Below are 115343 nucleotides of genomic sequence, written 5' to 3'. Positions count from 1 at the left end.
GGGAGCTGTTTGATTTCTTGCGTCTCGCTCTCATTTTGCTGAGTCATTTGCTGACGCAGTAACGGCTGAACTTTGCGTTGCACTGGCACTAAAGGTAAATCAAGCTGTAAAAGTGGAACTTGCCCATTTTCAGCTTCAATCCAAGACTGCACATAAGTTTGATATTCTTGTTTTAATTGAATATAGGCTTGCTGATCATCATCATTCATACTGTCTTTGTGCGAAATTACGACGACTTGTGCAGCCTTTAATTGATCGGTATAAAGATGCTGTTGCACCCATGGTTTGTCATGTAAACGGCTACCATCAACCACGACCACCAATGCACGCATATCCAAGCTACTGTGCCAATGTGGTTCAGTCAGCTGTTCCAAAAGTTGCGCTGGATGCCCCAACCCAGTTGGTTCAATAAACAGTCGATCTGGTTTACTTTCACTCAGTAATCGAGATAACGTGATCTGCATAGGCAACTGACTACTGCAACACAAGCAGCCACCTAATAATTCCTTGACTGCATAACCTGACTGCTGTGTGATCAGTTGTTGATCAACACCGATTTGCCCAAATTCATTCATGAGAATTGCCCAAACCTCATTTTTCGGTTTTTGGGTCAATAAATGCTGCAATAGCGTGGTTTTACCCGCCCCTAAAAAACCAGAAATAATATGAGTTGGAACTGCTTTGCGAGCAATAATTTTCACGACATACTCAAGAATAAGAATTTAAGGAATTGTAATGCGGAAAATTGTAGAAATAAAATTTTCCTCTCAAAATTACAAACTTTAAAATAACCACATTAACAAAGCATAAAGTGATATAAATCACATTAATGATCTAATATCCATATTTAAAATTAAAATATAAATGAATTATCCAATTAAGTTAATCTTATCAACTCTTATTAAATGTTTAATCTGCGTAAATAATTAGTTTATTTTTTATCCAAAAATACATATTTCCATACATTTTAATTCTGAATTCTTTGCTCAGGGTTTACAGAGTAAGTACATAAACATGAGTAACTTTGCGAATTGTTAAGATCAACGTAATAGATTGTTAAGAACATTGCCGCAATTAACTTTGGCACATAGCATGGAGCACATGTCTAGATTCGTGGTTAATCTACAAATTTAGGCTGTTTTTATTGAAACTGAAATTAAGGATGCCAACAATGAAACTTATCAAAACTCTTCTTGCGACAACACTTACACTTGCTGCGGCTACAACTTTCGCTGCAACTGCTGATGAAGTGCAAACTGAAGCTCAGACTGACGAGCGTGTTGTTGTTTCTACTCAAGAACAACCAGCTACTGATGCATCAAGTGAAGCTGCTCCAGCATCAGCACCAGTTGCAAACTAATACGACATAGATTTAAAACTTACCTCTGCTTTTAAATCGGTTTATTATGATTTGCCCCTATTTCATAATAAACAAAAAAAGATCGAACCATGCTGCGGTTCGATCTTTTTTATAGATATCATTTTTAAGAAGAGGACTTAAAAATACTACATGAAGGCTGATGCACCTCTTGTAAACGCATTTCTTTGCGTTGTTCAGCGGCCTCAAAACGGCAACGTTTCCAGTCTGTGTTTAAGTTTAAAGGCGGAACTTGTTTCGGTTTACGCTCCTCATCGACCGCAACCATTGTGAAATAGCAAGTATTGGTGTGTCGTATCGTACGATCTTGAATATTTTGTGCTTCCACTCGGATCCCGACCTCCATTGAGGTACGTCCTACATGGTTGATACTTGCTAAGAATGTGACCAACTCACCCACATAAATAGGTTCTTTGAAATTTACTTTATCTACTGACAGCGTAACAACATAACTTCCTGAATAACGACTGGCACATGCATACGCCACTTGATCCAACAACTTTAGAATCGCACCACCATGAACATTGCCTGAAAAGTTGGCCATGTCAGGTGTCATCAGTACTGACATCGTGAGCTCTGATTGATCATCAGGAATTTGATTCATTTGGTCTAATGGATTCATAGACAAGGACTCACAAAAAAAGCGTTCTTTCTTATTGAATATTATGCGCCATAATTAGTAGAAAGAGAGACTAAATTTCATTGATTTAGCCTCTCAATTTAATCCCTAAAATCGATGTTTCAATTATCTATTTTTTTTATTGTGTTGATTGGATAAGACCTGTTACTCCATTGACAATCATATCTACCGCAATCGTACCAATCAGCAATGCAGATAAACGACCAACAATATCAAAATAGCGGTCGATGTATTTGGCATGTTTATATCGTAAATGATCATGCCCATATTTCATTAAAATCAAAATACTACAGGTCAAAAATAAAGTGAGTGTAATCACAGCAACCGCGCTAATAAAAGGCACAGTAACCCCTGTAACAACAGCAGCACTAATCGTTCCTGGGCCAATCATAAATGGCATCGCAATAGTTCCAGCAAGATGTTCGGGCGCACCGCGCATTTCACCAATTGTTTCCGCACCTTGGAATACATAACGATAGCCAATGACCAAAAAGATTAAACCACCAAAGATTTGGAATGATTCAAAACGCACATTCAAATAACGACTAAAAATACTTTCCCCACCCCAAGCAAACAATATAAATACAGCTAAAGCAATAAAACTACCCTGAATCAAGGCCTTGTTAAATATCTTAGCATCGGTATTGCGAATCATCCCCACCATATAAACACTCATTAGGAAAGGATTTAGCAATGAGAAAAATAAAGCAAATGCATGAACGTGCGCTGATAACATAAATAACTCTTTATTGGCAGCAAAGGTTAAATGATTTTAGATTTTGACAGATTAGATGAATAGACACTAAATCATTTAGGAATTTATAAACGTTTTACAATTAGACGTTACATTGTTTAATGGATCATCTTTATTTAATTCAAATGTTACACCCAATCCGAGCATACGCATATGCAGATTGGCTTGTGATGCATTGATCGATTTTACGTTAAACTTTAGACCTTGATCGCTATAAAGCACGTCATTCACTAATTTTACTCGGTACGACATGACTTCTTTGCTATTATCAATACAAAGTTTTCCATAGCCTTGACGATTTAAATGTAGTACCGCGGATGCTTCTCCGACTTGCCCTGACCAATTGCCAGAAAATGGAAGTTGTGTCGTGCTAAGTTGATTAAATTGCTCAGATGACATTGTCGTAATCGAAGTACAGCCGACAAGTCCAAAAAACAAAATACTTGATAAAAAAATATACTTCACAACCAACACCCAAATAATAAAAAAGCAAACAATTACAATTATTTTCCCATAGCCGAAAGCGGTATAAATTGTAGGGTATGTATACACCGGGTATGGGATGTGTAACTGTTCTTGCAATGCAGTTTTAAAGTTACTCAAATCATAAGTTGGCGAATTCAAACATGAGGTGCGACAGTTTGAAAAGTCTTATGATAATCAACAAGCTGAGCAAATTTCTCTAATGGTGTAAGCCAATCTAACGCTTTTCTAGGACGAGTATTCAGTGACATGGCAACTTGATTTAAATAATGCTGATCTGCCTGATTTAAATCAATCCCTTTAGGTAAATATTGCCTAATTAAACCATTCATATTTTCGCATGTGCCTTTTTGCCAGGGTGAATGTGGGTCACAGAAATATACATCTATGCCTAAATCTTCTTCAAGTATTTTATGTTCTGCCATCTCGCGTCCACGGTCATAGGTCAACGTTTTACGCAGTTCTGCAGGTAAATATTTCAGAGCTTCAGTTAAAGCCTTGCGCACTGATTCTGCCTTTGCATCAGGTAATGTTGCCAAGATACAGAGCCGTGTATTTCGTTCAATAAGTGTTGCTATCGAACTTTTATTGTCTTTACCTTTAATTAAATCAGCTTCCCAATGACCCGGTATTTTTCTTTCTTGAACTTCGGCTGGGCGCTCATGAATAGTTTTAATATCCTGTAATATAGAATCTTTTTTAGGTTCACCGTTAGCTTTTCGCTTTTTATTTTCATGACGCAGACAGGATAATAAGTCTTTTTTCAACTCACCCTTTGGTAATGCTCGTATCGTTGAATAAATCGTTGTATGGCTTACATTCATTGTTTGATCCAAATCAGGAAATGTCTTTAAACGCTTTGCTATTTGCTGAGGAGACCATAAACAACGGATCGCTTCAACAATAAATTTCCAGAGGATTGAATCGATTTTGAGTTTTCTGTGACCACGTCTACGTCTAGCGAAGGTGTTATCAGAAGCATATTGAGCTTGATAAACGTCATTGATGCTATTTCTTTTAAGCTCACGATAGATCGTACTAGGATGTCTTTTAATGAGTTCAGCAAATTTTCTGGCTGAAAAGCCTTCTTTTCTTGACTCAAGCATTAATGCAGTACGATCTTCAAAGTTAAGATGATGGTATGACAATTTTATATACTCCATAAACCCTTTAAATTAATTAGGTGGTTTATGTCGCACTTCAAGTTTTACTCTGCCGTTGTTTATTCATCCATTTTTAAATTACTTACCATCTGTTCTAAGTTATTTCGAATCAAATAAGCCAAGTTTATATCGATACCTTGCAGCATTTGCTCTTCGATTTTTTCAACCACAATATTGCACTCATGTAACTTATTTAGCCCCTGATCAGTCAGTGTCACCAAAATACGACGCCCATGAGTCGGATCTGGCGTTTTTTCAATCCATCCATTACTAAATAAATCCTGAAGAATTTTATTTGCTGATTGGGGTTTAATAAAGGAGCGTTCAGCAAGTTTAGCATTAGATAAATTACGCTTAGATGCCAACACAGATAATGCTGTAAACTGTGGCAGGCTAATGTCCAATGGTTTTAATTGCTCTGTTAAATGTTTACTAATAATACGATCAACACGGGCGATCATATAACTTAGTCTAGGTTCATCTTGAATTGTTGTTGGAACTATATTTGAACGTGCCATAAATCATCATTCATCATAAAAAAAACAAAAAGTATGAAGCTACTGCTCCATACTTTACTAAAGTTGCAACTTACTGAGCACTTGTGCTTTGTACTAAATGTACAGGCTGTTTAGGCTTTTTGACAAGCAACAAAGCAGAAATCGCAGCAATAAGAATAACGGGGATACTTGCACCAATCACGATTGTTGAACTTTGACCAAGTGATAATAGGAAGCCTGCCATCAAAGGTCCTGCAAATGAACCTATCCGACCGATTGCAACTGCTGAACCAACACCAGTACCACGCATTTCAGTTGGATAATACATCGCAGCAAGACCATATAAGGCAGACTGCCCACCGACAATGAATAGACCACACCCCACTGCTGAAAGGACAAGTAAAGCAACTGTTGGAGAAATAGATAAACAGCATAATGACAGTAATATGCCAGTATAAATTAATTTAATCACAAAGCTCATACGTAGCTTATCGAGCATCATGCCCATTAAGATCGATCCAAAAATTCCGCCGATGTTATAACCCATTTGAACATAATTGGCTTCGAATTTTGACAAACCTTGCGCGCCCATCAACAATGGCAACCAGTTCAACAAGAAATACAAAACGACGAGTGTACAAAAGAAACTGATCCAAATTTGGATCGTAGACATACGACGTTCTTTTGCAAATAAAACCTCAAAAAATGGAATGGCTGTTTGATGTTGTGTTTTACGCTTTAAATAATCACTTGATTCTGGCAAATATTTAATAATTAAAGGAATCAATAAAATGGGAGCAATGCCGCCAATATAAAAAATATGCCGCCATTCACTATCCCCTGCCAATAACATTGCCACAACCGAAGTGAGCAAACCTCCAAACGGAATACCACTATACATCACACTGACTGCTGTTCCCTTATATTGATCTGACACAGCCTCAGATGCCATGGTAATCATAATAGGTAACGCACCACCCATTCCCAAACCAGTTAAAAAGCGAATCAACAACAGTAAGTTATAATCAGCCGCAAAAGCTGTGAGTAACGACATAATTCCAAATAATAAAATACTCAAAATAAGAATCTTTTTCCTACCCACAATATCTGCTAATCGCCCACCCAAAATCGCACCTGGAAGCGTTCCAAGAATTGCAGCACTAAATGCCCAAGCCATCTGAGCATTGTCTAACATAAATTCAGCCCGCATACGTGGTGCGGCGACACCCATCGATTGAAGGTCAAAACCTTCAAAAATTGCGATTGCAAAACAGAGCAATAAGGTTAATTTTGCACTGCCCGACTGTCCAAATACTTTTTCCATTACCTTGTCCTTTTTCGACCAATCTATCCATTCAGCCCTTTTTGTGTATTGTTTATTAAACACCCTAAAAATATCAGTTAAACTTACTTAAAATGCAATATTTTTTTCAATATATTTTATAAAAAAATTAATTGTATAGAAAATTATTTTAAATTTTATATACTTAAAAAATATTTAACCAAAATATCAAAAAAGACTTGAATGTAAGTTTAACTGATATTAAATTAAATCACAGAACACGCAAATGTCATTTCAAGGAGTATAACCATGACATACGAAAATCGTTGGGAAACCGTAGAAGTTAATATTGAAAATGGAATTGCATGGGTTATGTTTAATCGCCCAGAAAAAAAGAATGCCATGAGCCCTACTCTCAACCGTGAAATGATTGATGTGCTTGAGACTCTCGAGCTTGATCAAGATGCTAAAGTTCTGGTACTCACAGGTGCTGGAGACTCTTGGACAGCAGGGATGGATTTGAAAGAATATTTCCGTGAAGTTGATACTCAACCTGAGATTTTTCAAGAACGCATTCGCCGTGACTCATGTCGTTGGCAGTGGCAACTTCTTCGCATGTATTCAAAACCAACCATTGCCATGGTCAACGGCTGGTGTTTTGGAGGCGGTTTCTCACCTTTAGTCGCTTGTGATCTTGCGATTGCAGCAGATGAAGCGACCTTCGGTTTATCTGAAATTAACTGGGGTATCCCACCGGGCAACCTTGTCAGCAAAGCAATGGCTGATACCGTAGGGCATCGCGCATCTTTGTACTACATCATGACGGGTAAAACATTTGGTGGTAAAGATGCTGAAACGATGGGATTAGTGAATAAAAGCGTCCCTCTTGCTGAGCTAAAAGCCGAAGTTACCGAGCTTGCAAATTGCTTACTTGAGAAAAATCCTGTGGTACTTCGAACCGCTAAAAATGGCTTTAAGCGTTGTCGTGAACTGACTTGGGATCAAAACGAAGATTACTTATATGCCAAGCTCGATCAATGTATCCACCGCGATACCGAAAATGGTCGTCAACAAGGCCTGAAACAATTTTTAGATGAAAAATCAATTAAACCTGGTTTACAAAGTTACAAGCGTACTGGTTAACTCTTGATTTTTCTAATGGCAATGTAAGGACACAACCCATGCAAAATGTACAGTTACTTATTCACGGTCAATCTGTTGATGCATCAAATCAGGCAACTTTTGAGCGTATTAGCCCAATTGATGGATCGGTAGCGAGCAAAGCCGCTGCTGCAACATTGGAAGATGTTGATCGTGCAATCGATTCGGCGCAACAAGCTTTCAAAGTATGGTCGAAACTCTCGCCTACTGAACGCCGTTTACGCTTATTAAAAGCAGCCGACTTAATGGATCAAAAGACCGAACAATTCATTCAAATCGGAATGCAAGAAACAGGTTCTACTGCCACATGGTATGGGTTTAACGTTCATCTTGCTGCCAACATGTTACGTGAGGCCGCAGCCATGACCACACAAATTGACGGAAGTCTGATTCCGTCAGATGTGCCGGGCAATCTTGCAATGGGTGTGCGGGTTCCTTGTGGTGTGATTGTAGGAATTGCACCTTGGAACGCCCCTGTCATTTTGGCAACACGTGCGCTTGCTATGCCTTTGGCTTGTGGCAACACCGTTGTATTAAAAGCATCGGAGGCTTGTCCAGCAACCCAACGTTTGATTGGTGAAGTGTTACATGAAGCAGGTTTGGGTGAAGGTGTCGTGAATGTGATTACGCATGCCGCCGAAGATGCACCACAAATTGTGGAGCGTTTAGTGTCTCATCCAGCGGTGAAGCGCATTAATTTTACCGGTTCAACCAAAGTCGGAAAAATTATTGCCGAGACTGCGGCTAAATATTTAAAACCTGTTTTACTTGAATTGGGTGGTAAGGCCCCTGTCGTGGTTTTAAATGACGCAGACATTAATGAAGCCATAAATGCTGTTGCTTTTGGCGCATTCTTTAATCAGGGGCAAATTTGTATGTCGACCGAACGTGTTTTGGTTCAAGACAAAATTGCCGACCAATTTATTGAAAAACTGATTGAAAAAACTCGCTCTATTCGAGCAGGTAATCCAACCTCAAAAGACAATGTACTCGGTGTTTTAGAAAGTCGCCGCGCTGCAAACCGTATTCAGCATTTGTTGGAAGATGCTCAAAACAAAGGTGCTGACTTACCTTTAGGTATTCATATTGAAGACACCACCATGCAACCGACGCTGGTACTCAATATTAAACCTGACATGCTGCTTTACCGCGAAGAATCATTTGGACCTGTATGCACAGTTCAACGTTTTTCAAGCATTGAAGAAGGCGTAGTACTGGCAAATGACAGCGAGTTCGGCCTTTCTTCGGCAGTGTTTAGTCAAAATATTTCACAAGCACTGGAAGTGGCTCAACAAATTGATTCGGGTATTTGTCACATTAACGGCGCAACCGTACATGACGAAGCTCAAATGCCATTTGGTGGAACAAAATCGAGTGGTTACGGACGTTTTGGTAGTAAAGTCTCTGTTGCCGAATTTACCGATTTACGCTGGATTACGATTCAAACTCAATCACGTCATTACCCGATTTAATCGGACTAATGCGGAAAACGACATATTAAATAAAAATTGCATGATGCAAAAAAATAAAGCGCAGTGATGCGCTTTCCATGGAGTGAAAGAAATGCAAATGAATGCCACTCAATCACAAGACCGCGAACGGTTCGTAAAATTAGGGCAACATGATATTCATTATCAGCATAAAGATGACACGCTCTATATCAGCCCAAAAGAGCAATTAAAACTGTATCCACAAAAACTGACAGATCGGTTAATTCATTTTGCCCAAACCAAACCAGACCATATTTTTGCGGCAAAACGCAATGCTCAAGGTGAATGGGTCAAACTGAGTTATGCAGAAGTTCTACAACGTGCATGGCACATTGCTCAAGCATTACATGATCGTAATTTAAGTCAAGAAAGACCACTGGTCATTTTAAGTGGTAATGATCTCGAACATTTAACACTCTCTATGGGTGCCATGCTGGCGGGTGTGCCTTTCTCGGCTATTTCCCCTGCCTACTCTCTTATTTCTCAAGACTTTGGCAAACTTAAACATGTGTTTGAAGTGCTTACACCTGGTATGGTCTATGCCAGCGATGGACAAGCCTTTGCCAAAGCGATTCAGGCATGTATTACGCCTGAGATTGAAGTGGTGACCAATAAAGGGATTGTGGGCGGTCAGATCTGCACATCTTTTCAATCGCTATTAGATACGTCTGTTTCAAACGTTCAAGAGTTTTATCAAACCCTTGATGAAAACCAAATTGCCAAATTCTTATTTACCTCGGGTTCAACCAAATTGCCTAAAGCTGTACCGACCACGCATTTAATGTTGTGCGTAAATCAGCAAATGCTATTGCAGACTTTCCCTGAATTTGAAGAAACCCCACCTGTCCTACTCGACTGGCTGTCTTGGCACCATACTTTTGGCGGCAGTCATAATGTCGGCATCGCACTCTATAACGGCGGTACCATTTACATTGATGACGGCAAACCCGTTGCAGGAAAATTTGACGAAACCATTCGTAACCTCAAAGAAATTTCTCCAACTGTTTATTTAAATGTGCCAAAAGGTTGGGAAGAACTCACCGAAGCGTTAGAAAAAGATGAAGAATTAAGAGACCGCTTTTTTGCCAAAGTTAAAATTCTATTCTTTGCAGGTGCAGCGCTTTCCGAAGCGGGCTGGAACAGACTCGATAAAATTGCTCAGCAACATTGCGGAGAAAAAATTCGCATCATGAGTGGACTGGGCATGACTGAAACTGCTCCTTCTTGCGCTTTTACCACTGGCCCACGCGTGATGGCCGGCTTTATTGGCTACCCTGCTCCAGGTTGTGAAATTAAGCTGGTGCCATGTGGTGACAAACTTGAGTTTTGCGTTCGTGGCAAACATGTCATGAAAGGCTATTGGCGTTTAAAAGCAGACCAACAAAGCACTGTGTTTGATGATGAAGGCTTTTTCCATACTGGTGATGCCGTTCGTTTAGTCGATGTGAATGATCCAACTAAAGGTCTGATGTACGACGGACGAATTGCCGAAGACTTTAAACTCAATACGGGTACTTTTGTCAATGTGGGCACTCTACGCAACAAAGTACTCATTCAAGGTAATTTACTGGTTCAAGATGTTTGTATTACAGGTTCAAACCTAAATGCGGTTGGCTTTTTGATTTTTCCAAAACTAGATGCTTGTGCTCAACAAGCTGGCCTTAAGCTGGGCGAACATTCTGCAGCAGAGATACTACAGCATCCTAAAGTCCAGCAATGGTTCCGCCAATTTTTAACCACCTTTAATAAAGATGCGACCGGTAGCTCAAATACAGTCTCAATGCTTTATTTAATGACCGAGCCACCTCAACTCGATGCAGGTGAAGTGACCGATAAAGGCAACCTCAATCAAGGCAATATTACCAAGCGTCGTGCTGCTTTAATTGATGAACTTTATCAAAAACAGGCCGAAAACCCACTGATTATTCGGGTACCCACCTTAAAGCAATAAGCAATTGAAATAAAAAAGGAAGCTCAAACTTCGGTTTGGGCCTTAGCCTCACTTTTGCCTAAAAAAAGGTTCAACATGCCACACGATACAGAATTTGAACTATTTCGAGACAGCTATCGCAGGTTCTTAAGAGAACAGGTTGCTCCGTATTACGAACAGTGGGAACACGATGGCCTCATCCCGCGTGATCTATGGCTTCGTCTTGGGAAAAATGGCTTTTTGTGCGTCGATGTACCCGAGGAATATGGCGGCTATGGTGCTCCTGTTCATTACTCCCTCATGCTGGTTCAAGAAACGGCTCAAGCGGGCTTTGCATCTTTGGCAGTTGCCATTGGCGGGCAAAATGAGCTGGTCTCTCCTTACCTGCAAAATATTGGAACTGAAGAACAAAAACGTTATTGGCTACCAAAAATGGTGACAGGTGAAGTCGTCACTGCAATTGCCATGACCGAAGCGAATGCGGGTTCAGACTTACAGGCTATACGCACTCAAGCCATTTTAGAAAATGATCATTACCGTATTAATGGTTCAAAAACGTTTATTTCAAATGGTTTGCATGCCGATCTGATCGTTCTGGTGGCGAAAACTGATCCTCAAGCCAAAGCAAAAGGTATTTCAATTTTATTAGTCGATGCCACTTTAGACGGTGTTAAAAAAGGTCGCTCTTTACAAAAAATCGGGCTCCATGCTCAAGATACAGCTGAACTGTTTTTTGATGATGTTTATGTGCCTGCAAGTCAACGTTTAGGTGAAGAAGGACAAGGCTTTGCTTATTTAATGCAAGAGTTACCTCGTGAACGTTTGAGCATTTCTATGATGGCTTTGGGATCAATTTTAGGCGCCATCGAACTCACCAAAGACTATGTACTGGAGCGTAAAGCTTTTGGAGAACCGTTAAGTCAAATGCAAAACACGCGCTTTGTGCTCGCAAACGCGCAAATAAAAGCAAAAGCTGCCCAAGCTTTTGTAGATCAATGCGCCGCACTGTATCAACAACACCAGTTAAGTGTCACTCAAGTTGCCGCATTGAAATGCTTTATTACCGATGCTCAATGTGAAGTGATTGATCAATTACTTCAGCTTTTTGGTGGCTACGGTTATATGCAGGAATATCCGATTTCACGCTTTTTTGTGGATGCGCGGGTACAAAAAATTTATGGAGGAACCAACGAGATTATGAAAGAAATCGTTGCCCGTAAACTACTCGGAAAATAATTCGATTTAGAAGCGAAACAAGGCAGACAGAACAATCAAGTCTGGTTTGAAAACAACAATACTATTTTCAGGAAGAAATACCATGTCGAAATTATGGATCTACTCCACCCTAATGCTTACGAGTTCAGTCTATGCAGGCGACTTCATTGATAACAGTTCAGTAGAACTCACCACACGAAATTTTTATTTCGATCGTGACTATCAAAAAGAGTCAAAATATCCTGCCGCAAAAGATTGGACACAAGGATTTATTCTCAAAGCAAACTCGGGCTACACCGAGGGAACCATTGGTTTTGGGCTAGACATTCTTGCAACAGCAGGCTTTAAACTCGATGCCGATGCCGAACATGCAGGTACAGGCAATTTACTTAGAAATACGGTCACCAATGAACCTGCTGACTCTTACGGGCAAATTGGTGTCACAGCAAAAGCGAAAATGAGCCAAACTGAACTTAAAGTCGGTACCTTAAGACCGATGAACCCTGTTCTAGTTGCCTCACCTGCCCGTTTATTGCCACAGACCTACCGTGGTATCTCAATTGAATCAAAGGATCTTCAAGATTTTGACTTACAAGCGGCTTATATCAATCGGGTCAACCATCGTGATTCCACCGATCATGAAAAAATGAAAATTTCAGGGGTGAATGGACGATTTAAAAGTGCTGAAACTGACGGTCTATATTATTTAGGGGGAAATTATCAATTTAATCCCGCCTTCAAACTCACAGCGTTCTATATGGATGTTGACGATCTTTATAACCAAGTGATGTTTGGGGTTTCACATCAATTCAAAATTAATGACACCACCGATCTTAGTTCGCAATTACGCTATTACCGTAGCCGCGATGATGGACAGGCAAAAGCAGGTTTAGTTGATAATGATCTTTATCATGCGTATTTCGAACTCAAACATCAAAACCATAAATTTATTGTTGGAAGCTTTCAACATCAAGGCGAGACTGCCTTTCCGTATTTGACGGGCGGAGAAACTGGACTACTCATCGATACATGGCCGGGAGAGTTTTTAAACCCAAAAGAGAAAGTCTACAGCTTCCGCTATGAATATGACTTTAAAGATTATGTACCAGGTCTACGTTTTATGACCCGTTACACTACAGGTCACAATATTTATGCACCCAACTTGGGTGGAACCAATCTAAAGGAACGAGAAACAGACTTTGATTTAGGTTACACCGTTCAAAGTGGCTGGTTAAAAAATCTAGGGTTACGCGCGCGCTACGCCATTTATGACAACAATATGCTTTCCACTGCTAACATCAAACCTTCAAATGAAACCCGTTTCAACATTGATTACACATGGAAGTTTAAATAATTCAAAACCAGAGGTTCTGTCATGCATAGAGCCTCTTTTTATTGAGGAAAATTCATCATGAAGCATGGAATCATATTATGGATCAGAAAACTTTAGAACACTTGCCGCCCATCCATCACCATTTAGGCGGACATAATCTGCATTGGAATGACAAAAACAATGAACTCACCATCCATTATACAGCCCTCGAAAGCTTTACCAATCCACGCGGCACCATTGAAGGCGGCATGATCTGCGCCATGCTTGATGACGTGATGGGACTTTTTGCATATCTCGCCAATGATCATAAACCCGCCACCACCATCAACTTAACGATGGATTTTTTAAGACCCTGCGCTGTGGGCGAAGTCATTACAAAATGCCGATTCATCAAACAAGGCAAAACCGTACTGAATCTCGAAAGTGAAGCTTGGCAAAACCACAAAATGATTGCACGAAGTACCGCTAATTTTATGGTTTTAGATTAATTGCAACCATTCATTCAATAAGGATATGAATAAATGAATGACTCTAACAATAAACGAATTTTGACCTACTCCGCTTTAGTACTCGCCATACTTGGTGCTTTGGCAGGCTGTGAAAGTGATAGTGATGACACATCAACGCACTCAACAATCAAGCCACCGCAGCTGTCCCCAGCTGTGGGTGCAAAAATAACAGGAAGCTGTTCAGACTTACTCGGATTTCAGTACAACAATACGGTCATTAGCTCAGCTACGCGTCAAGAGGAAGGTACATTGACTGTCGCCAACAAACCGATTGGTGCTCATTGCTTGGTCCAAGGTTATATGGATCAACGGGTAAGCCGTGTCGATGGACAAACCTATCAAATTGGTTTTGAAATGCGTCTACCTGTTGATTGGAATGGCCGTTTTCTCTATCAAGGCAATGGTGGAACTGATGGTAATCTTGTGCCTGCAACGGGTCAGGTTGGCAGCGGTGGTCCACTCACCAATGCGCTACATGATGGTTTCGCAGTTATTTCTTCCGACGCTGGACATAATGCCTCACAAAATCCAATGTTTGGTTTAGATCCAGAAGCAAGAATTAACTACGGCTACGGTGCGATTACCAAGCTTACACCTATGGCAAAAAATCTAATTAAAACAGCATATGGTAAATTTCCAGACCGCTCCTATGCAGGCGGTACATCTAATGGCGGGCGTCATGCCATGATTGCCGCAACTCGTTTAGGCGATCAATATGATGGAATTTTAGCAAGCACACCGGGTTTTCATTTACCTCGTGCAGCCGCAGCTCAACTCTATACAGCGCAGCAGCTTCGTCGTGTTGCAACAGATGAAAATGACCTAAGTACCGCTCTTACCTTTTTAGAGCGCAAAGTATTAGCAAAAGCAATTTTAGATCGATGCGATGCCTTAGACGGTGTTGCAGATGGCTTGGTTCAAGATGTCGAGGCTTGCCGTACGGCTTTTGATATTCACAAAGATGTACCCGTTTGCTCAAGCACACGAGATGGTACTTGTTTAAGTACCGAACAAATTGATGTATTCGCCAATATTTACCGTGGTCCTATAAATTCGGCCGGACAAGCCCTCTATGCAACCCAGCCTTTCGACCCCGGTTTAGTCGACAGTAACTGGGCAAGCTGGAAATTTGAATCTTCGGTGGGAACAGCGCGTGACCCAGTTGCCGTCGGTATTATTTTTCAGGTTCCACCAAACCCAACTGTGACTCAAAACTCTAGACAATTTGCTTTCAATTATAATTTTGATACCGACTATCCAAAACTATCGGCAATCAATGAGGTGTACACTGAAAGTGCGATGTCATTCATGATGCCACCCGATGAACTTAATCTGGATAAACTCCGAAATCACGGTGGAAAAATGATTGTGGTGCAAGGCACAGCAGACGGTGTTTTCTCTGTGGATGACACCCAAAATTGGTACGATCAACTACTCCAACGCTATAAAAATAATGCAAAAGGTACAGCACATGAATTTGCACGTTTCTTTAGAATTCCGGGCATGAACCATACCCGTGATGGCATAGCGACGGACCAATTTGATGCATTGACGGCTTTAGTCAACTGGGTTGAATATGGCCAAGCACCTGACAAAATTATTGCGACTGCACGCGGCACAGGTAACCCAAGTGGTCAAGTGAATACTGAACTTCCGCCAGACTGGGCACCTGATCGTACTCGTCCACTTTGTCCTTACCCACTGATTGCTCGCTACAATGGTCAAGGTGATAGCGAAAAAGCCGAAAACTTTAGTTGTAAACCATAAAACTGATTTAAGTTTTAGTCTTGAATAAAAAATATAAAGAGAGTGTGAATGCTCTCTTTATAGCTTAATAACTACCCTACTGGCTGAAGATGATTCAAAGGTTTAATTTCGTACGGCAAGCCGACATAATTTTCTGCCAACGTGGTCTGTCCTGCCTGAGAAGTTAATATGTAGCTTAATTCAGCCTGTTTAATTTTATGGTCGAACTCACTTTCGGTTTCAAAACGATGCAATAGATGGGTCATCCACCAAGAAAATCGTTCTGCTTTCCACACTCGTTGCAAACATTTTTCAGAGTATTCATTGATCCCTTGCTCCGAACCTTCATGATAATACTCGACCAATGCACTCGATAAATAAGCAATATCTGAAGCAGCCAGATTTAATCCTTTAGCGCCGGTAGGAGGTACAATGTGTGCAGCATCGCCGGCTAAGAAAAGTTGGCCAAAACGCATTGGTTCTGTCACAAAACTACGTAATGGTGCAATACTTTTCTCAATGGATATACCAGTCACTAGCTTTTCACGACTTACAGGATCTAAACGGCGTTTCAACTCTTCCCAAAATCGCTCATCAGACCAATCCTCAACATGATCTGTCAGTGGTACTTGTAAGTAGTAACGGCTACGTGTTTCAGAACGCATACTACACAAAGCAAAACCGCGTTCAGATTGCACATATATCAGCTCATCCGCAACTGGGGGTACATCGGCTAAAACGCCCAGCCAGCCAAATGGATACACTTTTTCAAAGGTCTTAATTTTATCTACTGGCACACTGGCACGACAAACACCATGATAGCCATCACAACCTGCAATGAAGTCACATTCTATTTGATAGTCTTTTCCGTGGTAATGGAACGTGACTTTAGGTTCATTGTAGAAGTCATCAACTTGTACTTGTTCCGCCTCATAAAATGAGGTTAATTCAGCATGTTCACGTGCTTGCATTAAATCTTTGGTCACTTCTGTTTGACCATAGACCGTGACTTGTTTTCCCTCAGTCAATGAAGACAAATCAACACGATGTTTTTTTCCATTGGTTAAAATCTCAATACCTGAGTGTGGTAATCCTTTTGTCTTTAAGTTCTGATCGACACCAGCTTGTTCTAATAAATCAACAGATACTTGCTCTAAAATACCTGCACGAATACGAGATGCAACATACTCAGCACTGCGCTGTTCAATGATCACATGATCAATACCCGCTTTATATAAAAGCTGTCCAAGTAATAAACCCGCAGGTCCAGAACCAATAATTGCAACTTTCGTTTTAACGATTTCCATAACCACATCCTTGCAAATTCCTTAGCTTTTAAATTACTGCTTGCGTGGTACGACATCTATATATGAAAATCAAAATTAACCGCATATCATTATGTATGTCCGATATTCGGACAAAACTGATCTAGAACAAGGAAGTTCAAATGCCTCACCCAGATGATTATTTGCAGCATCCCTATTTAAATGAACAAATTCGGCAAGAAGACTACATTGCAGGTTTAGGTAAAGGACTAAGTTTATTAGAAGCTTTTGGTGTAGACCGCCAACGCTTAAATGTCACACAGGTCGCTGAACGTACAGGGATTAGCCGTACAGCAGCAAGACGGTATTTGAAGACGTTAAAATATCTTGGCTATTTAGAAACTGATGAGCATTATTACTGGCTTACGCATCGAGTCTTACGCTTTTCAAGTTCATATTTAAGCTCCGCACATTTACCCAAAATTACTCAGTCTTTTCTAAATCTCTTATGTGCACAAACAACACTCACTTTTTCCATCGTTGTTTTGGATGAAAATGAGGTTGTTCCCATCGCACGTAGTTATTTACCTCAGCAAGATAATCTCAGAGTCAGCCCATTTGGAATGCATCTTGGTCATCGTTTGCCCGCACATGCCACATCGACAGGTAAGGTTTTATTAGCAGCTTTATCACAAGAACAGCAAAAACTTTGGATACAGAAACATGGATTAAAACGTTTAACTGCATTCACAGAAACAAATGAAACTGCATTCTTGGAACGTTTACAACACATTGCAAGCTCAGATTATTGTTTGTCCAAAGAAGAACATGAGCTCGGCGTGATCGCGATTGCTGTCCCTGTTCTCAATGCTCAAGGTCAAGCAATTGCAGCATTAAACTGCATGTCACAGACCAATCGCGTCCAAGAAGATTATTTAATTCAACACGTCCTCCCGCTATTGCATAACACGGCGAATGAGTTGAGAAGTATTGTTTAGATTACGGAAAAGAGATCATTTTCCCCAAAAAAATGACCTCCACTTCGGAGGCCACTTCTATTTAAAAAAGGGATTAGAAGGTTACCCGACGATAATGACGATATTCAGGTGTCCAGAAGTTATCATCGATCACCGTCTTGAGTAGATCATTACTCATCGGAACAGCCAAGCCATCTGCCATCGCTGCTTTTGCTACTTTAAAGGCGATAAACTTTGAAACCTGTTGAATATCATTGATATTTGGCAACAAATCAGCTGCTGGATTTTTCAATCGAGGAGAACAATCTGCCAGAGCGGTACTGGCTGCCATTAACATTGAGTCACTAATATGTGTCGCTCCACAAGCGAGCACACCCAGTCCAATCCCAGGGAAAATATATGAGTTATTGCATTGTGCAATCGAATAAGGTTTGCCTTCATAATGCACGGGAGCAAACGGACTACCTGTTGCTACAATCGCTGAACCTTGTGTCCATTCAATGATATCTTTAGGTTGCGCCTCAACTTGGGAGGTTGGATTCGACAATGGCAAGATAATTGGATGCTTATAATATTTAGCTAAAGTCTTAATCACTTCTTCGCTAAATAATCCAGCCTGTCCAGATACGCCAATCAAAATGCTCGGTTTGGCATTCTTCACCACATCCAACAAGGCAATATTGTCACTCAACCCTTCCCATGATTGAATCGCAGCGACTGGGGTTGCCAATTTTTTCTGGAAATCTAATAAATTTGCTTGTTGGTCAGTCATTAAACCAAAGCGATCCACCATGAAGATACGTGAACGCGCCTCATGATCGCTTAAGCCTTCATCGATCATTTGTCGTACAATATGCTCAGCAATACCACAACCTGCTGAACCTGCACCGACAAAGGTAATAGTCTGATCTTTAAGTTGTTTACCTTGTGCACGTGAAGCTGCAATCAGTGTCGCAACGGTGACTGCTGCCGTACCTTGAATATCGTCATTAAAGCAACAAATCCTGTCACGATACTGATTAAGTAAAGGCATCGCATTATGTTGCGCAAAATCTTCAAACTGGATAAGCACATTAGGCCAGCGTTTACGAATTGCAGAAATAATTTTTTCTACAAACTGGTAATATTCCTCACCTGTAATCCGCGGACTCTTCAACCCCATATAAATCGGATCATTTAATAATGCTTGGTTATTGGTTCCCACATCAATAGTGATCGGCAATGTATAGGCAGGACTAATCCCACCACATGCTGTATATAGCGACAGCTTTCCAATCGGAATCCCCATACCGCCGATCCCTTGATCCCCCAAACCGAGAATACGCTCACCATCCGTGATCACGATAACTTTAACATTACGCTTATTCACATTATGGATAATTTGATCGATATACTCTTTCTCACCATAAGAAATAAAAATACCGCGATGACGACGATAAATATCAGAGAAGCGTTGACAAGCCTCACCTACAGTAGGGGTATAGATAATGGGCAACATTTCATCTAAATGCTGACTTAATAAATTATAAAAAAGCGTTTCGTTGGTATCTTGGATGTTTCTTAAATAAATATGCTTATTTAAGTCACTACCAAAAGATAAATACTGCTGATACGAACGCTGTGTCTGTTCTTCAATATTTTCAATATTGTTAGGGATCAAACCATGTAAATTGAATCGTTCACGTTCGTCTTCAGTAAAAGCAGAACCTTTATTTAACAAAGGTAATTCTAAAAGCGCGTTTCCAGCATAAGGGATATACAAAGGTTTTTTGATTTTAATTGGATTTACTGTCATACCGTACTCGTTCACTTCACCGTCAAATATCTAATCTTCATTGCTCAAGTCCATCCATCACTGAACTTTGGCCTTGTAATAATTTACACTAATCAAGCTCTGAAACTGTATTTATCTGGTTGTATATAAAATGCATCATTATTTAGAGGCTAAATAGTATGACAAAATAAAGACTGAAATGAGGTTACAATGATACAAGAGCCCCATACTCAAAGTACGCATACGTTAAAATCTTATCTCACGTATACGTACTTCAGTATAATGGTGTCATTTAAGACAATTTATCCTTATAAAAGAAATAGTAACTTGCATAACATGCAATGATGAATAATAGACAGCAGACAAAACCAACTTGCATTGATGGATCAGCCACCATACTCAAGCAGGTAATCACGCAGAATACGCCACCTAAAATCGGTGTCAAAGGAAACAATGGCGCAGCAAATTTCAGATCCTTAACGGTTTTACCTGATTTGATCCATTGTCTACGGAAGTTAAACTGGCTAACACAAATCGTAATCCACACCACTACCATGGTAAATGCAGCGACACCCAACAAGTTCTTAAAAATCGTTTCTGGTGCGAAATGCTCTGATAATAGTCCAGGAATTGCACCAAACATGGTGACTACAATCGCAATAATCGGTGTACCCGAAGCAGTGAGCGTAGAAAACACTTTAGGTAATTGTTTTTGAATGGAGAGCGACCACATCATACGAGATGCTGCAAATAACCCTGAGTTTGCTGCAGAGAGTAATGCGGTAATAATCACAAAACGAATAATATCTTCTGCATACGGAATCCCAATAAAATTAAATACCGTCACAAATGGGCTGCTACTAATACCACTGGCATTGAGACCGGCCATTTCAAATGGAAGTAAGGCACAAATCACCACAATCGTACCCACAAAGAAAATCAGTAAGCGCCAAATCGCAGCATTGATTGCTTTCGGTACAGTTTTGGCTGGATCTTCTGCTTCACCTGCAGCCACACCAATCAACTCAGTGCCGGAAAAGGCAAAATTAACGATCAGCATCGTGGCAAAAATTGGGAAAATACCTTGAGGGAACCAACCATGTTCTGTCAATTTACTAAACAATGGCGCTGATTCATGACCTTGATAAGGAATAAAACCAAAGATCGCCACAAGCCCTAAACCAATAAAGCAAATAATCGTCAACACTTTAACAAGTGATAACCAAAACTCTGACTCAGCAAAAAAACGAGTCGAACTCACATTGAGAGAAAAAACTAAACCTGCAAATATTAATGTCCATATCCACATCGAAACCGAAGGAAACCATTCCTGCATAAGCAATGCCGCGGCAGTAAATTCTGTACCGAGGGTGGCTGTCCACGTTAGCCAATACAACCAAGTCACCATATAGCCCGTACCTGGACCAATATAGGTACGAGCGTATTCACCAAAAGCCCCAGAAACAGGCATGTGTACAGCCAACTCTCCGAGACATAACATCACCATATAGGCAATAACACCACCGAGTAAGTAAGCTAAAACAGCCCCAAACGGCCCAGCTTGAGAAATGACATCTCCCGATCCAAGAAACAGTCCTGTTCCAATCGCGCCACCTAATGAGAGCATCACCAAATGACGCTTGGTCATAGCTCGTTTTAATGGTTGTCCAACCACCACACCAGATGATGAAACATTCGATTGCTGAGATGACTCTTGCTGGGGTGCATAGTCCCCACTCAAGACATCTCCTGTCAGAAATGTCTTCTCATTGTTATTACTCATACACAATTACTCCAATTGTATTCTTATGACAACTTGTCCTTGCTGTTTCGATTTTTAAAAAAGATGATTGAGAGAATCCTTCATTTTTCAATAATTTGTTTCTACTGAATATCCATATTCAAACTCCATGTACATCGTTTCCTTGAACCGCTTTAAATATTAAGACTGGTTTTATCTACATCATTTCCTTGAGGATGAGCCCTGCCCTTAATCCTATTTTCACATTCGGATTTGGAAACAAAATCCAAACCTGCTGATCATGTGCAATATAATTTCCAACCGCTTGCGTCGCGATTACATCGCCTTTTTGAAAGGTAGAAAAATTAGGGGCAGCTGCATCGAGCTGTAGTTGGAAGTTTTCACTTTGCTTTAAAATTGAATCCACAACTTTAAATTGGCGAATGGTTGTTTTTTGTCGTGTAGGTAAAACTCCACCTGTAATTACAGCGCGAAGCACTTGATCAATCGCTGAAAACTCAGCTAAGTTATTTTGACCAAATGGCTTGGCCTTACCCAACTCCAAAGTACTGCTCGCGGCCTGAAAATGCGTAGCGGTAAAATGTGTGAAGGTTTTACCCACAGCATTGTGATAGACCAAAGCATCAAGATCGGCAGCATTGAGACTTTCAATCAGAAAATCATCGTAAGGTTGCGTTTGATAAGGAAATAAAGCAAAGACAGGAAGTAATGAAGCTCGAATTGCCGTATGCAAATCATAATGATAGCGTTGGGCATCAACATTGCTTTGTTGAAAAAATTGCGTTGTGACTTGCTCTAGCAGTGCAGCCCGTTGGGTTTCATCATCCATCGTTAATTGCTGATAAGCACCACAAAACATGCGGTTCATATCATTTTCCAAATAACGCACACCTTTGCGAATCGCTTGTGTATTGCCAAAAACAAAAAGTACCCGCTCTACTAAACGCAAACGACATGCAAACAAGTCTTGAATCATCTTTGCAAGTAATTCAATGGGCGCCGTTTCATTCCCATGCACACCAGCAGACAGTATGATGGCTTTGTTATAGTGTGTTTTAGGCGTGCAGACCAACACCCCTTCACCTAGCCATTGCCAAGTAAATTCAGCTGTTTCACCTTGAGTGTGTTCAGGTGTTTGCTGCGCAAGAGTCAACTCTAGTAGATCAACCATATGCCATCACTCCCTCGTTTAACCACCTCAAATCCAATGCCATTGTGAGCATTCGGATTTGAGGAAAATCCATATTAATCTTTTAACTACGAAGATTAGCGTTGAAAGTGATAAACAGACCCTAAACCTAAAATTTTGGTTAATTCATCTAATGCTGTACGACTCTCAATCAACAAACTTGGATCTGCTAAATCATCCTGCGTTAATTCATCACGATAATGTTGATCTACCCATTGATTGAGTGTTTTAAACAGGTCGTCATTCATAAATAAATTTGGATTAACTGCTGCTAACTCTTTTTGATTGACCGCAACACGTAAACGCAAACATGCTGGTCCACCGCCATTACGCATACTTTCACGCAGATCAAACACCTTGATGTCATCAATAGGCGTGCCCATCTGAATCATGTCATTCAAATAGCTCCAAACCGCTTTGTTTTGACGGGACTCTTCAGGCACAACGATACTCATCCCACCATCTGCGCGTGTCAAAATTTGGCTATTGAATAAATATGTCGCAACAGCATCCTCAACAGTCACACGGTTTTCAGGGACTTCGATCGAGATAAATTCTTGCTCAATCCCTGCCATTTTCTGGCGAATTTCATCCAAGGCTTGTGTTTGATTCAAAAACGCATGTTGATGATGGAAAAGTACCTGTTGGTTGCTGACCGCAATCACATCGTTATGAAATACACCTTGATCAATCACGTCAGGATTCTGTTGAATAAATACCGTCCGTTTTGCATCTAAACGATGTAAACGTGCAATCGCCTCACTCGCTTCACGGGTTTGACGGGCAGGGAATTTCTTCGGTGCAACCGTACCACCGAGTTGTTGCTGTCCGTAAACAAAAACTTGAACGCCAGCTTGCTCATATCCACCGCCTAGACGGTTATGATTGGCTGCACCCTCATCACCAAATAGTGCTGCATCTGGTAAGGCTTCATGATGCGCGAAATATATATCATTATCGAACATCGCTTTAAGAATTCGCGTTGTCGTATGATGCTCAATTGAGCGATGGAACTTATTATTTAGATTTGCGGCTGTAAAATGTACACGTCCATCCGCGCTATCAGCCGATGGTGACACGGTGCATGAGTTTGCAGTCCACATAGAAGATGCTGAACTGAGTGAAGATAACAATGCAGGTGCTGTTCGCATTGCTTGTGCAATCACCTCAATATCACTACCAGTAAAACCTAAACGGCGTAAGGTTGGAACATGTGGACGCTCTTGTGGTGCAAACACCCCTTGCTTAAGCCCTAAATCCGCAAGGGCTTTCATTTTCTTTAAGCCTTGCTTGGCAGCTAATTTCGGATTCGATGCGTTATTGCGATTTTTGGTCGATGCAACATTACCAAAAGATAAGCCTGCATAGTGGTGGGTTGGTCCAACTAAACCATCAAAATTGATTTCATAACCTGACATTTTTTTCTCCCTATCGTCACGGCACGATTGAACTTAGAGCACAATGCCCGGTGATAATTTTGAAGGTAGTGTGACATGATCACTTTCCAGTGAAGCCATCGGCCACGCACTATAATCTGCTGCATAAAATGCACTTGCACGATGGTTACCAGATGCACCAACACCGCCAAATGGTGCAGCACTAGAAGCACCCGTTAATGGTTTATTCCAGTTCACGATGCCAGCGCGTGCTTCGATCAGCACACGATCAAATAACTCTCGATCAGGTGAAACCAAACCAACAGCCAAACCAAAACGTGTGTTATTCGCTATTTTGAGTGCTTCATCAAAATCGTGATAACGATAGATCGTTGTCAATGGACCAAAGTATTCATCATCTGGGATTGCATTTACCTCGCTCACATCTAAGATGCCAGCGGTAAGTAATGAAATGTCAGCTTGAGGACGGATCATTTCAAGTAATGGCTTTGCTCCCAAAGCAATCAGTTTGCTTTGTGCTGCCATCATCTGATCTGCTGCATGCGCTGAGATTACCCCACCCATAAATGGTTGTGGTTCTGCATCCCAAGCACCGATCACTAAGTTTTTTGCGACTTCAACAAAACGTTGAATGAATGCATCACCATTGGCACCATGTTTTACAATAATGCGGCGTGCACAGGTACAACGCTGTCCCGCAGACACGAAAGCAGATTGAATGGCTAGATTCACCACTGCATCAATATCCGTTGCTTCATCAATGATTAAGGCATTATTTCCGCCCATCTCAAGGGCTAGAATTTTTTCAGGTGCACCTGCCATTTGTTTATGCAAGTGATAGCCTGTGTTGGCGCTACCTGTAAACAGTAAACCGTCAATTTGCTCAGCAGCAGCTAATGCCTCACCTGTAGCGCGACCACCTTGTACGAGGTTGAGCACACCCTTTGGTAATCCAGCCTGTTGCCACAATTTTGCAGTTTCTTCTGCTGTCCATGGCGTAAGTTCACTTGGCTTAAATACCACCGTATTACCCGCAATTAATGCAGGCACGATATGACCATTCGGTAGATGCCCGGGGAAATTATAGGGACCAAATACAGCGAGTACCCCATGAGGGCGATGACGCAATGATGCGATGCCATCTGGCATTTCAGTTTCACTAAAACCCGTACGTTGATGATAAGCACGAATTGAAATCGCGACTTTCCCAATCATCGATTGGACTTCAGTCAAGGTTTCCCAAAGTGGTTTACTGGTTTCTTGACTAATCACTTGAGCCAGTTGATTTTTATTTTGTTCAAGTAAACTTGCAAAACGTTCAATAATAGCAATGCGTTGCTCTAATCCAAGTCGTGCCCATGCAGGGAAAGCGTCTCTTGCTGCCGCACACGCTGTATCAACATCAACAACATTGGCTTCGTGACCCGCCCAAATCTGTTGATTGCTCACAGGATTGGTTTTAATAAAGCTTGCACCTTTTCCCTGTACCCAAGCACCATTGATTAATAATGCACCTTGTGACATTAGTGATTCTCCATTTTATCTAATGCTAAAACTCGTACTTCGTCCTGTTCGCTAACATGGAGTACTTGAGCTTGTGCAGATGTGATCATTAAGGTATCGCCATCACAGACTTTGTTATTGATCAACAACACGCAGTAATTTTTGTATTGGTCATTTGCGACCAAATAGTGTGTATCAGTCGTTTCAATTTGCTCAGTGATTTTGACTGTGAGTAAACGACTTTCTTTGACTGCACGTAGATCGGCAGTATTGGCCTCTAAGGTTGGCCCCGCATCAAAAATATCGACATAGCCTTGATATTGAAGCCCTTCTGACATCAATACTTTCGCAGCAGGAAGGGTTTGAGGATGAACTTCCGCAATGACTGCACGAGCTTCAGCCGGTAATAAATCCACATACACTGGAAATCTTGGCATTAACTCAGCAATAAAAACTTTTTGTCCAATGCCACTCAAATAATCTGCAGTCGCAAAATCCATATTAAAGAAGTGATATCCCAAAGCATTCCAAAATGGTGAATATCCATTTTGATCAGAATAACCACGCATCTCCGCAATCAATCTTGCTTTAAAATGTGACTGAAATGCGGCAATAAATAGAAAACGAACCTTAGAAAGAAACTTACCGTTTTGATTTTTTCGATAATCAGGATCAAGGAATAACGTACACAGCTCACTACAACCCGTATGATCATTACTTAAAAAGAGCGTGTCTAAGGCCTTATATACATTTAAGGTTTTCGAAGCATGCACCTGTGTTGCCACACGGAAGTTATAGAATGGTTCGTTTAAACCCACCGCAACTTCAATCGCACTCACCCCCACAATTTTTTGTAGACTGGTGTCCTCAAGTACAAATAAATAGCTCTCGTCTGACTTCTCAGCTAAGCCAGCCAAGGTATTGGCTGTTCGTGTAATACGTTCAGCCAAGATTTCTTTATTTCGAGGTAAGGAGGTCAGACCAATGCCTGTCTCTCCTGCTCGTTGCGCTAAACGATAAATATCATCTAAGTCCCGATGCGCTGCATGTCTAACAATCATCATAGTTAGATGCTCTCAAATGGATTAAAGACGTGCTAAAGCACGAGCAAAACGACTTAAACCTTCATCAATATCTTCCTGAGAGATAATCAACGACGGCGTAAAACGCACCACATCTGCACCAGCGACGAGTGCTAAAAGACCTTCTTCACCTGCCAAGGTGACGATGTTTTTTGCTTTGCCTGCATATTCATCTTTAAGAACGCAACCAATCAATAAGCCTTGACCACGAATTTCCTTGAACAAATCATATTCAGCATTCAATTTATTTAATGCATCTACGAAATATTGATGACGTTGTTTCACGCCCTCTAGGACTTCAGGCGTATTGATGAACTCAAATACAGCACCAGCAACAGCACAGGCCAATGGATTACCACCATAGGTTGTACCGTGATCACCCACCGCATACATATTGGCGTATTTATCTGTTGTAATCATGGCACCAATTGGGAAACCACCACCCAATGCTTTTGCGGTGGTTAAAATATCTGGCGTTACCCCTGTATTCATATAAGCGTAGAGCGAACCTGTACGACCAACACCAGTTTGTACTTCATCAAAAATCAGCACTGCACCTTTTTCATCACACAGCGTACGTAGACCTTTTAAGAACTCAAGATCAGCAGGAACAACACCACCCTCACCTTGGATTGGTTCAACAATCACCGCACAGGTATTTTCATTAATCACTGCTTTCGCAGCTTCTAAATCATTGAATGCCGTATGTTCAATCCCTTCAGGCAATGGCGCAAAATCTTGTGAATATTTCGGTTGACCGCCTGCCGTAACCGTAAATAAGGTACGACCGTGAAAAGCATTTTTAAATGCAACGATATTCTTTTTGTTAGGATTGCCACTGAGTAAACCAATTTTTCGAGCCAGTTTTAATGCGGCTTCATTCGCTTCTGCACCCGAGTTACAGAAAAATACTTTATCTGCAAAGGTACTATCCACCAGTTGTTTAGCAAGACGCAAAACCGGTTCATTGGTATAGCCATTGCCAATATGCCAAAGCTTCTGTGCTTGTTCAGTTAAGGCGTTGACTGCAACAGGATGTGCATGTCCTAATGCATTGACGGCAATTCCACCTGCAAAATCAACATATTCTTTATCATTTTGATCCCACAGACGAGAGCCTTCACCACGCACTAAAATGAAATTTGCTGGTGCAAAAACCGGAACCATCCAGTCATTAAAGTTGCTACGTGTAATTGTGACATTACTCATTTTATTTACTCACTTCCTGTTTGATCATTGGGCTGTTTTTAAATATCACAGCCCAGTTTTAAGCTGATGTACTAAATTTATTAACCTGGGAAAATACCGCGCTCTTTACGCGCTTTTAAAATACGCTCACATGCCAAAATATAAGCAGCAGTACGTAAACTACATGCCTTATGCTGTGCGATTTCCCAAACATCTGCCGTTGCTTGAATCATTAATTTATCGAGGCGTTCATTAATTTCATCTTCGGTCCAGAAATAACTCGCCATGTCTTGAACCCATTCGAAATAACTGACGGTCACACCACCAGCGTTACAAATCACATCTGGGACCACGACAATATTTCGTGTGATGAACACATCATCTGCTTCTGGATAGGTTGGACCATTGGCACCTTCCAGTACGATTTTGGCTTTTAGTTTCTGAGCACGCTCAACTGTAATCTGGCCTTCTAATGCCGCAGGAATCAGAATGTCCATATCGACATCCCAGAACTCATCATTCGAAATGATCGTTGCCTCAGCAAATCCCATGACACCACCATGCTCAGTGACATGCTTTTGTAATGCTTTTACATTTAAGCCACCTGCATTAAAAATCGTGCCTGTATGGTCTTGTACACACACCACTTTTGCGCCTGCATGACTAAATAAATAAGCGGCTTCATTACCCACATTACCAAAGCCTTGTACAGCAACTTTGCTGCATTCAATGGTTAAGCCAATACGCTTTGCAACTTCTAAACCAGTCACAAATACACCACGACCTGTCGCACGTACACGACCTAGAGAACCACCTAAATGCACAGGTTTGCCCGTCACTACACCTGTAACTGTATGACCTTTAATACTTGAATAGGTGTCCATCATCCACCCCATAATGTTGGCATTGGTACCAACATCTGGCGCTGGAATATCAATTTGAGGACCAATGATTGGACTGATTTCACTGGTAAAACGGCGAGTTAAACGCTCTAACTCACGCGGGGACAATTCTTTTGGATTGACACGGATACCTCCTTTCGCACCGCCGAATGGGAGATTAAGTACGGCAGTTTTAATGGTCATCCATGCAGATAAGGCCATGACTTCATTGAGTTCAACGTCTTGATGATAACGGATACCACCTTTGCCCGGACCACGAGATAAATTGTGTTGAACACGATAACCTTCGAAATGACGGATCGAACCATCATCCATGACAATAGGAACATCAACGATTAATGTACGCTTAGGCGTTTTCAACGTATTAATAAAATTGCTTAGGTCTGCGTCAAGATATGGCGCCACTCGATCAATTTGAGTGAGATAAGTTTGCCAAGCACCGCTATTTTGATCCGTATATGATAAAGACATCATCTGTTCCTTAATTAATCAATTATCCCTGTTTTTTTACAGATTCCCTTTTTATTTAGGGTTTCCTGCCCTGTCATCCCTGATGCACATTCTGCGCAGCCACATCACGTCAAAAATGTTTTGGGCTTCATATACTGATTATTATTAAGAATCAAATTGATTCACAAAATTGCTTTTAATGATTAAAATGAATTAATTTTTATCAATTTGTACATAGAAAATATCAAAATGAACAATATAGATCATATTATTCTAGGATTACTAAAAGACAATGCGCGTATGTCTATTACCGACTTGGCGGCTAAAGCACGTGTCTCACGAGCAACTGTACAAAAACGTATTGAATACATGGAATCTACTGGTGTGATTACGGGCTATACCATCCGTTTTCGCCCAAATGCTGAAAGGAATGTGATTCGAGCATGGATGAGCATTATGGTCGAAGGCACTAAAGCCCAAGCTGTGATTCGTGAACTACGTTTAGAATCCGCCGTTGAACGCTTACATACCACCAATGGTAAATGGGACATTTTGGTGGAGTTAGAATCTGACAGTTTAATCAACTTCGATAAGGCACTTGAACGTATCCGCAATATTTCAGGGATTTACAATAGTGAAACCAGTATTTTACTTTCTACATATAAAACTTAAGTCCCTATCAAGTGAAAAGCCGCTTGATACGATATGGCATCAAACGGCTTGGTAGCTCCAATGTTAATTTAGACTAAGTTTTTAAATGTGGATTTTCTAAGGGTAGATCCTTTTCTAAATGTTCATCAAAAACATCCGTCAGCATACTGTCATAACGTTTAGCATTGTATTTCAACAACTGTTCTGCCTCTGTGGTATTAATAAAACCGACAGCAACGGCATCTGCAATATGCTCCTCAAATGACAGCCCTTTAAACTGATCTTTGGATTCTGCTTTTTTAAACTTATTCCAAAGCGGTTGTATTGCTAACAACATTTGGAAAGTAGACTCCATACGCCCCATCACGTCGCTTTCATTCATGTTGTAATACACATGTTTTTTCAGCTCTGCTCTAAATGGCGTTTCCTGTAACAGCAATTGAGCCACGTCCTGCTTCAACTGATCAGATGGTTTAGCAATTGGGCGACCAAATGGGAAACATACCAATTTCACCAACTTCGCGGCAATTTTCATTGGGAAGTTATCATAGAATCCGAAAAATGCTTCCTGTGCATTAAACAAGGCTTTATTCAATGCCAATTCAGCATGTTTTTGATCAGACGCTGTACGTTGACCATTTTCATAGTATTTTAAAATCGCTGTCGCAATAAATAGATGCGAGTGGATATCCGCCAAGCGTCCAGAAAGCATTTCTTTACGTTTCAAATCACCAGCTAAAATACCCAATGCCATATCTGCGGTCAGTGCAAAATCAGCACTCATTCGATTGATCACCGCATAATACGGTTTTGAAAAATCGTCAGCTTGCTTAGAGCCTTCACGAGATCCTCCCGTGATAGCAAATGCCACCGCTTTGGCACCACGATTAAAGGTATAAGCCAAATGCTTAAACAACAATGGACTAAATTGTTTAAGTGCCGCCGCTTTATCTTCTGATTGCAACAATTGCAATTCTTCAAACAAGTATGGATGACATCTCATCGAACCTTGACCAAAAATCATCAATGAACGTGTCAAAATATTGGCACCTTCAACCGTGATAGCCACTGGAATAGACTGATAGGTCAACGCAAGGAAGTTACGTGGTCCATGCTGAATTGCACGACCACCGACCACATCCATACCATGATTAATCACTTTTCTCATGGTTTCCGTAGCGTAATACTTCGCCATGGCAGTCATTACTGCTGGCGTTCCACCCTGATTGAGTCCACATGTCACTAGATATCTAAATGATTCCAGCATATAAGCATCACTGGCAATATCACTGGTCGCTTCTTGTACACCCTCAAAATGCCCAACGGAGATTTTAAATTGTTGTCGGATACTCGCAAAAGCACCCACTAAAAGATAACCCATCTCCCCTGCAGCCGTCGCTAATGCAGGCAGTGAAATGCCGCGTCCAACACCGAGACACTCCATCAACATACGCCAGCCTTTACCAGCATTCTCTTGACCACCAATAATCCAGTCAATCGGGATAAAGATATCAGTCCCTTCAACCGTACCATTCATAAAAGGGGCACCGGGATGATGTCTTGCCCCGATTTTAATTCCTTCATGGCTGGACGGAATTAAGGCACACGTAATTCCATATTCAACTTTGTTTTTATCTCCCAACAAGCCATCTGGATCGTAGAGCTTAAATGCCAGACCAATCACGGTTGCTATAGGAGCCAAAGTAATCCAGCGTTTAGAAAAATTCATTTTTAAACCAAGGACTTCTTTACCATCATGGTTTCCATAACACACGATACCTGTATCTGGAATTGCACCTGCGTCAGAACCCGCTTCAGGACTGGTTAAACCAAAACAAGGCACTTCTGTACCGTCAGCTAAGCCCGGCAAATAACGCTGTTTCTGTTCAGTGGTTCCGTAGTGCAACAACAACTCGCCCGGACCCAAAGAGTTAGGGACCATACAGCTTACTGCTGCGGTTAAAGATCGTGACGCAATCTTACTCATAATGCGACTTTGCGCAAAAGCGGAAAACTCTTTACCACCAAATGTTCTTGGAATAATTAAACCAAGAAACCCTTTATCTTTAATAAACTGCCAAACTTCTGGCGGCAAATCTTTTTGGTGATGATGAATTTGCCATTCATCTAGCATTGAACACAGTTGCTCAACTTCATTGTCTAAAAAAGATTGTTCTTCAGTTGAAAGCTTTGGATAAGGATATTGATCAAATTTCTCCCAATCAGGCTCCCCCATAAATAGCTCTTTTTCCCACCAACTGGTACCTGCTTCTAACGCTTCTCTTTCCGTCGTACTCATACTTGGCATCGCATTGGAGAGAAGATTAAATGCGGGGCGACTAATCAGTGCTTCACGTAGTGCAGGAATTAATATCACGATACTCATTAGAATAATCGGTATACCAACCAATAAACTCCACGGTGTAATAAACACAGCACAGATGACTGCAACTGCAACAGAAACGAGACTACCGATTGTTTGATTTAGTTTGAAATAAAATACAGCCCACAACACAGCAAACTGAATCAACAAGCTAAGCAATATCAATAATAGAGTCATGGTTACTCCTTTGCCTTCAACTTGAATTAAGAAGAAATGTGATTAAATATTTATGCTTTACTATATTTTTTAACGTATTAAGTTAAGTGTGAAAAAAGAGTGAATTTTGATTGTACAGTGCGTTTTTTTATTTTCAGGATAAACTACTAAATATTACATAACCGCATAGAGATGAAAGGCTTTGTTGCATAATCATTAACTTTGAGTGCGATTCATTCCAAAATCATATCTTTTTTTAAAACTTTCATAATCAAATCATGATTCTACTATCTGACATCGTTTGGTAGGTATTTGGTAGGTAGGAAAAATTTTCACCCCCTGCATACTAAGCCTACAGTGATGAAATCACTGCATAACAAACAATGGATTATGGAAGAAGGAATCGCTCCATGGCTTTTAAGAATATTGCAGATCAAACTAACGGTTTTTATATCCCTTGCGTCTCACTTTTTGGACCTGGCTGTGCCAAAGAAATTGGAATCAAAGCTCAAAATCTTGGTGCTAAAAAAGCACTCATTGTCACCGACGAAGGATTATTTAAATTTGGTGTGGCGGCAACTATTTCAGAATATTTAAAAAATGCTGGTGTTGATAGCCATATCTTTGCAGGTGCTGAACCAAACCCAACCGATATCAATGTTCACAATGGTGTACAAGCATATAACGACAATGGTTGTGATTTTATTGTTTCTCTCGGCGGCGGCTCTTCACATGATTGCGCCAAAGGCATCGGCTTAGTCACCGCTGGCGGTGGGCATATTCGTGATTATGAAGGTATTGATAAAAGTACCGTGCCAATGACACCACTCATCGCAATCAATACTACAGCAGGAACAGCCTCTGAAATGACCCGTTTCTGTATCATTACCAATACTGACACCCATGTCAAAATGGCAATCGTTGATTGGCGCTGTACGCCGCTGATCGCGATTGATGATCCTAAACTCATGGTCGCTAAACCTGCAGGTTTAACTGCTGCAACTGGGATGGATGCATTAACCCACGCCGTCGAGGCTTATGTTTCTACCGCTGCAAATCCGATTACTGATGCTTGTGCAGAAAAAGCGATTAGTATGATTAGTCAATGGTTACGCCCTGCTGTTGCCAATGGTGAAAATATTGAAGCGCGTGATGCGATGAGTTATGCACAATATTTAGCGGGTATGGCGTTTAACAATGCTTCTCTCGGTTATGTGCATGCAATGGCACATCAACTAGGTGGTTTCTATAATCTTCCACACGGCGTATGTAATGCGGTGCTTTTACCCCATGTTTGCGAATTCAACCTGATTGCTTGCCAAGATCGTTATGCAAAAATTGCAGAATTGATGGGGATCAACACGGAAGGTTTTACTGAAACGGAAGCAGCATACGCCGCAATAGATGCGATTCGAGAACTATCCGCTTCGATTGGTATTCCTTCTGGCTTAACCGAACTTGGTGTGAAAACCGAAGATCTTGCCATCATGGCAGAAAATGCACAAAAAGATGCCTGTATGTTAACCAATCCTCGTAAAGCCACCCACGCTCAAGTGGTTGAGATTTTCAAAGCTGCACTTTAAATTTATTTCCTCTCAAAAGTAAGCCAAAGCACTCCGACGACAGGCTTACTTTTTTGGGAATATCTCTGCAAAGATATTCCCTTTTTTTATTTCAATACTCGTTGAATTAGAATAAGCATCAACTTAACAACTCATATCAATATTTCTTGCTGATGTCTAAACTCTACGGCAACCCATTATTCCAAATAAAATTGAAAAGTTAAGTGCATAAGACACTAGGACAATCCAAAGATATAAATATAATTCACAGCTTATTACATAATAAATCCTATGACTATCAAAGGCCTATTTATTAAATATAATCAGCCATGTTATCTTTAAACTTCCAATTATTAGAGCAGTAAAAGCCAATGAATATCATGTTATTTTTCAACAAGTTTAAAGAGATGAAAACAATCCTTTGGTTGATGGTTTTTGCATTGATAAGTAATACCGCTTTTGCGAATGAGGTCAAAACCGTTGTATTAATCAATAATGTTAATATTTTCAACGGTAAGGATAATAAAATCGTTAAAGGCAATGTATTAATAGAAGGTAATTTAATCAAAAAAATTAGTAACACACCCATCATGACAAATAAGAGTGGTTCTACAAAAATTATAGATGGAAAAGGTCAATATTTAATTCCAGGATTAATTGATAACCATGCTCACCTCATGTTTGAAAGTATTCCTCAACAACAAGCGATCTTGTCTGATTATGCATTCATCAATTTATTTGCTGCACACGCTGCCGAAAAGCAATTATTACGAGGTTTTACTACCGTACGAGATATGGGTGGTGGTGCACTCTCTTTGGCAAAAGCGATAGATCACGGCTTGGTTAATGGTCCTCGAGTTTTTGCGAGTGGTGCTTTTATTTCTCAAACTGGTGGACATGGTGATTTTGGATTCCCTACTGACGTTCCTCGAAAAATAGGAGAACTTTCATATCAAGAACGAAATGGTATGGCTGTAATCGCTGATGGTGCAGATCAAGTTCTCATCCGTTCCCGTGAACAATTACGTCAGGGTGCGACCCAATTAAAGCTCATGGCTGGTGGAGGTGTCTCCTCTAATTATGATCCTTTGGATGTCAGCCAATACACCGAAGCAGAGTTCAAAGCTGCTGTAGATGCTGCTTCAAATTGGGGAACCTATGTAACTGTTCATGCTTATACGCCTCATGCGATTAGAACAGCGATCAACGCAGGTGTAAAATCTATTGAACATGGGCAACTGATCGATGACAAAACTGCCAAACTGATGGCTGAAAAAGGGGTTTGGTGGAGTCTACAACCCTTTTTAGATGATGAGGAAGCGATTCCTTTTCCTGAAGGATCGGCAAATAGAAAAAAACAACTTGAAATGACGAAAGGCACTGATAATGCCTACAATCTTGCGAAAAAATATAATGTGAAATTAGCATGGGGAACAGATTGTCTATTCGATCCTTCTTTGGCGGTAAAGCAAGGCAAGCAACTCGCTAAAATGACAAGATGGTTCTCCCCATATCAAGTCTTAAAAATGGCAACTTATGACAATGCTCAACTCTTATATCTAAGTGGCAAAAGGAATCCTTATCAAGATGGAAAATTGGGAGAAATATCAGAGGGTGCATATGCTGATTTAATACTCGTCAATGGTAATCCACTAGAGAATATTCGATTAGTAGAAGACCCTGAAAACAATTTTAAGATCATTATGAAAGACGGTAAAATATATAAAAATACTATAGAAAGCTCATTTTGATTTGATCGATTAAAAATAGCGAGAACACCAGTCTTTGTTCTCGCTATTTAGATAGCAAAACATTGAGTTTTTTTCGTGATACCTATTTTAAAGCACTATGGAATATAAACAGTCTACTATTCATTCTCATTTCAAGACGAGCAAAGCGAAATAAATGCTTTGAGTTATATTTATCCATCCTTATTTAAAAGCATATAATCGCCTCGATATTAATTTATGAAAACCAATATTTAAGGCATATCTCTAAATTTAGTCAGTGATTGATGTGCAGGATGCTCAGCAGGTAATAATTCCATCAGACGCTCAACTGCGTCGATTGCTTCAGGAAAATGAGCCACATGCTTCAATAGTAAATCCGTTTCTGTGGTTTTAAAAATCGCATCACTCAAACGCGACTCTAAGCAATCTCGCCATGCACATAAAAATGGGCTTTCAGTTTTAGCGAGAAAAACACCTTTATATAACTGTAATGCAGAAGCCACATATCCAGAATCAAGTGCTTGTTCAGCTAAAAGAAAATCTGCTTCTACATCTGCCAATAAACGATATGGTCTTGAACCCAGCATTCCACCTAAGATATCTCTCAGTTGCGACATTTCAGCTTTTAAAGTGCCGATACTCACTTTACGTTCACCATATAAAGCTTGATGCAATTTTTCTAGATTTAAGCCATTTGGACACAATACCAATATTGCCAAAATCTCAATTTGGCGTGGCGTAAGCACCAGTGATTTACCATTAAAGAAAATCTGCGGTGTAGAAAAAGCACGAATGTATAAATGTTGTCGTTGCTGTTCGATCAGTGCCGTTTGAATAATCGAGGCGCAACGTTCGACAGCTAATACGCCTAAACTATTGTGCTTTTTCCATGTAGTCGATAAATCCACTACGCCTAAGACTTGCTTAGAATACGGATCAATGATCGGTGCGGCATAACAAACCCAATCATGAATCGACTCCATATAGTGTTCATTTGAAAACACACAGCTGGATTGTTGCGTTTTAAGTGATAACGCTAAGGCATTGGTACCGACGACCTCCTCTGCCCACTGCCCACCCGCGATAAAATGTACCTTTTCAGCAGCACTTTGCATTTGCGTACTTGAAGCTGTCCATATAATGGTACTTCCAACATCCCCCACAGCGATCACCATCGATGACTGCGCTGCAATATGACTTAACTCGTTAGCACAAGCATTTAAAGCCTTATCCAAACTACTTGAATTTTTCTTATTTTGATTGAGTAAAGGTGCTGCAAGGCGCTCTTTTGGAATTGAAGACGATACAGATCGCTGCCAAGAACTCGCAATACTCTGCTCTAGTTTCTCAGCGCTTTGGGGAGACAAACTATTTTGTTGCTTTAACTGATCAATAGACTGTCTTTGCCGTATTAGCTCTTGTTTTGTAAACATTTGTGTATCCCTCACACTTGAGCATGGTTTCCAACCTTTCTCCAACCTTCACCGATCTATCCTAGTGAAATAGCGTACAAAAGTACCTTATACCAAAGCTGTAGATGCTTAAGATCAATTATAAGCAAAGGAATATTTATATGCGTTACATCGATCCGAATCAACCTAATTCAAAAGTCCAGTTTAAACCACAGTATGAAAATTTCATTGGTGGTCAATGGGTCGCTCCTACTAGAGGAGAATACTTCGATAACGTTTCGCCTGTCGATGGCAAAGTGTTTACAAAGATACCCCGCTCTTCTGTCGAAGACATTGAACTGGCACTAGATGCAGCACACAAAGCTAAAGCAGAATGGAATAAAAGCTCTCCAACATTCCGTTCAAATATCTTACTTAAAATTGCTGATCGCATGGAAGCAAACCTTGAAATGCTTGCGGTGGCAGAGACTTGGGACAATGGAAAACCTGTTCGTGAAACCTTAGCAGCGGATATTCCATTGGCAATTGACCATTTCCGTTACTTTGCAGGGTGTATCCGCGCACAAGAAGGCGGCATTTCAGAAATTGATGAAGATACTATTGCCTATCATTTCCATGAGCCGTTGGGTGTGGTCGGTCAAATTATCCCATGGAACTTCCCGATTTTGATGGCAGCTTGGAAACTTGCTCCTGCGCTTGCGGCAGGAAATTGCGTGGTTTTAAAACCGGCTGAACAAACTCCAGTTGGAATTTTATTGGTTCTCGAACTGATTCAAGATCTTTTACCAGCAGGTGTGTTGAACGTCATCAATGGCTATGGTGCTGAAGTCGGTCGTCCTCTCGCAACCAGTCCTCGTATCGCTAAAATTGCATTTACGGGTTCAACCCAAGTTGGACAGTTGATTATGCAATATGCGACAGAAAATATTATTCCCGTAACGCTCGAACTGGGTGGTAAATCTCCGAATATTTTCTTTGAAGATATTATGGATAAAGAAGATGATTTCTTGGATAAAGCGCTTGAAGGCTTTGCCATGTTTGCCCTAAACCAAGGTGAAGTATGTACCTGCCCATCTCGTGCCTTGGTTCAAGAAAGCATTGCAGATGCATTTTTAGAAAAAGCCATTGAGCGCGTCAAGCGAATCAAGGTAGGACATCCTTTAGATACTGAAACCATGATTGGTGCTCAAGCTTCGCTAGAACAACAAGAGAAAATTTTACGCTGCATCAGTACAGGGCGTGAAGAAGGTGCTGAACTACTGACCGGCGGTAGTGCGAGACAAGAAGTTGGTGAAGGTTTCTATATCGAACCAACAGTGTTTAAAGGTCATAACAGCATGCAAATTTTCCAAGAAGAAATTTTTGGTCCTGTGCTGTCAGTAACGACATTTAAAGACTTTGATGAAGCGATTCAAATCGCAAATGAAACTATCTATGGTCTGGGTGCAGGTGTTTGGGCTCGTTCTGCGCATACATCATATCGTGCAGGTCGCGCGGTAGAAGCAGGTCGTGTATGGACCAACTGCTATCATATTTATCCTGCACATGCGGCATTTGGTGGATATAAAAAATCAGGCATTGGTCGTGAAAACCACCGCATGATGTTAGATCATTATCAACAAACCAAGAATCTTTTGGTGAGCTACTCAACCAAACCTGCTGGATTCTTCTAATTATCCATTTCATTCCTCAAAAAAAGAGCAAATGTTATTTCACATTTGCTCTTTTCATAGGTCAATTATAATTTTCGCCGCCAATTAACTGGTCAAACTGAGTTCCTGTGACCAAGTTGATTTCGGCTGTTGATGTAGATGCCAACACACTTGAGCAATCGATTGCATCAACTTTTGATCCTGATCATCCCATTTTTCTAATGTGCAGTAAGCCACATGAATTCCTTTAGGATGAAACTCTCTTGCCAACGACTGTGATAAGGCTCGAATACTGGCAAACATACTCATCGTCAATAAATCTGCTTTCTTTTCCGCACCCATTGATCTTGCACCAAGGAAAATCACTGTTCCATGTTGCTGTTTAAGCATGTTTGCAATCATAGCTTGCGAAATACTGACTGCATTTAGACCTGTAACTTGCCAATAGTTTTCAATCATTTCAGAAGATACAGTATTGATATGATCAGTACACCCAAACTTCGGCTGGATAATACATAATTCAATCTTATAGCCCTGTTGTTGAATACATTTGACTAAACTTTTTAATGAGCCACTCAGCAAGACATTCAATCGAATAATAGTGCTTTGATTTTCAGAACTGATAATTTTTAAATCGTGCTGAGATGGATCATGTGTCACTTGAAAAATATGCAGTGGATGATCTGAATCAAGATTGATAAAGGCTTGGCTCAACAACTCAATATTTTCACCAAAGACTACCATACAGGGTTGAGCATTTTGTGATGATTTAAATAATCGTCCTAACTTATTCATCTTAGAAGCGCTCCTGATACGGACGTAAATCTAATTCATGTGTCCATAAATCATTGCTCTGCTGATATAACATTAAATAATTATCTGCAATTGCCTCGATATTTAATCCGCCTGTACCACGCGTTAATCTTGCTAAACGTCCAAGTCCAAATAAGGCTTTATTGACCCGATCGCCATCGACCATGCCATCTACGATTACATGCGCAATATGTATATTTTTCGACTTATACAGGCTTGCTAAATTAAGTGCATAAGCACGTAATGCTGATTTACCCATGGTAAAAGCAGCGAAAAACGGTTTACCACGCATTGATGCACTCGCACCTGTGAAAATCAGAGTTCCTTTTTGTTGCTGTTCAAAAATCTTCAAACAAGACTGCGAAACCAAATAAGCAGATAAGAAAGTCGAGCGCCACATTTTTGAGAAAAAGGACAACTGCGTTTTTAAAAACAAGGATGGAATATTGCCACCTACATTATGAGCAACAACTTCTAGCAGTTCATTATTTGCAATGATCATATCGAATAAAGATTGAATCTGTTGATCATTTTCTGCATCTAAACAATAAGCGACAGCACTCCCACCTTGCTCAGCAATCGTTTGAGTCACTACTTGTAATTTATTGAGCGTTCGTCCTACCACATAAACCTTTAACCCCGATTGAGCAAAACGTCGTGATATAGCAGCCCCAATCCCTTGCTCTGCCCCGACTCCAACGACAACAGCGACTCGGGTACTCATATCTGTTTGATCCAAGCAGAAATATTTGAATAGCTGTTAATTTTTGCTCCCCACACTTTACTGGTTCGGACAATCTCTAAAAGCTGTGAAGCAACTGCAATGTCGGCCACTGTTTTTTGCTCCCCGACTAACCAACCCGTAGCACTCAGTACCAGTTCTATACGTTCTAAATGACGAATAAACTCTGCTTCAATATCGGCTTTTGCCATACGTCCGGTACCTTGCATTTTCAGTTGAAAACTGAGTGCGGACTTCAATAAGGGTTTCATCAAAATCACTTCATGCTTCGGACGACCTTGCGCACTGATTGCTACAGCATGATCTAAAGCATCAGCATCACTCACTCGAAAGTGGATCTCATAGAAATACAATAATTCATCTGCCCAGTCTTCCCACAACTCAGCATAAGCTTTTTGTATCGGATCTAGCGGATAAAGACGTGGGAAGTCAGGATAAGTGTCATCCAAATAACGTGCGATACGGGTACTGTCTTGAATCCGCTGTCCATTAATATCCAGTACAGGTACTTTCCCGACCTTACTCAACATTGGAACCTTAGCCCCCAAAACACCGTTATAATTGATGGTTTCAAATTCAATCCCTTTAAATTTCAACATTCTTGCTACTTTTTGACAAAAAGGTGAAATTTCCCACTGATGTAAAGTAACCATTATTTTTCTTTCCTTTGACTTGATGTTTTAATCACGATCAGATTAGTCACGCCGATCAATATACTCAATATAACCACGCCCCTGCGTAGCAACTCCTGATCTACTACCATGCCAGTGATATCCACCAACATAGCCCGTCGCTAGACCAAAAAGCATTGGCGTATCGACAGTAGCATAGATATCGAAAAGTAAGTTTTTATGCTTATCGATGACTTGCCATCTAAATGTTTCAGGCAAACTCATTAAACTGCCATCTTGCCCCTGCGTGGCTTCGGCTTGTAAACTCAAGACTTCAAAATGTACGTCTGCATCTAAATGAACTGCTGTTCCATCTGCTTGTCTTAACATCGCAAATGCTGCAACTGAATGGTCTAAAATAGTGACGTAACCCAACAAGAGCTGTGTGGTTGCATCAATCGTCAAAACTTGATAAGTAAAAAAATCTGCTGGGATCTTCAAGCATTTTGGAATGGTTTTATTCAATGGATAAGCCAATGAAGGTGCTTTCCAATGTTCCCACGTGGCTAAACCTGATACCTTTTGCGTCTGATCCTGATAGGTAATTTCACCCTCATAATTCATCAACAGGCTCATGTGCTGGTAAATCGCGCTGTGAGCAAACCAAGAATTTGCACCTGTGGCTGTAAGCTTTAAATCAACAGCAAAATCCTCCCTACGACTCCGTAATCGAAAATGAGGATACTGTCCAGATATTTCTGCATTCTCACCAAATCTAATTAAATTATGTTGTGGATCGAATTGCATATCGTGCTGAGTCGAATAGCTCGAAAAAGCATTTTTATTTGCTAGCGCAGTACCATGAACCAAAACCGCTGTATTAAGTGGTCCGTCTTTGGGGTCAACATAAGCATCAGCATCCACCACTTTTATTCCAAGCATGCCAAGAATCGAAGCAAAACTTAAAAAGTAATGTGGTGCAGGCAAATCAGCAATCATGATGCCAAAATGAGTGCCTTTAAATGGAAAAGGATTATTAATGGCTTGATAAAAATCTGGACTCGGATACGGAATATTTTGATTCGGACGAGCAACACCCATGATGCGCCCGACACCCTTTGTCAATAAACCGATGGCATGATCTTTAAGCCCATGATTAATTTTACGACTATTTGGCAGCATTCGCCCTGTGATCGTAACGGGAACATCTGATTGAATTTGTTTAGACATCATTTTTATTCTCAATTCATCAAAAACGCTTTATTTCTCTTCGAACAATTACATTGCTAAAATTGAAAAAAGAAGGTTTTTACACCTTCTTTTTTGATTGATTATTTTTGACGAATAATCATATTCGTCGCTGTTGCATGGGCATACAGTTTGCCTTCTTCATCACGAAGATAACCTTCTGAAATCACCAAATTCTTTCCGACATTGATGACCTTACCTTCAGCAATCAACCTTTTATTAAAGGGCATCGGACGGCACATTTTGATCGCTAAATCAGTCGTGCCGTATCCTTCACCTGCTGCAAGCACAGTATGTGTTGCACATCCAGTGACCGAGTCCAATACAGTCGCAGCGAAGCCACCATGCACACCACCTAGTGGATTGGTATGACGTTCATCTGCAGTCGCAATAAAAACAATGCGACCAAACTCAACTTCTCCAACACCGTCCATCCCCATGGTTTTCGCAATACCTGGAGCTGGCACTAAGCCTTGTTGAAATGCTTGCATAAGTTCTAAACCAGTCATATTTGATGGATTCATACCTGTTCCCTATCTGATGAAAAAACTAAAAATATTGTTTAATGAATAAAGGTCGATTGTTCTGGAGACAGACCAATTTTTATTTTGGTTTGCGCCACGATTTCAGATTCATCCGTATCATTCGGATGAAAATCAAAGCGGTAATAATCTAAAAACTTTGGAATAAAAACTTTATATTTTTCTTTACCGTGCTGCATAAATTTACGCCAAGAATTTAAATTAAATAATTGACGGTCACGTTTTAAAAGCACCACCTGATATAGCGACGACATCACCGTAATCATGGCTAAACTAAAGGTGAAAATAGCAATACGAGGAAGATAAGCGGCTAATCCTTTACCATATAAATATTGATACATATCATAGGCTACTGCTTTATGTTCAGTTTCTTCGACACTATGCCATAACCATAAATTGCGTATGGTTTCATCTGTCATTAATTCGTTCACATCTTTCATCATTTCCACCACCAAAACTGCGGTGTAATGTTCAAGACCAACTGTGACCAACAAGTTCCACTTTTTAGGAAAAGTACGTTCAATCGCTTTTAGAACAATACCTGTCATTTTTTCTAATGACTCTGGATCTAAACCATACTGCTGGGCGCTCTGATGAAAGGCGTGATGTTCTTTAGAATGCATCGCCTCCTGACCAATGAAAGCTCCAATATCACGATCAAGCTGCTCATTATTTTTAACCTGAGCTCTTAAAGCCCGAACAGAACGGACGAAATAAGACTCACCTTCTGGAAATAAGGTAGACAAGCCAGTGAAATAATGAGTAAAAGTTGGCTCATTATTACACCAATATTTAGGCATATCCTGAAATTCATAGTCCATTCGACGTACTGGAAATGATGCAGGTGTTTTTTGCTTTGATTTTTCTTTCAACACTGACGACATTGCTGTTCACCTCAACAGTTTTAGCTAAATTCAACAAGTTCCAAAAAAGAACTTATAAGGCAAAATAGCTACGTAGTGTGATCTTGTCAATGTCGTTCATATCTTAAACAAGCAACTTGTCCTGAAATGACAGTCTCATTCCTCAAAAGATAAAAGACTAAAAGCTTTTGTAATAAAGCACCGATCCACTAATCCTGTGTCAATATATTCCATCCCATACGTGGGCCAAACGCAATCAAGGTTTTAATTAATCCCTTAATGGCTTTGGGTTGCTGACCACTGCTAATACGGCGAAATTGAGCCGCATGCCAAGCCAGTTGTAGATATGCATCTACAGGTTTATAGCCAAGATGGGGAATTATTGCTGGTTCTTTTACAGACGTTCCTGCCAACAGTTGTTTGGCTAAATCGGGTTGCAACGCAAATGGTCGTGCCAAACCAATCAAATCCACCGTCCCTTCAGCCACAATCCGATTCATCAGGTCAGCATCACGTAACCCTCCTGTGAGCATCAAAGGCAATTGACTGTTTTTACGTAATGCAGTTGCATAGTCAAGAAAGTAGGCATCTCTTTGTGCTTGGCGTTCTGGTGCATAACCAAGCTGCGCAGGCGATTCGTAGTTACCTCCTGAAACTTCGAGTAAATCAATTGCTTCTGCCTCTAATGCCAAGGCGATTTGTAATGATTCCTCTTGAGTCAAACCGCCTTTTTGAAAATCAGCCGAGTTTAATTTGACACTTAAGATTTTATTTTTACCAATTGCAGCTCGCACAGCGCGAACAGTTTCAATTAACATTCGTCGTCTGTTTTCAGGATTTCCACCCCATTGATCAGTACGAACGTTGGATAAAGGTGATAAAAATTGTGATAACAAGTAGCCATGTGCGGCATGGATTTGCACGCCATCAAAACCTGCTTTTATTGCTAATGCAGCGGTATTGGCAAAACGTTGAATCTGCTCCAAAATTTCTGTTTCACTCATTGCACGCGGCATACGAAGCAGCCTCATCATGGGTAAATCCAAGCCAACTGCGGAAGGTGCAATCGGTTTTTTTAGCAAGGGTAAAACGGCAACTCGACCAGGATGATTAATTTGCATAATGATCTTGCTGCCATTCGCCTGTGCAGCTTGTGCCCACAATCTATTTGCCTGTAAGAATTTTTCATCTTCGAGGACAACATTTCTGGGTTCAACAAAGGCACGATGATCGATCATGACATTGCCTGTGATTAACAGCCCTGTACCACCTCTCGCCCATGCAGCATAAAGTTGTTGCAGGTCAATGGTTGGCGAACCATGTCGATCAGCCAACTGTTCACTCATCGCTGATTTTGCAATTCGGTTTGGAATGCTGATACCACACGCCAATTTAAGTGGTTGTTGCAAAGGGCTAAGCGTTTGCGTTTGTGATTTTTTCATCGAATAGACCTATTTATAAAATGATGACTAAGCTTAAATAATTTGATATTTGCGTTTTAACTGTTCAGCCATCACTCGGTTATCGTGTTGCCATGGATGGAAGTCGAGCGCAAAAAAATCGAAATAATCTTGGCTGATTTGACGTACAAGTCCGTTTCGCCCAAATAAAAAACGTAAACCTACATTCCAATTTTTCAAATTTGTGCTTTGTCCAGAATGCTTCAATAACTCTAGCGTGCCCCTACTGGTAATGAACATAAAGAAAAATGTAGTTTCCAGCATGACCAATCTTAAAAAATAAGGACGATTGACCAAGGATTGATAAACATCAAAAGCCACTGCTTTGTGCTCAGTTTCCTCAATGGCATGCCATGCCCAAATTTTGCGTAAACACGTATCAAATTTATCTAAATCTAGAGTATTTTTACTGATGAAGTAATCCGCCATTATTGCAGTGAGATGTTCCATACAAACGGTTGAAGCCAATTGATGTGAATGACTAAAAGTCTGTTGCATCATCTTATTCATTTTCTTGAAACGCTTATAAATTCGATCAATCGGATAACCACGTTTTCGCATCAAATCATTTAACTGATCATGCTCTTTGCCGTGATGTGCTTCCTGACCAATAAATGCCCTGACCTGTTTTGATAAAATTGGATCTTCGATCTGCGATTGATAGTTACGTACACTATGAATGAATTGCCGCTCTCCATCTGGAAAAGCACTGGACAAAGCCGCTAAAAAGCAGGTTAAAAATGCATTGTTTGCAAACCAAAACTCTGGAATTTCATCTGAGAAAGTTAAATCTAAACGCCTAACTGGAAAGTCGATACTTGCCGAAATCTGCTGAGGCGTTGGTTTTAAGCCTCTAGGATTGATCGTATTTGTAAACATCGCTGATCCTCACTCTATAAAACACGTGGATTAAACTGACGCATCAGAAAAAGTGGTGTTCTAAAACGTGGAATTTGAATTGGTGGAATTAAATCACCAGATAAATCGCAACGGTGAATACGTGCGTCAACGACCTCACCCAAGCCCATTTCATGCAACGGATCGTGCTCTGTACCTGTATAGCGTAACTTCATTTCGACTCGGCGTACCTCAATCGGATGCTCTTTAGGTGTGAATCGAACTTCTCTAGGTAATGCCAAACCCAAACCGCCCGTGATATTACGATGAGGCAAGCCTAAAATCGGTGGCGCATGAGCAATAACATCTCCAAGCTTTGCATTCATTTCAATGAGTGTCGTACCACGACGAGAGGCTTTTGCGAGAATACGAGTGCCATCATTTTCCCAAGCAATTTCGCCTATTTTTTTGGGATAACCCAATAGCTCACGTCCGATAATCATGGCGCGATCATCATTCAAAATCATCCACGGGCAAAAAATGCCTATTTTATTACCCACCTGAATATGTACGAATAAACCTGCTTCATGGTAAGCCCCTGTATATACATTTTCTGGAAAGTAAGCACAGAACAAATCTGCTCTGGCAGGTTGTGCCAATTTCACCCCTGATGGCAGCCAGCGTGCCATTTTCTTTTGATCAACTTCCACGACAGCCGTCAGGTATTGGGCATTGTGATAGAGTTTTTTGCCGAGGTTTGCCAAACCAATCGGTGTACTCAAATCATGGATTAGTTGTCTCATGCTTTTAACCTCGAAAATAATTGTTTTAATATCGGTAATAAAATGATGCGTGGCGTATATCGGCCTCCCAAAGTTTGTGCTTGGGCAATCAATCCCGGAATCACAATTCTTCGATTACATGCCATCCCTTGAATCGCTTCTTTGGCAACACGCTCTGCTGTCACCCATACTAGACTTCCGCCTATACCATCAATGTTTGAGATACCTGCAACCTCATTGAACCCTGTGATCGTGGGACCCGGAGCTAACAATGTACAAGTCACACCTGTTCCGTTTAACTCGCTATGTAAAGATTCAGCAAATGAATTTGCAAAGGCTTTTGTCGCTGCATACGTTGCATTTGCAGGCGTTGGTTGATGGCCTGAGGTAGAACCAACAATCAGAATCGCCCCACTTCGGCGTTGAATCATGTGAGGAAGTACAGCCAATGTTAAATCCTGTACGGCAACGACATTCACCTCGGTTTCCTCTCGTTCACGATCAGCATCCAATTCATGCAATCGACCAAAAGTGGCAAACCCTGCGTTATTACAGAGAATGGAAATATCCATTTTTTCTAATTCTTTTCGAAAGATAGTTCTTTGTTCACGATCAGCTAGATCACATGGTCGTAAGTTGACTTCTACTTGATATTTCTCGCACAAAGCCGTAGCAAGTAGCTCTAATTTATCCACTCGTCTTGCAACTAAAATTAATGAATAACCACGTGCTGCGAATTGCTTGGCAAGTTCTTCACCGATTCCAGATGAAGCACCCGTTATCACTACAGGAGAATCTTTTAATGGACGAGGTAAGCTCATTAGCAATACTCAAATCAATACAATAATCTGAGTATCCAAGATCTAAAACTTGAGCGTGAGATGCAGTTCAGACATACTACTAATCATTTTCGGCCAACGAATAAATAAAAATGAAAGATCCTTATGGACTGTCAAAAGCCAGTATTCCTATCTCCTATGCCCATTTATTACTCGAGATCATGGTCGAAAAAGGATTTTCTGCATCCGAGATTTTGCATCTCAGTAAAATACCTGTAACGCTACTCAAGCAATTAGATGCTCGTATCACACCTATGCAATGGTCAAAACTGGCATGGGTCAGTCTGACACTGGCGAAAGATCTGGGGTTAGGATACGAATATGGATTAAAACTTAGACTGACTGCACATGGCCCAATGGGATATGCATTGATGAGTAGTTCGTCATTGCGCAATGCCATAGAACTTGCAACCCAGTTTTTTAATATGCGATTAAAAGACTATAAAATTGATTTTTATGAAGAAAACCAAAAATCAATTATTAAAATACAACAAACCCACCCTGTTGTCAGCCAACATCCTGAACAAGCTGAAATATTAAGACGCTTTTTCTATGAATGTTTGATGATCGGTGTTGTTCAAACAGCTCAAGCCTTAGCCGAACATGATTTATCTAATGTGGAACTTCAGGTTGACTGGTCTGAACCTATTTATCATCAAGATTTTTTATCACAATTACCCAAAGTACGTTTCAATCAAGCAAAAAACCAAATTTGTTATTCTTCTGAGACCATAGATTTGCCTACAAAAATGGCGGATCAAAGTGCATTTCTATCGGCATTAGCCCAGTGCGAAGCTGAACAAATCCGCTTTTCAGCACAAATTCAAGATATTGCTTTGCGCGTCCGAGCAGAATTAGTATTGACACCTCATAAAGGCTATCCATCTTTAGATTTGGTTGCACAACGTTTGCATATGTCTAATCGGACATTAAGAAGACATCTCAACGAGATTGGCGCTTCTTATCTCAGTTTGTTAGATGAAGTAAAATATAAAGAAGCGACAAGGCTTTTACTGAGCAGTGATATGGAAATACAAGAAATTGCGCTGTATTTAGGATATATCCAACCTGCTAATTTTGCCCGTGCCTTTAAAAAATGGAGTGGTATGTCCCCTATTCAATTTCGGAAGCAAACACCATAACGCCATTTCTAACCACTAGAGAAGACATAAATTTAAATCAACTCAACCGAGCCTGTATGTTGAGCAACAAACCTAATCTAAATTTAGCATTGCGACTTGAAAAATAAAACACAGGAACAATATAGAGGTATAAGCGCATATTTTGCTCGATGGTTAGAAATTAAGATTTAAATTTTAATGATCTATGCTATGATTGCGCTGTACTTTGGGGGTGTCTCTGGCTTCGACGCTGGTGATGAAACTCATAGATGCATGCCGAGAGCGCATTTTCTCTCGTAAATAAAATTTGCATTTTAATAGTCGCAAACGACGAAACTTACGCTCTAGCTGCCTAAGGGCAGCTTGTCCGCTTCCTAGAATACTTGTGGTCTAGGAACCCGACCGAAGCGCACGCACACAAGTCCGTATAGAGTCAAGCCTCGGGGCTTTATACCAAACTTAGAGGATCGCACTTTGTACCCTGTTCGTCGGGTCACTAGGTGTTAAAACAATAGACGATATCTAAGCATGTAGTATTCTCGAGTGTAGTGCTGGCGGACGCGGGTTCGACTCCCGCCACCTCCACCAAAATACCTAGCTTGGTATAACTGAATATAAGGTTATATGAAGCGGAAAGGCTTAAACTGTAATGGTTTAAGCCTTTTTTCTTGCCAAAAATTTTATGAATAAATTTCAACGACAGAATATGGCGCATTGATAACTTAATATAAAGATATATGGCTGAGTATAATTTATAATCATTCTGTTAAGTCTAGGTTAGCTCCCAAAAGTCTGATACCCAATCAGATTGACTTAACTATTTTATTGGGATGCTGTGGGAGGCAGGCTTTGAGAAAAATAATTAGATCAAGCGATTTACTACCGCCATTATTTTGTATTGAAAAATACATAAATATGGATAAAGTTTCCGCACATACATGGTTCTATTTACTGGAAACTCGTTTCATGATTCATCATGAAATACTTGAGGGCAGAGGTTTAGACTTCTGGACTGGTAAAGATGTATTAAATAATGATGAAGAACAAGAAGCTATAACACTACTTCTTGATCATTTTTTTAAAAATCCTTTAAACCCTTATTTATCAATAAATTATAAAAAACAAAATGGTGAAATTATTTGTATTCAAATAGGTTCTAATGAGAACAATAGTTTTATGAGAAGCCACTTGCCTGTATCAGAATTTTATGCAAGTGACTTTGATTTACTGCATTCAATGGTAAATCGTGGAGGTGGGGATTTTACTGACAAAGATGATCTGCCTATTCTAGAAGTAGTTGAGCCTTTATATTCAGAAGATTATATCTTTGTTGATTACCCTATCACAATAAACCCTTGCTATCCCGACCATGTGCTTATTGATGAGTTCAAAAAAATGCTTATTAAAATTAGAAGTAAAAGGTCAAAAGATACTTCAAAATATAAGTCAATTTCGTATAAAGATTTAGTCAATTGGGCATCTTACAAGTTACTTCCTTATTTAGATTTAAAGTTATTAGAAATTTATAAGGGTATAAAAATAACTAATCCAGTAATTTGTTCAATTCTTTATCCAAAGGGAGAGTACGGTGAAGATAATCTGCGTAAAAGTGTAGAGCCATTGAGGCAAAAATTATTAACTCAGATCGGTTTTGATGGTGCTGATGGAATAACCGAAGTCAGCATCTTGGATGGCTTATGTTATTTAGCATTTCATGAAAAAAATCAAATGGAAAAATAAAGCCTTTAAAATTTCCGTAAAAAAATAATACTAATAATTTACGGAATATTTTTCCTAAACCTCATTCCTTTAACGTTATATAAAACAAAAACATACTAAGCCCCATAAACCAATATATGAGGGCTTATAAATGCAACCTATCCGAGTAACCTACAACCAAGCATGTGAATTACTAAGTATCAAGCGAGATGCTTTGCGACTACTGGTACAGCAAGACACAACTTTTCCACGTCCTATCAAATATGGCAGTAACCGCCAGTCCCCAGTGTATTTCGACTATGCCGATCTATTAGCATGGCATAATCTACAGGAGATAAAAAATTTAAATACCCAATCCCCTCTTTCGGAACTAATCAGAATTATTTGCAAAATTTATGCTTACTCAGCAAAACAAGAAGCGTATGAAGAATTAAATCTTTTGCACTTGCAAGCAAAAATTCAGAAAGCAATTGGGTCATTTCACGGTAAAGGTTTAAATCAACATAAATCTACAATGAAATATTTAAATCAAAAAATATCGAAATATGAGGAAGATTTACAGTTAAAACTTTGGGAAAATATAAGGGAGTAAAACTGTGATGCATATAAAACCCAAAGACTAAATAAACCTCATGTCAGATTTAAATAAAAAAACTCGGATCAATAAGTCCGAGTTTTTTGGAAATAAACATCTATTTAAGTTAATGCGGTGCTGGTCCACCAGTCATTTGTTTCGGTTTAGGACTTAACCAAATCAAAATACTGGCAAATGCAAACACAATAGCCAGAATCATAAATACATGATTGGCTGAAATAGTAATAGCCTCTTTATCTACCAAATTTGCAATCATGCCTAGAGTTGCGTCAGGAGAAAACCCATTTTGCATCAAAGTATTCTGTACGTCCTGAGGATGTAAGCTATTGACCATTTCACTACGCGCGACTTTGGCATGATCATCCCAAATCGTGACAGCAATAGATGCACCGATTGCTCCTGCCATCGTTCTTAAAAAATTCATTAAACCTGCTGCAGATGCCATTTCTTGTGGCAATACTGAACCCATCGCAATATTGGACAGAGGAATAAAGAAGAATGGTACGGCAAAACCCTGCAAAATCTGTGGCCATGCCAACGCCATAAAATCGGCATCTGTGACCCAAAATGCGCGCATCAAAGTCACGACACCTAGCAAGGCTAAACCAAAGCTGGCTAATGCACGTGGATCGTATTTCGTTGCCAGTTTTGCCACAATCGGCGACATGGTTAAACTACCAAACCCCATAGTAGCGGTCAGATAACCTGCCCATGTAGCGGTATAGCCCAAGTTGATTTGTAACCATTGGGGAATTAAAACAATACTGCCAAAAAATGAGCCAAAGCCAAAGGCTAAAGCAAGTACAGAAATGCTAAAACCACGATGCCGGAACACATATAAATTTACAACAGGATGCTTTTCGGTCAACTCCCAAATCATGAACACGATGAAACCGATTACGGCGACTAGAGCAAGCATAATAATACTGCTACTGTTAAACCAATCTCGCTCATGTCCAAGATCAAGCATCAACTGCAATGCTCCGATCCACAGCACCAACAAACCTAAACCTATCGCATCAATCCGTAGTTTTTCAGTTTTGGTTTCAGCCACTTTTAATAAACGACTTGCAGCGAATACACAGAAAATACCGACAGGAATATTAATAAAGAATATCCAATGCCAAGACAAATTATCACTAATCAAGCCACCAAGAATAGGCCCTAAAATTGGCCCAACCACGGTCGTCATCGCCCAAAGTCCCATGGCTTGTGAGTGCTTTTCTGGTGGGAAGATCCGCATCAACAAAGTTTGGCTCAAAGGCATGAGTGGACCACCACATAACCCCTGTCCGATGCGGAAAAACACCAACATTTCTAGTGAAGTCGCCAAGCCACAAAGGAATGAAAAAATAGTAAAACCAATTAATCCAAAGACAAAGACACGAACAGTACCAAAGCGTCCTGCTAACCATCCCGTTAAGGGTACACAGATCGCTTCCGCAACAGCATAAGAGGTAATCACCCATGTGCCTTGTGAGCTGGAAACAGCTAAATTCCCTGTAATATGTGGAACTGAAACATTGGCAATTGTGGTATCTAAGACCACCATAAAATTTGAAAGTGCGATGACAAAAGCAGCAAGCAGTAAGCGCCCACCACTCAGTTCAGCAAAAGGATTTTGAGTTTTCATAGCTGATTACTTCGATGCGAGATCAATATCCGCTTGCATCGACAACCCCACCCTCAATGGATGTTCAGCCAGTTCTTTAGGATCAAGCGAAATTCGCACAGGCAAACGCTGTACCACCTTAATCCAATTACCTGTTGCATTTTGAGCTGGAATCAAAGCAAAAGCTGCACCAGTACCCCCAGAAAAACCTTGCACTGTCCCGTGATAAATCACATCACCCCCATACACATCGGAGGTTAAAGAAACCTTTTGCCCATCTTTTACTTTGGCGAGTTGGCTTTCTTTAAAATTGGCATCTACATATAAATCAGAAACTGGAACAACTGACATCATCACGGTACCCGGCGCAACACGTTGTCCAATCTGAATATTACGGCGTGCAATCACACCATCAACAGGTGCACGAATCACTGTCCGCTCTAAATCAAGTTGTGCTTGATCGACATGTGCTTTTGCCACAAGAACGTCAGGTGTTGAAGCCTCATTTACACCTTGAATCAACGCTTCATTTGCAGCAAAAGTACTTTCGGCAGCTTTACGACTCGAAGTTGCCTGAGCCAAACCTGCTTGTGCCAACTCAAGGCTCGCCTTCGCGGTTGATACCGCGCTTTGTGCCTTGCTCAATTCTTCCTTTGAAATTGCTCCCGTAGCAGCCAACTCATTACGACGTTTGAGTTCTAATGAAGCACGGTCATAATCTGCTTGAGCTTTGGTGACTTGTGCTTGTGCACTACTGATTTCGTCATTACGCACCACCACTTGCGAATTTAGAGAACGACTATTAGCTTGGCTTTGTTTATATTGACGCTGTGCTTTGGCTAGTTCAGCTTGCGCTTGCGCTAACTGAATTTTGGCATCACGCTCATCAATACGAACCAATACATCGCCTTGTTTGACCTGTTGCGTATCTTTGACGAGTACTTCAGCCACTTGCCCACTCACCATTGAGGTGACCTGTGCAGTTTCTGCACCGACATACGCATTATCGGTACTGACGGAATGATTGAAAAACAATGCCCAAATAGCATACAAAATGGCAGCGAGGATCAGAATAAGCATAAACAACCCCAGAAATTTTTTACGCTTTGCTTTCATTGCATTGTCTGTTGCAACATCTGAACCTATATTCTGCTGATTTGCTTGGGCATCATTCATACGTTATTCCTGAAAATTAAAACGACTTTTTAACTTTTGGTTTAATCAGCCGATCAGCTTAATTTGGGAAACTTAACTGAATGTTAAAACTGAACTCAAAAGGCATATAAGATGCTTTAACGACTCTGAAAATCAACAATGCCACTGCAAAAACTTTAAATGATTAATATTTATAATTATTTTTCGTATATTTCTTAGTATTAAAAAAAGCGCCACAAGACGCTTTCATATTCAATTTCAAACTTAGAATGCATAAGATGCGATAGCCGTTGCAATCGGTTTCTCTTCATAATTGACCATAGTCATGCGCATCGTGCATCCCTTACGCCCTAAACGTAAGGTTTCTGCGCGAGCAATAAAATATTTACCTCGACCAGGCGATAGGTAATCCACTCGCATATCTACTGTTGCGAGACGTGATACCTTTTTAATCGTATCTGGTAGATCTTCAGGTGATGCACGACGGTAAAGTTGCTCCATCGCAACGACCCCACCGATACTGTCTAACATGGTTGCAGCCACACCACCATGCAAAATTTGGAATGCCACATTGCCGATTAATTCAGGCTGCATTTCAAAATACCCTTCAATCTGATCATCAACAACTCGCATGACCATGCCACTGTATTTAAAAAAAGGACAGGCATTAAATGCTTTACAGAGCTGTTTCAAGACCACGTCATGATCGGCTTTTGCACCTAATTGAATATTTCCAGTCCAGTTTTTCTTTACATCATTCATACGCTGCTAACATCCAAGGGAACGATAAATACCCCATTATTTTGCACAAATCTAAAATTATGGGGCTACAATAGCTAAGTTTTTTAATTGATCTAAGCCGCTAAGCTTTCCCTAGCATGACTTAAATAACTCAATTATTCCTATAGTGTAATACTGAACATCGAGATTGTTATGACTTATACGTTCAATCGTCCTGCTTTTCCTGCGACTCGCATGCGCCGTATCCGTAAAAATGACCAACTTCGTGCAATGGTCAGTGAAACACAACTCACTGCCAATCATTTGATTTATCCAGTATTTGTACTGCCAGGACAGCAACAAACTCAAGACATTCCAAGCATGCCAAATGTGCAACGGTTATCTGCTGATTTATTGCTCAAAAAAGCGGAAAGCTTATTAGAACTGGGCGTTTCAAAACTGGCACTATTCCCTGTTACACCCCAAGAAGATAAAAGTTTGACCGCAGAAGCGGCATGGCATGAAGATGGTCTAGTGCAAACCACTTGCCGTTTATTAAAAAAAGAACTACCAGAAATGGTGCTCATCACAGATGGCGCACTTGATCCTTATACAACACATGGTCAAGACGGTATTATTGACGAGACAGGTTATGTCTTAAATGATGAAACTGTTGAATGCTTAGTTAAACAAGCACTCAGCCATGCGGAAGCGGGTGCAGATGTGGTTGCCCCAAGCGATATGATGGATGGACGAATTGCTGCCATTCGCCAAGCGTTGGAACAAAATGGTTTTATTTATACCAACATCATGGCGTATTCAGCAAAATACGCATCAAGCTTTTATGGTCCTTTCCGCGATGCAGTCGGTTCTGCAAGCAACTTAAAAGGTGGTAATAAATATAATTACCAGATGGATGTGGGCAACCGCGCAGAAGCGTTGCATGAAATCGCGCTTGATATTCAAGAAGGCGCAGACATGGTGATAGTCAAACCGGGTATGCCTTATCTGGATATCGTTCGTGAAGTGAAAGACACTTTTGGTGTGCCGACATTCATCTATCAGGTGAGTGGCGAATATGCCATGCTTGCAGGCGCGATTCAAAATGGCTGGTTATCTGACAGTGTGATTTTAGAATCATTAATGTGCTGTCGTCGTGCAGGTGCAGATGGTATCTGGACCTATTTTGCTGAAGAAGCAGCACGTAAACTGAAAGAGATGAAATAGAACTCCACTTATGCATATTGCCATCATTGGTGCAGGAATTAGCGGCTTAATGACTGCACTTGAGCTCGTTGAACAAGGCTGCTCCGTCGATATTTTTGATCAACAACAAGCTGGTCAGGCCGCATCATGGGCAGGCGGTGGCATCCTCTCTCCGATGTATCCTTGGCGATATGCACCAGAGGTCAACCAACTTGCCCAATACGGCAAATCACTCTATCAATCATGGAATGAAAAACTATCCCCGATCACAGGTATCGATTTTCAAATCCACAACACCGGTATGTTGATCTTCGATCAAGAAGATTTTCAGACTGGATTAAACTACGCAACACAACACAATGAACCGATGCAGCAATGTGATCTGCTCAATCGCATACAACTCGAAGCTGTAAATTCACATATTTCAAAACAGTTTGATCAAGCAATTTACTTTCCTCAACTTGCCAATGTTCGCAATCCTCGCCTATTACAATCTTTGATTCATTATTTAAAGCAACATCCTTGCGTTCGCTTTTTTGAACATTGTACCGTCGAGAAACTGATCATTAAAAATAAAACCGTTCACGGTATAGAAACTGAAGATCATCAACAATATTTTGCTGATCAGGTGGTACTCACTTCAGGTGCATGGAGCAATTATTGGCAACAACAAGTTCAGCGAAAGATTCCTGTACATCCTGTACAAGGTCAAATGTTGTTATTTAAAAGCCCTGAGAATTGGTTACCGACGATGTGTATGAATCGCGTCATGTATTTAATCCCACGTCAGGACGGACATATTGTTTGTGGATCAAGTATGTCTGAATGCGGATTTAGTACAGCCGTCGATGCACAAACCCAACAAGATATTTTATCTGCTTGTTTGGAAATGGTACCTGAGTTAGCACAATTCCCGATTGTAAAGCGCTGGGCTGGTTTACGCCCAAGTTCGCCACATGGTATTCCCTATATCGGTGCAATGCCTGAAATTAATCGTCTTTGGGCAAATTTCGGGCATTTCCGCAATGGGCTATGTATGGGTGCAGGATCAGCAAAACTGTTGGCACAACTCATGTTAGATCAGAAAACTTTTGTTGATCCGCACGGCTATTCACCTGACCGATTGGCATGTACTCAATCAGCGATCCATGAGAATCTGAGTTAAGGCATCTTGTAAACTTGGATAGTTAAATCTAAAACCATGCGTCAATAAAGCTTGGGGCTGGACATATTGCCCGTTCAAGATCAACTGAGACTGTTCACCCAAAATGATTTCAAAAACACATTTTGGCATAGGAATAAATGGCTTACGTTTTAATAGCCTAGATGCTGTTTGCATAAAATGCTGCTGATTTGTCAACTCTGGTGCGACCACATTATAAATTTTTTGAGCGCTGTCTAAATGCATCAAGAATAAAATTGCATCTAATACATCTTGAATATGCACCCAGACAACAGGTTGTTGCCCTGTACCAATTTTTCCAACCATATTCAGTTTAATTGGTAAAAGCATTTGCGGCAGAATGCCTCCACCACGACCAAAAACAACACCTAAACGGATAATTTTAGTATTTTGCTGTCTAAATTTAAGTGCTGTTTGCTCCCATGCCTGACACAATTCAGACATAAAAATCGCTTGTGCGGGGGTATTTTCATCACAGATTGCAGTCCATTGTTCGTGTGGATCAATCCCGTAATAACCGATCGCTGAACCTGAAATAATGCACTTTGGATAAATATTTTGACGCTCTAACCAGTCATACAGCCGCTGCGTCATGTTGACTCGACTTTCAATCAATTGCTGTTTACGTTTTTCAGTCCAACGCTTTTCACCGATATTTTCACCCGCAAGATTAATTACAAAATCTATTTCTGAGGTGGTTATTTGTTCTAAATCATTGACCCATCTAAGCTGGGGATGTTGAGATACTTTTTGCTTTTGTCGTGTTAGTGCGATCACATGATATTGCTGTTCCAACAAAAAAGGTAAAAGATGAGAGCCAATAAATCCACTCGCACCTGTTACCAACACCGTCATTTTTTGCATGGTACGACCTACTTAGCATAATACTCATTGTAAATAGCTATAGCAGAATATCGAGGAATTACAAGTCAGCTTAAACTAAGCAAACATTTTAGCCGCCATACGTTGCGCTTGTTTACCATAAAACCAATAGGTAATCAGATATAATGGGATGGCTAACATCAACCACATGGCCAAAACAGTAAGTAAAAACTTGGGTTGTTGTAAATACAATAAGAAATTTTGCCACACTTGAGGATCTTTACGGGCAAAGAGAAACAGTCCACCAAGTAAACCAATTAAGTTATATCCCCAAAAAATCAAAGAGAAAACCAATGTAAAACGTTTCTGCTCTTGAGCTGTTGGTGCACGGCGCTGTTGCCTTAAAAACTTGAATAAAACTAAAATGATCGCAATCAAATAAGGCATTGCGGTGAGGATACCACCTATACTATTCGGTAAAAATGCTGCCAGTACGCCTGTGAGCAAAGTCAAAACCAAACAAATTATAAAAAACCATAAATAATACAAACGCAATGAAATCATACAGATAACCTTATAAGGTTGGTTTCGAAAAATAATTATAAGTTTTTTTCAATTTTTTTTCATTTTAATGTCAACCAAAGCCAAACTCATGTCGTTATATAGGGTATAAGGTCGCAGCAACCGACGAACATTGCACGGCATCCGCAGTTTTTTTCGGTGACCTTTCATTATGACTCTCCATCTTTAACAATGGTTTTGTTAGCAGCCAGAACTTTTGATAAAGATTTTGACCGACGATTTCTCATCACTCGAATCGTCGGTTTTATTTTGCCTGTGATTTGAGTTTGATCAAATATTAGCAACATACATTTTGATCAACGCCCCCTCATCATCTCTGACATTTGTTAAGAATGCCCAATTACACTTTTCATAAAAATCGTCGAGGTCTGTCACCAGATAGAGCGTTTCAAATCCCAAGGTTTTCGTTTCCGCTCGGGCAAAATCCAACAGCTTTCTGGCGATATTTTGCTTTCGATACGCCGTTTCAACGAATAAAGCGCACAGATTCGGACTAAGGTCTTTCCGATCATGGAAATCATTGTCAATTATTCCAGCGCCGGCAATGATCTGCCCTGTATCACTTAGAATTACATACCATTGTGGGATGCTGTTTGACTGTTCAATCGAAGTTCGGATGCTGTCCCGATAGACTTCTACAGGTATCTCCCATTTATCCGAAAACCATATCGCCGCTAGTTCAAGCAACTCAGGATTATTCGCTAACTTAATAATATTCATCAGGGTTAAATTAATCTCTTTTAAATACTTTAACAATAAACCATTACTGACCTTTAAAATGTGGCAAACGTCTTTCAAGCATCGCCCGAACACCCTCTTGAGCATCCTCAGATTCAAATAATGGTTTGAGGTAATTATCCATTTTATTAAAAGCAACTGTCTGTCCTAGAGACACGCCATCTGTTGCCGAAGCTAACAAAGCCTGTACAGCAAGCGGCGCAGCAATACAAATCTCTTTAGCAACTTCGATCGCACGCTCAAGTTGATTACCTTTTTCTACAACCTCAGAAACAAGATTCAACTCATTGGCTTTTTGAGTATCAAAGGTTTTACCTGTAAGCAAATAAGGCATGGCTTTTTGCCAACCAGCTGCCTGTACAAAACGAACCGTCGCACCGCCAAAAGGCATAATTCCACGTAATACTTCGAGTTGACCAAATATCGTGTCTTCGCTGGCAATCACCACATCGGCATTCAGCATTAACTCAACACCAGCGGTATAGCAAATACCCTGTACCGCGACCACAACTGGTTTAGTTCTATGTCGACCACCGACACCCCAAGGATTGATTTGCGCTTCTTCAAAATTAAAAATCCCATGTGGAATTTTAGGTTGTAATTCCACTAGGTCTAGACCAGCAGTAAAATGATCACCATGCGCAAAAATGACAGCACAACGTAATTCAGGATTATTCTCATATTCTGTTAATGCTAAAGATAAATCCTCAATCATATGGCTATCAAAGGCATTGCGTTTTGCCACACGATCTAAACCGATCAACATAATATGGTCAATAATTTCACGGCTTACTTTTCCTAAGCTCATTTTCTATTTCCTGTTATTAAATTAATTGGATACCAAACTAGTTGATCGTTTTAAAATGATCAAGCGATATCTTGTAGCTACTTTCTGCTTGGCTAAGCTCTACTTTTTTAAACTTGATCAAGATTTTGACCGACAATTTATCATCACTCGAATCGTCGTTTTTTATTTGCCTGAAAATAAGGAAAATCTTTTAATCTTTAGTATTATTCATTTCCCCTTGATATACCAATGTGCTTCATGTTAAAAATAATATCATATTGTTCAGTGGGTTAAGTTATTTTTTAGAATAACACTCTGCATTGTGAACAATGCAAATTCAGTTTTATGAATATTTTGATCAATATTCATAAAATAAATGTTAGTTTTCTACTTAGAATATCTGAGTAACAATAGGTCCCAAAAAAGAGATGGCTGAAAAATATAATGCTTCAAATCTTGCAATTGAACAAATTTTAAATTTTATAAAATCAGAAGAAATTGCAATTCCAGAAATTCAAAGACCATTCGTATGGAAACCTAAACAGGTTCGAGATTTAATTGATTCACTTTATACAGGCTACCCAACAGGTTATTTAATTATATCCCAAAGCCCCAATATGAGATTAAAGGATGGAACATTATCTGAGGGAAAGAAAATCATGATTGATGGACAACAACGTGTTACAGCCTTGATGACTTCAATTATGGGAATGGAAGTCATCACATCTAATTTTGAGAAAAAAAGAATAAAAATTTCATTTAATCCATTGGCTATAGATAATGATGAGCTATTCAAAGTACAAGATAATGCAATATCAAAAGATAAAAAATGGATTACAGATATTGCAGATATATTTCTCCCAGATTTTAAACGAGGTAGTTTTGTCTCAAAATATTGTGAACTCAATCCAGAGATGGATTCGGATAAACTACATGATATTTTAGATCATTTAATTGGAATCAAAAATCGTCAAATTGGTGTGATTACCCTAAACAAAGAATTGACTATTGATGAAGTAACAGAAATATTTATCCGTATAAATAGTCAAGGTGCAAAATTAAATCAGGCTGATTTTGCGATGTCTAAGATTGCTGCAAATGTAAACTATGGTGGAAATATATTAAGAAAAGCAATTGACTATTTTTCTCACTTAGCAGTTCAACCAGATTGGTATGCTGAAATGTCGAAAGACAAAGATTTCATGGCAACGGAATTTATCAATAAAATTAAATGGCTGAAAGATGATAAAGATGACATTTTTGACCCAGGGTATGGAGATATCTTACGTGTCGCATTTATGCATAAATTTGGTCGTGGCAAGATGAAAGATCTCGTCAGCTTATTGGGCGGTCGAGACTTTGAAACTCGTGATTATAAAGAAGAAATAGCTGAAGACTCATTTAAGAAGTTAACACAAGGTGTAATGGATTTTATGAATGAATTTTCATTTACTAATTTTGTTCTTGCCATTAAATCCGCAGGTTTTATTTCCAGTAAACTCATCAACTCTCAAATGACACTTGATTTTGCCTATACACTCTATCTCATTTTGAATAACAACAATCAGATAGATAAAACTCAAATTAAACATTATGTTGCAAAATGGTATATTTTCTCAACATTGACCAGTCGATACATTACCTCTCCTGAAACAGTCATGGATATGGACATCAAAAAGATATCAGAAAAAGGATTCTTAGAATATTTTAAGGAAATGGAAGATGCACATCTATCAGATTCATTCTGGGAAATTGGACTAGTTCAGAATCTTGAGACCTCAGCAGTAAATAGCCCATTTTTCAATGTGTTTTTAGCTGCTCAAATCCATACAAGTGATAACTCTTTATTAATGAATGGTACAAAAGTACGGGACTTGATCACAACTATGGGTGATATACATCATATTTTTCCTAAAAAATATCTCCAGAATAATGGTATAACTGAAAAATCTAAATATAATCAAATTGCCAATTATATCTATTTTGATACACAAACAAATATTTCGATTGCTGATAAACCACCAAATGAATACTTTAAAATTGTTTTTGACCAAACTGAAACTAAAAACCCCAAATATGGGAACATTTTTGATATCAAAATATTGAAGGAAAACCTGAAAAGCAATTGTATCCCAGAAAATATTGTATCTATGGATGTAAAAGATTATGAAGATTTTTTATTGGAACGCAGAAAACTTATGGCTGAAAAAATAAAGAAATATTACTATTCAATCTAGCCAAAACGCTCAACACAATTGAACTGATTATGCTACCTTATCCCTATTCAAAATTTTGGGGTTTTCCATTTCATGACCGTGCGTTTTTTTCATACGTCTGACTGGCATCTGGGACAGTTTTTTTACAACCATTCCCGCCACTACGAACATGAACAATTTCTTGCATGGTTACTTGAGCAAATCAAAATTAAGCAACCACATGCTTTACTCATTGCAGGTGATATTTTTGATGTGATCAATCCGAGTTCACAAGCACAGAAACAGCTTTATCAATTCCTTGCCGATGCGCATGATCTTGCACCACAGATGCAAACATTGATGATCGCGGGAAATCATGACTCAGGCTATCGCATTGAACAAGTTGAACCCTTACTTGAAAAATACAATGCCAAAACAGTCGGAGTGATTCGCTGGAATGAAGATAAAAGCTTAGATTTAGATCGTTTAATTTTGCCGATTTATGATGAGCAAAAACAGATTGTCGCATGGTGTATTGCCCTGCCTTTCTTACGTTCAGCCGAAATCACAGGCTTTAACGAACACACGACTAACAGTCAAAATGCGATTGCTTATCTGCATCAACATTTAATCGCTGAAGCAAAACGCCGCAAAACTGATGATCAAGCTTTAATTCTGATGTCACATGCACATATGCAAGGTGGTGAAACCTCAGATTCTGAACGCCCAATTATTATTGGTAATGAAGAAGCGCTTTCAACCACGCTGTTTGACGACGAGATAAATTATGTGGCTTTAGGGCATCTGCATAAACCACAAAAAGTCGGATATGATCACATTCGTTATAGTGGCTCTCCGATCCCTTTATCATTTAGTGAAATTAATTATAAACACCAAGTGGTTGAAGTCACGATCGATCCCAATGCAACTGAAAATCAAGTTGAGTTTGAGGCAATTGCCATTCCGCGAGCGATTCAATTACATAAAATAAAAGGTGAACTCAATGACGTCATGCAGCGACTCAAAAATCTGCCACAGGGCGCTATAGGCTCTATTGATCATCGTGAATATATCGATATTGAATACCACACAGCAACACCTCCCCAACCGAATCTTAGACAACAATTTGAAGATGCCTTGCCTAAAGATCGTTACCGTTTAGTGCGAATTTCAAGACAATATTTATCTAATGAAACCAATGCTGAAAGCGAATCAAAAATTAATTTAGAACCACCGACACCCGAAAAACTGTTTCAACAAATTTGGGAGAAAAAAGGCTATAGCGTTGATGATGAAGTCAGCAAAGACTTTTTAAGCTTAGTTGCTGAAGCACAGAAAAAACTTGAAGATGATCAAGCAGTTTAAGGATTTGCCATGAAAATTTTATCCATTCGACTAAAAAATCTGGCATCTCTTGCAGGTGAGCATTTTATTGATTTTGAAAGTGAGCCTTTAGCACATGCTGGATTGATTGCCATTATCGGAAAAACGGGTGCAGGTAAATCCACCATTTTAGATGCGATGTGTCTTGCCCTATTTAATAAAATTCCGAGACTCAAAGACAGTGATGGCAAATTGTTAGATGTAGATGGTTCAGAATTGTTAACCAACTCTCCTCTCACTGTATTACGTCGTGGTACTGGTCATGGATTTGCTGAGCTGTGCTTTGTCGCACAGGATCAAAAACATTATTTAGCACGTTGGGAAATTAAACGTGCCCGTGAAAATGCCAATGGTAAATTACAAAGTGTACAACGCTCATTGAAATGCCTCACCGATGGCGTGGTTGTCGCAGATAAAACCAAAGCCGTCGAAACGCACATTCAACAAATTACGCAGCTCAGTTTTGAACAATTTACGCGTGCGGTGCTTTTGGCACAATCCGAAGTAACCGCTTTTTTAAAAGCACGTGATAATGAACGTGGTGAACTCTTAGAGTACCTCACCAACTCAAGTATTTTTGCCAAAATTGGGCAATTGGCTTTTGAAAAAACCAAAGAAGTTCGCTTACAACGAGAAAAATTAGAAAGTGTTTTAGGTCATATTGAAATTCGTTCTGATGAAGAAATCGCTGAGTTACAACAGCAATTCCAACAGTTACAACAACACGTGCAACAACTTGAAAATGAAAAAAATCAATTCAGACAACAACAGCAGTGGTTTGAACAACGCGATAAAATCAATAAAGACATAGCGTTAAAAAAACAAGACTATGATCTGCAACTTAAAGCGCAAGAAAACATCGCCAAAGATCGCCAATTACTGAGTCAATTAGAAACGTTTGCTGAGATACGCCCTATTGTATTTCAACAACAACAATTACAAAAAACATTGCAACAACTCGCGCCACAAATTCAACAAAAGGGCAATGAATTTAGTGCCTTAACCACTCAATTTGAGCAGCAAAAAACGCTTTATACACAAGTAGAAACAACACTCAATCAATTTCAAGATTTCGAGCAAAAGCATCAAACTGAACTGACACAAGTACGCAAGTTTGTGCAAGAACGTGACTATATTGCTGAAGAATATAAGAAAACCAAAATTCGACTGACTCAATTGGAAAGTCAGCAGCAACCACTCATCGAGCAACAACAACAGCTTGAACAAAGCATTCGAAACTTGAGTGCGCAACATACGGCTTGCTTAGAACAGTTAAAACACAGTGCCCAATACACGCCTTTGGATAAAGGCTTAAATGCCCATATTCAACAACTCAAGCAATTTATTCAGCAATATCAAAAAGTAGAAAACACGTTAGGCTCTATTCAACAAGCACAGACTCAACTTGAGCAAGATCAAAACACATTCAACAATTTAGTTATTCAATTTGGCGTAACCCAACAAATTGAACAGCGTATTGAGCAACAGTCGAAACTAAAAGAAACCCAACAAATTCGCATCAATCAATTGGATGCAATTCAACAAAAACTTCAGCATTATTTTGAATTAAAAAATGAAGTGCTTACGCAGCAAAACAAATTTGAAGCTCTACAAAAGCAAGTTCAACAGCTAGAACAATGCAGCAAAAAAACTGAACAAGATTATCACGCTGCTAAAACTGAACGTGAGAAACTACAACTGGTTTTGCAACAACAACGTCTATTACATGCTGAAAATATTGAACATCTACGTGCTGAACTCAAGCACGGTGAAGCCTGCCTTGTCTGTGGCAGTACTGAACATCCTTATCGTGATGACGAGAGCCAAATCTCTAAAACATTATATGCCTTACAGCAACAACAAGAACAGCAAGCGATTCAACAGGAACAACAGCTTTTCCAACTTTGGCAAAAAGCTCAACAACAATTCACCCAAAGCCATACTGAACACAATCAATTGCAACAGCAGTTGCAGCAATTGCATGACAAATTAAAAACCCACGATCAACTGTTACAGCAACATTTATCACAGTTGAATATTCAACTCGATTTCAATCTCACTGAGCATGACCTAAATGAAAATAGCATCAAGGCTAAGATGCAAACATTCGTTTTAGAAGCATCACAGACTCAACAGCAGCTTGAAAAGGAATTACAACAACTTAACCAAGCCAATAAAGATCAGCATGTGCTTCATCAAAACATTCAAAATACGCTTCATCAACTTCAGACCGTAGAGCACTTACAGCAACAGATTCAACATATCGTAGACTGTCTCAATGCTGACGATAAAATGGCTTGGTCAAAACAAGGTTTGTCATTCTCACAACACGTATTACACGCATTGCAACAACGTAGCCAACAACTAGAGCATGCAGAATCGCTCATCAAACAAAAAGACCAAATTGATCAGCAGTTGAATGTATTAAAGACCAATTTGGCAGGACTCACTACGCAACAAGCAGAGTGCGCGCAACAATTAAAAGACATCGAAATTAAAGGCAAACAAAATACGGATGCTGCTAATCAACTGATTATAACGATGACAGGTTCAGCTGAAATCAAAGCCAATGAATGGTTACAACAGCATGATCAACAACGTCAGCAATTACAGAACCAGTATCAGCAGTTAAAGCAAAGTTTTGAACAAGCTCGTCATAATTATGAGCAGCAGAAAAATGTGCTCGAACAACTCAAAGCACAACAGAAACAGAATCATGATTCTCTTGAACGATGTAAAACTGAAATCACCAATTGGTTAGCTCAGCAGCAAAATTTTGCAGAAGATCAACTCAGCGAATTACTTGCGATTTCATCAGCTCAAGAACAGCAGATTAGAAATGCAATACAACAAGCGGATCGTGCTTTGAGTGAAGCAAATTCTGCACTGAAAACCATGCAAGAACAGTTGAATGTACATCTTCAATCAGAACCCAATATTCAGATTGAACAACTCACTGAATTGATAAATGCCAATCAAGAAATTTTGCAACAGACAACAGAGCAACGTGATCAACTTAAACTTCAATTGGAAGTGCATCAACAAAATTTAGCCAAACAAAAACAGTTTGTGGATCAGATTCAACAGATCCAGCAACAAGAACATCGCTGGAATAAAATTTCTAGCCTTATTGGCGACTCAAAAGGTAAAGAATTCCGTGATTTAGCTCAGCAATATAATCTCGACATTTTGCTTGAATATGCCAATCAACAACTGGCGATGCTTTCTCAGCGCTATACCTTAAAACGTTTGGATAATTCGCTGAGTCTTGCAATTATTGACCATGATATGGATGGTGAAACCCGTTCAGTTGCTTCTTTATCTGGCGGAGAATCTTTCCTCACTGCCCTCGCCATTTCATTGGCGATTGCCAATATGGCATCAGGTTCGATGAAAATCGAATCGCTGTTTATTGATGAGGGCTTTGGCACCTTGGATGCATCATCCTTACATATGGTGATGAATGCGCTGGATCAACTGCAAAGCCAAGGACGTAAAGTCATTTTAATCTCGCACATTCAGGAAATGCATGAACGTATCCCTGTACAGATTCAGGTACAACCCATTGGTTCAGGTTCAAGTCGGATTGAAGTGGTGGGGTGAAAATGAATATCCAATTACTACACAATGAAATGTTAAAAAAAGGAATCTGCTTTGAAGTCGGCCTCACAAATTTAGAACTTGAAGCAATAGAACAACTTTTTGCATTCCACTTTCCTCCTGATTTGAAGGATTTTTTAAAGCATGCACTGCCAGTATCGGAAAATGAATGGAAATTTCCTCATTGGAGAGAATCACTTTATAAAGATAAAGCAAAACATATTCTTATGGAAAAACTCAATTGGCCTCAGGAAGGAATTGCGTTTGATATTCAAAACGGCTTTTGGTTAGATCGATGGGGAGCAGCACCAGAAGAAATCTCAGACCGTCTGGCAATATTTGAGGATAATTTTAAAGCTTATCCGCAAATGATCCCAATTTATGCTCATCGTTATATCCCTACTACACCATTTGAAAGCGGAAATCCTGTATTTTCAATAATGCAAACAGATATTATTTATTATGGAACAAATCTAATAAATTACTTTTGTAATGAATTTAAACTCGATAAAAAGCTCTATGACCAAGCACAGGAAACTCCAAAACATATTAAATTCTGGAGCTATCTCACCGAATTAGATGATAATCAAGACTAAGCTGAATAATCCCTCTTCCCAAACAGTGCTGTACCTACTCTCACCATGGTTGAACCCGCAGCAATCGCAGCATCCAAATCGGCAGACATACCCATACTCAATGTATCCCAATCTTGCTGTTGTGCATGTAATGATTTCACTTGATCAAATAAAGTTTTAGCATCAGCAAATGCAGCAACGTTATCAGGTGCTGGAATCACCATCAAACCACGTAAACGTAAATTTGGTAGTCGGCTGATTTGCTCTACTAATTCAGCGACCTCATTTGGTTCACAACCATCTTTAGAGTCTTGTCCGTCAATGTTAACTTGAAGACAAATATTCAAAGCTTGCTGACCATCTAAACGCTGATTAGACAATCGCTCTGCAATAATGAGGCGATCTACGCCATGTACCCAATCAAACTTTTCAGCTAAATGTTTAGTTTTATTCCGTTGAACATGCCCGATAAAATGCCATTCAATTTCTAAATCTTGCAGTTCCTCAATTTTCCCCAACGCCTCTTGAAGATAATTTTCACCAAAACTACGTTGCCCAGCTAGATACAGCTCTCGCAAACTTTGACTCGGATGTGTCTTTGATACAGCTAACAATTGTACAGATTTTGGATCACGCTGAACGTGCTGGCAGGCTTGTTCTATTTGCATTAGTACGTGTTGGCGTTGTTGTTGGAGTAAATTCATTGACACAGTTCTCATTCACGACATCTTTTTTTGTATAACAACAATCAGAAGTCTTGGTAAGCTTCGGGGAAAGTCTTATATTATTCTACAAAATAATGAATTACTTTTGATTGTTTCGGGGAAATTATGGATATCACAGAATTACTCGCCTTTTCAGTAAAAAATGGTGCATCGGATTTACACCTTTCGGCGGGAATGCCACCTATGATTCGTGTAGATGGTGAGGTTCGCCGAATTAATCTACCAGCTCTAGAGCATAAAGATGTCCATCGTCTTGTTTATGACATCATGAATGATAAGCAACGTCGTGATTTTGAGGAAGATCTTGAAACTGACTTCTCTTTTGAAGTACCCAATATCGCACGTTTCCGTGTCAACGCATTCAACCAAAACCGTGGTGCGGGTGCCGTATTCCGTACTATTCCATCCAAGGTTTTAACCATGGAAGACTTGGGTTTAGGCACAATTTTCAAAGAAATTTGTGATTATCCGCGAGGAATCGTATTGGTCACTGGACCTACAGGTTCTGGTAAATCGACAACTCTCGCAGCAATGATTGATTACATCAATGAAAATCGTTACGACCATATCCTAACGGTTGAAGATCCAATCGAATTTGTACATCAATCAAAAAAATGCCTGATTAACCAACGTGAAGTGCATCGTGATACACATGGTTTTAATGAGGCATTACGTTCTGCACTGCGTGAAGACCCTGACATTATTCTGGTCGGTGAGATGCGTGACTTAGAGACCATTCGCCTTGCACTCACCGCAGCGGAAACAGGTCACCTTGTATTTGGTACACTGCATACCACCTCAGCAGCAAAAACCATTGACCGTGTGATCGACGTATTCCCAGCCGAGGAAAAAGACATGGTTCGTGCCATGCTCTCAGAATCATTACAAGCGGTAATTTCTCAAACCTTATTGAAAAAGAATGGCGGCGGTCGTGTGGCTGCACATGAAATCATGATCGGGATTCCTGCGATCCGTAACCTCGTCCGTGAAAACAAAGTCGCACAAATGTATTCTGCGATCCAAACGGGAGCGAACTATGGCATGACGACTTTAGATCAAAGTCTAAAAAGTCTGGTATCTAAAGGTCTTATTAGTCCACAAACCGCACGTACAGTTGCAAAGCAACCAGAATCATTCCTATAAAAAATATAAAACAGATTAGAGAAAACATATGGATTTTAATGATTTACTCAATTTGATGATTCAACAAAACGCATCTGATTTATTTATCACTGCTGATGTTGAACCATCTATGAAAATTAACGGGCAAATTGTACCTGTTTCTAAAACCAAATTATCTGCTGAAATTGTGGGGCAACTTGTCAATTCAATTATGAGTGACAAGCAACGTAAAGAATTTGCAGATACACGTGAGTGTAACTTCGCAATTACTAACCGTGAAAAAACAGCGCGTTTTCGTGTCAGTGCTTTTCAGCAACGCGATATGCCTGGGATGATTTTACGTAAAATTGAAACTCATATTCCGAGTATGGACGATTTAAAACTGCCTGAAGTACTCAAAGAACTTGCCATGACCAAACGTGGCATTATTATCTTTGTTGGCGCAACAGGTACAGGTAAATCTACTTCCCTCGCTTCAATGATTGGTTATCGTAATCACAATTCCAAAGGACACATTATCACCATCGAAGATCCAATTGAATTTGTGCATCAACATGCGGGGTGTATCGTCACTCAACGTGAAGTCGGGATTGATACTGAATCTTTTGAAGTTGCATTAAAAAATACACTTCGTCAGGCGCCAGATGTTATTTTGATTGGTGAGATTCGTTCACGCGAAACCATGGACTATGCGATCGCCTTTGCTGAAACAGGTCACTTGGTCTTGGCAACGCTTCACGCCAACAATGCCAACCAAGCCCTAGATCGTATTATTCACTTCTTCGAAGCCGATCGTCATAGCCAGTTGTATATGGATCTGTCACTTAATTTAAAGGCATTGGTCGCGCAACAATTGATCCCAACACCTGATGGAAATTCACGTCGTGCTGCGATTGAAATTTTGATCAATACTCCTTTATTGGCTGACTATATTCGTAAAGGTGAAATTCATGAGATTAAAGATCTGATGAAACGCTCTCGTGAATTGGGTATGCAAACCTTTGACCAAGCCCTATTTGACCTCTATAAAGCGGGACAAATCACTTACAAAGATGCATTAAAGCACGCAGACTCACCAAACGACTTGCGTCTCACCATTAAGCTTTCTGAAGAAGGCGCAGATCAACTACTGAATGCGAGCCGTAACATTACCTTTGATGGTCAATAATTAGACATAAAAAAGGAAGGTTTTTGTAACCTTCCTTTTTTTAATTGTTCATGTTTAGTGAACTCATTCATTTTTAACGAAATTAAGCTTATTTTTTACGATAAGCCTCTTGGCATTCACTATCATTACAATAGCCATAAAGATTTAAAGAATGTCCAGTGAGCGTGAAACCGTGCTGATCAGCAACCGCATGCTGCTCTCTTTCGATAATATCATTAGTAAATTCAATCACTTTATTACAGTTCAAGCACACTAAATGATCATGATGATCTTCTTGCATGATCTCAAAAACAGAATGATTATTTTCAAAATGGTGACGCTGAATAATCCCAGCAGCTTCAAATTGTGTTAACACTCGGTAAACCGTTGCTAAACCTACGTCTTCACCTTGTTCAAGCAAAGTTTTATAAATATCTTCTGCACTTAAATGGTGTTGTTTTGAATTTTCTAATAATTCCAAAATCTTAATACGAGGAAGGGTGACTTTAAGTCCAGCTTTGCGTAAGTCTTGATTGGAAATAGGCATGAAAAAAGGTCTCTCAACAAATCTTAAGTTGGAATAGGAAATAGAGTTTAGATGCAGTATGATCTATCCTTGGATCAAATGCATCATCATTTATCAGGATAGTGTAGCAAAATGCAAAAAATCATGCTGACGTTATTCGTCACTTCAGTACTAAGCGGTTGTTCAGTCTTCGGTGTTTATAAAGTTGACATTCCACAAGGAACGCCCTTAACCAAGGCACAAGCAGCACAAGTACAGGTCGGCATGAGCTTTCAGCAAGTCCGTTTCTTGTTAGGCAGTCCAACAATTTCAGACCCTCTGAATCCGCAACGTTGGGACTACATCTACAACTATATCCCAGGCACTTATGCAAAAAAAGCAAAAATTCCTGCTGCGCATGGACAACATCTACAAATTTACTTTGATGCAAACGGTAATGTTGAACGAATCGAAGGTTTAGATACCATCCCAGAATCACAACCTGGTCTACCAGCATCGAAAGAAGCGATCTTAACTGCACCTCCACTATAACGGCTTCACCATAAAATAAAACCCCTCATCGAATCATTCATGAGGGGTTTTATTTATCAGCTTGATTGCTTGAAACGATTGCCTTTTATAAATCGTCCCACGGGATTCTGTGCTGCACGTTTACGCCGAATATCTTTGGGGTTGATCGTTAATGCCCTATAGATTTCTACGCGGTCACCGACTTGTAACAATGTGCTTGTTTCAGCCTTCACGCCAAAAATGCCAAGTTGCAAAGGTTCAGGTAAGACAACTGCATGAGCCAGTTCACTTTTCTCAATTGCATCGATTGCAGTCATTCCATCTGTGAAATCGACTGCAATATGAAATTGCTGCTCTGGTGCCGCATATGCAACCCAAACCTGTCTAAGCTGTTCCATTATATAATTTGCCCAATGACTGCAATCATGGCGATAACAATAGAGATCGGCAATACTAAACGTACTGCTATACGCCATAAATTATAAAATAGCTCATTACTAAATCCCATTGCTTTACGTAGATGGCTGATCTTCATCACCCAACCAGCGAAAACAGCGTAAATCAAACAAATTACTAAGCCCCATAGCATCAACCCAAGATTAAAGAACTGCTGTAATTGTGGCACAAACCAAACGGCAATCGCTGCAATAATGACTGCCCATTGGATGACTAAAGCAAGTTGGCGCTGTGCCAATTGTTCTTTAGCGAGTTGTATCAGCAACGCAGAGGAAACAATAGCTGCCAATACCCAAACTAAAGCAGGGATTTGTGCTTGAACTGAGAAAAATCCAAATGCAATAACTGCTAATAATTGTGCGCTCCAAATAGGTAATACAGCAGTGGTCGCAGCAGATTGTTTCTTCACTTCAGACAAACTACTTTGCCAATACAAGCCCAATCCCAAGCCACTTGCCACTAAAGCAAGAACAGTTGCATTGCCCCACTCTTTGAACTCAACACTCGTCCAATACCATGCTGGTAGCTCAGTCCCCACTACGTTTGCAAGGATAAATGCTGCAACCACACTAAGCGCTGTCAATGCAAGTAACCATTGACGAGGAACAAAAGAAAGGCCAAATGCAATTACAGCCAAAATAGCAAAAATGATTTGGCTAGAAAGCTCCGCTGCAACATGTTGATTGACCACACCACTTGCTGTCGTTAAAACACTACCTGCAAAGAATGGAACAAAAACAACCGCTAACCATCCAACAACACGCCATCGTGGTGAAGCATCTGCGTCACGTGTTAATGCGGAGAGTGCCTGCAATGCAGTTGTTTGTGATCTTTTTGCTAAAGCAATCTCTAAATAACCAATCGGCAATGCTAATAAAAACATTGTTCCTAACCATAACAGCCAAAAATCCAGTTGACGATCAATCTGGATACCCACTGTCGGCGCTAATGTGGTAATCATGACAAAAGATAAGCAAAACGCCATCACTGGAGCAAACCAGCGTGACAGAGTTGTGTCCTGCATAATGCAATCCTTGAAAAATCTTTGAACTCATTGCAGTTCTTTATGGAGCTTACAATGAAATATTCAATCTATTTTGCCTTTCTCAAGCTTGAAAATCAAAACAAAAGATATCGAAAGAAAAAGCAAACCACCTTAACGATGATTTGCTGCGCATGATTTATTATTAGATTTAATTAGCCCCCTTATTTTCACTCATATTGGCCTTATTATTTTTCTCTCATTAAGGGGGCCTTTGTTATTATCTTATTGTTATGAGAAAAAACGCGCAAACCAGTTTTTGCCTTTTTTCTTTTCATTTTCCTTAATAATTCCAAGCATATTTTCCTTTACAGCCCCCACATAATCGGCATCATCATGACGAATATGATTGATTAACCATTTAGATAAAGCCTCATGCAGCTCAGCTTCAATTTCATGCCCCAATTCAAAACGCTCTCGATATACTTCTATCTTTTTGATAAATAAATCATGTACACGTTTATGTGGTACACGATATTTATAATTCGCTTCTTCTTGTAAGCTTTCTTCGAAAGTAAAATGAGACTGCGTATAATCAATAATATTATTGAGAACTTCTTTAATTTTTACGCGATCATTGCAGTGCTTTAACTCATCGATTTGATTAATATAATCAAGGATACGACGATGCTGCTCATCAATGACTTCTATACCTGTATTATAATCCACAGACCATTTCATCCCCATAATCCCCCAAAATCAATGTTATTGATTGAATAAGAACATAATATCGGCAAAAATATAAAATAAAAACAAAGCATTTTTGTCAGATTTCATATATTTTTCAATTAAATAAATTAACCCCTTGTTTTATATTTATTTTAATTTTTTCACCAATTAAAACACTCAAGTATTTTTTAACCAGTTATGTTACATATCTATATAATTTTATTAAAAAAACTAACTAAATTACTCGGTTATAACCGAGTAATAAATATCAAATCACTCAAATAAACGATGATTAATAAAGATCTGCTTTGGTTATTCGTTTTAATGCTGGATTTTCAGCTTCACGGATAAGTCTATCCACACGTGTTAAAGCATATTTAATCGGTTTACCATGCTGAAATAAAATCATTTCACCTGCTTGAAATGCTGTCCATGTTTCATTATGGGTCAACGGTTCAGTGGTAATCACCGCAACTCGATCCTCAGGGGTCGTCACCTCACTAAAATCCACTTCAACATCTAAATCAATCAAATGTGCATTTTGAAAAGGATATTCACGTACCAACCAATGAAGTTTAGTGGTTGCATAACTAAACAATGCCTGTCCGTTGGACAAGCAAAAATTAAAAGTCCCATGTTCAGCAATTTGAGGCGAAATACGCTCTAAGAGCACAAACAAGTCCTCTAAACTTGGCTCAGTATATCCAAAGGTCTCAACCATTTGATCCAATAAATAACAAAACGCAAGTTCACTATCGGTATTTCCTACGGGTTCAAACCGACCACTCAACTGAGGATTAAAATCATACAAATCCCCATTATGAGCAAAAATCCAATGTCTCCCCCATAGCTCACGCAAAAAGGGATGTGAATTTTCTAATGTGATTTTGCCTTGTGTCGCTTTACGAATATGCGCAATCACATTGCGTGATTTTATTGGATAGTTTCGAACCAAGTCGGCTATTGGCGATTCGACTGCCGACTGATTATCTACGAACAAGCGGCATGCTTTATCTTCAAAAAAAGCGATACCGAAGCCATCACTATGATCAGACGTCACCCCAGCTCGCTGAGAAAATCCACGAAATGAAAAAGTGATATCTGTGGGTGTGGCGCAATTCATTCCTAATAGTTGGCACATATCTTTTTAACTTTATAACATCTACACCTATTGTGCATGAGGTATAGATCGCTTGTAAATCTGAATATGTGCTCACTATAGGATTGAGAGCGATATGCACTTATCGTTGCACCATCTTGTTCATAACGAAAGACGTTGCAATCTTATTCACCTCTAAAAATACAAAATAATCTAAGCATTTAAAATGTTCATCATAAAATGCTTCTTTAGAAAGCTTAGATTGCATCCCCAAATAGGTTTGGAACAGTTTCGGCATACGCTCGTCTTGCGGAAAACTAAAATCTGGGCGTTCAGGCTCAAATGCTCGTTTAGAACGGATATCAATTGTTTGATGATCTGCCAGTTGTTGAATTTGACGATGGGTGTAATAGGCACGAGCTGTATTGTCTTCGAGATGGATACTTACACAGCCCATCAAATATTTTGCACGCATCGACCAAAGCACCTTTGGCACCAGATTTAGCCACAAAGTCGATAATGCTTTACCAGAACGAAACTTTGGGTGGACACACGTTCGTCCAATTTCCAAGACACTTGGTAGGTGAGACAAATGAGGAACGATTTCAAATTCTTGAGCACTATAGCTTTGCCCAATCTCATAGCCTTGAAATAGTTTTAGTCGCGTATAAGCAACAATTTCACCCGTCCATTTTTCACGTAATACCGCGTGTTCACAACCAAAATCATAAAGATCTTGATCCAATCCATCTTCAAATGACATGCCAAATTGATGGCTAAATTGTGTTGCTCTAAAACGTTGTACTTCTTGTAATTCTTTTAAATTATCAACCCATTCAAATCGAAATTGATTTTGAGCTGGTTTTTGACGCAATGGTAGAGTCAGTGTATGACGATATTGGTTTAATTTTTCTAGCATAATGAAAGCTCCTTATGACTAGAATTACCTTAAATCGTATTAATGACACTTTAGTGAATGAAAAATGAAGAGATGATGACTTAAATCCGAGAGAAAATTCTCATTAAGTATTCACCATCGTAAAGGCGGCATGAATGCCGCCCATTTGAATACCTTGAAAAATAATAAAATTCTTATAGACAAGATATTTATTCTTACATAAGTGGTTATATAAACCTTTCAGAAATCAATGTTTCGCCCGATTGGTAATCAAAGTCCCGACCCCATGATCTGTAAAGATTTCCAAAAGCGTTGCATGTGGCACACGTCCATCTACAATATGAGCACTCACAACCCCACCTTTGACCGCATCTAACGCACAGCCTACTTTAGGAATCATGCCACCATAAATCACACCTGTTTCAATCAAGCGATCAACTTCTTGTGTGGTTAATCCAGTCAATAAGTTTTTATTTTCATCCAATACCCCTGTGATATTGGTCAATAAAATCAGCTTTTCTGCACTTAGCGCTTCAGCCACCTTGCCCGCAACTAAATCAGCATTGATATTGTAGGTATTTCCCTCTTCATCCACCCCAAGAGGTGCAATCACGGGAATAAAATCACCTTGCGTAAACATTTCTAATACATCTGTTTTTACACCGGTGACTTCACCAACCATCCCTAAATCGATTTGAGAAACTGAGCCATCCGCTTCCTGTTTTTCCATCAACAACTTACGGGCACGCAGTAAATTACCATCTTTACCAGTCAAACCAATCGCACGACCACCATGCTGATTAATCAAGTTTACAATCGATTTATTTACGCTGCCACCTAACACCATTTCAACAACTTCCATCGTTGCTTGGTCAGTCACACGCATTCCATCAATACGATCAGATTCTTGTCCAAGACGCTTTAACAGCGAGTCAACTTGAGGTCCACCACCATGCACGACGATAGGATTTAATCCAACAGTCTTCAACAACACAATGTCACGAGCAAATGAACTTTCCAACTCTGGATCGGTCATGGCATTGCCGCCATATTTAACGACCAACGTTTTACCAGCAAAGCGTTGGATATACGGCAAAGCTTCAATCAAAATTTTTGCTTTATCAATGCCGATATGCTCGTGTGGCATGAATCTCTCCTTCTTAAGACTGTGCGAGTTCTTGTGCAATTTGTGGATATTGATCCTGCAACATAGAAATAAACTTCTGGCGAATTTCAACTAACCGATCTGGATGATCTGCATCAAAACGAACGGTAAAGTATTCACCCGTATTGGATGCTCGAATAATGCCAAAACCATCGTCAAAATCAAGCCTTACCCCATCAATTTTACTTAATCGTGCGGCCAAACGATGACTGATAATCTCAATGTTATTTAAAACTTGTTGCGGTGAAGCATTATGTGTGCTGATGTAAATATCTTCTGTGCAATAACGTTCCGGAAAAGCAGCCAATAACTCAGATAAACATCTTGCCTCAGATTGACCAAAATATTCCATCACGCGCAGTGCTGCGTATAATCCATCATCATAGCCAAAACCACGTCCATCATTAAAGACATAGTGGCCTGCGTATTCTCCACCAAATACAGCATTACCATTCGATTGTGACAAATATGAGCGCAGGAAGCTGCTACCTGTACGGATCATTTTAGCTTGTCCGTTAAGTTGTTCCACCGTATCTGCCACCATCCGCGAACACTTTACATCGAAAACAATTTCTTTATACGGATGCTGCTGCAAACACATCTGGGCAAATAACGACAATAAGCGATCAGGACTAATAATGTGTGCTTGCTCATCAAGTAACACCACACGATCCCCATCACCATCCAATGCAATCCCTAGATCCGCATTTTCAGAAATAATCGCCTGCTGTAATTGTTTTAAATGCTCAGCATGTGATGGATCTGGTGCATGATCAGGAAAGTGTCCATTTGCCTCACAACGCAGCGCAATAACATCACATCCTAACTTCTCTAATACAGACTTCGCGCAACGACCAGCAGAGCCATGTAACCCATCTAAAACAATTTTCAGAGGCTTCGATAGATGAATATCGCTTAGCAAGGCTTGTTGATATTGTAAACAATACTGAGGAATGATCTTATGCAGTTGATCTAAGTTTTGGATTTCGATGATCTGATCAGTGAAGCCTTCGGCGTATAAACCGACTTGTTGTATCGCTTCAGGGCTTGGCGGCTCGCCTTTTAAAATCCATTTAATACCATTGTCAGATTTAGGATTATGACTGGCTGTCACCATAATGCCATTACCTGCATAATCACGTGCAATATAATACATCATCGGTGTTGAACAACAGCCGATATTGATTACTTCCAATCCCTGATGCTCAAATATTTTCTGGATAATATTGGCATAGGTTGGACTAGTTAAACGCGCATCGTACCCTATTACGATTTGCTTTTGGCCAGCTTCGGTATATTGTGCTGCCAAAGCTACAGCAATTGAACGAATAATCGTGGGGGTAAGATTAGTCAGTTTTCCACGGATATCATAAGCACGAAAAATATTCAGAGGAAATTTATGTTTTATGTTCACAATAAGTCCCTATTTTTATATATCAAAATTATTGCAGAAACAAAGTACTATTAAGAAATTCACTAACCCTTGTTGAGAAAAAATAAAATAATTGGTCAGCTGCTTTGTAATACAAAACTACAGAACAATCAATATGAAAAATGCAATGCTTTTGGACAAAGCATTGCATTTTAAGTGATAAGTACGACAAATTACTTTTGGCCTGTATGACCGAAACCACCCGCGCCTCGTTCGGTCGCAACAAATTCATTCACTTGTTCAAATTCAGCCTGTACGACTGGAACCAGTACGTATTGTGCTAAACGTTCACCAGGCTCTAAACGGAAAGTCGTCTGCCCACGATTCCAGACAGATACCATCAGTTCACCTTGATAGTCAGAATCAATTAAACCGACCAAGTTCCCTAAAACAATACCATGCTTATGACCCAAGCCTGAACGCGGTAAAATTAGACCAGCAAAGTTTGGATCTTCAATATAAATTGCCAATCCAGTTTTAACTAAAACCGTTTCTCCCGCAGTAATCTCAATCGCTTCATCCAAACATGCACGTAAATCTAAACCAGCTGAACCATGAGTTGCGTATGCTGGCATTGCCCACTCTTGACCTAAACGCGCATCTAATACTTTAACTTGGACTTTCATTCCATCTTCCTATTTACAATTTTCTAACGTTTCAATAAAGCTTTTAAGTTGGCAAGATACTGCTGTGCTTGCTCTTTTGGATCTACATTCGGAGCAAGTTTCTTTTTACGCCCATGCCATTCCAAATCATCTTGGGGTAATTCATCCAAGAAACGACTTGGCGTCATTTGACGCATTTGACCACCATTTTTACGTTGCTCTGCCAAGGTCAAGGTTAAGCCTTGACGGGCACGGGTAATCCCCACGTACATCAAACGGCGCTCTTCTTCAATAGTTTCTGAAGCAATCGAGTTCTTATGCGGTAGAAGCTCTTCTTCTAAACCGATCATATAAACATATGGAAATTCCAAACCTTTTGCTGCATGGAGCGTTAATAAGTTGACCTTATCCGTATCTTCCTCTTCCTGCTGTTGCTCTAACATATCGAGCAACACCAGTTTGCGAATCACACTCTCGATGTTCTTCTCATCTACGTCATCAGTACGATTAATCAAATTTTGAATACTGGTATAGAGACTTTCGATATTGTCGATTTTGGTTTTTTCTTGTGCAGGGGTTGCCGCCTGCTCACGAACGTAATCAATATAGCCAGCTTCATTGATCATCTGACGAACTTTAGGAACGGGCTCATCATCATCGAGAAGTTCACGGGTGAAAGTTGCAATAAAATCAGCAAACTCGTGTAATTGTGTTGCCGCTTTCTTTGGTAAGACCATCGATAAACGCTGATCTGATGAAGCCGTTAACAACGATAAAGTATTTTCTTGCGCAAATAATCCCAGCTTTTCTAAAGTGACAGGACCAATTGCACGTTTTGGCGTATTAATGATACGTAAAAATGCACTATCGTCCTCAGGGTTAATGATTAAGCGTAAATAGCTCATCACATCTTTAATTTCAGCTCGAGCAAAGAATGACTGACCACCAGACAATTTATATGGGATCTGCATTTGGCGTAGTTGTGTTTCTAATACACGTGCTTGGAAATTACCACGATACAAAATTGCGTAGTCTTTCCAGTTTTTGCCATTCATCAACTTATGCGTGATCAAATCTTTCACAACGCGTTCAGCTTCATCATCATCATTTAAACAAGTGATGACACGAATATTTTCTCCATGCCCTTTGTCACTCCATAACTTTTTATCAAAGATATGAGGGTTGTTTTCGATTACAGCATTCGCCGCTTTTAAAATTCGACTGGTAGAACGATAATTTTGTTCAAGCTTAATCACTTTTAAATTATGGAAGTCATCTTTCAATAACGCCATATTTTCAGGTTTTGCACCTCGCCATGCATAAATAGATTGGTCATCATCACCCACCGCCGTGAACTGCCCCATGACACCGACTAAAAGTTTCACTAAGGTATATTGGGCAGTATTGGTATCTTGATACTCATCAACCAGTAAGTAACGAACACGATTCTGCCATTTATCACGAACTTCGGCATTTTCCTGAAGCAAGCGCGTTGGCATCACGATCAAATCATCGAAATCAACAGCATTGTATGCACGAAGATTACGTTCATATAATTGATACAGATGCGCAAGCTGTACATCTTCTACAGTTTCACAAGTTGAATGTGCTTGCTCTGGCAAGATCAGATCATTTTTCCAATCTGAAATTTTCTTCATGGCCTTCGCAATCAATTCTTTACTTTCTGCACCAGACATATTGTCTCGCTGCATCAAGTCCATCAAAATGCGTTTACAGTCATCTGCATCTAAAATAGAAAAATTAGCTTTAAGTGGTAAGTTTTTTAATTCTAAACGTAATAAATTCAAGCCAAAGGTATGAAAGGTTGAAACTGATAATCCTTTGGCTTCTTCACGCGACAGTAGTTTACCCACACGTTCTTTCATTTCACGTGCAGCTTTATTGGTAAAGGTCATCGCTGTAATTCGATAAGCAGGGATTCCACACTGTTGCACTAAAAAAGCAATTTTGCGTGTAATCACTGAAGTTTTACCCGAACCTGCACCTGCAAGCACCAACAATGGCCCCTGAACATACTTCATGGCTTCAAGTTGTTTGTCATTCAATTGACTGGCAGATGACATCTTGTAATTCCTCTCTCGTTTCCGAGCCTGATTTTCCGAGCACAATTATAGACATCTCTTTTTTATAATCCCAATAATAAATCTTGGGATATGTATAAATTATGATGATTCATCCAATTGAAGCGCCGCAGCTTGTCGTCGGTATTTTTTTCACATAAAAAAACCACCCGAAGGTGGTTTTAAATTAGTCAAAACTAATTACTGTTTTGCATAGATGCTGATTTCAACACGACGGTTTTGTTCACGACCAGCAGCAGTACTGTTGTCTGCGATTGGGTTTGATGAACCATAACCTTGTGCATCAATACGATTTGAAGCAATACCTTTACCAGCTAAGTAGTTCTTAACTGATTGAGCACGTGCTTGTGACAAAGGAATGTTAATTGAGTCATTACCTGTATTGTCTGTATAACCAGTCACCAAAATCGCGCTTTGGTTATCTTCACCTAAAACTTGAGCGACTTTGTTTAAAGTTGCATAGAAGTTAGGCTTGATGTTTGAATTATTTGTATCAAATGTAATGCTACCAGGCATAATCAATTGAACAGAACCATCTGGATTACGACCAACATCTACACCAGTACCCTGCATTTGTTGACGAAGTTTTTTCTCTTTATTGTCAAGATATAAACCGCCAGCACCACCAAGCACCGCACCAATTGCCGCAGCACGGTTATTTTGCTTACTTGTGTTTGCATTTCCTTTAGAAACGCCATAACCTGCAGCAGCACCAATCAATGCGCCTAAAGCAGCTTTATCATATTCTACGCCGCCAATATTATTACCTGTAGTTTGGCAACCAGAAAGAACCAATCCAGCCCCTACGAGTGTTGAAATCATTAATGCACGCATTGCGTAGCTCCTGTCTATGTATTTTGTTGTCTCGGTGAATAATGAATGAAAAAATTACAGCGCACCATTGATATTTTGTTAATAATAAACGGTTTATTTATATTTTTGTAATACTTTGATGCATTTTACTTGCATAAAGCACCACATTTTCTCCATTGTTATTCTCTCGTACTTATTTATAAATGTTATCAAATCGCTTCGATGTAATTGTATAACTTATGATGTATTCATATTTCAGTCTTATCCCCCTGATGGATACTTGCCTAACCCAACTAAACCAAAGAAAGATATAAAAATTGTCACTTCGTCAAATATACGGTTGTATTTCAATTTCTGTTGTTTATAGTTGGAACATCTTCTTTTCAAAAACAGCTGCACTCAAGGTTCGATTTATGTCTACCGCAAATAACAAAGCATCCTTATTGCAAAAAATCGGTAAGGGATTAACTGTTAGTTCTGTCATCACCGGAAGTACGTTTTTGCATGGCCCACCCGTGCTTGCTCTAGGTTTGACTAAATTATTTAAAAAATCAGCAAAAGTAGATGAAACCAATATCCAACTTGCCAATAGCTGGATTGGTATAAACAATCAACTCATTGAGCGTGTACTACCGAACCTAAAGTGGGACATCAGTATCGATGAAAAGCTTGATCTTAACCTACAAGGTCGTTATTTGATGATGTGTAATCATCAAAGTTGGGTAGATACCACTGTAAATCAGTATTTTGGTTTAAATCGTATGCCACTTACACGTTTTTTTACCAAGTGGGAGCTGATTTTTATTCCTTTCGTCGGTCAGGCCTTTAAAATTCTAGGCTTCCCGATGATGAAACGTCACACCAAAGAACAAATCGCAAAAAATCCTGAACTTAAATCGAGAGATATGCTTGAGGCGCGTAAGGCGTGTGAACAACTGTTAAGTCAACCATTTACTTTGCTCAACTATTTAGAAGGTACACGTTTTACACCTGAAAAACATGCTCAACAGCAGTCACCTTATAAAAATCTTCTGAAACCTAAAGCAGGTGGTTTAGCGTTAGCGTTAAATATTTTAGGTGATAAAATTGATGCCTTTGTTGATATGACCATTGTTTATCCTGATGGCGCACCAGAATATAGTGATTTTTGGTTAGGTGGTGTTTCCCAAATTGCGGTAGATATCCGAAAAATTGAGATCCCCGACTGGGTACTTGGTGGGGATTATGAAGATGATCCTCAATACCGTGAACGCTTCCAAAAATGGGTTGATCAAATCTGGACTGAAAAAGATCAACTGATTAGTGAAATAAAAGCAAAATACGCCACAGCTCCACAGGTAGAGTAACAAGATGGTTCAGCAGAATACGAAACCCAAGTCTAAATACCACCGTGTCGATCAAAATAGTTGGGCTTTTCGTCTTTTTTTGATCTATGACATCTTTATGGTGTTTATTATTGTGTTCAATTTATTCTGCTTAGGTATGAACCTGTTTCTGATGAGTTCATTGGGAGAGTGGTTATTTCAACAAATCCACCTTCCCAATGTTCTTGAATTCTACCGAAGCTATCTGCACCCTTGGGTGATTACCACCGAAGCATGGTTTATTATTTTCCTCATCGCTGAATTAGTGGTTCGCTGGATTGTTGCTATTATCTATAAACATCATGCACGCTGGTGGTGGTTTCCATTCATACATTTTTATGAAATCTTGGCGATTATTCCATTTCTACGTTTTTTACGATTATTTCGTGCAGGAATTATTGCCTATCGTTTATATGAAATGGGTTATCAAGTCATTCCAGAAAAAATACAGCGTACACTTTTATTTTACTATCGTGTCGTCATGGAGGAGCTATCTGACCGAGTGGTACTGACCGTTCTTGATGGTGTAAAACATGAGTTAAAAACCAATAACAGTCATCAAAACACCATTCACAACCTCGTCGATCATCACCGACAGCTCTTTGTCACCACCCTTTCTTCTTTACTACAAGAGTCACTTGCAACTGCACTACAACAGCAGCAACCCGTGATTACAAAGAAAGTAGGCGAAATTGTGAATCAAGCCATTGAAGATACGCCAGAGTTGACACAGTTGTTGAGACTAATCCCAATCGTTGGTGGACGTATAGAGCAACAAATCCAAAGTATTGGACAGCGTTTGGGCGAAAACATCAGTGCTGGCTTAATTGAACCTTTCACTGCGGGTTCACCACAACAACCCAATGAAAATTTCCAACTGATTGCTAAAAAGGTCAGTGAGATCAATATTGATAACCAACATTTAGAAGAGCTAGTCAAATCAGTGGTTTTTGAAAGTATTGATGCAATACAAAAACAAGTTCAAGTAAAACAATGGCAGGAAATACTCTCTGAAAATGATCAATTGCACAAAAAAGCGGAATGATTACAAGAAAATTTACTAATCACGCTAGAGAATTGATGTAATTTGTTCTAGCATTTGCTTTTATTTATAACACACTAGAGTGCTTAAAAGCCCTGAAGGATACATTATGGCTGATATACGGATTACGGGCAGAATGGTGAATTTTAGTCGATTGGTATTCGACACAAATGACCACAATGCGATCCGACAGCAATTAACAAGCACATTAAATGAAGGTTCCTATTTAGGAACTTTGGTCATTATAGACAGCACCGTTGAGCAAGAGCTGATTGCACTCATTCAACTCCTGATTGATCTTGGCTTACAACCTATGGCGGTCATTGACGGAGTTTTAGGTGATGAAGCACGCGCCATTCAATTCCCTGTTTTACCTGCTGACCAGCCTTTACAGCGTATCAAAGCATCGAAAGAGCAAGTCATTGCTCATCAAGCCAAAGATGTTCCAGATAACGCTGCAATACAAACACCACAAAAAAATACAGCTAGCGCGCAAATCACCTCTTATCATGATGAGATTTTGCGTACTGGACAATGTTTAGTACAAGATCAAGGCGATATTATATTAAATGCAGGCATGAACAGTGGTTCAGAAGTGATTGCGTCTGGAAATATTCACATCTATGGTAATGCTCGTGGTAGAGTCATTGCTGGTGCAGGTGGACATACGTCAGCACGCATTTTTTGCAATTCGCTTGAAGCAGAATTGGTTTCTATTGCAGGGACCTATTGTGTGGCAGATGATATTCCTAAAGATATGATTCGAAAGCCAGTACATATTTATTTAAATAACAAGCAAGAGCTTGAATTCGAAGCCTTGCAGTTTTAATTTATAAACACCAAAAAAGCCCTTTCAGGGGTGTATGACCATAAATAGGAGTGGATTCGGTGGCCAAAATTGTTGTCGTAACGTCAGGCAAAGGTGGTGTAGGTAAAACTACAACAAGCGCATCTTTTGCAACAGGTTTAGCCCTACGTGGTCATAAAACTGTTGTGATTGATTTTGATGTAGGTCTACGTAATCTTGATTTGATCATGGGCTGCGAACGCCGTGTAGTTTATGATTTTGTAAATGTCATTAATAATGAAGCTCGCTTGCAACAAGCACTCATCCGTGACAAAGAAATTGAAAACTTATACATTCTGCCAGCTTCACAAACACGTGATAAAGATGCTTTAAGTGATGAAGGTGTCGCACGTGTCATTGATGAACTATCGCAAGAGTTTGATTACATCATCTGTGACTCACCTGCTGGTATTGAGCGTGGTGCAATTTTAGCCATGTATCATGCAGATGAGGCGATCATCGTAACCAACCCTGAGATTTCATCGGTTCGTGACTCAGATCGTATTATTGGTATGCTAGATAGCAAAACCAAAAAAGTTGAACAAAATGAAGGGCGAATCCGTAAGCATTTATGTATTACACGCTTTAACCCTGAACGTGCCGATCGACAAGAAATGTTGACAATTGATGACATTTCCAAAGATATCCTACGTGTACCAACATTAGGTGTCATTCCAGAATGCCCAAGCGTACTTCAAGCATCAAATGAAGGTAAACCTGTTATTCTTTATTCAGAAGAAAAAGCGGGTCAAGCGTATGATGATTTAGTCGCGCGTTTCCTCGGTGAAGAACGTCCTTATCGACACATTGAAGTACAGCCAAAAGGTTGGTTAGCTAGACTATTTGGAGCGTAATGATGGCAGGATTCTGGAGTAAATTATTTAGTAGTGATGAAAAACCATCAAGTGCACAAACTGCTAAAGACCGTTTAAAGGTGATCGTTGCATCTGAACAAGGTTTAGGTCGTCGTTTAAGCCAAGACAAAATCGACCAAATGAAAAAAGAAATCATGCAAGTCGTTAGTCGCTATGTTCGTGGTGTAGATGAGCAACATATTCAAATGCAAGTCCGCTCAGAAGCAAACATCGAAATGTTAGAAATGAATATCAATTTACCTGAAGATCGATAGAAGTTTTTTCATTAGCGATTTTTTGTAAATAAAGGCAAAATACCTTGCAGCTGAGCAAAGCGTTGCTTTGCAAATCCAGCCTCGTATTTTGCCTTTATTATTTTAAAACTGAGGAGATTGATATGGCATTATCACAGCCAGCAACTTTCAATGAAGAATGGTCAGATGAGCGTGTTTTTGCCTACCTTAACCAACTTCCTCCAACGGGTGTAAATGCTGACTTTCATGTGCTTTATCATGCATTCAAACATATGCGTCCAAATGATTATGAGCGTTTGATTGTCAAGTTTTTAGCTGATGGTCGTGATTTGAACGCCACCAATCCTGAAGGACAACGCATTCATGATGTGATTGCACAATTTCCTCGCCAAAAAGATGGTTTCCTAGAAGTTTTAGCGAAATTTGCTTAAAAAAAATGCCTGCATCATGCAGGCATTTTTTATTGGAACTATCGACTTCCAATCAAGTAGACACCCAACAGCGTGAAAATGCCACCTGAAACACCATCAATCCATTTGGCAAAGTTTTGATAAGCAGTGCGAAATGCAGGTAATGAGAAAACAAAAGCAACCAGCGTAAACCACAATGCTGTCTCAACTGAAACAATGATAAAAAGCAGAGAATGATGTTGATCAAATAAGGGATTAGTTAAAAATAAAGAAAATACACTACCGAAATAAATAATGGCTTTCGGATTTGAAAGATTAGTCAACAAACCTTTCATAAAAAACAAATATGGGGATTGTGGTAGGGTAATTGGATTTATTGTTTGATTATTTTTAGAAAAAGCAGAACGTAGCATCTGATAACCAAGCCAGCACAGATATAAACCACCTGCGATTAAAAGACCTTGTTTCAGCCAAGCCATTTTTTCAAAGATAATATTGAGCCCCATCAAAGCAAGAAGCGACCAGAGCATTGCGCCGATACAAATACCCAATACCACCAGCACCGCCTCTTTTCGAGAACGGCTAATTGCAGTTTGCGAAACCAAAAAGAAATCTGGCCCTGGCGTAATTAATGCACAAAAATGAATAAAAATTAGTGTACTCAATGCAACTAACACGGCTCACCTCAAAGTTGAGATTTTAAAGGCCAAGCTTAAATAAAAAATGTGATTTTTACCATATAAAAATAAACAAATATAAAAAAGAAAGCCTCAAAACTGAGGCTTTCATAGTGGATTATTATCATTAAAATAAAATCACACTAAAATATCTCGCTTTCCATTTGCACCCATCGCGCTGACAATCCCATTCTCTTCCATTTGGTCGATAATACGCGCTGCACGGTTATATCCTAAGCTAAATTTACGTTGTAACGATGAAGTCGAAGCTTTACGCGTTTCGAGGACAAACGAAACACACTGATCATACAATGCATCTCGATTTGGATCTCCATCACCATCTTCAAAACCACGAGAACTTGGTTCTTCATCAAATGGTGTTAAGATTTCATCGACATAGTCTGGCTCGCCACGCTCACGCCATGCATCACAAATACGGTTCACTTCATCATCACTGATAAATGCCCCGTGAACACGTTCAGGTTCAATTTTACCAGGACCCAAGAACAACATATCACCATGCCCAAGCAGGTCTTCTGCCCCACCTGCATCCAAAATCGTACGTGAGTCAATTTTACTGTTCACACGCAAGGCAACACGTGTAGGAATATTCGCCTTAATCAACCCCGTAATCACGTCTACAGATGGTCGCTGAGTCGCAAGCAGTAAATGAATACCAGCTGCACGAGATTTTTGTGCAAGACGGGTAATCATTTCTTCAGCCTTTTTACCAACCTGCATAATCATATCTGCAAATTCATCAGCAACGATCACAATTGATGGTAATGGAGTTAAACGTGGGGCACGTTCTTGGGTAGCAGAATCACTCGGCTTCCAAGTCGGATCAATCAAATCCTCACCATTGGCAATCGCTTCTTCAACCTTACGGTTATAGTCACTCAATTTACGAATTTTCAAAAATGACATCAATTTATAGCGACGTTCCATTTCATTAACACACCAGTTCAATGCACTGACAGCATCTTTCATATCAGTTACAACAGGTGTTAATAAGTGCGGAATGTCGTTGTAGTTGGCTAATTCAAGCTGTTTTGGGTCGATAAGAATCAAGCGCAGTTGGTCTGGTGTATATTTCAATAACATCGATAAAATCATCGAGTTAACCGCAACAGATTTACCTGAACCTGTGGTTCCCGCAACCAACATATGTGGTGCTTTACCCAAATCTGCAATAACAGGATTACCTGAGATGTCTTTACCCATTGCCATAGAAAGAATGCTATTCGGATCGGTAAAAGCAGGAATCGTCAATAATTCAATCAAACGCACCATTTCACGCGTGCTGTTTGGAACCTCAATGCCAATATAAGGTTTGCCTGGAATGACTTCTACAACCCGTACCGATGCCATAGACATTGAACGCGCCAAATCACGAGAAATATTAGTAACCTTAGATGCTTTAACACCGGGCGCTAAATCAAGCTCAAAACGTGTTACGACTGGACCAGGTTGAGCTTCAACCACCTGAGCCTTAACATTAAATTCTTGTAATTTAATTTCTAGCAGCTCAGACAAACGAGCCAATTGCTCGGCAGTAAAGTTTACTTTTTTATTTGGATCAACCTCATCCAGCAATTCTAAACCTGGTAATGTTGGAAGATCACGTCTTTTTTGTGCCACTTGCATCGCACGCGACATAGGACACCCAAAAGCATCTGTTAATGGCGCATCGAGATCAAAGTCATCATCCATATCGACATCTAAATCAGACTCAGTTTTACCCGCAGTTTCCTGCCAAGCTTCAATAAAGGCTTCTTTAGATAACGCCTCTTTCGGCTTATTTACATCGATCGGTGCTTTTACAAATGCAGATGATTGTGCGTAACTTGTTGCTTGAGAAACTGATTTTTCACCATCTTCATCGACAAGAAGATCATTAAAATCATCGAAATCCTCTCCTGCTACAACATGCTTATCATCTTGAATTGTGTTTTGCACAGGAGCGCTATGAGGCATTGCTACTGTTACTTTTTCAGACTCAGTAATTAGTGCATTGATTTCATGATCAAACTCAACTTCATCAATATGAGAGCTTGTATTATTTGAAGAGGTTTCTTGTTGTGTAAATGGCGTATGCGCATCTGTTGCTGTCTTACTATTCGGCACAGCAGCAAGTAACTCATCAAAAATTTGATCATCGTTCCAATCTAATCCCTGATGATGACTTTGCTGAATGACTGGTCTTGTTTGTGGTTGTGCAGAAAGTTCAGCAGCAGGATTCATATCATCTTCAGCAGCCCTGAGAAGCGCATCAATTTCTTGTTTATGATTCGCATCATCACTTTGTAATGCACGCCAAACCTCACCTGTCTGAATCAAGCGCTGACTCTCTGTTTCCAATTGATGTGCACGTTGCAGGGTTTGTTCAAAATCTTCATTTTGTGGCTCTTGTTGGGGTTGAACACGCTGCTGCCCTAATTCTTTTGCAGCAACATCTGCAAATAATCTTTCAGCAAGCTGTTGATGACGATCATCTGTTTTTATTGACTGATCAACAATCATGTCTGCATCATTATTGTTGATAGTTTGATCAGCTTCTAACGCCGCTGAATCTATAGCATTATTGGTGAGCGTACTTGTCTCAGTCTTACCAACTGTAGCCAATTGCTCCGTTCGGTCATACGCAGATTCATTTTGAGGAACATTTCGGTAAAACAAATCCTGCAAATACACAGGCGTTTTTTTCAATACACTCCATGTTTTGTCCCATTGGATCCCAAACGCTAAGGTCAACAATATGACACTAAAAACCATTAAGAATAAAGTTGCCCCATAGATAGTCAAAGTTTGCGATAAACTCTGCCCCAACTCATAACCAATAATCCCTCCAGCAGCATTATCTAAAGTGTCAGCAGGTGTATTCCAATATAAATACAGAAGGCTAGATATGGACAGAATTAGAAAAAACTGTGCTGCGTAACGAAATGGGCGGTTCAAAAAACTTCTCGGCCACCAAACTTGAATCGCTTCTATGAATAGAAACAATGGAAGTAACAAACTCGCCCAGCCTAAGAAACCAAAGAGTAAATCTGCGATCCAAGCACCCGCCACACCACTTGCATTTGAAACATGTTGAGTGTCACTGGATATATGCATCCAGCCTGGATCAAATGGTGTATAGGTTACTGTGGCAAGAAATAAATAAATGCCAAAAGAAATCAAAAATAATGTCATTAAAAAGCGTTGTGCATAAACACTTGACACCGCAGTCATATACAGTCCTGTAACCCAATTCGTTATTTGTTGGTATATTACTTAAGGCCATAACAGCCCTAATCAATAAGTCTAATATTATGCACTCGTTCTTACAAAAAAGATGCACGATTGTTTACTGTTGTTGTTAACATCGGGAGCTATTCACATTTCCGACACGTATTTTTGCAATAATCTGCTCGTCAGAAATGATATAGCCCAATTCGATCAAGTTAATCAATATTATCCTAATCGATTTAACCCACTCGTCTTTGGTTTCACGTATAATTTTAGCAGTTTCAATATAAAAAGGATGTTCTTTAATGAGCGCTCGTCACTCACGGTTAATTATTTTGGGTTCTGGTCCTGCTGGTTATAGTGCAGCTGTATATGCAGCACGCGCTAACCTCAAACCAACTCTGATTGCTGGTTTACAGCTTGGTGGTCAACTTACAACGACCACTGAAGTTGATAACTGGCCTGGAGACCCAGAAGGATTAACAGGCCCTGTACTCATGGAGCGTATGCAGGCTCATGCTGAACGTTTCGGTACAGAGATTGTCTATGATCATATCAATGAAGTAGACCTTAAAACTCGCCCATTCGTTTTAAAAGGTGATATGGAAGAGTACACATGTGATGCGCTGATTATTGCAACAGGAGCAACTGCACAATATTTAGGTCTTGAGTCTGAGGCTGCCTTTATGGGTCAAGGTGTAAGTGCTTGTGCGACTTGTGATGGATTCTTCTATAAAAACCAAAATGTAATGGTTGTCGGTGGTGGTAACACCGCTGTTGAAGAAGCACTTTACCTATCTAACATTGCTGCGCATGTAACATTGGTTCACCGTCGTGACAGCTTACGTTCTGAGAAGATTTTGCAAGATCATCTTTTTGCTAAAGAAAAAGAAGGCAAAATCAGTATCATTTGGAACCATCAAGTTGATGAAGTGCTCGGTGATAAAACTGGCGTAACATCAGTTCGTATCAAATCGACTCAAGATTCAAGCACTCAAGACATTCCAGTTCAAGGTTTATTTGTTGCGATTGGACATAAGCCCAATACAGGTATGTTTGAAGGTCAACTTAACTTGAGAGATGGATACATTCAAGTGCATAGTGGCACGGCAGGTAATGCAACAGCGGCTTCAGTTGAAGGTGTTTTTGCTGCTGGTGACGTAGCAGATAGTATCTATCGCCAAGCAATCACTTCAGCAGGTTCAGGCTGTATGGCTGCATTAGATGCAGAAAAATATTTAGACAATTTGAACTAATCACATCGTTCCATCTTCGTTGGCAATCTAACTGATTGTCAACGTTGCTTCATTCAGATAGTTTAAGCATGTCATTATTTACTTACTTCAATCATGCAACAACTTCCCCCATCCGAGTTTATCTTTCCAAACCCCATTGAAGCTGACCCTGAAGGTCAAGGCCTCATCTGTATTGGTGCTGACCTCTCCCCTGCTACGTTGCTGGAAGCTTATACACATGGCTTGTTTCCTTGGTTTAATGAAGACGAACCCATTTGTTGGTGGAGTCCAGAACCTCGTTGCATCATCGAGCCACATGCGTATAAACCAAGTAAATCACTCCTTCGCAATATGAAGAAGCATGATTATCAAATTACCATTAATCATGCTTTCGAAGATGTCATTCGTTCCTGCTCACTGCCACGAAGTTATGCAGACGAAACATGGATCAGTGAAGATATCATTCAAGGTTATTGTGCATTGTTTAACGCAGGTTACGCCTATAGCGTTGAAGTTTGGCAGCAAGAGCAACTTGTTGGTGGTTTATATGGTGTAAGTATTGGCAAAGGCTGTTTTGGTGAGTCCATGTTTAGCACTCAAACCGATGTTTCTAAAATGGCTTTTTACACTTTGATGCTAATTGGTCAAGAAAATCACATGCCATGGATAGACTGTCAACTGGTCAATGACCACCTTTTAAGCCTAGGCGCGAGTACAATTTCTCGCCAAGCCTATCTAAAATCGTTACAAGATGTAATTATTGCCCCCCCTATCAATTGGAAAAGTTATCAAGAACGTGTATTTTCAAGTAAAACAATAGCAGTTTTTAAAAAATTAGACGGTTAACGGATGAACACCTTGGAGGGACAGATTCATGAAATCATATCAACCCAAGTCCCTTTTAAATGACTTACAGTATTACATTACTCCACCACACGACTGTAGTTATCTCGATAACAAATCAGCCCGTATGGTATTTTTAGACCCAATTCATCGAATTGACGTAGTGACATTATCGGAACTCTCACGTGTCGGTTTTCGCCGCAGTGGTGATTTTATTTATCGTCCCGAATGTCATTTATGCCGTCAATGTTTATCTTGTCGCGTACCAGTTCAAGAATTCAAAATGAATAGCAGCCAAAAAAAGGCATGGAAGCGCAACCAAGATTTACAAATGAGTATCTTACCGACCTCACAAGCGACCCAACAACATTACGATTTGTATGAACGTTATATCAATGAACGCCATGCAGATGGCGATATGTATCCAGCAACACTAGATCAATTTGAGAAATTTCTAGTACATAGTTGTACGGAAAGCTTTTTTATCGAATTATGGAAAGACCAAAAATTAATTGGTGTTTCAACCTGTGATTTAATGGATGATGGTTTATCTGCAGTTTATACTTTCTTCGATCCAGATGAACAACGTCGCTCCTTAGGCGTATTTGCGATTCTTAAGCAAATCGAATACGTTAAAACACTGAATCTTGATTATCTCTATTTAGGCTATTGGGTACCACACTCATCCAAGATGAATTATAAATCGCAATATACGCCACTCGAATTATTACTCGATGGGCATTGGCGCCGACTCAATCGTCCTCTCGCAAACAATGAAATCCAGCAACTCGGTAACTCTTTGATGAGTACACTACCCTCTGAGTGGAATAATTTAATTATTAAATAAAGCTGCAAAATCATCAGTGCATGTTTTGACCATAATCACGGCATGCTCTTTTGAACCATCGAGATTTGGATAATAGTTTTTACGTAAATCAATTTGATGAAAACCGGACTTTTCATACAAACGAATTGCCGCTGCGTTACTTTCACGCACTTCTAAAAAAATCTGAATCGGATCATTCTTTAAGTGCTGGATAGAATAATCGAGCAACTCGTATCCAAGACCTCTGCCCTGATGACTTGGATGGATCGCCATCAATAATAAGTTTGCTTCATCTAACACAGGTTGCAAAATACAGAACCCGACTATCTGATCCGCCTGTTCATATACCGTACATTGATAAGAAGCTAAAGATTCTTGGAATTGCTGCTTCGACCATGGATGAGTTTGCACTAAACGTTCAATGGTGAAGACGCTTTCTAGATCACTTTCCTTCATCAATCGAATCACGATTTATTACTCTATAAAATACTGATGCAGATTATCAGCAATTTAAACCAAAATTTGAATAAAAAAATGGGCAATCTAAATTGCCCATCATTTTAGTGCGGATTAAAACCTAATTCCGCACGCCATTTATTCAACAGTTCAGTCGTATCATCATCATTAGGATGGAAATTTGGTCGTAAGAATGCGAGTAATGTTGGTATTTGACGTGTCATAAAACCTTTATAACCATACATAAACTTCAACATGTATTTGGTATCACGCCATGTCAACTTACCATCAGTTTTGAGTAATGTCGCTGTAAAATAGGATTGAGTGATAAAGATAAGCCCCATCGCAATAACCAAAGCTAACGAGCGCATAAAATAAGCTTTAACACCTTGACCATACATTGCCTCGTACACATCAAAGGCAACAGCTTTATGTTCATTTTCCTCTACCGCATGCCACATCCAAAGGTGATACATTGTTTCATCTTGGAACATTGCCTGAATATCTGGATTGCTCAACAGTTCTTCCGCAATCGTAGAAGTGAAATGTTCTAAAGCACATGTCCCCGTTAGACCAATCATTTCCTTAGTAAAACCGAACGGTTTCATTACAGTTGAAATAATCGTAGCTGCGGTATCTATCACTTTACCAGTCTGGGCTTCCAATTTTCGTACATCATAACCATAGGCTTGTGCTGATGCATTAAAAGCCAAATGTTCTTTTAGAGTGCATCGCTTCTTGACCAATAAATGCACTGATTTCTTTTTGTAATTTTGGATCAGCAAGTTTAGGATCATTTCGAACAGCGCGAGTACTATTCACAAAGAATTGTTCACCTTCAGGGAACAGTGCAGAAAGTGCGGTCATAAAATGTGTCAATGCCGCATCACCATTTGCCCAATAACGTGGTACTTCACCAAATTCAAAATCCATTCGACGTACAGGGAAGCTTGCACCAGCTCGGTTTGAAATATTGACTTTAGCGTTCATACCGTTCTCCTAAAACATTTTTTGAATAATCATGATCTATTTATAGTTATACGCTGATTCACATGCATGAAATAAGTGCATATAAGGTCACAAAAGCATCATCTTAGGACATGTCATTTAAGACAATTTATTTTAAATTTAATTTTCATGTATAAAAAAGGGCAACAATATTGCGCCCTTTCTCTCAAAGTAATTTCAAAATTGAATTACAGACCTAACTTTGCTTTCCAATCTTTAAGTAATTGAACTGTATCTAAATCATTTGGATGAAAACGAGGTCTGAAATAAGCCAACATTTCACCCGCCATACCTGTAATAATTCCTTTTGATGGGCTATAACCATATTTATAAATCATACCAAGCTCTTTCAGATTCAACTTCTTATCTTGTTGAAGCAAACGCAAAGTGAAGTATGATTGAAGAATAAAAATTAATGCCATCGCAAAAACAAGTGCCGTAGTACGTAAACTATAAGCTTTAAGACCTTTACCAAACACTGCCTCATAAACATCATAAGCAACTGCTTTATGTTCATTTTCTTCAACAGCATGCCAGAACCACATATAAGACATGGTTTCATCGGTCATTAAGTCCTGAATGTGCTGATTACGCAACAATTCAGAAGCAATCGTAGCTGTAAAATGTTCTAAAGCTGTGGTTGCAGTTAAATCAACCATTTCTCTAGTCATTCCAAAAGGCTTCACAACTTTAGAAAAGTTTTTAAGCGCAAATTGAATATAACGCCCAGTAATCTGTTCTAAAGATCGTACATCATGACCGTATTTTTGAGCAGAAGCATTGAAGTTTACATGCTCCTGCGTATGCATCGCCTCTTGACCAATAAACGCACTAATTTCTTTCTGTAATTCCGCATTATCTTTAATTGTTGGGTGATAACGTACAGCACGTACAGCGTCGATAAATAATTTTTCACCATCTGGGAATAATGCAGATAATGCTGTCATAAAATGTGTAAGTCCTGCTGAACCATTCATCCAATATTCAGGGACTTGATCGAAGTCAAAATTCATACGACGTACTGGAAAACTTGCACCTGCACGATTAGAAATATTCACTTTAGCATTCATGCTGCCAACTCCTTTTAAGTGGAGCACTCCACTTAGTTCTATTGTTCATTTTCTTGAGTTTTATATTACGTTTTTCTTTGTACACGACAAAAAAAGATAACTCATTGAAATAATGGCATAATACTTGTTTTCTGACGACGAATATGATGACACATTTCAATGAGTTACATCTCATCTTAAACAAATATCTAAAGTGGAACAAGTCACATGCAAAATGTTTTACACTGATTATGCTTGCATTAATTGTAAAACAGACATGTAATCTTTCTTCTGCATCTAAAGCCTTACCCATCAAGTGCTTACCACAATCATTTTATCGACGTATACAACGCTTCTTTGCAGATCAGTATTTCGATTATCGTCAAATTTCTCAGTTAATTTTCAATATATTTTCATTCGATAAAGTCCAATTAACTTTGGATAGAACTAATTGGAAATGGGGAAAACGAGATATTAATATCTTGATGTTAGCCATCGTCTATCGTGGAATAGCGATACCTATTGTTTGGACATTGCTCAATAAACGTGGAAATTCAGATACAAAAGAGCGTATTGCTTTGATTCAACGCTTTATCTCCATTTTTGGTAAAGATCGTATTGTGAATGTGTTTGCAGACAGAGAATTTATCGGTGAGAAATGGTTTACATGGTTAATTGAAAATGACATTAACTTCTGTATACGTGTTAAAAAAACTTTATTGTGACCAATCACTTAGCCAAGAATCATAAAATTAGTGATTTATTTCGTCATCTTCAAGTTGGTCAAACTGAATGTCGTAAACGACGTATTTGGGTTGGTCGAGTGAAACTGTATATTAGTGCGCTACGATTAGAAGATGGAGAACTTTTACTTGTTGTTTCTCCTATGTTTAATGCTTCTGCTATTCGTGATTATGCATTACGCTGGGAAATCGAAACGTTATTTAGTTGTCTCAAAGGACGTGGATTCAATCTTGAAAATACTCGTTTAACAGACCCTAGACGAGTCAAGAAATTGATAGCAGTGCTAGCTATCGGTTTCTGTTGGTGCTATTTAACAGGTGAATGGCAACATGATCGGAAAAAAGCGATAAAAATAAAGAAGCATGGACGACTTTCAGTAAGTTTATTTCGCTACGGTTTGGACTATGTTCAAATGGCTATTCTACGTTTGATTGGTTTTGGAAAAAAAGAAGAATTTAAGAAAGTGCTAGCAATTTTAAGAAAGAAAAAGCCTGATAGGACAAGGATCCTATGAAATTTGTCGTGTACAGAGTACGTTTTTATAAGAATCAATTAAGTGCAGTTTGGGACAGCAAAGTATCAGTTTGGGACACTATTCAATAAAATTGTCAAACAATTGATATAAAAAAACACCCCAAAGGGGTGTTTTTTTTATTACTCTAGGGCAATTATGCAGTTACTTTCGCAACAACACCAGCACCTACAGTACGACCACCTTCACGGATCGCAAAACGTAGACCTGGGTCCATTGCGATCGGGTGGATTAACTCTACTGACATTTCTACGTTGTCACCAGGCATTACCATTTCTACGCCATCTTGTAATTTGATCGCGCCAGTTACGTCAGTTGTACGGAAGTAGAACTGTGGACGGTAACCGTTAAGGAATGGAGTGTGACGACCACCTTCTTCTTTAGAAAGTACGTATACTTCTGCATCGAATTTAGTGTGTGGCTTGATTGAACCTGGTTTAGCAAGTACTTGACCACGTTGCACGTCTTCACGCTTAGTACCACGTAGAAGAACACCACAGTTCTCGCCCGCACGACCTTCGTCTAGAAGTTTACGGAACATTTCTACGCCAGTTACAGTTGTTTTAACTGTATCTTTAATACCAACGATTTCAACTTCTTCGCCTACTTTAACGATACCAGACTCAACACGGCCTGTTACTACAGTACCACGACCAGAGATTGAGAATACGTCTTCGATTGGCATCAAGAATGCTTTGTCGATCGCACGCTCTGGCTCAGGAATGTAAGAGTCAAGCGCTTCAACAAGTGCAAGAACTGAAGACTCACCGTATTGACCAGCATCACCTTCTAACGCTTTAAGCGCAGAACCACGGATTACTGGAGTGTCATCACCTGGGAAGTCATAAGTAGAAAGAAGTTCACGAACTTCCATTTCTACTAATTCAAGTAATTCTTCATCATCAACAAGGTCACACTTGTTCAAGAATACGATGATGTACGGTACACCAACCTGACGTGAAAGAAGGATGTGTTCACGAGTTTGTGGCATTGGACCATCAGTCGCAGCACATACAAGGATCGCGCCGTCCATCTGAGCAGCACCAGTAATCATGTTTTTAACATAATCGGCGTGGCCCGGGCAGTCTACGTGAGCGTAGTGACGGATTGGAGAATCGTATTCTACGTGTGAAGTATTAATTGTAATACCACGTGCTTTTTCTTCAGGAGCAGAGTCGATTTGCGAGTAATCTTTCGCTTCACCGCCGTAAGTTTTTGCACAGATTGTTGCAATCGCAGCAGTTAAAGTTGTTTTACCATGGTCAACGTGACCAATTGTACCCACGTTTACGTGTGGTTTGTTACGTTCAAACTTGGCTTTAGCCATGATGATCTTCCTTTATAAACTGCTCATGAGGGTCACCCATGAGCACTTGGTTTTTAACTAAATTTTAGTTGGGTAATATAGTAATCGAAAGATTACTCGTCGTCACCTTTTTTACCGCCAGCTTGGAACTTAGCGATGATGCCTTCAGCCACGTTACGTGGAGTTTCAGCGTATTTAGCGAATTCCATAGAATACGTTGCACGACCTTGAGACATAGAACGCATTTGAGTCGCGTAACCAAACATCTCAGCCAATGGAACTTCTGCTTTAATTGCTTTTGTTCCACCAGGAAGATCGTCCATACCTTGAACCATACCACGACGACGGTTTAAGTCACCCATGATATCGCCCATGTAGTCTTCTGGAGTTTCAACTTCAACTTTCATGATTGGCTCAAGAAGGATCGGATCTGCTTTCATGAAACCGTCACGGAAAGCGTATGAACCCGCCATTTTGAACGACAATTCATCAGAGTCGACATCGTGGTAAGAACCATCATAAAGAACAGCTTTAACGCCTACAACTGGGTAACCAGCCAAGACACCATTCTTCATACGCTCTTGAATACCTTTATCAACCGCACCAAAGAATTCTTTAGGTACTACACCACCTACAACTTCTTCAGCGAATTCGTATTCTTTACCAGCAGCTTCAACATCAAGTGGCTCTAAACGAACATATACATGACCGAATTTACCTTTACCACCTGTTTGACGAACGAATTTACCTTCTTGCTCAATAGTTTTCTTAATCGTTTCACGATAAGCAACCATTGGTTTACCGATATTCGCTTCAACACCAAATTCACGCTTCATACGGTCAACAATGATGTCAAGGTGAAGCTCACCCATACCAGCAATAATTGTTTGACCAGATTCTTCATCTGTACGAACGCGGAACGATGGATCTTCTTTCGCCAAACGACCTAAAGCAATCGACATTTTTTCTTGGTCAGCTTTAGTTTTTGGTTCAACAGCCAATGAAATTACTGGCTCAGGGAATTCCATACGCTCAAGAGTAATGATGTTTTTCTCATCACATAATGTATCACCAGTAGTTACGTCTTTAAGACCTACACACGCTGCGATATCACCTGCACGGATTTCATCAAGATCTTGACGTTCGTTCGCGTGCATTTGCACGATACGACCGATACGCTCACGCTTAGACTTAACTGGGTTATAAACTGGATCACCTTGTTTAAGAACACCAGAATAAACACGTACGAATGTTAAGTTACCAACGAATTTGTCGTTCATAATTTTGAACGCAAGTGCAGAGAACGGTGCTTCGTCAGATGCTTCACGAGATGCTTTAGTTTCAGCTTTATCGTCAAGAATACCTTCGATTGCTTTAACTTCAGTCGGTGATGGTAAGAATTCAATCACAGCATCCAACATACGTTGAACACCTTTGTTTTTGAACGCAGAACCACAAAGCATCACTTGAATCTCAGATGCTAATGTACGAGCACGTAAACCAGCGATGATGTCTTCTTTAGAAAGATCACCTTCTTCTAGGTACTTGTCCATTAACTCTTCTGAAGCTTCAGCAGCCGCTTCAACCATGTTAGTACGCCATTCGTTAGCAGTATCAACGAGGTCAGCTGGAATCTCACCGTATTCAAACTTCATACCTTGAGATGCTTCATCCCAGATAATCGCTTTCATCTCGATAAGGTCAACAACACCTTGGAATGTGTCTTCAGCACCGATTGGCACAACGATTGGAACAGGGTTACCGCCCAAACGAGTTTTAACTTGTTCAACAGCACGGAAGAAGTTTGCACCAGTACGGTCCATCTTGTTCACGAATGCTAAACGAGGCACTTTATATTTGTTTGCTTGACGCCATACAGTTTCAGACTGAGGCTGTACACCACCAACTGCACAGTAAACCATGCACGCGCCGTCAAGAACACGCATAGAACGTTCAACTTCGATTGTGAAGTCTACGTGTCCCGGTGTATCAATTACGTTGATACGGTGTTGGTCAAATTGGTTAGCCATACCAGACCAGAAACAAGTCGTAGCAGCAGAAGTAATGGTAATACCACGTTCTTGCTCTTGTTCCATCCAGTCCATTGTTGCTGCACCGTCGTGTACTTCACCAATTTTGTGAGATACACCTGTGTAGAACAAAATACGTTCAGTTGTAGTTGTTTTACCTGCGTCAATGTGCGCAGAAATACCGATGTTACGGTAACGAGTAATAGGGGTTTGGCGAGCCATGATGTCTACATTCCTAAATGTTATATTTAAAACAGGACGCACCAATTATATTGATGCGCACGAATATCCAAGCAGACAACTTAAATACCCGCAAAGCCCCCACTTTGGTAAAGAGCGATGTTGAATCGAGCAGCGGTACGCATGAATATTCTCCTGATTAGGGACTGTTTTATCCGCTTAGAAACGGTAGTGAGAGAAGGCTTTGTTGGCTTCAGCCATACGATGCACGTCTTCACGTTTTTTGATTGCTGCACCTTTACCTTCAGCTGCATCAAGCAACTCACCAGCAAGACGTAAAGCCATCGTTTTTTCAGAACGCTTAGCAGCAGCATCTACTAACCAACGCATAGCTAAGGCAGTACGACGGGATGGGCGTACTTCCATAGGTACTTGGTAAGTAGCACCACCAACACGGCGTGCTTTTACTTCAACCATAGGACGAACTTTTTCAAGAGTAGTCTCGAAAAATTCAACTGGGTCTACTTTATTTTTTTCTTGAACACGTTCTAAAGCACCGTAAACGATACCTTCAGCAACAGATTTTTTACCATCTTGCATTACGTGGTTCATGAATTTAGCGATTGTTTGGCTGCTAAATTTTGGATCTGGAAGGATCTCACGAGCAGCGACTACGCGACGTCTTGGCATTTTAATACACCTAATATTATGACACTTCAGGATAATCCAGCAGTTTGTACAAGTGTCATGCACATGACGCTGGCCTTACTATACGTCGCTTGAATTACAAATCTATGAAGAATTCAAACAAGCGAAACGCTAAAGGGTTGCTTGGGCAAGTTGCCTAGAATTACTTCTTAGGACGTTTCGCACCGTATTTAGAACGTGACTGGTTACGATCTTTCACGCCAGCACAGTCTAAAGAACCACGAACGGTATGGTAACGTACACCTGGTAAGTCTTTAACACGACCACCACGGATAAGAACAACACTGTGCTCTTGTAAGTTATGACCTTCACCACCGATGTAGCTAGATACTTCAAAACCAGAAGTTAAGCGAACACGGCAAACCTTACGCATTGCTGAGTTAGGTTTTTTAGGAGTAGTCGTATATACACGTGTACATACACCACGACGTTGTGGACAAGCCTTCAACGCAGGAACTTTTGATTTTTCAATCAAAGTTGTACGACCCTTACGGATCAACTGATTTGTTGTTGCCATTTGGCAATTCTCCCGTTATTAAACAACCTCGAAAAAAAGAAAAAACACCTCTTTTCAAGGGCACATAATTGTAAGCCAAGATGCAACAATGGTCAACAATGCAATAAGCTGCATGTTGACCATTGTTTGTTTAAAACGTTGCTTCGATGCAAACAGCAAGTAAAGACCGAATCAGCTGTGTTTGGTTGAAGCTGGCTCTATGTCTATAGTTTGTTGCTCAGTTGTTGATTCCTGCGTTTCAGCCACAAATTCTTCTACTTCCTCAGACTTCAAAGCAGGCTGTTGTTCAGTGTGCTCATGCTCTTCAACATATTGCTCAGCAAGTTGCTGTAAACCATCACTAACTTTGTCGTCATTTTGTTCAGGCAATACATCCTGTTTCAACTGCACAGCGACGTGGGTAATCACATCATTCTTCAAATCATCTGTTTTTAACACCGTATTTTCGGCTTGATTTAAATATTTTGATGGTTCCTTGCGAAGTAGAGCTTCAGCTTTAAAATAAGCCTCCAATGCCGAAATTTGTTCATTTGGATGTTCATTTAAATAAAAACGCGCTGCTCCAAAAATTGATTGTGACTTATGTCCAACATCTTCTAGTAGCTTCCAGCTATAAAAACCACCCAATGCCGCACCAGCAATTGGCGTTAGTTTCCCTACCATCGAAACCTGAGGAATACGATTTAGCCATCCCCATTTAAATTGACCTTGATCATCAACCAACCATTCCTTCACCAATTCAATATCGTTGTTTGATCCTAGAAGCTGTTGGAATTGCTGCAAATCATGGGTTTCTAACATTGATTTCAAAGCTTTCAAAGCAAGTAAAAGTGTTTGCTTTTCTGCAACCAACCCTAAATCAATTTCTTTAAAAACAAATGCCACAACATCCTGATCAACCTCATCTGTTAAATCGAAACCGTGTGAACGACCTGTTTGATAAATAGTTCTCAATGCCAAAACAAAAGATGCAGGAATATCTATTGCAGCGCCCCAAACACCTGTTGCACCAGCCACCGCACCTTGAGCAGCAGCCAACAGCTTATTTTGTTCGATCAGTGCTTGGCTTAAACGCTGCGAACGCCCTGTATCTTTGGTAAGTTCCATAATATCTGTTACGCCAGCCTCATCTAAGATTTTCTCAGTCAATGAACTATTGGAACTAAACTCATTTAACCACTGAAATAAATAGTCTGAAACTTTTTCACCTAAATCTGGTGACACAAAAGAAGCCACATTATTCACCTTTGCGTAGTGGCGACCTAACAACTGATGTGAAAATTTAGGCAATTGTTGACGCAACATCTGCTGAGGACTTTCATACTTTTCTACTTCAAATGGACTTTTTATACGTGCGCTCCCCTCAATGACATTGGCTGCATGAGCATGCTCACCACCAGATGTCGTTGGGGCAACTTGAAGTTTTTGTAATTCCGAACTGAGCTTTTTAGCCACTCCAAAGGCTTGTGCAAATAAACCTGAAGCTGGTTTGTTTTTAGATTTTGTCATCAAGTACCTCTGTTGTATATTGTGTGCATCTCTAGGTAAATACTAGGTTGAATACAGATTTATCTCAACTTTTATCTGTATACTTTCATTACCTTTTGTCGACAGATAGTGGATCTTTACCAAAATTTACACAACTGAAAATAGGCATAAAAATTGCCATAAGAAATAAAAAACCTTTCTGTTATCATGATGTCATTCACACATAAGCCGTTTTAATCATTATCTTCTCCTCGTTATTTTGCATAGCGATGATATACAAGGCTTAGTATTACCATAAAAGGGAACTGTAAATGAAACGTGTTGTAATCACTGGTATGGGCATTAACTCATGCATCGGTAACTCTTTAGAAGAGGTGACTCATTCTTTAAAAAATGGAATCTCTGGGACACGTTTTAACCCAACTTATGCCGAACTTAATTTCAAAAGCCATGTCAGCGCTGCTGCCGAGCAAGATTTTGATGGTATCGACCGTAAACTTAAACGCTTCATGGGCGTATGTGCGATGTATGCCTACAATGCAGCGATTGCCGCGGTAGAACATGCAGGTTTAAAACAAGAAGATTTAGCCAACAATCCACGTTATGGTATCGCAGGCGGTAGTGGTGGTAACTCAACAGCTTCTGTTGCAGAGATGGTAAAACTTCTTGAAGAAAAAGGCGCACGTAAAATTGGACCTTTCTTCGTCCCACGCAACATGAGTAATACCATTACTGCGAATGTTGGTGTCGCTTTAAAACTACAAGGTATTGCTCATTCGATTACCAGTGCTTGTGCAACTTCTGCAGATGCTATTGGTTATGCTTATAATTTAATCCAACTAGGCAAACAAGATTTAATGCTTGCAGGTGGTGGTGAAGAAGATCACTGGTCACAAAGCCTATTGTTTGATGCGATGGGTGCATTATGTTCTAAATACAATGACACACCTGAAACGGCATCACGCCCATACTCAAAAGACCGTGACGGTTTCGTCATCGCTGGTGGTGGCGGTTTCGTGATCCTTGAGTCGCTTGAACATGCTCAAGCTCGTGGTGCAAACATCCTAGCAGAAGTTGTTGCCTATGCAGCAAATAGTGATGGTGCTGATATGGTCGCACCATCAGGTGAAGGTGCAACTCGCTGTATCCTTATGGCGCTGGATGAAGCCAAACAAAATGGTGTAGAAAAAGTTGATTACGTCAACACACATGGCACATCTACGCCAGCAGGCGACATTACTGAACTAAAAGCAATGGAGCGTGCATTTGGTGAAGGTCAAGTTCCTGCATTTAGCTCAACCAAATCAATGACAGGTCACAGCTTAGGCGCAGCAGGCGTTCAAGAAGCCATTTACTCTGTATTAATGATGCAAAATGATTTTATTGCACCAAACATTAATGTGACCGAGTTAGATGAAGGCGCACAAGGTTTCGATATTGTACTTGAAAAACGTGATGCGAAACTGAATACTGTAATGAGTAACAGTTTTGGGTTTGGCGGTGTTAACGCCTGCCTTATTTTCAAGAAGTGGGATGCCTAAATCCCACGTGAAATACACACGTAGGATTATCGATGGATGCACCTTCTGATGCTTTCTTGTGGGTAAAAGCATTACATATTATCGCTGTGGTATGTTGGTTCGCAGCATTGTTCTACTTACCACGCCTTTATGTTTATCATGCGATGAGTGAAGATGAGATTAGTCACCAACGCTTTGAAGTAATGGAACGTAAGTTGTATCGTGGCATTATGTGGCCATCTATGATTGCCACATTAGTGACTGCCCACCTTCTCGTTGAATGGGGCGATGCGACTCGACATTACCATGAAGCAATATGGTTTTATCTTAAAGTCGGATTGGTTGGATTGTTGGTGATTTACCATTTTGTGTGTGGTTATTATCGCAAAAAGTTGATTGGTAACGCACACTACAAATCGCACAAGTTTTGGCGCTTTTTCAATGAAATGCCAACGCTGCTTTTATTTGCGATCATCATTTTAGTTGTTGTAAAGCCTCAGTTTTAACTGGGGTTTTTCTTTAGACGCTATATTAAAAAACTAGATAATTTATTAAACACCACTCACCTTAGATTCTCAAAATGTTCAAACTTTGGTATCGATTGACTCAAGAATTAAAAGCGAGATTCATTTCTAGTTTGATTGTTTTTTTTAGGATAAATGAATTTGCTTATCGCGGACTCACTCTAGCTGAGATTGAGATGGCTCGACCCGTCTTTGGTGACCTTATTGATTATTCAAAAATTAGAATTTTTAATATCCCCTACTTACCTTGGCAACCCACCAATATTTTTATTGCGCCAAACGGAAATTTATATGTCCATCAAAAGTATTTCCATTCAGACTATTCAAGATGTTCAATTACTTTACAAAGCATCTTTATTCATGAACTTACCCATATTCTTCAATATCAACAACAAACCAATGTCATTTTAAAAGGCGCTCTATTACAACTGGGTTATTATTTAAGTCTAAAACTATATAACCCCTATAAATATCAGTTTGTTGAGGGTAAAGCATTTACTCAATACAACATTGAACAACAGGGAGACATCGCTCGTGATATTTTCCTCAAAAAAGTCCCTAATATTATTCTTAAAAAATAAAAAGCCCTGTTATTTTATCCACAGGGCTTTTTAAGTGAGTAAATCAGAATCTACTTTACGCAGCAGAACCTTTTTGGCTTTCAGATTTGAGTTCATGACTATCATCCATTTCAGTCGTAAAATCTACACGCATTGCATCTTTAACAATTGTACCAACACGTCCTATACCAATTGCTAAACCAAACGCAACCACAGGAAATAAAATCATAGGAACCATCATTATTGTTACCTCGCTCATATAATTTATAGGTGACAGTTAAAATCGTATTACTTCGATTCATCTTGATGTTGCAATATGATTGTGCCTACGCGGCCAACAACGATCGCTAAAGCAGATGCAACAACTGGAAATAATATAATTGACATGTTCATCTCCTAAATATGATCAAACTCAGTTTTTTGAAATAGAACTGTACCTACACGACCAACAACTATTGCCAAAATAGATGCAATCACAAGAAAAAATAAAACAGACATATTTGTTACCTCTCTTTATGTTGGATGACATTCGATAAGCTTGCTTAACAGTGTACACCCGTTCACATTAATTAGGATAATAGCAGTGCACAAATGTACACTCAAGTGTCGCAATTGGATTCCCGACGAACGGTATAAAAAACAAGCACAACTCAATAAAGTATTGAAGAAATTAAATTAATAATTTTATATAGTTAGATTAACATCAGATAGTTTGTATTTTTTTTAAACAAATCTTATTTTGTATGACCAAATTCAATACAATACTGGTCATTGGAATGTCATTAAATTTTGAAAAAATATAATGAAAAAGCGCTCAAGCAAGAGAATTTATTCACAAACATGCTTCAGCCCAACATAAATATTGAAAAATGCTAAATTCCACCAACAAATCTAGATGTTTTATACAGAAAAACTTGTTATTTTTACGCAGAAAAATGTGCATTTAGTATATATTAGTGAACTTGTCATTTTTCTTTAAGATACAGAACGTTTGACACCATGATATGCATTTGTTTTTTAAAACTATACTTATACAAATCAAAAGCTTGCATATCATCATTAGTTAAGACTTAGGATTAGGTTTGAATGAAAAATTTTAAAATTGCCCTTGCTCAATTCTCTCCGCATATTGGCAATATTGACGCAAATACTCAAAAGATGGTTGAACAGGCTAATTTAGCGAAACAACAACAAGCTGATTTGATCGTCTTTCCAGAACTATCAACGCTAGGCTACCCAGCTGAAGATCTTATACTTCGCCCGAACTTACAAAAACGCACACAAAAGGCGTTTGCTCAGTTAAGCGAAGTAAAAGATATCGTTATGGTCTTTGGTTTTGTTCACCAAACAGAAGATGGTCATCGCTATAACTCAGCTGCAGTGATGAAAGATGGTCAGGTTTTAGGCATCTATAACAAACATAATTTACCCAATTATGGTGTGTTTGATGAAAAGCGCTATTTCCAAGAAGGTCATCAGCATTTAGTGTTTGAGTATCTCGGTCATAAATTTGGTGTCCTTATATGTGAAGATGTTTGGTCATTGAATACAGTAAAACAACTGAGCCAACTAAATGTTGAAACAGTGTTGATCTTAAATGCTTCGCCTTACGAAGTTGGTAAGCCTCAACACCGTATTCAGACTTTGAGTGAGCTCGCAAAACAACTAAACCTGAATATTGTGTATGTGAATCAGGTCGGTGGCCAAGACGATCTTATTTTTGATGGCTCTAGCTTCGTCAATAATCATAATGGTGAACTCGCATTGCAAGCGCCAAGCTTTAAAGAAGCTGTTTACTTTACAGAGTATGACGTGGCGCAAAAGCAATTTAAAAAAGCTGATGCGATTCCTGCATTAGATACTTTTGCTGAAATTTATCAAGCTCTCGTTATGTCCACCCGTGATTACGTACAGCGCTCTGGCTTTCCTGGTGTGATCTTAGGTCTATCTGGCGGTATTGATTCAGCTTTAACACTTGCTATTGCTGTTGATGCAATTGGTGCTGATAAGGTACAAGCGGTGATGATGCCTTATACCTACACCTCTCAAATGAGTGTAGAAGATGCAACCGAACAAGCACGTCGTATGGGGGTAACTTTTGGAATTGCCGAAATTCATCCAATCGTAAATAGCTTCATGCAAACACTATTTCCATTTTTTGGAAACTCACCTGCTGATGCAACAGAAGAAAACTTACAAGCACGTGCACGTGGCACCTTACTCATGGGTTTATCCAATAAATTTGGTAATCTTGTGCTATCTACAGGTAATAAATCTGAAATCTCAGTTGGCTATTGTACATTATACGGCGATATGGTCGGCGGTTTCTCTGTGCTCAAAGATGTATATAAAACTATCGTATTCGAATTAGCAAAATACCGTAATAGTCTAAGCGAAACGCCTGTTATCCCTGAGCGTGTTATTACTCGTCCACCATCAGCAGAATTACGTCCTGACCAAAAAGACCAAGATTCTTTGCCTGCTTACGATGTACTTGATGCAATCTTATATGCTTATATAGAAGAAGATTTAAGCCAAGCAGACATTATCGCAAAAGGCTACGAAGCTGAAGTGGTCGAAAAAGTGATTCGCTTGGTTGATCGAAATGAATATAAACGTCGTCAAGGCGCGATTGGTCCACGTATTAGTTCCCGTGCATTCAATCGTGAACGACGCTACCCAATCGTCAATGGATGGACTGCGAATGACTGAAAAAGTTGTTTCTGAAAAGTCACAACTACTTGCTCAAGCACTTTTGCTTGAGCAAGTGGCTTTTTATAAAAACCAACTCACTACACAACTTTCTGCTGATTTCTTCCAGCAATTCATCCAACTCATTTTACAGCACGCACCGAATATTAAACTCAAAGAAGTCATAGAACTTGAGCAAATTCAGGCTGTAGTTAAACGTTATGCATTTGAAATGCAGCTTGGGGCAGGACTACTAGAGTTTATTGGTGAGATCGCACAAAAGCTTCATGTCTTTTCTTTACAATCTTCTGCTCAATTACAAGATGTTTTCTCAGATCATCAATTCGAAATCTGGTTATCCAAGATTTTAGAACTTGAAAATATTCGTCATTATCTCAATCATTTCTTAAAAGAAAGCCCTTCTATTCAGCAGTTATGCCAATACATTGCAACAACAACTTTGCAGAACAAATTACCCAAACTATTTTCACAAATAGATGAAGAGCGAATTGCTGAAAGTAAATATGAATGGCAACATAAACTCAAAACCTTTTCGTATCGTCAACAACAACGTATTGAGCATAAAATTGAAGAAAGTATTGCACGCCTTATTCAAGAACAACTGGCTGATTTAAGCCTACTTTCTAATGATGATTTAGAAAGTCTGGCTCGTAATATTTGGGATGACAATAAAGCAAAACCTTTATCGGAATATACCAAACAAGTAACACCGCTTGACGTCGAAGAATTCTTTGTCATGATTTATGAATATTGGAAAGAATTACGTCAATCTGCTTTTTTACAAGATTTAATTTTATATGGTGTCAAAGTATTCTACGACTTTTATAAAGATGAGAGCTTAGAAGAAGTTTTTGCAGCAATTGGCTTAGAAGAAACAGATTTATTAAATGAGGCAATGCGTTTTTACCCTAAAGTCGTAATTGCCTTAGATGAACACGATGTTCTTGAGCCACTCATTACTTTAATCTTGCAGCCTTTTTATCAAAGCACTGAAACTTTGATCACGATCGAGAAACACCTTTAATATTATTGCTAGTCAAAGTAGCCCATATGGTGACTAGCAAACTTCTCGTCATATGAACAAATACATAAAAAAAACCACGCAGGAGCGTGGTTTATAAAATGGTGGCTATGACGGGACTTGAACCTGTGACCCCCGCATTATGAGTGCGGTGCTCTAACCAACTGAGCTACATAGCCGTAAACTGTGAGCGCATTATCTAGTGTTATGCTATGCAGGTCAAGCCTATGACATTGAAAAAACAAAACATATGCGCACTTTTTATGCATCCGAATATCGATTGATTATTTTTCAGCAAATAGAACATTTCATAAGTGCATTTCAGTATTCTTGTTTTACAAAGACCATTAGAAACTGAGCGCAATCGCTAAAAATAGCAGATAAAAAGAGACCACGCAGGAGCGTGGTCTATAAAATGGTGGCTATGACGAGACTTGAACTTGTGACCCCACGCTTATCAAGCGTGTGCTCTAACCAACTGAGCTACATAGCCTAAAACTGTGCGCGCATTATCTTAACTTTCACTACACTCGTCAAGCATAATTTTAAAAAATCTTAGAAGTGGGCCTGTAAGCCGGGTTCTGTCGAGGACGATCATTCCTCTAGGCGTACAATCACTCATACGCTCAAGCGACCTACCCGAATCCAGCACGGGCCGTGCCTCAGGATTCCTATTTGGTCTTGCTTCTGGTGGGGTTTACCTTGCCGTGAACTGTTACCAGACACGCGGTGCGCTCTTACCGCACCCTTTCACCCTTACCTCACGAATGAGGCGGTCTACTCTCTGCTGCACTTGCCGTCGGTTTACACCGCCCAGGCGTTACCTGGCACCCTGCCCTATGAAGCCCGGACTTTCCTCCCCTGCTTCAGTCACGGAGACCTCCACAGCAGCGACCGTCCAGCCCACTTCGTGGCGCATATTATCAAAGTTCGACGTTAATTGCTCGATTTTTTTTGCGCTGTTAATTTTTTGTATTTTTCCATAAGCTCATCATGTGATTCCACATGCGTAGGATCCAAAGGAATACAATCCACTGGGCAAAATAATTGGCACTGCGGCTGATCAAAATGCCCTATACACTCTGTACAAAGTGATGGATTAATCTCATAAATCAACTCACCCATATAAATAGCTTCATTTGGACATACAGGCTCGCAGACATCACAATTGATGCATTCATCTGTAATATATAATGACACGCTACCAGCCCTGTTGATGTTTTCGTGCAAAGGCCTCGACCACAACGGCAGGCACAAACTTAGTCACATCCCCTTTCAAACGTGCAATTTCTCTCACCAAAGTCGATGAAATAAATGAATACTGCTCTGATGGCGTTAAAAAAACTGATTCAAACTGGGGATCTAGCTGGCGATTCATATTGGCTAACTGAAATTCATATTCAAAATCAGAAATCGCTCTTAAACCACGGAGAACCGCTGTCGCACGTTGCTCACGAAAGAAATTCACCAACAAGCCATCAAAACCAACAAATTCAACATTGTCTAAATGGCTTAATGATATTTTTGCTAGCTCAACGCGTTCTTCTAAACTAAACACAGGATTTTTATGATGCCCAATCGCGATTGCCACTACAACTTCATCAAACATTTTTGATGCTCTTGCAACCAAATCTACATGTCCATTGGTAATTGGATCGAAGGTCCCCGGATAAATCACACGTGTTTTAGACATGCGTTGTACTCTAGTTAATGAGATAAGGTGCATATTTTAACAAAAGTTCAGCCTAAACGCTAAATTTCTAAATGATGGAAAAAGATTACGTTTTACGGCACAATATATGCAATTGTGGAAGTTTGAATTATGGCGCAAGCAACAGTTGTAAAAAAACATAATGGTGGCACGATTGCTCAAAACAAAAGAGCGCGCCACGATTACTTTATTGAAGAAAAATTTGAAGCAGGCATGTCCTTACAAGGCTGGGAAGTAAAATCACTTCGAGCTGGTCGTATGAGCTTGACTGAAAGTTATGTCATTTTTAAAAATGGCGAGGCTTTTTTATTTGGCTCACAAATTCAGCCTTTATTATCTGCTTCAACACATGTAGTACCTGAAGCAACACGTACACGTAAATTGCTCTTATCTCGCCGCGAGTTAGAAAAGCTTTTAGGTGCAGTGAATCAAAAAGGGTATTCTTGTGTACCTTTAGCATGTTATTGGAAAGGACCTTTAGTAAAGCTTGAAATTGCTTTAGTAAAAGGTAAGCAATTGCATGACAAGCGCGCAACAGAAAAAGACCGTGACTGGCAACGTGATAAAGCACGGATGTTGCATAAATAGTAAAAACCTCCTATTGGAGGTTTTTTATTGCACTATTAAATAGTAAAATGTTTCAGCTTCAATTCGGCTAAGTATTTTCCAAACTTTCTTGCAGTTTCCAGATCCCCTTCAGGTGGAGTTACTTCAACACTCGCATTATCTGATTGCGTCATTAAACCCAAGAAACTCGACATACGATTAATATCTAAAGGGCTACGTCCAGTCGGCATAAAAGGTAAACCAGCCCATAACATGCCATGTTGCATGGCAAATAAGTTAATTTGCTGCAACACTGCAAGTTTATCGCCACTTAGACCACCACCATTGGTAAAGCCAGCTGCTAGTTTACCCTGCCATGTTCGTGCTAACCATCGTTTCGAAGAATCTTCCATAAACTGTTTTAAAGCTGACGTCAGACTTCCCATATAGGTTGGACAACCCATCACAATTACGTCCGCTTGATCTAAAAGCTCCCACTGAACAGCGGCCACAGATAACACATGAACTTCTGCGCGAGCTTGTTCAGCGCCTTGAGCGATGTATTGTGCAACTTTAGCAGTATGACCATAGGGGCTATGATAAACCACACAAACTTTAACTTTGGGAGTAGCAGAATCAAGAACAAACATGGAAACTTTTAAAACCAATGAATTGAGTCAAGTTTAACATTTTTCGCACAAGCAAGGCGAATCACAATTGAAAACAATGCAATTTATTGCATAAATACAAAAGTTGCCATTCGTCCTGTTTTACTATTACGGCGATGTGAAAAGAACTCATCCGCCTGTTGATAAGAGCACTGCCCCCCACCCAAAACGGTTTCAACACCTAAACGATTTAAAATAAATCGAGCAATCGCATAGAGGTCTGCCTGATATTTATCCTCGACTTGCCCTACCATAAATGCAGACTCTAATTCAGGATATTTATCACAAAAAGCAGCTTTTACTTCAGCTCCAACCTCGAAACAAGGTTGACTGATAGCCGCTCCTAACCATGCCCATGTTGGCGAAGATTGCATTTGAGTAACCGTATTTTCAACAATACCATTCGCCAAGCCACGCCAACCTGCATGTAAATTGGCAACTTCTGTCCCCTCAGCATTGCCTAAAACTACAGGTAGACAGTCGGCAGTCATCATCATGAGTGCATGACCTTTGCGTTGCGTGACAAGACCATCACCTTCAAGTGAGATAAATGAAATTTGTTCATTTACAGTATGACAAATCGTACTATGGGTTTGAGTCAACCACGTCAGCTTATTGACACCAAATTCTGAAAATTGATTTAACAAAAACATACGGTGTTGTTGCACACGCTGTGCATCATCATTGACATGTAAAGCCAAATTAAATCCAGCTAAATTTATATTGGATGTTGCAATCGCTTGGTCATTTCCAATACGCGTTTGACCAACAAAAATACCTTTGGGCAAACCCTGTACAAACTCCATAAAATCCCTTCCCATGCAAAATATATTGCTCACCTTTTGAAAGGGAGGCAAAGCCCCCTCTGATTAAAAGGGAGCTTTACTTAATAGGCTTCATTTTCACTACGAAGAACTTCAACCAACTGAGTAAAATCTTCTGGCCAAGGTGCTTCAAACATCATGTCCTCACCTGTACGCGGATGGACTAAGCCCAATTTTGCAGCATGTAACGCTTGACGCTTAAAGCCACGAAGCATATCAGTTAACGTAGCTGAAGCCCCTGCTGGAAAGCGCACACGATTGACATACACAGGATCTCCCACTAACCCATGTCCTAAATAGCTAAAGTGCACACGGATTTGATGGGTACGCCCTGTTTCCAATTGCGCTTGAACACGAGTGAAATCACGGAAACGCTCTTTCACATTGTAGTGTGTTACCGCATCACGACCACCAGGCAGGATTGCCATTTTGACGCGGTCTACAGGGTGCCTTTTGATCGGTTCATCAATGGTGCCACCTGCAATAATATTTCCATACACCACAAGGTCATAGACACGGTAAACTGTCTTTTTGGCTAATTGTTTACTCAATGAAAACTGGGCTTCTAAATTTTTAGCAACGACCAATAGTCCACTGGTATCTTTATCAATACGATGAACCAAACCAGCACGTGCTAGCTCAGCAAGTTTTGGTGCATGATAAAGTAAAGCATTCACCAAAGTCCCTGTCGGATTACCAGCACCTGGATGAACCACCATTCCCACGTCTTTGTTGATCACAATAATATCGTCATCTTCATAGACAATATTTAAGGGAATATTTTCAGGCTGACTGGATGTTTGTGCCTCGAGTTCAACTTCAAGCGTTAATAATTCATTACCTTCACAACGGTACTTGGGTTTTACAATATTGCCATTTACTAACAGATGCCCATCTTTCATCCATTGCTTAAGTTTTTCACGAGAAAACTCATTCCACACCAGCGCAGCGACTTGATCAATGCGTTGACCTAAATAGTTTTCATCGAGTTGAACTTGCAACGATAAACGTGTTGCAGTTGAGTCAGAATTATGATTATCTGCATCGACAGAATCTTCGAGTAAGAAATCTGTTTCAGAGAAGTTTGAATTGGAAGATTGTGCTGAAGTCATTTGATGATCGGTACAAAAATGGTTTAATAGTACCATTGTAGCTTATTGCCCAGAATAACAGAGGAGTTTTTATGTCGCTACCACGTTATAAAATTACAGTGCTCGCACTTTCTTTAGGTGTAGCATCTGCATTTGTGGGCTGTAGCAGCAATCCGAGTAAGAAAGAAGTGGTTGATAAAGGACCACAATCAAGTGAACAAGTTTATTTTGAAAAAGCACTCAAATCTCTTGAACGCAATCAATATACTGACGCAGTGAAATCATTAGAAGCGTTAGATACTTACTTCCCAACTGGACAATATACCCAGCAAGCACAACTTGAACTTCTCTACGCAAAATTTAAACAGAAAGATTATGAAGGCACGATTGCACTTGCGGATCGATTCATTCGTTTAAATCCACAGCATCCTAATGTAGACTATGCCTACTATGTTCGTGGTGTTGCGAATATGGAAATGAACTACGATAGCTTAATTCGTTATACTTCATTGAAACAGGCGCATCGTGACGTAAGCTATATTAAAGTTGCTTATCAAAATTTCGTTGATTTGATTCGTCGCTTCCCTAGCAGCCAATATTCTGTTGATGCTGCGCAACGCATGAAATATATCGGTCAAGAACTTGCTGAAAGTGAAATGAATGCTGCGCGCTTCAATATTCAACGTAAAGCATGGTTAGCAGCGGCTGAACGTGCTCGATGGGTTCTTGAGTATTATCCTCAAACCCCACAAACACCTGAAGCATTAGCAACTTTAGCTTATAGCTATCAACAACTTGGGGATAAGGCAACATCCCAACAATATATTGAGATTCTTAAGCTCAATTATCCAAATCTAGTCAAATCAAATGGTGAAGTTAATCTTCGTGCTGCACGCAAAGAAGGCAGT

Annotated in this window: 103 protein-coding genes, 2 tRNA genes, 2 other RNA genes and 2 pseudogenes (2 of these 109 running past the window's edge); 43 read left to right on the top strand and 66 right to left on the bottom strand. The window is 39.8% G+C overall.

Features of this window, described 5'->3' with window-relative positions; genetic code table 11:
• Positions 1 to 701, bottom strand: partial view of a CobW family GTP-binding protein gene (locus F927_RS04075; RefSeq protein WP_005081700.1) — the 5' portion only. It extends 316 nt beyond the left edge of the window; the window shows 701 of its 1017 coding nt (coding positions 1-701); it begins with the start codon at positions 699 to 701; its stop codon lies beyond the left edge, outside the window.
• Between the two features lie 470 nt (positions 702 to 1171).
• On the opposite strand from F927_RS04075, the gene F927_RS04070 reads away from it, so the two are divergent.
• Complete coding sequence (locus F927_RS04070; RefSeq protein WP_005081698.1) at positions 1172 to 1360, top strand: hypothetical protein; 189 nt, start codon at positions 1172 to 1174, stop codon at positions 1358 to 1360.
• 124 nt (positions 1361 to 1484) lie between these two features.
• Here the strand turns inward: F927_RS04070 and F927_RS04065 are convergent, their stop codons facing one another.
• The 6 genes from F927_RS04065 to mhpT form a co-directional block, all read right to left on the bottom strand.
• Positions 1485 to 2000 carry an acyl-CoA thioesterase gene (locus F927_RS04065; protein WP_004638290.1) on the bottom strand — a complete coding sequence of 172 codons (516 nt, stop codon included), beginning with the start codon at positions 1998 to 2000 and terminating at the stop codon, positions 1485 to 1487.
• 136 nt (positions 2001 to 2136) lie between these two features.
• Positions 2137 to 2754: a MarC family protein gene (locus F927_RS04060; RefSeq protein WP_004638289.1), complete on the bottom strand. Its 618-nt coding sequence runs from the start codon at positions 2752 to 2754 to the stop codon at positions 2137 to 2139.
• A 75-nt stretch (positions 2755 to 2829) separates the two neighbouring features.
• Entirely contained in the window at positions 2830 to 3237 is a 408-nt protein-coding gene (locus F927_RS04055) for a J517_1871 family lipoprotein (protein WP_370736367.1), read from the bottom strand.
• A 155-nt stretch (positions 3238 to 3392) separates the two neighbouring features.
• Positions 3393 to 4418 (bottom strand): IS30-like element ISAba125 family transposase, encoded by a 1026-nt coding sequence (locus F927_RS04050; protein ID WP_005100823.1) that lies wholly within the window; start codon positions 4416 to 4418, stop codon positions 3393 to 3395.
• A gap of 59 nt (positions 4419 to 4477) precedes the next feature.
• A complete protein-coding gene (locus F927_RS04045; protein ID WP_005081694.1) occupies positions 4478 to 4936 on the bottom strand; it encodes a MarR family winged helix-turn-helix transcriptional regulator in 459 nt (152 codons plus the stop codon).
• Between the two features lie 70 nt (positions 4937 to 5006).
• The gene (gene mhpT, locus F927_RS04040) at positions 5007 to 6239 is read right to left on the bottom strand and encodes a 3-(3-hydroxy-phenyl)propionate transporter MhpT (protein WP_005081692.1); all 1233 of its coding nucleotides are present in this window, start codon (positions 6237 to 6239) and stop codon (positions 5007 to 5009) included.
• 261 nt (positions 6240 to 6500) lie between these two features.
• Between mhpT and F927_RS04035 the strand changes: the two genes are divergently transcribed.
• The 7 genes from F927_RS04035 to F927_RS04005 all read left to right on the top strand — a co-directional run bounded on the left by F927_RS04035 (position 6501) and on the right by F927_RS04005 (position 15602).
• A complete protein-coding gene (locus F927_RS04035; protein ID WP_171057148.1) occupies positions 6501 to 7340 on the top strand; it encodes a p-hydroxycinnamoyl CoA hydratase/lyase in 840 nt (279 codons plus the stop codon).
• Between the two features lie 38 nt (positions 7341 to 7378).
• Positions 7379 to 8830, top strand: coding sequence for an aldehyde dehydrogenase (locus F927_RS04030; protein WP_005081689.1), 1452 nt, complete (start codon positions 7379 to 7381; stop codon positions 8828 to 8830).
• Positions 8831 to 8912: 82 nt separating this feature from the next.
• Positions 8913 to 10799 (top strand): feruloyl-CoA synthase, encoded by a 1887-nt coding sequence (locus F927_RS04025; RefSeq protein WP_171057144.1) that lies wholly within the window; start codon positions 8913 to 8915, stop codon positions 10797 to 10799.
• 75 nt (positions 10800 to 10874) lie between these two features.
• Positions 10875 to 12014, top strand: a complete 1140-nt coding sequence (locus F927_RS04020) for an acyl-CoA dehydrogenase family protein (RefSeq protein WP_005081682.1) — start codon at positions 10875 to 10877, stop codon at positions 12012 to 12014.
• Between the two features lie 82 nt (positions 12015 to 12096).
• A complete protein-coding gene (locus F927_RS04015; protein WP_005081681.1) occupies positions 12097 to 13347 on the top strand; it encodes an OprD family porin in 1251 nt (416 codons plus the stop codon).
• 77 nt (positions 13348 to 13424) lie between these two features.
• A complete protein-coding gene (locus F927_RS04010; RefSeq protein WP_004638280.1) occupies positions 13425 to 13814 on the top strand; it encodes a PaaI family thioesterase in 390 nt (129 codons plus the stop codon).
• A gap of 33 nt (positions 13815 to 13847) precedes the next feature.
• Complete coding sequence (locus F927_RS04005; protein ID WP_005081678.1) at positions 13848 to 15602, top strand: tannase/feruloyl esterase family alpha/beta hydrolase; 1755 nt, start codon at positions 13848 to 13850, stop codon at positions 15600 to 15602.
• Between the two features lie 71 nt (positions 15603 to 15673).
• Here F927_RS04005 and pobA read toward each other — a convergent pair whose 3' ends face one another.
• Positions 15674 to 16888, bottom strand: a complete 1215-nt coding sequence (gene pobA, locus F927_RS04000; protein ID WP_005081677.1) for a 4-hydroxybenzoate 3-monooxygenase — start codon at positions 16886 to 16888, stop codon at positions 15674 to 15676.
• Between the two features lie 140 nt (positions 16889 to 17028).
• On the opposite strand from pobA, the gene F927_RS03995 reads away from it, so the two are divergent.
• Positions 17029 to 17844: an IclR family transcriptional regulator domain-containing protein gene (locus tag F927_RS03995; RefSeq protein WP_005081675.1), complete on the top strand. Its 816-nt coding sequence runs from the start codon at positions 17029 to 17031 to the stop codon at positions 17842 to 17844.
• Between the two features lie 73 nt (positions 17845 to 17917).
• Here F927_RS03995 and F927_RS03990 read toward each other — a convergent pair whose 3' ends face one another.
• From F927_RS03990 to F927_RS03955, 8 genes are all read right to left on the bottom strand, one after another.
• Positions 17918 to 19618 carry an NAD-dependent malic enzyme gene (locus F927_RS03990; RefSeq protein WP_005081673.1) on the bottom strand — a complete coding sequence of 567 codons (1701 nt, stop codon included), beginning with the start codon at positions 19616 to 19618 and terminating at the stop codon, positions 17918 to 17920.
• 271 nt (positions 19619 to 19889) lie between these two features.
• Positions 19890 to 21380: an amino acid permease gene (locus F927_RS03985; protein ID WP_005081671.1), complete on the bottom strand. Its 1491-nt coding sequence runs from the start codon at positions 21378 to 21380 to the stop codon at positions 19890 to 19892.
• Between the two features lie 175 nt (positions 21381 to 21555).
• Positions 21556 to 22530, bottom strand: coding sequence for a succinylglutamate desuccinylase (gene astE, locus F927_RS03980; RefSeq protein ID WP_005081669.1), 975 nt, complete (start codon positions 22528 to 22530; stop codon positions 21556 to 21558).
• 95 nt (positions 22531 to 22625) lie between these two features.
• A complete protein-coding gene (gene astB / locus F927_RS03975; protein ID WP_004638272.1) occupies positions 22626 to 23966 on the bottom strand; it encodes an N-succinylarginine dihydrolase in 1341 nt (446 codons plus the stop codon).
• Between the two features lie 33 nt (positions 23967 to 23999).
• Positions 24000 to 25469, bottom strand: coding sequence for a succinylglutamate-semialdehyde dehydrogenase (gene astD / locus F927_RS03970; RefSeq protein ID WP_005081666.1), 1470 nt, complete (start codon positions 25467 to 25469; stop codon positions 24000 to 24002).
• Complete coding sequence (gene astA, locus F927_RS03965; protein ID WP_005081663.1) at positions 25469 to 26512, bottom strand: arginine N-succinyltransferase; 1044 nt, start codon at positions 26510 to 26512, stop codon at positions 25469 to 25471. The genes astD and astA overlap by 1 nt, the downstream gene beginning before the upstream one ends.
• A 21-nt stretch (positions 26513 to 26533) precedes the next feature.
• On the bottom strand, positions 26534 to 27739 hold the full coding sequence (locus tag F927_RS03960) for an aspartate aminotransferase family protein (protein WP_005081660.1): 1206 nt from the start codon (positions 27737 to 27739) through the stop codon (positions 26534 to 26536).
• 80 nt (positions 27740 to 27819) lie between these two features.
• Positions 27820 to 29094, bottom strand: a complete 1275-nt coding sequence (locus tag F927_RS03955; protein ID WP_026057294.1) for a Glu/Leu/Phe/Val family dehydrogenase — start codon at positions 29092 to 29094, stop codon at positions 27820 to 27822.
• A 225-nt stretch (positions 29095 to 29319) separates the two neighbouring features.
• Between F927_RS03955 and F927_RS03950 the strand changes: the two genes are divergently transcribed.
• Positions 29320 to 29742, top strand: coding sequence for an Lrp/AsnC family transcriptional regulator (locus F927_RS03950; RefSeq protein ID WP_004638267.1), 423 nt, complete (start codon positions 29320 to 29322; stop codon positions 29740 to 29742).
• A gap of 73 nt (positions 29743 to 29815) precedes the next feature.
• Here F927_RS03950 and F927_RS03945 read toward each other — a convergent pair whose 3' ends face one another.
• The gene (locus F927_RS03945; protein WP_005081655.1) at positions 29816 to 32281 is read right to left on the bottom strand and encodes an acyl-CoA dehydrogenase; all 2466 of its coding nucleotides are present in this window, start codon (positions 32279 to 32281) and stop codon (positions 29816 to 29818) included.
• 389 nt (positions 32282 to 32670) lie between these two features.
• Between F927_RS03945 and mdh the strand changes: the two genes are divergently transcribed.
• Both mdh and F927_RS03935 read left to right on the top strand, forming a co-directional pair.
• Positions 32671 to 33843, top strand: coding sequence for an iron-dependent methanol dehydrogenase (gene mdh, locus F927_RS03940; protein ID WP_004638265.1), 1173 nt, complete (start codon positions 32671 to 32673; stop codon positions 33841 to 33843).
• Between the two features lie 350 nt (positions 33844 to 34193).
• A complete protein-coding gene (locus F927_RS03935) occupies positions 34194 to 35573 on the top strand; it encodes a metal-dependent hydrolase family protein (protein WP_005081653.1) in 1380 nt (459 codons plus the stop codon).
• A gap of 230 nt (positions 35574 to 35803) precedes the next feature.
• Here F927_RS03935 and F927_RS03930 read toward each other — a convergent pair whose 3' ends face one another.
• On the bottom strand, positions 35804 to 36985 hold the full coding sequence (locus F927_RS03930; protein WP_005081650.1) for a helix-turn-helix domain-containing protein: 1182 nt from the start codon (positions 36983 to 36985) through the stop codon (positions 35804 to 35806).
• Between the two features lie 140 nt (positions 36986 to 37125).
• Here F927_RS03930 and exaC point away from each other — a divergent pair, with 140 nt between their 5' ends.
• A complete protein-coding gene (exaC, locus tag F927_RS03925) occupies positions 37126 to 38637 on the top strand; it encodes an acetaldehyde dehydrogenase ExaC (protein WP_005081647.1) in 1512 nt (503 codons plus the stop codon).
• 84 nt (positions 38638 to 38721) lie between these two features.
• Here the strand turns inward: exaC and F927_RS03920 are convergent, their stop codons facing one another.
• The 10 genes from F927_RS03920 to F927_RS03875 form a co-directional block, all read right to left on the bottom strand.
• On the bottom strand, positions 38722 to 39411 hold the full coding sequence (locus F927_RS03920; protein ID WP_005081642.1) for a Rossmann-fold NAD(P)-binding domain-containing protein: 690 nt from the start codon (positions 39409 to 39411) through the stop codon (positions 38722 to 38724).
• 1 nt (position 39412) lies between these two features.
• On the bottom strand, positions 39413 to 40153 hold the full coding sequence (locus F927_RS03915; RefSeq protein ID WP_005081639.1) for an SDR family NAD(P)-dependent oxidoreductase: 741 nt from the start codon (positions 40151 to 40153) through the stop codon (positions 39413 to 39415).
• Positions 40150 to 40824 (bottom strand): glutathione S-transferase family protein, encoded by a 675-nt coding sequence (locus F927_RS03910; RefSeq protein WP_005081636.1) that lies wholly within the window; start codon positions 40822 to 40824, stop codon positions 40150 to 40152. The genes F927_RS03915 and F927_RS03910 overlap by 4 nt, the downstream gene beginning before the upstream one ends.
• A 42-nt stretch (positions 40825 to 40866) precedes the next feature.
• Positions 40867 to 42015: a DUF6670 family protein gene (locus F927_RS03905; RefSeq protein ID WP_017394609.1), complete on the bottom strand. Its 1149-nt coding sequence runs from the start codon at positions 42013 to 42015 to the stop codon at positions 40867 to 40869.
• Positions 42016 to 42113: 98 nt separating this feature from the next.
• Positions 42114 to 42554 (bottom strand): PaaI family thioesterase, encoded by a 441-nt coding sequence (locus F927_RS03900; RefSeq protein WP_005081631.1) that lies wholly within the window; start codon positions 42552 to 42554, stop codon positions 42114 to 42116.
• A 38-nt stretch (positions 42555 to 42592) separates the two neighbouring features.
• Positions 42593 to 43456, bottom strand: coding sequence for a metal-dependent hydrolase (locus F927_RS03895; protein WP_005081628.1), 864 nt, complete (start codon positions 43454 to 43456; stop codon positions 42593 to 42595).
• A gap of 188 nt (positions 43457 to 43644) precedes the next feature.
• Positions 43645 to 44877, bottom strand: a complete 1233-nt coding sequence (locus tag F927_RS03890; RefSeq protein WP_005081623.1) for an NADH:flavin oxidoreductase/NADH oxidase family protein — start codon at positions 44875 to 44877, stop codon at positions 43645 to 43647.
• 33 nt (positions 44878 to 44910) lie between these two features.
• The gene (locus tag F927_RS03885; protein WP_005081620.1) at positions 44911 to 45774 is read right to left on the bottom strand and encodes a metal-dependent hydrolase; all 864 of its coding nucleotides are present in this window, start codon (positions 45772 to 45774) and stop codon (positions 44911 to 44913) included.
• Positions 45775 to 45788: 14 nt separating this feature from the next.
• Positions 45789 to 46535, bottom strand: coding sequence for an acetoacetate decarboxylase family protein (locus tag F927_RS03880; protein WP_005081618.1), 747 nt, complete (start codon positions 46533 to 46535; stop codon positions 45789 to 45791).
• Positions 46532 to 47335, bottom strand: coding sequence for an SDR family NAD(P)-dependent oxidoreductase (locus tag F927_RS03875; RefSeq protein WP_005081617.1), 804 nt, complete (start codon positions 47333 to 47335; stop codon positions 46532 to 46534). The genes F927_RS03880 and F927_RS03875 overlap by 4 nt, the downstream gene beginning before the upstream one ends.
• Positions 47336 to 47445: 110 nt before the next feature.
• Here F927_RS03875 and F927_RS03870 point away from each other — a divergent pair, with 110 nt between their 5' ends.
• The 4 genes and pseudogenes from F927_RS03870 to F927_RS17420 all read left to right on the top strand — a co-directional run.
• A complete protein-coding gene (locus F927_RS03870; RefSeq protein WP_005081615.1) occupies positions 47446 to 48495 on the top strand; it encodes an AraC family transcriptional regulator in 1050 nt (349 codons plus the stop codon).
• Between the two features lie 207 nt (positions 48496 to 48702).
• Positions 48703 to 49062: a transfer-messenger RNA gene (gene ssrA, locus F927_RS16760) on the top strand.
• 261 nt (positions 49063 to 49323) lie between these two features.
• A complete protein-coding gene (locus tag F927_RS03865; protein ID WP_020846257.1) occupies positions 49324 to 50214 on the top strand; it encodes a DUF6387 family protein in 891 nt (296 codons plus the stop codon).
• A gap of 130 nt (positions 50215 to 50344) precedes the next feature.
• Positions 50345 to 50527 (top strand): annotated as a pseudogene (locus F927_RS17420) (helix-turn-helix transcriptional regulator); the annotation flags it as partial.
• Between the two features lie 367 nt (positions 50528 to 50894).
• On the opposite strand, the gene F927_RS03855 reads toward F927_RS17420, so the two are convergent.
• From F927_RS03855 to F927_RS03845, 3 genes are all read right to left on the bottom strand, one after another.
• Entirely contained in the window at positions 50895 to 52421 is a 1527-nt protein-coding gene (locus F927_RS03855; RefSeq protein ID WP_005081610.1) for a DHA2 family efflux MFS transporter permease subunit, read from the bottom strand.
• Positions 52422 to 52427: 6 nt separating this feature from the next.
• Complete coding sequence (locus F927_RS03850) at positions 52428 to 53576, bottom strand: HlyD family efflux transporter periplasmic adaptor subunit (RefSeq protein ID WP_005081607.1); 1149 nt, start codon at positions 53574 to 53576, stop codon at positions 52428 to 52430.
• 243 nt (positions 53577 to 53819) lie between these two features.
• Positions 53820 to 54317: a thioesterase family protein gene (locus F927_RS03845; protein WP_005081605.1), complete on the bottom strand. Its 498-nt coding sequence runs from the start codon at positions 54315 to 54317 to the stop codon at positions 53820 to 53822.
• Between the two features lie 171 nt (positions 54318 to 54488).
• Between F927_RS03845 and hemB the strand changes: the two genes are divergently transcribed.
• Positions 54489 to 55502, top strand: coding sequence for a porphobilinogen synthase (hemB, locus tag F927_RS03840; protein ID WP_004638230.1), 1014 nt, complete (start codon positions 54489 to 54491; stop codon positions 55500 to 55502).
• A gap of 10 nt (positions 55503 to 55512) precedes the next feature.
• A complete protein-coding gene (gene thiO / locus F927_RS03835; RefSeq protein WP_005081604.1) occupies positions 55513 to 56646 on the top strand; it encodes a glycine oxidase ThiO in 1134 nt (377 codons plus the stop codon).
• Here thiO and F927_RS03830 read toward each other — a convergent pair.
• The 4 genes from F927_RS03830 to F927_RS03815 all read right to left on the bottom strand — a co-directional run bounded on the left by F927_RS03830 (position 56620) and on the right by F927_RS03815 (position 59614).
• Positions 56620 to 57528: a TIGR01777 family oxidoreductase gene (locus F927_RS03830; RefSeq protein WP_005081601.1), complete on the bottom strand. Its 909-nt coding sequence runs from the start codon at positions 57526 to 57528 to the stop codon at positions 56620 to 56622. The genes thiO and F927_RS03830 overlap by 27 nt on opposite strands.
• A 75-nt stretch (positions 57529 to 57603) precedes the next feature.
• Entirely contained in the window at positions 57604 to 58050 is a 447-nt protein-coding gene (locus F927_RS03825; protein WP_004638226.1) for an ABZJ_00895 family protein, read from the bottom strand.
• Between the two features lie 288 nt (positions 58051 to 58338).
• Positions 58339 to 58788, bottom strand: coding sequence for a GNAT family N-acetyltransferase (locus F927_RS03820; RefSeq protein ID WP_017394608.1), 450 nt, complete (start codon positions 58786 to 58788; stop codon positions 58339 to 58341).
• 43 nt (positions 58789 to 58831) lie between these two features.
• A complete protein-coding gene (locus F927_RS03815; RefSeq protein ID WP_005081596.1) occupies positions 58832 to 59614 on the bottom strand; it encodes a crotonase/enoyl-CoA hydratase family protein in 783 nt (260 codons plus the stop codon).
• 407 nt (positions 59615 to 60021) lie between these two features.
• Between F927_RS03815 and F927_RS03810 the strand changes: the two genes are divergently transcribed.
• From F927_RS03810 to F927_RS03795, 4 genes are all read left to right on the top strand, one after another.
• Positions 60022 to 61830, top strand: a complete 1809-nt coding sequence (locus tag F927_RS03810) for a GmrSD restriction endonuclease domain-containing protein (RefSeq protein ID WP_005081594.1) — start codon at positions 60022 to 60024, stop codon at positions 61828 to 61830.
• Positions 61831 to 61902: 72 nt separating this feature from the next.
• Positions 61903 to 63153 carry an exonuclease SbcCD subunit D gene (locus F927_RS03805; protein ID WP_005081592.1) on the top strand — a complete coding sequence of 417 codons (1251 nt, stop codon included), beginning with the start codon at positions 61903 to 61905 and terminating at the stop codon, positions 63151 to 63153.
• Positions 63154 to 63162: 9 nt separating this feature from the next.
• Positions 63163 to 66774: an AAA family ATPase gene (locus tag F927_RS03800; protein ID WP_005081589.1), complete on the top strand. Its 3612-nt coding sequence runs from the start codon at positions 63163 to 63165 to the stop codon at positions 66772 to 66774.
• A 2-nt stretch (positions 66775 to 66776) separates the two neighbouring features.
• Positions 66777 to 67367, top strand: a complete 591-nt coding sequence (locus tag F927_RS03795; protein WP_005081587.1) for a hypothetical protein — start codon at positions 66777 to 66779, stop codon at positions 67365 to 67367.
• On the opposite strand, the gene F927_RS03790 is transcribed toward F927_RS03795, so the two are convergent.
• Positions 67364 to 68050 carry a YggS family pyridoxal phosphate-dependent enzyme gene (locus F927_RS03790; RefSeq protein ID WP_005081586.1) on the bottom strand — a complete coding sequence of 229 codons (687 nt, stop codon included), beginning with the start codon at positions 68048 to 68050 and terminating at the stop codon, positions 67364 to 67366. The genes F927_RS03795 and F927_RS03790 overlap by 4 nt on opposite strands.
• Before the next feature lie 126 nt (positions 68051 to 68176).
• Between F927_RS03790 and F927_RS03785 the strand changes: the two genes are divergently transcribed.
• Both F927_RS03785 and F927_RS03780 read left to right on the top strand, forming a co-directional pair.
• The gene (locus F927_RS03785; RefSeq protein WP_004638216.1) at positions 68177 to 69214 is read left to right on the top strand and encodes a type IV pilus twitching motility protein PilT; all 1038 of its coding nucleotides are present in this window, start codon (positions 68177 to 68179) and stop codon (positions 69212 to 69214) included.
• 28 nt (positions 69215 to 69242) lie between these two features.
• Positions 69243 to 70361, top strand: a complete 1119-nt coding sequence (locus F927_RS03780; RefSeq protein WP_005081584.1) for a PilT/PilU family type 4a pilus ATPase — start codon at positions 69243 to 69245, stop codon at positions 70359 to 70361.
• An 88-nt stretch (positions 70362 to 70449) separates the two neighbouring features.
• Here the strand turns inward: F927_RS03780 and fur are convergent, their stop codons facing one another.
• Entirely contained in the window at positions 70450 to 70887 is a 438-nt protein-coding gene (gene fur, locus F927_RS03775) for a ferric iron uptake transcriptional regulator (protein WP_004638213.1), read from the bottom strand.
• 111 nt (positions 70888 to 70998) lie between these two features.
• Here fur and F927_RS03770 point away from each other — a divergent pair, with 111 nt between their 5' ends.
• Entirely contained in the window at positions 70999 to 71397 is a 399-nt protein-coding gene (locus tag F927_RS03770) for an outer membrane protein assembly factor BamE (RefSeq protein WP_004638212.1), read from the top strand.
• Positions 71398 to 71453: 56 nt separating this feature from the next.
• Here the strand turns inward: F927_RS03770 and F927_RS03765 are convergent, their stop codons facing one another.
• From F927_RS03765 to F927_RS03720, 10 genes are all read right to left on the bottom strand, one after another.
• Complete coding sequence (locus F927_RS03765) at positions 71454 to 71774, bottom strand: RnfH family protein (RefSeq protein ID WP_004638211.1); 321 nt, start codon at positions 71772 to 71774, stop codon at positions 71454 to 71456.
• Complete coding sequence (locus tag F927_RS03760; protein ID WP_005081581.1) at positions 71774 to 72856, bottom strand: hypothetical protein; 1083 nt, start codon at positions 72854 to 72856, stop codon at positions 71774 to 71776. Before F927_RS03760 ends, F927_RS03765 begins: the two co-directional genes overlap by 1 nt.
• A gap of 249 nt (positions 72857 to 73105) precedes the next feature.
• On the bottom strand, positions 73106 to 73561 hold the full coding sequence (locus F927_RS03755) for a bacteriohemerythrin (RefSeq protein ID WP_008940857.1): 456 nt from the start codon (positions 73559 to 73561) through the stop codon (positions 73106 to 73108).
• 274 nt (positions 73562 to 73835) lie between these two features.
• A complete protein-coding gene (locus F927_RS03750) occupies positions 73836 to 74684 on the bottom strand; it encodes a class II glutamine amidotransferase (protein ID WP_017394607.1) in 849 nt (282 codons plus the stop codon).
• 100 nt (positions 74685 to 74784) lie between these two features.
• Complete coding sequence (locus F927_RS03745; RefSeq protein WP_005081577.1) at positions 74785 to 75561, bottom strand: GNAT family N-acetyltransferase; 777 nt, start codon at positions 75559 to 75561, stop codon at positions 74785 to 74787.
• Positions 75562 to 75787: 226 nt separating this feature from the next.
• The gene (gene argB, locus F927_RS03740; RefSeq protein ID WP_004638205.1) at positions 75788 to 76687 is read right to left on the bottom strand and encodes an acetylglutamate kinase; all 900 of its coding nucleotides are present in this window, start codon (positions 76685 to 76687) and stop codon (positions 75788 to 75790) included.
• Positions 76688 to 76700: 13 nt separating this feature from the next.
• Positions 76701 to 78119: a phosphomannomutase/phosphoglucomutase gene (locus tag F927_RS03735; protein ID WP_005081576.1), complete on the bottom strand. Its 1419-nt coding sequence runs from the start codon at positions 78117 to 78119 to the stop codon at positions 76701 to 76703.
• A 191-nt stretch (positions 78120 to 78310) separates the two neighbouring features.
• Positions 78311 to 78763, bottom strand: coding sequence for a dUTP diphosphatase (gene dut / locus F927_RS03730; protein WP_005081573.1), 453 nt, complete (start codon positions 78761 to 78763; stop codon positions 78311 to 78313).
• A 23-nt stretch (positions 78764 to 78786) separates the two neighbouring features.
• Positions 78787 to 80826 (bottom strand): DNA helicase Rep, encoded by a 2040-nt coding sequence (gene rep, locus F927_RS03725; RefSeq protein ID WP_004638202.1) that lies wholly within the window; start codon positions 80824 to 80826, stop codon positions 78787 to 78789.
• A 198-nt stretch (positions 80827 to 81024) separates the two neighbouring features.
• A complete protein-coding gene (locus F927_RS03720) occupies positions 81025 to 81678 on the bottom strand; it encodes a YiaD family glycine zipper/OmpA-like lipoprotein (protein ID WP_005081572.1) in 654 nt (217 codons plus the stop codon).
• A 392-nt stretch (positions 81679 to 82070) separates the two neighbouring features.
• Here F927_RS03720 and F927_RS03715 point away from each other — a divergent pair, with 392 nt between their 5' ends.
• The 6 genes from F927_RS03715 (at position 82071) to F927_RS03690 (ending at position 86449) form a co-directional block, all read left to right on the top strand.
• Positions 82071 to 83003 (top strand): acyltransferase, encoded by a 933-nt coding sequence (locus F927_RS03715; RefSeq protein WP_005081568.1) that lies wholly within the window; start codon positions 82071 to 82073, stop codon positions 83001 to 83003.
• Positions 83004 to 83007: 4 nt separating this feature from the next.
• Positions 83008 to 84066, top strand: a complete 1059-nt coding sequence (locus tag F927_RS03710) for a hypothetical protein (protein ID WP_005081565.1) — start codon at positions 83008 to 83010, stop codon at positions 84064 to 84066.
• A gap of 106 nt (positions 84067 to 84172) precedes the next feature.
• A complete protein-coding gene (gene minC / locus F927_RS03705) occupies positions 84173 to 84892 on the top strand; it encodes a septum site-determining protein MinC (protein ID WP_005081563.1) in 720 nt (239 codons plus the stop codon).
• Positions 84893 to 84951: 59 nt separating this feature from the next.
• On the top strand, positions 84952 to 85764 hold the full coding sequence (gene minD, locus F927_RS03700) for a septum site-determining protein MinD (protein ID WP_005081560.1): 813 nt from the start codon (positions 84952 to 84954) through the stop codon (positions 85762 to 85764).
• Positions 85765 to 85766: 2 nt separating this feature from the next.
• On the top strand, positions 85767 to 86039 hold the full coding sequence (minE, locus tag F927_RS03695; protein WP_004663449.1) for a cell division topological specificity factor MinE: 273 nt from the start codon (positions 85767 to 85769) through the stop codon (positions 86037 to 86039).
• 122 nt (positions 86040 to 86161) lie between these two features.
• Positions 86162 to 86449, top strand: a complete 288-nt coding sequence (locus F927_RS03690) for a PA4642 family protein (RefSeq protein ID WP_004638195.1) — start codon at positions 86162 to 86164, stop codon at positions 86447 to 86449.
• 38 nt (positions 86450 to 86487) lie between these two features.
• Here F927_RS03690 and rhtC read toward each other — a convergent pair whose 3' ends face one another.
• On the bottom strand, positions 86488 to 87105 hold the full coding sequence (gene rhtC / locus F927_RS03685) for a threonine export protein RhtC (protein ID WP_005081559.1): 618 nt from the start codon (positions 87103 to 87105) through the stop codon (positions 86488 to 86490).
• A gap of 138 nt (positions 87106 to 87243) precedes the next feature.
• Positions 87244 to 90339: a DNA translocase FtsK gene (locus tag F927_RS03680; protein ID WP_005081557.1), complete on the bottom strand. Its 3096-nt coding sequence runs from the start codon at positions 90337 to 90339 to the stop codon at positions 87244 to 87246.
• Between the two features lie 302 nt (positions 90340 to 90641).
• Here F927_RS03680 and trxB point away from each other — a divergent pair, with 302 nt between their 5' ends.
• The 3 genes from trxB (at position 90642) to F927_RS03665 (ending at position 93261) form a co-directional block, all read left to right on the top strand.
• Complete coding sequence (gene trxB / locus F927_RS03675; RefSeq protein WP_004638192.1) at positions 90642 to 91592, top strand: thioredoxin-disulfide reductase; 951 nt, start codon at positions 90642 to 90644, stop codon at positions 91590 to 91592.
• Positions 91593 to 91685: 93 nt separating this feature from the next.
• Positions 91686 to 92417 (top strand): leucyl/phenylalanyl-tRNA--protein transferase, encoded by a 732-nt coding sequence (gene aat, locus F927_RS03670; RefSeq protein WP_005081555.1) that lies wholly within the window; start codon positions 91686 to 91688, stop codon positions 92415 to 92417.
• 28 nt (positions 92418 to 92445) lie between these two features.
• The gene (locus F927_RS03665; RefSeq protein WP_005081553.1) at positions 92446 to 93261 is read left to right on the top strand and encodes an arginyltransferase; all 816 of its coding nucleotides are present in this window, start codon (positions 92446 to 92448) and stop codon (positions 93259 to 93261) included.
• On the opposite strand, the gene rimI is transcribed toward F927_RS03665, so the two are convergent.
• From rimI to F927_RS03650, 3 genes and pseudogenes are all read right to left on the bottom strand, one after another.
• Entirely contained in the window at positions 93247 to 93696 is a 450-nt protein-coding gene (rimI, locus tag F927_RS03660; RefSeq protein WP_005081550.1) for a ribosomal protein S18-alanine N-acetyltransferase, read from the bottom strand. The genes F927_RS03665 and rimI overlap by 15 nt on opposite strands.
• Positions 93697 to 93800: 104 nt before the next feature.
• Positions 93801 to 94686: pseudogene (locus F927_RS03655) on the bottom strand (metal-dependent hydrolase).
• Positions 94687 to 94892: 206 nt separating this feature from the next.
• Positions 94893 to 95774, bottom strand: coding sequence for a metal-dependent hydrolase (locus F927_RS03650; RefSeq protein WP_004642138.1), 882 nt, complete (start codon positions 95772 to 95774; stop codon positions 94893 to 94895).
• Between the two features lie 146 nt (positions 95775 to 95920).
• Between F927_RS03650 and F927_RS17060 the strand changes: the two genes are divergently transcribed.
• Positions 95921 to 97011, top strand: a protein-coding gene (locus F927_RS17060; protein ID WP_107010211.1) for an IS4-like element ISAba33 family transposase whose coding sequence is annotated in 2 segments (ribosomal slippage) — positions 95921 to 96461 and positions 96461 to 97011 — 1092 coding nt in all. Because the reading frame shifts where the segments join, the coding sequence is not laid out codon by codon here.
• A 154-nt stretch (positions 97012 to 97165) separates the two neighbouring features.
• On the opposite strand, the gene tuf is transcribed toward F927_RS17060, so the two are convergent.
• From tuf to F927_RS03615, 5 genes are all read right to left on the bottom strand, one after another.
• Positions 97166 to 98356 carry an elongation factor Tu gene (gene tuf / locus F927_RS03635; RefSeq protein WP_005081540.1) on the bottom strand — a complete coding sequence of 397 codons (1191 nt, stop codon included), beginning with the start codon at positions 98354 to 98356 and terminating at the stop codon, positions 97166 to 97168.
• A 92-nt stretch (positions 98357 to 98448) separates the two neighbouring features.
• Positions 98449 to 100587: an elongation factor G gene (gene fusA / locus F927_RS03630; protein WP_004638187.1), complete on the bottom strand. Its 2139-nt coding sequence runs from the start codon at positions 100585 to 100587 to the stop codon at positions 98449 to 98451.
• Positions 100588 to 100764: 177 nt separating this feature from the next.
• A complete protein-coding gene (rpsG, locus tag F927_RS03625) occupies positions 100765 to 101235 on the bottom strand; it encodes a 30S ribosomal protein S7 (RefSeq protein WP_004638185.1) in 471 nt (156 codons plus the stop codon).
• A gap of 160 nt (positions 101236 to 101395) precedes the next feature.
• Positions 101396 to 101770 (bottom strand): 30S ribosomal protein S12, encoded by a 375-nt coding sequence (rpsL, locus tag F927_RS03620; protein ID WP_004638184.1) that lies wholly within the window; start codon positions 101768 to 101770, stop codon positions 101396 to 101398.
• Positions 101771 to 101941: 171 nt separating this feature from the next.
• Positions 101942 to 103279, bottom strand: coding sequence for an EcsC family protein (locus F927_RS03615; protein ID WP_005081537.1), 1338 nt, complete (start codon positions 103277 to 103279; stop codon positions 101942 to 101944).
• A 290-nt stretch (positions 103280 to 103569) separates the two neighbouring features.
• Between F927_RS03615 and F927_RS03610 the strand changes: the two genes are divergently transcribed.
• From F927_RS03610 to F927_RS03600, 3 genes are all read left to right on the top strand, one after another.
• Entirely contained in the window at positions 103570 to 104799 is a 1230-nt protein-coding gene (locus F927_RS03610; RefSeq protein WP_004638181.1) for a beta-ketoacyl synthase N-terminal-like domain-containing protein, read from the top strand.
• 32 nt (positions 104800 to 104831) lie between these two features.
• The gene (hemJ, locus tag F927_RS03605; RefSeq protein ID WP_005081535.1) at positions 104832 to 105284 is read left to right on the top strand and encodes a protoporphyrinogen oxidase HemJ; all 453 of its coding nucleotides are present in this window, start codon (positions 104832 to 104834) and stop codon (positions 105282 to 105284) included.
• Positions 105285 to 105358: 74 nt separating this feature from the next.
• Positions 105359 to 105883 carry a hypothetical protein gene (locus F927_RS03600; RefSeq protein ID WP_005081534.1) on the top strand — a complete coding sequence of 175 codons (525 nt, stop codon included), beginning with the start codon at positions 105359 to 105361 and terminating at the stop codon, positions 105881 to 105883.
• 55 nt (positions 105884 to 105938) lie between these two features.
• On the opposite strand, the gene F927_RS17055 is transcribed toward F927_RS03600, so the two are convergent.
• The gene (locus F927_RS17055; RefSeq protein WP_005081532.1) at positions 105939 to 106103 is read right to left on the bottom strand and encodes a hypothetical protein; all 165 of its coding nucleotides are present in this window, start codon (positions 106101 to 106103) and stop codon (positions 105939 to 105941) included.
• A gap of 845 nt (positions 106104 to 106948) precedes the next feature.
• Between F927_RS17055 and F927_RS03595 the strand changes: the two genes are divergently transcribed.
• Positions 106949 to 108574, top strand: coding sequence for an NAD+ synthase (locus F927_RS03595; protein WP_005081526.1), 1626 nt, complete (start codon positions 106949 to 106951; stop codon positions 108572 to 108574).
• Positions 108567 to 109598, top strand: a complete 1032-nt coding sequence (locus tag F927_RS03590; protein ID WP_005081522.1) for a hypothetical protein — start codon at positions 108567 to 108569, stop codon at positions 109596 to 109598. The genes F927_RS03595 and F927_RS03590 overlap by 8 nt, the downstream gene beginning before the upstream one ends.
• 99 nt (positions 109599 to 109697) lie before the next feature.
• On the opposite strand, the gene F927_RS03585 is transcribed toward F927_RS03590, so the two are convergent.
• From F927_RS03585 to coaD, 5 genes are all read right to left on the bottom strand, one after another.
• A tRNA-Met gene (locus F927_RS03585) sits at positions 109698 to 109774 on the bottom strand.
• 237 nt (positions 109775 to 110011) lie between these two features.
• Positions 110012 to 110088, bottom strand: a tRNA-Ile gene (locus tag F927_RS03580).
• A 61-nt stretch (positions 110089 to 110149) separates the two neighbouring features.
• An RNA gene (gene rnpB, locus F927_RS16695) (RNase P RNA component class A) lies at positions 110150 to 110505 on the bottom strand.
• 26 nt (positions 110506 to 110531) lie between these two features.
• Positions 110532 to 110795, bottom strand: a complete 264-nt coding sequence (locus F927_RS03575) for a YfhL family 4Fe-4S dicluster ferredoxin (protein ID WP_005081519.1) — start codon at positions 110793 to 110795, stop codon at positions 110532 to 110534.
• Between the two features lies 1 nt (position 110796).
• Positions 110797 to 111288 carry a pantetheine-phosphate adenylyltransferase gene (gene coaD, locus F927_RS03570; protein ID WP_004638166.1) on the bottom strand — a complete coding sequence of 164 codons (492 nt, stop codon included), beginning with the start codon at positions 111286 to 111288 and terminating at the stop codon, positions 110797 to 110799.
• Between the two features lie 129 nt (positions 111289 to 111417).
• On the opposite strand from coaD, the gene smpB reads away from it, so the two are divergent.
• On the top strand, positions 111418 to 111894 hold the full coding sequence (smpB, locus tag F927_RS03565; RefSeq protein ID WP_004638165.1) for an SsrA-binding protein SmpB: 477 nt from the start codon (positions 111418 to 111420) through the stop codon (positions 111892 to 111894).
• 35 nt (positions 111895 to 111929) lie between these two features.
• On the opposite strand, the gene F927_RS03560 is transcribed toward smpB, so the two are convergent.
• The 3 genes from F927_RS03560 to rluD form a co-directional block, all read right to left on the bottom strand.
• Positions 111930 to 112502 (bottom strand): flavodoxin family protein, encoded by a 573-nt coding sequence (locus F927_RS03560; RefSeq protein ID WP_005081517.1) that lies wholly within the window; start codon positions 112500 to 112502, stop codon positions 111930 to 111932.
• 83 nt (positions 112503 to 112585) lie between these two features.
• A complete protein-coding gene (gene pgeF, locus F927_RS03555) occupies positions 112586 to 113326 on the bottom strand; it encodes a peptidoglycan editing factor PgeF (protein WP_005081516.1) in 741 nt (246 codons plus the stop codon).
• Positions 113327 to 113406: 80 nt separating this feature from the next.
• Positions 113407 to 114456: a 23S rRNA pseudouridine(1911/1915/1917) synthase RluD gene (gene rluD, locus F927_RS03550; RefSeq protein ID WP_005091456.1), complete on the bottom strand. Its 1050-nt coding sequence runs from the start codon at positions 114454 to 114456 to the stop codon at positions 113407 to 113409.
• Positions 114457 to 114527: 71 nt separating this feature from the next.
• Here rluD and F927_RS03545 point away from each other — a divergent pair, with 71 nt between their 5' ends.
• Positions 114528 to 115343 carry the 5' portion of an outer membrane protein assembly factor BamD gene (locus F927_RS03545; protein ID WP_004638161.1) on the top strand. The gene runs 174 nt beyond the window's last position, so the window shows 816 of its 990 coding nt (coding positions 1-816); it begins with the start codon at positions 114528 to 114530; its stop codon lies beyond the right edge, outside the window.

The organism is Acinetobacter haemolyticus CIP 64.3 = MTCC 9819 (assembly GCF_000369065.1).
Lineage (GTDB): Bacteria > Pseudomonadota > Gammaproteobacteria > Pseudomonadales > Moraxellaceae > Acinetobacter > Acinetobacter haemolyticus.
The sequence above is the reverse complement of the archived record's forward strand: the minus strand, read 5'-3'. Positions and strand labels throughout refer to the sequence as shown.

What these genes read in the sequence shown, in the direction of transcription:
- F927_RS04070 (WP_005081698.1), top strand. Translation starts at nt 1,172, where the DNA reads ATGAAACTTATCAAAACTCTTCTTGCGACAACACTTACACTTGCTGCG.
- F927_RS04065 (WP_004638290.1), bottom strand. Translation starts at nt 2,000, where the DNA reads ATGAATCCATTAGACCAAATGAATCAAATTCCTGATGATCAATCAGAG.
- F927_RS04060 (WP_004638289.1), bottom strand. Translation starts at nt 2,754, where the DNA reads ATGTTATCAGCGCACGTTCATGCATTTGCTTTATTTTTCTCATTGCTA.
- F927_RS04050 (WP_005100823.1), bottom strand. Translation starts at nt 4,418, where the DNA reads ATGGAGTATATAAAATTGTCATACCATCATCTTAACTTTGAAGATCGT.
- F927_RS04045 (WP_005081694.1), bottom strand. Translation starts at nt 4,936, where the DNA reads ATGGCACGTTCAAATATAGTTCCAACAACAATTCAAGATGAACCTAGA.
- mhpT (WP_005081692.1), bottom strand. Translation starts at nt 6,239, where the DNA reads ATGGAAAAAGTATTTGGACAGTCGGGCAGTGCAAAATTAACCTTATTG.
- F927_RS04030 (WP_005081689.1), top strand. Translation starts at nt 7,379, where the DNA reads ATGCAAAATGTACAGTTACTTATTCACGGTCAATCTGTTGATGCATCA.
- F927_RS04020 (WP_005081682.1), top strand. Translation starts at nt 10,875, where the DNA reads ATGCCACACGATACAGAATTTGAACTATTTCGAGACAGCTATCGCAGG.
- F927_RS04015 (WP_005081681.1), top strand. Translation starts at nt 12,097, where the DNA reads ATGTCGAAATTATGGATCTACTCCACCCTAATGCTTACGAGTTCAGTC.
- F927_RS04010 (WP_004638280.1), top strand. Translation starts at nt 13,425, where the DNA reads ATGGATCAGAAAACTTTAGAACACTTGCCGCCCATCCATCACCATTTA.
- F927_RS04005 (WP_005081678.1), top strand. Translation starts at nt 13,848, where the DNA reads ATGAATGACTCTAACAATAAACGAATTTTGACCTACTCCGCTTTAGTA.
- pobA (WP_005081677.1), bottom strand. Translation starts at nt 16,888, where the DNA reads ATGGAAATCGTTAAAACGAAAGTTGCAATTATTGGTTCTGGACCTGCG.
- F927_RS03995 (WP_005081675.1), top strand. Translation starts at nt 17,029, where the DNA reads ATGCCTCACCCAGATGATTATTTGCAGCATCCCTATTTAAATGAACAA.
- F927_RS03990 (WP_005081673.1), bottom strand. Translation starts at nt 19,618, where the DNA reads ATGACAGTAAATCCAATTAAAATCAAAAAACCTTTGTATATCCCTTAT.
- F927_RS03985 (WP_005081671.1), bottom strand. Translation starts at nt 21,380, where the DNA reads ATGAGTAATAACAATGAGAAGACATTTCTGACAGGAGATGTCTTGAGT.
- astE (WP_005081669.1), bottom strand. Translation starts at nt 22,530, where the DNA reads ATGGTTGATCTACTAGAGTTGACTCTTGCGCAGCAAACACCTGAACAC.
- astB (WP_004638272.1), bottom strand. Translation starts at nt 23,966, where the DNA reads ATGTCAGGTTATGAAATCAATTTTGATGGTTTAGTTGGACCAACCCAC.
- astD (WP_005081666.1), bottom strand. Translation starts at nt 25,469, where the DNA reads ATGTCACAAGGTGCATTATTAATCAATGGTGCTTGGGTACAGGGAAAA.
- astA (WP_005081663.1), bottom strand. Translation starts at nt 26,512, where the DNA reads ATGATGATTGTTAGACATGCAGCGCATCGGGACTTAGATGATATTTAT.
- F927_RS03960 (WP_005081660.1), bottom strand. Translation starts at nt 27,739, where the DNA reads ATGAGTAATGTCACAATTACACGTAGCAACTTTAATGACTGGATGGTT.
- F927_RS03955 (WP_026057294.1), bottom strand. Translation starts at nt 29,094, where the DNA reads ATGATGTCTTTATCATATACGGATCAAAATAGCGGTGCTTGGCAAACT.
- F927_RS03950 (WP_004638267.1), top strand. Translation starts at nt 29,320, where the DNA reads ATGAACAATATAGATCATATTATTCTAGGATTACTAAAAGACAATGCG.
- F927_RS03945 (WP_005081655.1), bottom strand. Translation starts at nt 32,281, where the DNA reads ATGACTCTATTATTGATATTGCTTAGCTTGTTGATTCAGTTTGCTGTG.
- mdh (WP_004638265.1), top strand. Translation starts at nt 32,671, where the DNA reads ATGGCTTTTAAGAATATTGCAGATCAAACTAACGGTTTTTATATCCCT.
- F927_RS03935 (WP_005081653.1), top strand. Translation starts at nt 34,194, where the DNA reads ATGAATATCATGTTATTTTTCAACAAGTTTAAAGAGATGAAAACAATC.
- F927_RS03930 (WP_005081650.1), bottom strand. Translation starts at nt 36,985, where the DNA reads ATGTTTACAAAACAAGAGCTAATACGGCAAAGACAGTCTATTGATCAG.
- exaC (WP_005081647.1), top strand. Translation starts at nt 37,126, where the DNA reads ATGCGTTACATCGATCCGAATCAACCTAATTCAAAAGTCCAGTTTAAA.
- F927_RS03920 (WP_005081642.1), bottom strand. Translation starts at nt 39,411, where the DNA reads ATGAATAAGTTAGGACGATTATTTAAATCATCACAAAATGCTCAACCC.
- F927_RS03915 (WP_005081639.1), bottom strand. Translation starts at nt 40,153, where the DNA reads ATGAGTACCCGAGTCGCTGTTGTCGTTGGAGTCGGGGCAGAGCAAGGG.
- F927_RS03910 (WP_005081636.1), bottom strand. Translation starts at nt 40,824, where the DNA reads ATGGTTACTTTACATCAGTGGGAAATTTCACCTTTTTGTCAAAAAGTA.
- F927_RS03905 (WP_017394609.1), bottom strand. Translation starts at nt 42,015, where the DNA reads ATGATGTCTAAACAAATTCAATCAGATGTTCCCGTTACGATCACAGGG.
- F927_RS03900 (WP_005081631.1), bottom strand. Translation starts at nt 42,554, where the DNA reads ATGAATCCATCAAATATGACTGGTTTAGAACTTATGCAAGCATTTCAA.
- F927_RS03895 (WP_005081628.1), bottom strand. Translation starts at nt 43,456, where the DNA reads ATGTCGTCAGTGTTGAAAGAAAAATCAAAGCAAAAAACACCTGCATCA.
- F927_RS03890 (WP_005081623.1), bottom strand. Translation starts at nt 44,877, where the DNA reads ATGAAAAAATCACAAACGCAAACGCTTAGCCCTTTGCAACAACCACTT.
- F927_RS03885 (WP_005081620.1), bottom strand. Translation starts at nt 45,774, where the DNA reads ATGTTTACAAATACGATCAATCCTAGAGGCTTAAAACCAACGCCTCAG.
- F927_RS03880 (WP_005081618.1), bottom strand. Translation starts at nt 46,535, where the DNA reads ATGAGACAACTAATCCATGATTTGAGTACACCGATTGGTTTGGCAAAC.
- F927_RS03875 (WP_005081617.1), bottom strand. Translation starts at nt 47,335, where the DNA reads ATGAGCTTACCTCGTCCATTAAAAGATTCTCCTGTAGTGATAACGGGT.
- F927_RS03870 (WP_005081615.1), top strand. Translation starts at nt 47,446, where the DNA reads ATGAAAGATCCTTATGGACTGTCAAAAGCCAGTATTCCTATCTCCTAT.
- F927_RS03855 (WP_005081610.1), bottom strand. Translation starts at nt 52,421, where the DNA reads ATGAAAACTCAAAATCCTTTTGCTGAACTGAGTGGTGGGCGCTTACTG.
- F927_RS03850 (WP_005081607.1), bottom strand. Translation starts at nt 53,576, where the DNA reads ATGAATGATGCCCAAGCAAATCAGCAGAATATAGGTTCAGATGTTGCA.
- F927_RS03845 (WP_005081605.1), bottom strand. Translation starts at nt 54,317, where the DNA reads ATGAATGATGTAAAGAAAAACTGGACTGGAAATATTCAATTAGGTGCA.
- hemB (WP_004638230.1), top strand. Translation starts at nt 54,489, where the DNA reads ATGACTTATACGTTCAATCGTCCTGCTTTTCCTGCGACTCGCATGCGC.
- thiO (WP_005081604.1), top strand. Translation starts at nt 55,513, where the DNA reads ATGCATATTGCCATCATTGGTGCAGGAATTAGCGGCTTAATGACTGCA.
- F927_RS03830 (WP_005081601.1), bottom strand. Translation starts at nt 57,528, where the DNA reads ATGCAAAAAATGACGGTGTTGGTAACAGGTGCGAGTGGATTTATTGGC.
- F927_RS03825 (WP_004638226.1), bottom strand. Translation starts at nt 58,050, where the DNA reads ATGATTTCATTGCGTTTGTATTATTTATGGTTTTTTATAATTTGTTTG.
- F927_RS03820 (WP_017394608.1), bottom strand. Translation starts at nt 58,788, where the DNA reads ATGAATATTATTAAGTTAGCGAATAATCCTGAGTTGCTTGAACTAGCG.
- F927_RS03815 (WP_005081596.1), bottom strand. Translation starts at nt 59,614, where the DNA reads ATGAGCTTAGGAAAAGTAAGCCGTGAAATTATTGACCATATTATGTTG.
- F927_RS03810 (WP_005081594.1), top strand. Translation starts at nt 60,022, where the DNA reads ATGGCTGAAAAATATAATGCTTCAAATCTTGCAATTGAACAAATTTTA.
- F927_RS03805 (WP_005081592.1), top strand. Translation starts at nt 61,903, where the DNA reads ATGACCGTGCGTTTTTTTCATACGTCTGACTGGCATCTGGGACAGTTT.
- F927_RS03800 (WP_005081589.1), top strand. Translation starts at nt 63,163, where the DNA reads ATGAAAATTTTATCCATTCGACTAAAAAATCTGGCATCTCTTGCAGGT.
- F927_RS03795 (WP_005081587.1), top strand. Translation starts at nt 66,777, where the DNA reads ATGAATATCCAATTACTACACAATGAAATGTTAAAAAAAGGAATCTGC.
- F927_RS03790 (WP_005081586.1), bottom strand. Translation starts at nt 68,050, where the DNA reads ATGAATTTACTCCAACAACAACGCCAACACGTACTAATGCAAATAGAA.
- F927_RS03785 (WP_004638216.1), top strand. Translation starts at nt 68,177, where the DNA reads ATGGATATCACAGAATTACTCGCCTTTTCAGTAAAAAATGGTGCATCG.
- F927_RS03780 (WP_005081584.1), top strand. Translation starts at nt 69,243, where the DNA reads ATGGATTTTAATGATTTACTCAATTTGATGATTCAACAAAACGCATCT.
- fur (WP_004638213.1), bottom strand. Translation starts at nt 70,887, where the DNA reads ATGCCTATTTCCAATCAAGACTTACGCAAAGCTGGACTTAAAGTCACC.
- F927_RS03770 (WP_004638212.1), top strand. Translation starts at nt 70,999, where the DNA reads ATGCAAAAAATCATGCTGACGTTATTCGTCACTTCAGTACTAAGCGGT.
- F927_RS03765 (WP_004638211.1), bottom strand. Translation starts at nt 71,774, where the DNA reads ATGGAACAGCTTAGACAGGTTTGGGTTGCATATGCGGCACCAGAGCAG.
- F927_RS03760 (WP_005081581.1), bottom strand. Translation starts at nt 72,856, where the DNA reads ATGCAGGACACAACTCTGTCACGCTGGTTTGCTCCAGTGATGGCGTTT.
- F927_RS03755 (WP_008940857.1), bottom strand. Translation starts at nt 73,561, where the DNA reads ATGGGGATGAAATGGTCTGTGGATTATAATACAGGTATAGAAGTCATT.
- F927_RS03750 (WP_017394607.1), bottom strand. Translation starts at nt 74,684, where the DNA reads ATGTGCCAACTATTAGGAATGAATTGCGCCACACCCACAGATATCACT.
- F927_RS03745 (WP_005081577.1), bottom strand. Translation starts at nt 75,561, where the DNA reads ATGCTAGAAAAATTAAACCAATATCGTCATACACTGACTCTACCATTG.
- argB (WP_004638205.1), bottom strand. Translation starts at nt 76,687, where the DNA reads ATGCCACACGAGCATATCGGCATTGATAAAGCAAAAATTTTGATTGAA.
- dut (WP_005081573.1), bottom strand. Translation starts at nt 78,763, where the DNA reads ATGAAAGTCCAAGTTAAAGTATTAGATGCGCGTTTAGGTCAAGAGTGG.
- rep (WP_004638202.1), bottom strand. Translation starts at nt 80,826, where the DNA reads ATGTCATCTGCCAGTCAATTGAATGACAAACAACTTGAAGCCATGAAG.
- F927_RS03720 (WP_005081572.1), bottom strand. Translation starts at nt 81,678, where the DNA reads ATGCGTGCATTAATGATTTCAACACTCGTAGGGGCTGGATTGGTTCTT.
- F927_RS03715 (WP_005081568.1), top strand. Translation starts at nt 82,071, where the DNA reads ATGTCTACCGCAAATAACAAAGCATCCTTATTGCAAAAAATCGGTAAG.
- F927_RS03710 (WP_005081565.1), top strand. Translation starts at nt 83,008, where the DNA reads ATGGTTCAGCAGAATACGAAACCCAAGTCTAAATACCACCGTGTCGAT.
- minC (WP_005081563.1), top strand. Translation starts at nt 84,173, where the DNA reads ATGGCTGATATACGGATTACGGGCAGAATGGTGAATTTTAGTCGATTG.
- minE (WP_004663449.1), top strand. Translation starts at nt 85,767, where the DNA reads ATGGCAGGATTCTGGAGTAAATTATTTAGTAGTGATGAAAAACCATCA.
- F927_RS03690 (WP_004638195.1), top strand. Translation starts at nt 86,162, where the DNA reads ATGGCATTATCACAGCCAGCAACTTTCAATGAAGAATGGTCAGATGAG.
- F927_RS03680 (WP_005081557.1), bottom strand. Translation starts at nt 90,339, where the DNA reads ATGACTGCGGTGTCAAGTGTTTATGCACAACGCTTTTTAATGACATTA.
- trxB (WP_004638192.1), top strand. Translation starts at nt 90,642, where the DNA reads ATGAGCGCTCGTCACTCACGGTTAATTATTTTGGGTTCTGGTCCTGCT.
- aat (WP_005081555.1), top strand. Translation starts at nt 91,686, where the DNA reads ATGCAACAACTTCCCCCATCCGAGTTTATCTTTCCAAACCCCATTGAA.
- F927_RS03665 (WP_005081553.1), top strand. Translation starts at nt 92,446, where the DNA reads ATGAAATCATATCAACCCAAGTCCCTTTTAAATGACTTACAGTATTAC.
- rimI (WP_005081550.1), bottom strand. Translation starts at nt 93,696, where the DNA reads ATGAAGGAAAGTGATCTAGAAAGCGTCTTCACCATTGAACGTTTAGTG.
- F927_RS03650 (WP_004642138.1), bottom strand. Translation starts at nt 95,774, where the DNA reads ATGAATGCTAAAGTGAATATTTCTAATCGTGCAGGTGCAAGTTTTCCA.
- tuf (WP_005081540.1), bottom strand. Translation starts at nt 98,356, where the DNA reads ATGGCTAAAGCCAAGTTTGAACGTAACAAACCACACGTAAACGTGGGT.
- fusA (WP_004638187.1), bottom strand. Translation starts at nt 100,587, where the DNA reads ATGGCTCGCCAAACCCCTATTACTCGTTACCGTAACATCGGTATTTCT.
- rpsG (WP_004638185.1), bottom strand. Translation starts at nt 101,235, where the DNA reads ATGCCAAGACGTCGCGTAGTCGCTGCTCGTGAGATCCTTCCAGATCCA.
- rpsL (WP_004638184.1), bottom strand. Translation starts at nt 101,770, where the DNA reads ATGGCAACAACAAATCAGTTGATCCGTAAGGGTCGTACAACTTTGATT.
- F927_RS03615 (WP_005081537.1), bottom strand. Translation starts at nt 103,279, where the DNA reads ATGACAAAATCTAAAAACAAACCAGCTTCAGGTTTATTTGCACAAGCC.
- F927_RS03610 (WP_004638181.1), top strand. Translation starts at nt 103,570, where the DNA reads ATGAAACGTGTTGTAATCACTGGTATGGGCATTAACTCATGCATCGGT.
- hemJ (WP_005081535.1), top strand. Translation starts at nt 104,832, where the DNA reads ATGGATGCACCTTCTGATGCTTTCTTGTGGGTAAAAGCATTACATATT.
- F927_RS03600 (WP_005081534.1), top strand. Translation starts at nt 105,359, where the DNA reads ATGTTCAAACTTTGGTATCGATTGACTCAAGAATTAAAAGCGAGATTC.
- F927_RS17055 (WP_005081532.1), bottom strand. Translation starts at nt 106,103, where the DNA reads ATGATGGTTCCTATGATTTTATTTCCTGTGGTTGCGTTTGGTTTAGCA.
- F927_RS03595 (WP_005081526.1), top strand. Translation starts at nt 106,949, where the DNA reads ATGAAAAATTTTAAAATTGCCCTTGCTCAATTCTCTCCGCATATTGGC.
- F927_RS03590 (WP_005081522.1), top strand. Translation starts at nt 108,567, where the DNA reads ATGACTGAAAAAGTTGTTTCTGAAAAGTCACAACTACTTGCTCAAGCA.
- coaD (WP_004638166.1), bottom strand. Translation starts at nt 111,288, where the DNA reads ATGTCTAAAACACGTGTGATTTATCCGGGGACCTTCGATCCAATTACC.
- smpB (WP_004638165.1), top strand. Translation starts at nt 111,418, where the DNA reads ATGGCGCAAGCAACAGTTGTAAAAAAACATAATGGTGGCACGATTGCT.
- F927_RS03560 (WP_005081517.1), bottom strand. Translation starts at nt 112,502, where the DNA reads ATGTTTGTTCTTGATTCTGCTACTCCCAAAGTTAAAGTTTGTGTGGTT.
- pgeF (WP_005081516.1), bottom strand. Translation starts at nt 113,326, where the DNA reads ATGGAGTTTGTACAGGGTTTGCCCAAAGGTATTTTTGTTGGTCAAACG.
- rluD (WP_005091456.1), bottom strand. Translation starts at nt 114,456, where the DNA reads ATGACTTCAGCACAATCTTCCAATTCAAACTTCTCTGAAACAGATTTC.